The following is a 100885-nucleotide window of genomic DNA, read 5'->3' as shown; positions in this document are numbered from 1 at the left end:
TGGGCGCACGCCTATGGAAACATTGCTTGATGGAAAACAGATTTGGGCTGAAAAGAATCTAGCTCAAATTTAACCTGACACTCATCATCAAAACGGGTAACTGTCAGATCAGGTTTGAGCTAGTACACCTAATCCGTAACAGATAAGTTCTGACTTTCAGCATTTAAGGCTGGAAATTTTACCTTCATAAGTCTTCATAATCAGGGTGTAGTGTAGCAACAGGTAAAATTCAATTGATTATATTTAAGCCATCTAGTGATAGTCTTAATATTACTGTTGCAATAATTATTTATTTTTTCAATATTTTTAGTTTTTCATATTGATACTTTTGTTCAGATAACACTCAACTTCATTTTTTTGAAAATTTACTTCATCACAATAGATAATTGAGATAGTGAATTTTTTTTCATATAACTAAGCTATTGTTACTGTTGTAGAGCCGTTTTAATCGCTCCTTGTAAGGAAACACATCAGACTGGAATGTTTGATGTCTGTTCTTTAGCTGGCTTTTAAGCATGAAAGCCAAGAGACGGAGCTTTAGATGAAATTGTATAAACTCATGATTCCCCTGTTAGGGTTATCCATTCAACATACTGCCTTTGCAGATTCTTCCTTGTTCAGCATTAAAGAAGGTGATGGCTTTAAGCGCTTTGCCGTATCTGCTGGCTGGCTGCATGTCATGCCTCAAGGCAAGCCCAACAATTTTACCAACAAAACCGTTATCCCTGAGGGCTATGAAGCCGGGGTAGGCAGTATCCGGTTAAGTGATATTACTGAAAATGCGGTTGATAAAAATGGTTTAACTGCCCTACTGGGCTTACTGGATGATACACAGATTACGGGTGGCTATTTGCCTGATCTGGGCCTAAAAGCCAATGTATACGGCCTGGAGCAATGGCAATCACCCAATACCGGCCTGGAAGCACAGGATGTTGATACGCTGGGTCTGGTGTTTAATTATTTCTTTACTGATCATGTGTCCGTAGAGCTGGTGGGAGGCATTCCGCCTAAAGTAGATTTAAAAGGCATCGGTAATGTCACTGCCCCGTTGTCTACGCATACCAGCGTCCTTGGTCTGGCCGATCTGGATTTGCAAAAAGACCTCCAAATCACCAATCTGGATTCTTATGACAAAGCAGCCTCAGTACGTGCCTGGACACCGGCAGCTACCCTGCAATATCACTTTGGCCAGACTGGCGTTAACAAATTCCGGCCGTATATCGGCATTGGCGCCATGTATGCATGGTTTGATGACATTAAACTCAACAAGGGCGTTGAAGCTGACCTGATTGCTGCGGGTCACCAGATTCAGAATGTTCTGGATGGCAAAGCGGGTGCAGCACTGGCAGGCGAAAAATCATCCATCAACCCCTATGTAAAAGTTAAGGCTGATACCGGCATTGCTCCGTTTGCCACCGCAGGTTTTACTTATGACTTTAATGACCGCTGGTTTAGCACTGCATCCGTATCCTATGCAGCGCTAAACAACAAGGCCAAGATTCTGGTGCTTAGTGACAAGGATCAGTCCGAGCTGATTCGCTCAGAAACCAAAGTTGACATTAATCCGGTGATCACCTATCTGGGTATTGGCTATCGCTTTTAACCCATCCTTGCTTTTGCAAACCTTACTACTATAAAAATTTGCCGCTTGCACTTCCTGCCGATCAACTTTTCCTCCTTCGTTGATCGGTTTTTTTCTGCTTAACTTTTACCTCATTAATCCCATTTATCTTTGGCTAATACTGGGCTTAAACCAATACATCGTTTTTTAAAATAGCCGGTTCATGCCATTGAGTGCTGCCACCCGATAAGCCTCTGCCATCGTAGGATAGTTAAAAGTGGTATTGGCAAAATAACGCAAGCTATTGTTGGCCTGACTAAGCATGGCGGCCTGACCAATATGGATAATTTCAGCCGCATTGTTGCCAAAACAATGAATACCCAAAATCTCTAGCGTTTCACGGTGGAAAAGAATTTTGAGCACACCTACGGTTTCACCAGTTATCTGCGCACGTGCTAAATGCCGGAAGGAAGCCTGTCCCACTTCATAGGGAATTTTTTCATCGGTAAGCTGCTGCTCAGTTTTCCCAATGGATGAAATTTCAGGAATGGTATAAATCCCGGTTGGCACATTCAACACAGGCTGTACATCCTGCTCGCCCACCATATTGGCTGCTGCACAGCGTCCTTGGTCATAGGCCGCGGAAGCCAGCGATGGCCAGCCAATCACATCACCTGCTGCATAAATATGTGGCACATCAGTCTGGTATTGGCTATTAACAGCCAACTGGCCACGGCTGTTTGGTGCAAGCCCTACGTTTTCAAGCCCCAGCCCATCAGTGTTACCGGAACGGCCATTGCACCATAAAATTGCATCTGCCTTGATTTTCTTGCCACTTTGCAGGTGCAATACCACATAGTCATCATGGGTTTCCAAATGCTCAATTTGCTCATTATGCCGAATCAGCACACCCAACTCGCGCAGGTAATAGGATAAGGCATCGGCAATTTCATCATCCAGATAATTCAGCAGTTGCGCTTGGGTATTGATCAGGTCGACCTTGTAATCCAGCCCAATAAAAATGGACGCATATTCAGAGCCAATCACCCCGGCGCCATAAATAATAATTTTATGAATGGGATAGTTCAGGGTCAGGATTTTATCGCTGTCAAACACCCGGGGATGATTAAAATCCAGTCCTTCGGGCTGATATGGGCGGCTACCCGTCGCAACCACCAGCTGATCAAAACTCAAGGTTTCACTGCCGCCATCCAGCATATGCACAATCACAGTATGCTCATCCTGCAGATATGCACGACCATGGTGCACATCAATCTGGTTACGCTCATAAAAGCGCGTGTGGGTATCAACCTGTGCTTCAATCACCCGGTGTGCATTACGCAGTACCTCTGACAGCGGCACCTGTTTCCATTCGCCCACTTTCTGAAATAACGGGTCTCGCTGGTAGCGCATAATATTAAACACGGTTTGCCGCAAGGCCTTGCTGGGAATTGTCCCTACATGGGCACAGTTGCCGCCGACCTGATGGCGCTGATCAATAACTGCAACCTTTTTGCCGGATTTAGCCAGCTTCATCGCAGCCCCTTCACCAGCGGGGCCAGCACCCAGCACAATGGCATCATACTGGTAAGACTGCTTTTTGGTGGTTTTTTCCTGGCGCGCCATCAACTGATCTCCTGATGAATGCTAAAATGACAACTCTTTCTGGTTACTGATTTATGCTGACTGGATTTAAGCAAATGCAGACGTTTAGGTTATGGTACGCCAATTGCATTGGCTTGCGATGCAAAATTTTGAATTCAAGCTACTACTTTAGTCGGTTGTACGCCACTAACTCTGCAATATTTATGCAAAAATGATACAAGCGTCCTACGTCAGCCCGTGCATCACTTGTCGTGCATTCAGGCCAATTGACGTATACTGGACGCCTGAATTTTTCTGACATTCTTCTGCTCAAAATGCAGGGCTCGGCTGAAAGCAGCAGCTTTATTTTGACCCTTGCAAGGAATAGGCATGACCTCATCCAATGCTCCTGTCAACCCCACTGGCCAGCGCGCCGTTCAGGGAGAAAAGCTCCGTGGTGCTGAAAAAGTAGCACGTATTCCCGTCAAGATTATTCCCACCGTTGACATACCACGCAAGCCTGAATGGATTCGGGTCAAGATGACCGCACCAGCCGAGGTACAGCGCATTAAAGATACTTTACGCGCGCAAAAGCTGCATACCGTATGTGAAGAAGCGGCCTGCCCCAACCTGCCGGAATGTTTTGGCGGAGGTACAGCAACCTTTATGATTATGGGTGATATCTGTACCCGTCGCTGCCCGTTTTGTGATGTGGCACATGGCCGCCCCAATCCACTGGATGCTGATGAACCGCGCCACATGGCAGAAACCATTGCCGGGCTGGGTCTGAAATATGCGGTTATTACCTCGGTAGACCGCGACGACCTGCTGGATGGTGGCGCACAGCATTTTGTGGATTGCATTCTGGAAACCCGTAAAACCAGCCCGAATACTTTGCTGGAAATTCTGGTGCCGGACTTTCGTGGCCGCATGGATGTTGCCCTGCGCATCATGAGCGAATGTCCGCCGGATGTGTTTAACCATAATATTGAAACCGTGCCGCGCCTGTATCGTGCCATGCGTCCGGGTTCGGATTACCAGCATTCATTAAACCTGCTGAAAAAATTCAAGGAAGTGTGTCCGGATATTCCCACCAAGTGCGGCCTGATGGTTGGCCTTGGCGAAACTGAAGAAGAAGTTGTTGAACTGCTTAATGACCTGCGCGCACATGATGTGGATTACATTACGATTGGCCAGTATTTGCAGCCCTCCAGAAATCATGCGCCAGTAAGCCGCTTTGTAACACCAGAAGAGTTTGAGCGTTATGCAGAACATGGTCGCAATCTAGGCTTTCGCAATATCTGGTCGGCACCCATGGTACGCTCCAGTTATTTTGCAGATCGCCAGTATTACGGTGAACCCTGCCCGCCAGTAAGACGTGGGGTAAAGGCTGTTGCAGGTTTGTGATAATTATAATACCAATCTGTCAATCGTACATCATCAAATTTAAGAGCGCCTGATAAGTTGAAATTGGTACATACAATTATATCTTGATTAGTAATTACCTTTATGTCCAATCAAAAACGAAATTTTTCATACTTTGTAATTTGTTCATGTGATATAGATGGACGGTATTTTTTCAGTATTTCTTCAAAATGCTCATGTCGAATGACAGTTTGCACTTTCAATGCCAGTTTTGCAGCTTCATTGACCAGAAATTTTAGATCACTGGATACATAACCTGTTGTCATAAAGGCTAGTGTATATGTATCCAGAAACCCATCTACGGGTCTACCCTCTAAAAACATTTCTAGTAACGCTTGTCGTGTACTAAAATCAGGAGGCGGCACATACAGTAACTTATCTAAACGCCCAGTACGCAATATAGCATTGTCAATAACTTCCGGTCTGTTAGTTGCCGCTATAATAAAAATGTTCTGTTCGGCACAATCTGTCATCTGTGCCAGAAACTCATTTACCTCCGCAGTATAATGATGACTGATATTAGTTGCATCCCTTTTGGGTAACATTGCATCGACTTCATCCAAAAAAATCAATGTCGGTGCATTTTCTCTTGCTTGGCGAAACAATCTTCCAATTTTTTCTTGTGTGCCATGAATATAAGAACTAGCTAAATCTGAAGGTTTTACTTCAATATAATGATAATTAATTTCTTCTGCTATTCTCTGGGCAATATAGGTTTTACCGCATCCTGCTGCCCCATACAATAATATTCCATTTAAGGGGCTAATACGGTAATGCTGATATATACTGTATTCACACAAAGGGCTGATAATATCATCCTGTAGTTGTTTTTTAAGCACTTGCATCCCTGCAATGGCTGATAGTCCTTTATTAATTACTAGCGTATTTTTTGGAATGCTAGCCACAGGCTCAATGGCGTCATTACTTGATTTTCTGTGAATCATAAATGTATCTTTGGCATAATGTTGTAATGCCTCTGATAACTCCACTATATTTTGATAATCTTGATTTAGTCCCTTATAAACAATTTTTTCAAAATCCTCATCCACTGCTGTTGTATAAAAAGATAAATGATTAATGGCAGATACTTTGCGTGTAATCTCAATCTGTTTTTTAATAAAATCAACTGAACTATCCTGCCAGTCAAAATCATAAATCCAAGCCTGTACGCCAGTTAAACATTTATACATTACCATCATAAGGGAAAAAATATCACCCTTAACTGTTTTACGTCCGTCTAAGTTATCAGTTGCCATATATGATAAATCAAATTTATTTTGTACTGATAATTTTATTCCATTTATGTAATGACTTATTTTTATAGGAAAAAGATAGGCTTTTATCTTTTTATCATCATAGCAAATATAAAAATTGTCTGGATTAACATAACCATGTATATATTGTTCAGGTAAATCGTGCAAATACTTTAATGCCATCATCACATCAAGAATAATGTCAAATGTAGTATATAAGTTCAGCCTTATTCGTCTGATTAATAGATCTGATAATGTTTCCCCTGAAATAAAATCACTTAAAAAATAATAATACCTCACACCCTGACTAATAAAATTTTGCAAGGGATCGCATTGCACTAAATTCTTATGATGAAATTTAGAAATTCGGTTTAAATCTGTTTGTAAGCGATCCAAATCAATTTGATCAATCAATTCTGATTTAATGAGTCGCAAAAATTTAAGTTCAAGGGCTTGATTTTGAATGCGATACACCTCACAGCCATCACTTTCACCTAAAAAATAAAGTACGGTATAGCAATTATTAATACTTGTATTCTGAGAAAATGTGCCGCACTCTTTCATATGTTATTACCTGCGCAACAAGCTGTTATTAATGCTTGGCGCACTGCCATCGCTTGTGTAAACCATTAATCCCCATACTTCCAGTGTAGCTTGCTCTAAACGCTCTTTACTTGGATTGGCATTCAGCAGCCGTTTAAGGTTCTGCACACCTTGATAAGCGGTTTGACGGTCTGTCCATGTAATATCATCAAATTCTTCATCCATATACTGAATCAAGCCAACCCAAAAACCAATATCTTGGCTTTCCAATTCGATTGACAATGAATAGATTTCTTTTTTGAGCTTCTGTGCCGATTTAGCATCACGATGCTCAATAATGCGCTGCGCATGATTTTCAAACTCCACAACAATACGATTGCTATTATGATTGCCGTAGCGTTTATTAACCTTAATCAAATCCTCCAATGCTTCGCGTAATTCCTGTTCTGCTTTGGGCCACTCACCGCTTTCCTGCTGTTTATCCAACTCAATAAAAGTTTCTTGCAGCGTGTTTTTAACTTTTTCTTGGATATCACGATCTTGACTACGCTCGCGTAAATCTCGCTCTGTCTGATCCAGTATTTCGATTTTTTTTCTGGCAGTCGAATTACCATCTGCTGCCAGTTGTTTGGCTATCAGGCGTGCTTCGTTGATAGTTTCCAGTAATGTGTCGTTTGCCTCCGCTTCTGTATTCTCGTGGTCAATCACAATATCAAATGTTTCATCCAAAGCTGGAATATAAACCGATAATGAGCCACGCCGTGAAGCATCAATGCGCAGTGTAACCTCAATATCACTATTAATAGGTAAAAATGCACCTAAGTCCTTGCCTGTAATGGAAAACTTACCAAAAAAGCTATTCAATACTGCCCGTGAGCCTTCACTTTCAAATTCGTAAAGCGGTATGAATAATTTATCGCTTGCATTACCAGGCCGTATATCTTGTGCTGTTTTAAATCTGCCTTTGCCTTTTGCCGGCAAGGTTTTATTCTTTTCTAGTCCTTCCAGTGGATACACGCCTTGTTTAGCATCAGTAGTATCATAAACTTCAAGACCAATTGCATAAGGTAAGGTTGCGCTGGCAATTTTCAAACCATGAATAATGGTAATGGAACTCGGTTCGCAAGGAATACTGCTGCCATCCAATCCCGCCAATTTAATGGTAAATTGGTTTGGTTTACCTGCATTAAGTTGTATTTCCACAATTTCGACATCGCTGTCCATGGTGATTTTACCGCTTGACCATGCACTGTCCCCACGCAGTACCTCCAAACTAAATTTTTCAGGTAAATTGGCGGTAGATTTACTCCGGTCAATGCGAATACCCAAGTTTTCATGGGTTTCCACTGTGGTTTCAGGATATTTTAAACTCAACTGCGCTTTAGAACTATCCCGTTTTTGCAGGTTATCCGGGATATTTTTGGTTGACGCAAATAACGCTGCGCCTCTAGCAACTGCCGTCATCGGATCAATACTGGTATCCACATTGGCGGTGACTTGCTCCCGCAGCATTTGCCGCAGAGTTTGTGAAAATGTAGGTCCACCTACCAAAATCAGCGAGCTTAAATCCAAGCCAGCCAGTTTATTACGGGTTAAAATATTTTTGGCAATATCAACAGCCTTTTGAAAAACAGGACGAGTAGCACGCTCATATTCATCAAGAGAGATACTTAATTCCGCTTGAATTTCCTCTCCGTCATCGTCCTCACCTAAATCTTCTAAAAAATAATTCCATTGAGATTTAGAGGATAAGGTAATTTTTGCCTGCTCCGCATATGACTTTAAAGCTTCTTGCAATAACTTTTTGGTCTGTGGATTAGACAAAGTATCGTCCAATGCACATTGTTTTCTTAACGCAGGAATAAATAACTGGTCAACAATGACATTATCAAGGTCTTTACCACCTAAATGGTTGTCACCTGCGGTATCCACCACTTTCATAATGCCTTCATCGACGTGCATTAATGCTGCATCAAACGTACCACCACCGAAGTCAAATACCAGCCAATAGCCTGTGGCGGCATTGGCTTTTATACCATAGGCAATAGAAGCCGCAATAGGCTCTTGCAATAATTCACAATAACCAAACCCTGCCAATTCTGCCGCCCGCTGTGTTGCTTCAAGCTGGCTTTGCTTAAACATGGCTGGTACGGTAATTACCGCAGAAACAATTTCCTCATCCCGTACATAGCCTTTTAATTTTTTCAACACTTCAGCAGATAACTCCTCAGAGTTATAACTTCGATTCATATTGGAAGATGTGTATTGATGGTCTGTTCCCATCGTACGCTTAAATTCCAAATAGCCATTTGCAGCGTTTGCCTTTCGTGCCTTAAAGGCAGCTACTGCTTCTCTCTCAATGGCACTTTTGGCACTTAATCCAACAAACATAGTCTGCTTCTTATTAAAAGAAACACAAGAAGGTGTAGTATCCATCTGGTTATCATCGCTTTTGATAATAACTGCTTCACCACTATCCATACGCGCAATTGCAGAATTAGTCGTACCTAAATCAATACCATAATCAATCTTTTGACGCATTATAACTTCCTTTTAACCTACACTGACTTCAACATCTGCCATACGAATCATTACATCGTTAAAATTTACCTGCGGTGTAACCACCTTAGTAATCACACTTTGCCCGACATCCAATTCATCGCTTGGAACAAATCGTGCTTTTACAGACATATTCTCAGAATAGGTCGTCCCGGTATAATCTATCATCTCATAACCCTGTTCTGCCAATTCTGCCTGCAATCGCTCTAGCGATTTACTCAGCGGTTTCAAGCCCTTAGTTTCTACTGGCAAGGCTGCCAGCCGTTTACTCATGCGGTGAATTTCATCTGCCAGCTTTAAGGGTAAACTATGGTCGGGTTCTTTATTAACAAGACTTGGCGCAGACTGCTGTTTTTTAAGTGTCACCATAAACTCATTAAAACGTTCTGCCAGTTCAGTATCTACTTTTACAATACTTTCCTCAGACTGTCGCACACTGCTTAATACGGTTTGCACCTGTGTGGATAATGTCTGCTCACTGGCGTGATGCCGCTTTCTGATATGCCAATAACCTGCACTAATTAATAGAAGTAATAGCAACAAAGCAAAGATAGAAAATAATGTTCGCTGACTGATGCTCTGATTTAATTGTTCATTTTTTTGCGCTGTTGTTTTTTCTAGAGTTTGAATAGCTTGCGATAGAGCTGTCTGCTGTTTCAGCGCAGCCGATAAATCTTGCTCTAGCGTGTGCTGTTGTAGGGTAAGCTGTTCGATGATTTGTTGCTGCTGGAAAAGTTCCGCCCTGTGCTGTTTTTGCTGCTGGCTGATGTCTTGTTGTAATTTCTCCAAACGTAACCGAATTTGCTTATCCGTATTATTTAACACAGCAATTTTAGCATTCAGCTCTTTCTGCATAGTTTCTGGGGGTTGTGTCGGGGCAGCATATGCAGTATTCATCCAAAATATGCTTACGACAATTGGTAAAATGCCGAACTTAATCATTTTTTACATTCGCTTGTATAATCGCTAAAACTATAAGTGCCAGAATACCAAGCGGTAATACCGCAAAGCATAAACCTATTGCACCAACCCATAATATTCCTGGAACACCACCGCTCGAACTTGATGATTGTTTGCTTGACTGCGATGGTTGATTTTTCTGTTGTACAAATGCCGCCTCCAAATCTGAAATTTCAGATTTGATCGTATGATGATTATCTTGCAAACGTTCCTTTGTTTCCCTGTCCACATTAAATTGTTTAAGTTGCGATATAATACTTTCTACTTGTTTCATTATCGCATGCAACCCTGAAAAATCCTTTGTTCTGCTCATCACCTCCTCTTGTTTTTCGTTGAACACATCTACCAAATAATTGAGAATACGGTGTGCACACATAGAGGAGGCTTTAATAAATACTTCATCTTGTACTGTGATTTTACTAAGTTCTGCTTTAACCTGGTTTAATCTAGACTGTGCTTGATCAAGATTTAAAATATCTTGTTTTAGTATCGCAAATACAACGTCGTATTTTTCAGCCTGCTTTTTCTCCGAGAGTGCTTTCTCTAAATTGACTTTTGCTTCCTCTACATCTGACCGCACACTCGAATAAGACGGTAATTTATAGGCAAACTCAATTAAAGATATAGCCAAGGTATCTTCATCCAAATGATTATATGCAAAAATAGAGCTAGCTCTAATTGTATCCACATAATCATTAATAGTAACCCGAATCCTGTTTAAGCCGATACTTCCATTACTCGAATGGTTGGCTTATTTTGATGGCATAATTGGTAAGCACATAAAGATGCATAAATTCCAGCTAAGTATCCTTCAATGCTTCTAGCTTTACTGGTGACTAAATTATATTTCCCTTTTAATAAGCTGAATAAAGTTTCTATTTTATTACGCTGCTTTAAGTGATATTCATCTGCTTTCGACAAATTAACAGCTTGCATATTCTTCCGATGATATGTAGTTAAATCAACATCTTGTAATTTTAATCTGCTCTTTAATTCCTGACTAATATAGCCACGATCAGCATAGAGCCTGGCTTTTAATCCTTCTACCAACTGTTCAACCATTTTAATATCAGCGGTATGTCCATTCGATAAAGCTGTACTGACCATGTCTCCTGACTGGTTCATGATTAAATGCAGCTTGCAGCCAAAGAACCATCCCATTGAGCTTTTGCCGCGGGTTGCAATCTTAGCCAAGGATTTATGCCGTTGAATGCGCTGATTTTTGCATACCGGCAGCGTAGTTGAATCCATCCATAAATGATTGCTTTGGCAATCTTTCATCAAGGCAAAGTGTAAGGCATGTAATGCCAATTGATGTGTTCTGATGAGATCAACCATCCGCTGGTAACACGGTAAATATCTAAACAGTTGACTGTGATTTTTCTTTAATGAAAAGAAGAATGCTTTGAAGTTATTGAAATGTGAGCATTTATACCAAATGGCGATAAACACGATTTCTGAAATTTTCAATTGAGAGGATCGCATTCTCAAACGCTTGTTGCTGTATTTTAAAAATTCCCAATAGGTTGCTTCGAATTTTTGAAAAAAGTCATCAATCAGGCAGAAGAAATATGTAAAATCGAACATGGTGGCTGGAGGCGTAGGTGGTATGGTAACTCCCTAATGGTTTTCAGCCACCTTTTTTTCAAGTCAATTTCTTATCCGCGATTCAGGTTAATAGTAGACTGAATTTTATAAAGTGCTGAACTATCAGGATTATTTTTGATATATTCATTCAACTCATTGAATTGAATAATAAATTCGTTTTTTATTCCTTTATTTTTCAACCCAAACCGATTCTCATTTTCTCGATAATCTTTAAGCTTGTCAGTTTCTGCCTGAATGCTATCAAGAATTGGAGTTAGGATTTTTGTTTCAGCATATTCTATAGCAAACTTCGGAAAGCTGTTGAATTCTTTGAGTAATTTAATTTTGCTATTGCCATAAACCTGAATATTTGCCGTAGCAATATAACGCAATACATAATCAATGACATTCTTGCCGATTTGCCGTTGATTGACATTCATTGTTTTTCCGCTTAAAACGGCATATTTAATGTCATCAAAATAATCATCTAACAACAAACCCAGAACGTATAAAGAACTCTCAAACTTTTTATTATCAAACTGTGCTTGGTGTGACAGCAAGAAATTTAAAACGGCAGCATTTAACCACCATGAAAACTTAGGGTATTCGGTACTTTCAATGCGGTCAGCCCAAAGCTGATCCGCTTTATGGCTATCTTGAGCCCCCAGACACTCTAATGCTATTTCATCCACGCTGTCATTGGCGATAAACCAAAATAATGCATAAAATATTTTATCTTCATCGCTTTCAATTTTTCGGGCGGCATCTGTAACTGCTTCTAAACTTCTATCCAGTGGTGCCAAAAAAGCAAAGTCACATGGATATGACTTTACCTTGCCTAACTCAGCAAACATTTCTAAATCAGAAATTCGCTTTGTCATATCACGCGCAGAAGCAGTTGCAGATAAGCCCAGTATTCTAAATGGGTTATTTACAATAATGTCCAAAGTATCTCTCGCTATTTAACCAAAATTATGTTTCTGTAACGCTGCTTCAAGTTGCTTTCCTAGCCCCCTACCAATTACAATAGCTCAATCCTATGTATGTCTTGGCAGTTATTGAAATTTGTTTCAAATTATAAGGTTAAATTTGCGCAATTTTTTTCACTCCAACTACAAGTCCATCAAATAAAGTATTTGTGGCGCTCTAACCAGATACGATGATGAGTTTAATCATTATTATAAAATAGCAGTCATTCGTCTAGATGAGACAGCAATACTTCCCGAATATCACATCATTTCCTACAAAGTGTGTTCTGATAAAATTCCTATAAGATCTTTTTATAAAACCCAATTCGATATGCTCTTGGTCAAAAATGCATAATTATATGAAATTTAAGAAAACTCAACTCTTTTTCAAGCCTACTGCATTTCATGTATAATCAGCCCCAATTTTAAATCACAACATGGATTTTTAAATGAGCCAACTTGCCCAGCTGATTGAACAAGCCTTTGAAGACCGCATGCAGTTTTCACCCACCAATGCCCCAAGCGATGTGCGTCAGGCTGTAGAAGAAGCACTGGCTGGCCTGGATAACGGCAGCTTACGCGTTGCAGAAAAAATCAATGGTGAATGGCAAGTTAATCAGTGGCTTAAAAAAGCCGTGTTGCTGTCTTTTCGCTTAAATGACAACGTGCCAGTTGATGGCGGTGAAGGCTTACAGTATTTCGATAAAGTGCCGACCAAGTTTGCCGGCTGGACTGAACAGCAGTTCAAGGATTCTGGCATTCGGGTGGTTCCGCCTGCCACTGCCCGTAAAGGCAGCTTTATTGCCCGTAATGTCGTGCTAATGCCGTCTTATGTGAACATTGGCGCTTATGTTGATGAAGGCTCAATGGTCGATACCTGGGCAACTGTAGGTAGCTGTGCACAGATTGGTAAAAATGTGCATTTGTCTGGCGGGGTTGGCATTGGTGGCGTACTAGAACCTCTGCAGGCAAACCCTACCATTATTGAAGACAATTGCTTTATTGGCGCGCGCTCCGAGATTGTGGAAGGCGTGATTGTAGGTGAAGGCTCCGTCATTTCAATGGGCGTTTACATCGGTCAATCCACCAAAATCTTAAACCGTGCAACTGGTGAAGTGACCTATGGCCGTATTCCGCCATACTCAGTTGTGGTGTCAGGCAATATGCCGTCTGCTGATGGAACACACAGTTTGTATTGCGCGGTAATTGTTAAAACTGTTGATGAAAAAACCCGTTCCAAAACTGGCCTGAATGAATTACTGCGTGTTGACTAATTAAAGTAGGGATTAATTAAAGCAAAGATTAGATCTGTTGCATAAGTCTGGTTTCGACAAGCTCAACCAACGCTGCCTGAGCCTGTCGAAGGCGAGTTGGTACAACTTATGAAAGAAGTCTATTAATTAATCCACGTTTATTCATGGTTTATACGCCTTGTTTTGCTAAAGTTGTAATACAGCAGACAAGGCGTCATTTTTTTACTAAACAGTTTTATGCGGTTTGCTAAAAGTTTTGGTTTGTAGTTTGATATCGTTTTCTGCGGTATTTTCATCCATTTTCAGGTCTTGACACCCCATATGCGTTCTGCACAAATTCCTGTTACTGATCCGGCTGCTGGCCTGCGCCTGACCGAAATTTTTTATTCGCTGCAAGGTGAAGCCAACGAATCAGGCTGGCCGTGTGTGTTTGTACGGCTTACTGGCTGCCCGCTGCGCTGCACTTATTGTGATACCACGTATTCCTTTGAAGGGGGTGAACGGGTATCTTTGCAAGCCATTATGGATCAGGTTAATGAATTTGGGGTCAGGCATGTGTGTGTAACAGGTGGGGAGCCGCTGGCTCAGCCCAATTGTATTCCCCTGCTTAAGCAGTTATGTGATGCAGGCTTGCATGTGTCGCTGGAAACCAGTGGCGCGCTGTCAGTTCAGGCGGTTGATCCGCGGGTTTCCAAGGTGATGGATCTCAAAACCCCCTCATCAGGTGAACAGCACCGCAACCTGATGGATAACCTGAACTTTTTAACCCTGCACGACCAGATCAAGTTTGTCATTTGTAACCGCGAAGACTACGACTGGGCTAAACAGCAATTACAGCAGTATCAACTGGACAAGCTGGTCAGTACGGTATGGTTTTCACCTGCTTTTGCCATTGATAAAACCAAGGCCACACTACCCGCCTTTGCCCGGCAACTGGCAGACTGGATTGTGGCAGACCGCTTACCCGTGCGTTTTCAACTCCAGCTTCACAAGCTGTTATGGAATGATGAAAAAGGCCGTTAAGCCAGTGATATAGCTCATAACGGTCAAGGTAATATTATGACTCAGTCTTCTTCTGATAATTCAAACCCTCATATTTCTCAACTCGCTGCGCAAAAGCCACGTGCCATTGTGCTGCTGTCTGGCGGGCTGGATTCAACCACCTGTCTGGCCTGGGCACAGGCACGCTATGAATGCTTTGCCTTGAGTTTTTCCTATGGCCAGCGTCACTCCAGCGAACTGGATGCAGCGCGGGCATTGGCCCAGCGTGCTGGTGTAGAGCATCGTATTATTGATATTGACCTGCGCCAGCTAGGTGGCTCTGCCTTAACTGATGATTCCATTGCCGTGCCGCAGGACTGTGAAATTGAAAGCCAGTCAGAAAACTATCGGCAAAATCAGCCTGGTGCTATTCCGGTAACTTATGTGCCTGCACGCAATACTATTTTTCTGTCTTATGCACTGGCGGCAGCCGAAGTAAAAAATGCCTCAGCCATTGTGATTGGCGTGAATGCGGTTGATTATTCAGGCTACCCTGATTGCCGCCCGGAATATATTGATGCCTTTGCAAAAATGGCAGCGCTGGCCACCAAGGCAGGCGTCGAAGGTAACCCAATTACAATAGAAACTCCATTATTACATTTAACAAAAGCAGCTATTATACAGCTGGGTCTGGAACACGGGGTAGACTACGCGCAAACCATTTCCTGCTATCAGGCGGATGACAACGGTTATGCCTGTGGTCGTTGTGACAGTTGCCGCTTACGTCGTCAGGGTTTTATTGATGCAGGCGTTGAAGATCCTACCTTATATCAAGCAGTTATCAACTAAGATTTAGGCAATTAACATCAAGGATTACTATGATCAAATTTTCTGCTGTGCGTTTAGCATTCATTGCCGCTGTTATGGCATCTTCCAGCATGAGTTTTGCTGCACCAACGGATATCAAGTCTGCCATGATTGAGCGCTGTGCTGATGAAGCAGTACAGTTGAAAATGACTGACTCTGCCAGTGCCAAAAAGGTGTGTAGCTGTACCATCAATGTTCAGGCCAGCCAGCTTAAATTAGGTGAATTCTGGGATATTCAAAGCGCTGCCATGAAAGGTCAGAATCCCAATAACCTGCCTGCCTTAAAGCGCATTAAGGGTGATCTGGATAAATGCCGTGCTGGTGTCAAAATGAGTGAGCCTCAGTTCCCTGCTGCCAGCAAAAAATAATTCGCCTTTTCCAGGTTCAAAGCTGTATTTTTTAAAGCCCGTTAAAATGAACGGGCTTTATTATTTTAAGTGTTCGTGTTTTATACTTACTATTATTTATCTGGTTTCCTTTAAAAAGCTTATGTCAACTTCTATTCCTATCAGTACGCCTGACGAAAAAAACTCATCCGAACAACCCGCTAAACTACCTGATTTAATGGTCGATAGCACACAAGGCAGCTTTAACCTGCAAACACTTCAGGGCCATTACACGCTACTTTATTTTTATCCGAAAGATTTAACCGCAGGCTGCACCACGCAAGCTCAGAATTTTCGTGACTTGTTGCCTGAATTTGAAAAACTGGGGGTTAAAATTTATGGGGTGTCACGCGATACCTTGAAATCACATGATAAATTCACCTTAAAGGAAAGCATTCCCTTTGCATTGATTAGTGATCCCAATGAAACCCTATGCCGCTATTTTGATGTGATTAAAACCAAAAATATGTATGGCAAGCAGGTTCAGGGCATTGAGCGCAGCAGTTTCCTGTTTAACCAGCAAGGCCAACTGATTCAAAGCTGGCGTAAGATAAAAGCAGCAGGTCATGCCGCACTGGTCTTAAATTTTATTCAGCAGTACATCTGATCTAATCATTATTTTTAGTGTTTAAGCGATTTAGCATTCATAAAAAAAGCAGAGAACGCCGGGTATCGTCTCTGCTTTTTTAACAACAAATTTTTAAACACGGATTTTAGAACCACTGAAGACTTAAAGCGGATTTAACCTTATTAAAGCACTAACTTTCTGCGCTCAGTTTAGCTTGAATATTCAGGTCAACCTGATCAGATGCCAGTTTTGAATAACCATCCATACCCCACTGACTGCGCTTGATACTGGTATTGGCAGTAAAGTGCAATTGCTGGTCATTACTACGGGATGGATCAATTTGCATATTCCAGCTTACCGGTTTGGTTACACCATGCATAGTAGGCAAGCCATCAACTTTTACGGTATTGCCAGATTTTGGGATAACCTGTGTACTGCGAAAAGTCAGTGTTGGATAATCTTCCACGTCAAAGACTCTATCACCTTTATAAATGGCTGTTTTGGCACCAGCATTAATGCTATTGCTATCAATCACAAAATTGATTTTCAGGTCTTTGAGACTGTCCGGATTATAATTGGCCGTGCCTTGAAACTTGCTAAAGCTTCCGCTGGCACCGCCTACACCTTTTACCTGAAACGCCACACGGGTCTGGGCAGGATCAACTTTTAAAGTGGCAGCCTGTGCAGTGGTTGCGGCCAGGCTAATCAGCAATGGCAGGGTTACAGCAAAACAGGGAATTTTCATTTTCTGCGCAATCATATATTCACCAATATAGCTGTTAAGTACAGTTATACCTTAAGCGATTGCTGCGCCTGTTGCTGTAACGCTCGATAGCTTGATGTTTGCTGGAAATTCATTAAGTAGCTTAATGTGGAGGCTGGAACCTGCGTTAGTGTAGGTAAGTGGCCTAACAAATATTGCTCACGAATCGGGGTTGCCGACAAGTGAAAATAATTGTCCAGCTCAACTAATGGCCACTCAGGAAATAGTGCTAAATAATACGAGCTTTGATCCTTGAAATGGCCAATCAACCCTACTTTATTTTGAATCTTTGAATCATCAGACTGGCTGCATTGCTGAACAATCTCCTGTACTGCCTGCTTCACCATGGCTGTCCATTTTTTATCATTAAAAACATCGACTAAACCCGCGAAATGTAGCTGACTTTGTTGCTCTGGCGCAAAAGCAGCCCGAATCATTTCTTCACGTTCTGTAGCTGTAAAAACATTCTTGAGCGTACGGGATTCACATGACTCTAGCTTGGTATCAGCACGAAATGATGTTTCGCTGAATCCTTCTTCAGGTTGGGCCGAACCCAGTAGAATAATCACCGATTTACTGTGCTTAAAGGCTTCCTGAATTACAGCCTGATGGGCCAGATGAAATGGCTGAAAACGACCAATAAAAACCAGAAAATCAAACACATGTAGCCCCTGAAAAATAATGAATGCGCCTTAGCCCTGTGAACAGGACTGTGCTTACAGGCGGACATATTATTTTAAATGAATTTAACGTGTTTACTGTCAAAAAAATATTTTTTCTGAATAATATGAAGGCCTGCCTCATGGTGACACAGGCCTAATGGTGATGAATTCGTTATACAAATAGTATTTTGCAGCCTCTACCACGAAATGAGCTGAATCACATCAAAGGCCGGGTGCTCGTAAGGATGAGATTCTTTCATGACTTTTAAAACCTTGGCCAGCTTGTCACGCGGCAAAACCACCTCGACACGCCATTCAGGCACCAGCTCAATCTTGCCTACTTCACCAATATGCGGATTGGTCCCTTTTAACGGGCGAAACTGCCCCTGCCCCAAGACCTGCCAAGCACAGCATTCATAGTCCCCGACTTTGCCAGCCCCTGCAGCAAATATGGCTTCTTTCACCTCATTGACATGGGTGTCCGGAACAAAAAAAACCAGTTTGTACATCCATCATTCCTTAACTTTTAATTTGCAAAGTTGTGGCTAATTTGTGCAAATTACGCTGCAATACAATGTAAAGATAATCATCATGCGACTTTGCATTGACTGATATGCCTTATTGTTTTGGCACAAATACCAATTATTATGTGCTCTAAAGATAGCGTTAAAATATAAGCACGTCTATTTATTTTCACTTGAATAAGGCCAAAAATTGAATAAAAAAGCCGCATCATCAGATACGGCTTTTTATACAACATGGATTTTATAGCTAAAAGTTATCCAGCCAGTTTACCCAGCCATTTATCCTATAAAGCGACGTGCATTGCGGAACAAGCGCATCCACGCCCCATCATCCTGCCAGTCTTCCGGCTTCCAGGAGTGCTGCACGGCACGGAAAGTACGCTCCGGGTGCGGCATTAAAATGGTCGCACGGCCATCCAGACTGGTGACCCCGGTAATACCATCCGGTGAGCCATTTGGATTGAGTGGATAATGCTGGGTTGGATTGCCCTGACTGTCCACATAGCGCAAGGTAATTTGTTGCTGTGCTGCAAGGCTTGCCAAGGCATCATCACTGCCAACTACGCGACCTTCACCATGTGCTACGGCAATCGGTAAAATTGAACCAGCCATGTCTTCCAGCAGCACCGAACGGGATTTTTCAACACGTACATTTACCGTACGTGCTTCAAAACGCTCACTGGTGTTCTGGTAGAAACGTGGCCAGTCCTGAGCGCCGGGAATCAGGTCTTTAAGCTGTGCCATCATCTGACAACCATTACAGATACCCAGACTAAAGGTTTCCTCACGCTGGAAGAAACGCACAAACTGGTCGCGCAAGCGGGTATTGAACATGATGGATTTGGCCCAGCCCCCGCCAGCGCCTAACACGTCACCGTAGCTAAAGCCACCACAAGCCACCAGACCTTCAAAATCATTCAGGTCAATATGGCCTGCCAGCAAATCGCTCATGTGAACGTCAACGCTACAGAAGCCAGCTTTCTCAAAACCGGCTGCCATTTCCAGCTGTCCATTCACGCCCTGCTCACGCAGGATGGCCATCTTGGGCTTGCGCACATTGATAAACGGCGCCTCAACCGGCTCATTCAGGTCAAAGGTTGGCTTGGCAATCAGGCCCTGGAAGTCCGGGTTAGCAATTAGGCTAAATTCCTGATCGGCACCTTCGGGGTTATCGCGCAAGCGCTGAATTTGATAGCTCACTTCAGCCCAGGCCTGCTGCATTTCTACACGAGACAAGGTTAATCCAGCCACAGTTAACTGGTCGCTGGAATTGACGGTACCAATTTGTACAATGGCATCCTGTAACAGATGGCCTTGTAACTCTTGCTGCAGTTGTGCCCAGTTGGCAGCAGTAATCTGCACAACCGCACCAATTTCTTCGGCAAACAGTTCAGCCAGTACGTCATTGCCCTTTAGCTGCAAGTCAGCACCAAGACGTGAAGCAAACATCATTTCACTGACAGAAGCCAGCAAACCACCATCGCCAATATCGTGGTAGGCCAAGAGCAAACCACGCTGGTTCCAGTCCTGAATTAAGGCAAAGAAGGCTTTAAGGTCATCGGTTGAATCAAGGTCAGCCGTGGTTTCACCCAGTGCCTGATACACCTGTGCCAAAATGGAAGCACCGAGACGGAACTTGCCACGCGACAAATCCAGACGTACCAGCACTGTGTCTTCAATCCGCTTGAGTTCTGGGGTCAGGGTTTTACGCACGTCCTGTACCGGGGCAAAAGCAGAAATAATGGCAGACATTGGCGAAGTCACCGCCTTTTCTTCACCCGTTTCTGCATCCTGCCAAGTGGTGCGCATGGACAATGAGTCCTTGCCCACCGGAATGGCAATGTCCAGTGCTGGACAAATTTCCATACCGACAGTTTTTACCGCTTCAAACAGCGCCTGATCTTCACCCATCTGTCCAGCCGCAGCCATCCAGTTGGCAGACAGTTTAATGTCACTGAGTTGCTTGATCCGGCTGGCACTAATGTTGGTAATGGCTTCTGCCACGGCCAAACGTGCTGAAGCTGCCGGATTAAGCAAGGCAACCGGTGGACGCTCACCCATACTCATGGCTTCGCCAGTATAAGTTTGATAACCAGTGGTAGTCACCGCACAATCGGCCACAGGAACCTGCCAAGGGCCAACCATCTGGTCACGCGCAACCATACCGGTAATCGAACGGTCACCAATAGTAATCAGGAAAGACTTGCTGGCTACCGATGGATGACGCAATACACGGAAAATTGCATCTTTTAAATCAATCGTGCTGGTGTCAAAAGCACTACCCTGACGGGTCATAGTGTCATAGCTGCGCTGCATGCGTGGCGTACCACCCAGCATCACCTGCATGGGAATATCAACCGCCTTATTGTCAAACAGTGGATCTTCTACCGTTAAATGACGGGCTTCGGTGGCTTCACCCAGTACCGCAAATGGACACCGCTCACGTGCACACAGTGATTCAAACAGTTCCAGTGAATCTGGGCGAATGGCCAGCACATAACGTTCCTGTGCTTCGTTTGACCAGATTTCCATCGGCGACATGCCGGTTTCCAGTGATGGAATCTTGCGCAGGTTTAGTATTGCGCCCAGCTTATGGTCATTCACCAGCTCAGGCATGGCATTGGATAAGCCGCCTGCGCCCACATCATGGACAGAAACAATTGGGTTGGCATCTTCCATGCCCCAGCACGCATCAATCACTTCCTGGCAACGGCGTTCCATTTCCGGATTGTCACGCTGTACAGAGGCAAAATCCAGCTGCTCGCCCATCGTCCCACTGTCCACACTGGACGCTGCACCGCCACCCAGACCAATCAGTAGTGCCGGGCCACCCAGTACAATCAGCAAATCGCCGGGTTCAATTGGGTTCTTTTCCACATGCTCAGGGCGAATGTTGCCATAACCGCCAGCAATCATGATCGGCTTATGGAAGCCCCTGATCTCCAATGAAGCACCCTCTACACCTTTTAAGGTTGGAATCGCCTGCTCAAAGGTACGGAAATAACCACACAGGTTTGGACGGCCAAATTCATTGTTAAATGCAGCAGCACCCAGCGGGCCTTCAATCATGATTTGCAAGGCAGAAGCCATACGTGATGGCTTGCCATAAGGAACTTCCCATGGCTGTTCAAAGCCGGGAATATTCAGGTTGGATACAGTAAACCCAGCCAGACCGGCTTTGGGCTTACCACCACGGCCTGTTGCGCCTTCATCACGAATTTCACCACCCGAACCGGTGGCAGCGCCCGCAAATGGTGCAATGGCTGTCGGGTGGTTATGAGTTTCCACTTTCATCAGAATATGTACAGCCTGATTGCGGTAGCTGTATTCATGCTGGCCATTTTCAGGCTGATACTGCTGGTAGAAGCGCGCAGCATCAAAACCCACAATCACCGAGGCATTGTCTTTATAGGCAGACAACACATCATTGGGTGATTGCTTATAGGTGTTTTTAATCATCTGGAACAATGACAATGGCTGCTTTTCACCATTGATGGTCCATTCCGCATTAAAGATTTTATGGCGACAATGCTCAGAGTTGGCCTGCGCAAACATCATCAGTTCAATGTCATGCGGGTTACGGCCAAGCTGGGTGAAGGCATCAGTCAGGTATTCAATTTCCTGCATCGATAACGCAAAGCCAAATTCCTGATTGGCCTTAACCAGTGCATCCTTGCCATGACCCAGAATATCCACTGATTGCAAGGGCTTTGGTGCTGTTTCACTAAATAGTGCAGCAGCAGCGTCAATGGTGGCAAATACCGTTTCGGTCATGCGGTCATGCAGTAGCGCAGACACCTCTGCATTGAGCTGGCTCAAGCCACGCAGGGTATATAAAATCCCGCGCTCCAGCCGATGAACCGGGGCATTACAGTTCTTGAAAATATCAGTGGCCTTGGATGACCAGGGCGAAATTGTGCCAATCCGGGTGGTGACCAGCACCTGCACATCGCCAGATTCAGCGACAGTCAGGGCATATTTCTGGCCATCGTTAAGCAATTGATCAGCAACCGTTTGCTGATGTCCGCTTAACTCCTGATCAAAGAGATAAACAAATTGGCTTTCTATCGTTGTAACAGTGTTTGCAACTGAGCTAAGCGCAGAAATACGGGATAAAAGCTGACGCTGCTTGAAGGCAGAAAGTGCTGACGCACCGGCCACAATAAACATGCTGAAACTGGCTCCATGGGCTTGTTACAACTAACAAAACCACAATGTTTGAAAGAAGCGCTATATGATACGCGCAAATGATCAAATCAGCTAGGCTTTCATGTATTGCGGTCACATTTTAAACATTTTATTTTACTTCTTTTAGAGATCGCCATTTGCCTTTTTCCATACAAAAAAGAGAACCGAAGTTCCCTTTTTCATGTACTTTTGTGTTTATGGAATTTCATGGGTATGGAATGATAGGATGAATGCCAAGTGATTTATCGCATCCCAAAATCTTCAGTTCAATTAGCGCGCATCAACACGCGCATTTCCAGCAACGCCTGCCTTGCCCAGACCTGTCTCAACATGAGTCTGGTGATTAACATCTACAGTTGTCGCAGGGGTATGAATCTGCTGCCTGGTTTTGGTTAAACCTGCATTGATTTTATGGCTGGTTTTACTGGCCAGTTTCTTGCTGCCATTTATAGTTTTGTCATAGGCTTTTTTACTGGTAGATTTTGTGGTATTCACCACATTCGCGCTGGTGTTGCCTGCTTTGTCGGCGACTGTTTCACCCGCCTGTCTGGTTTTGTCCCAGCCTGATTTTACGGTATCAGTGGTGGCGTGCGCTGCTTTACTGGTATCCGCTTTCACATTGCTGGCTACACTGCTACTCACTTCTTTGGTTTTATCCCATGCCGCCTCGGTTTTGTCACCCACATAACTGGTGGCAGATTAGGTTTCATTCACCACCACGCCACCTGCTTTTTCAAGGCCATTTACGGCACTGTTACCCAGGCTTTTAATTCCTGTTAATACACCACTGCCATTTGTTTCTGCATTGGCATTGACAGAAACTCCAGCATTGGTATTTCCCACTTTAACAGTGGCATTGCTCTGGCTGTCAAGGCTGGCAGCAAATGCTGAACTGGCAAGGGCTAAAGACAGGGTTGAAACGGCAAATAATGTTTTTGTACGAAACAGCATATTTTGACTCCACTTTTTTAACTTGATCAATGTATTATGATAGATGCAAATACCTCATCTCAGATCACTGATCGCTTTGTGAAATGAGCATGTCCTATTGCTTAGCGGCATACCTTAATGAAATACATTGGTTTGTCATCAACTTCTTATAGCTAGTGCCAAAAACTGGAAAAATGGGTAGGCAGGCCGTTTTTTAGAAATATTTATAAGTAGAATAGACTTCTTTCATAAGTTGTACCAACTTGCCTTCGACAGGCTCAGGCAGCGTTGGTTGAGCTTGTCGAAACCAGACTTATGCAAGAGATCTAATAATATTGTTTTGTTAACAGGGCTTATGTTTAGCATCCTGCTGTATGTAAGCCCTTTAGCTTAAGTACGTCATATTTTGACGTCCCGTCTTATATAAGCCTCGCTTAAACCAATAATCTTTGGCATCATCAGTTATAATTGATAACCTGAATAATAATCTGGATTCTATGCAAGTAATGCGTTGGGCACAGCTACTTTCTCCCATTCGACTGGGCAGTAAAAAAAGTCACTCTCAGCATGGCAGCAGTGAACAGGGACGTACAGCCTTTCATAAGGATTATGACCGGATCATTTTTTCTAGCAGTTTCCGCCAGCTAAACCGCAAGACACAGGTACATCCGCTCACCCAGAATGATGGGATTCACACCCGGCTCACCCACTCACTTGAGGTGTCCTGCATTGGTCGCTCGCTGGGCATGCTGGCCGCTGAAAAAATCAGGGGTGAATTGCCAGCGTGGATTGATCCAGCAGATGTGGGTGCCATTATTCAGGCAGCGTGCCTTGCGCATGATATTGGCAATCCACCGTTTGGCCATGCAGGTGAATATGCCATCCGCGACTGGTTTGAGCATCCAAAGCATCAGCATTTGCTGATTTCACTCACACCTGAACAGCGCGCCGATGTGTGCCAGTTTGAAGGCAATGCACAGGGTTTACGGGTATTAAGCCGTCTGGAATATCACCCGGATGATGGCGGTATGCGCCTGACCTATGCCACGCTGGGGGCGTATTTAAAATATCCGTGGCTGGCCAAACCACTTGATCCAGCCAGTTTGCATCCTTCACACAGGCGCGCCAAGTTTGGCTGTTATCAAAGTGAAAAAGGCATTTTGCTGGAAATTGCTGAGCATCTGGGTTTAATTCAAACTGGTGATTATCAGTTTTGCCGCCATCCACTCACCTATTTGCTGGAAGCTGCCGATGATATTTGCTATGCGCTGATTGATCTGGAAGATGGACTGCAACTGGGGATGCTGCATTATCATGAAGTGGAACCGCTGTTTTTAACCCTGATTGCAGATTATGGTGCACCCGATGAAATTAGCCGTAATGTTCCCATTCCGCAAAAACTGGCGGCGTTGCGCGGCCGTGCTATGAAACGGCTGGTCGATGAAGTGACCGATGCGTTTAAGCGCCAGCATGAACAAATTCTGGCGGGGCAACTTAAAGGCAGCTTGCTCGATCATTGTCCGCCGGATTTGTGTCATGGCGTGGAAGCGGCCAAAAATCTGGCGCGGACACGGATTTTTACCCATCCACAAAAGGCACGGCTGGAGCTGGTGGCCAATTCCAGTTTGCATGTGTTGCTGGATGCCTTTATGCCGCTGGCGGTTAAGCAGCATCATTTAAGTTTTCGCGAGCAACGCCTGATGCATATTTTGCATGCGCATGGTGCGGTCTTGAAAGAAGAACCCAGCTTTCATTATCACAACATCATGCAGATCCTGGATATGCTGAGCAGCCTGTCAGACCATCAGGCCTATGCATTATCACAGGAACTGCAAGGCAATCGGGTTACTCTGTTGTAGTCGCTTTGCTTTAGCAAACTGGCTTTAACCCGCTTAGCCCAATAAACCATTTTGTTGATCCCGTTCATTTTTAGTTTTGAGTATTTGTATGATTGGTTCCCTGACTGGTGTCGTACGCGCACTGGAAGCGTCGGTAGTTTTACTGGAAGTCAATGGTGTGGGTTATGAAATTGATACGCCATTGTCCACATTCTGCCAGCTCAAGCCTGGACAAAACGTGACTTTATGGACGCATCTGGTGGTGCGTGAAGATGCACATTTGCTGTACGGTTTTTCGGATACCGCCGATAAGGCGCTGTTTCGCACTTTAATCAAGGTGAATGGCGTTGGCCCAAAACTGGCCTTAAGCATTTTATCCAGCATGAGCAGTGCCATGATGATCCAAGCAATTGATATGCAGGACGTCACTACCCTGACCCGCATTCCCGGTGTAGGCAAAAAAACCGCCGAGCGTCTGGTGATTGAGCTGCGTGACCGCCTGCAAAGCCTGAGCACTAGTGGTAGCAGCGATGGCAGCAGTCTGGGTACGCATCAGTTTGGTATTACCAGTATTTCACCCGTCGCTGAAGCCGAAGCTGCACTGGTGTCTTTAGGCTATAAACCGCTTGAAGCGCAAAAAGCCATCGGGGCAGTAAAAAGCGAATTTACCGAAACCGCTGACCTGATTCGCGCTGCGCTAAAGTCGATGATGAAACAGTAATTTATTCAATAAGCCTGCTTGTTCAATTCAGCGCAGTAAAGCTGGATTTTGCTGAACGCATTAAGTTAGCAGGTTGAGCAAAAAATTAAGTGAGGAATCATGCAAGATCGATTAATTACGGCAACTGAAAAGCCAGAAGACCATTTTGATCGTGCGATTCGTCCTACCAGTCTGGAAGACTACGTGGGGCAGCCAGTTGTGCGTGAACAAATGGAAATTTTTATTCATGCCGCGCGTACCCGTCAGGAAGCGCTGGACCATACCCTGATTTTTGGCCCGCCGGGACTGGGTAAAACCACGCTGGCCAATATTATTGCCCGTGAAATGGGCGGCAACCTGAAGTCCACCTCTGGCCCGGTGCTAGAGCGTGCCGGTGATCTGGCGGCGCTATTAACCAACCTTGAGCATGGCGATGTGCTGTTTATTGATGAAATTCATCGCCTGTCACCTGTGATTGAGGAAATCCTGTATCCAGCTATGGAAGATTACCAGCTGGATATCATGATTGGCGAAGGCCCGGCAGCACGTTCAATTAAGCTGGACTTACCGCCGTTTACGCTGGTTGCTGCAACCACCCGTGCGGGTTTGCTGACTTCGCCCCTGCGTGACCGTTTTGGCATTGTACAGCGGCTGGAATTTTATTCAGTTACTGACCTCACCCATATCGTGCATCGTTCAGCCAGCCTGATGGGCATTCCCATGACCCCCGAAGGTGCACAGGAAATTGCCCGGCGTTCCCGTGGTACGCCCCGTATTGCCAATCGCCTGCTACGTCGCGTGCGTGACTATGCAGAAGTCAAAGGCAATGGTGAAGTCACGCAGGATATTGCCCAGCGTGCGCTTGACATGCTGAATGTGGACAAAAACGGACTGGATACGCTGGATCGGCGTTATTTACAAATGCTACTGGAGCGCTTTAACGGCGGGCCTGCTGGTATTGAAGCACTGGCTGCTGCCATGGCAGAAGATAGTGGCACGCTGGAAGATGTGATTGAGCCATACCTGATTCAGCAAGGTTTTGCGATGCGAACAGCGCGTGGCCGCATTGCGACCAATCAGGCTTATTACCAGTTCGACATGGTTCCACCTGAGCGAGGATAAGCGGAACACTGTTCCGCCCGAGCGCAAGAGAAAAATCTATGATTTTTCTGGAGAGGATAGAGCAAAGCCACTTCATTTCACTACGTCTCGCGGAACGTTGTTCCTCATTTGCCGCGGCGCAAGACGAGAGCTTTGCTCGAGTGCTAGGATAAGCCTTGCGCGGCAATGCCTCTCATGTTCCGCTCTGAGGAGCACTGCTCCACAAGAAGAGAAAAATCTGTGATTTTTCTGGCCAGGATAACCAAGGCACTATCTTGACCCTGCGCAAGATGAAGGCGATGTCAGAGTGATAAGAATAGGCAACGCTCGACCATCCTGCAGGATACGGGCTTTGCTCAACTGTAAGGATAAGTAAACCATAACCTTGCCCCTGTGCCAAAGAAAAGTCCATTTAAATAAACTTCTTTCAAGAGTAAAACCAGATTCATTTTGATAGGCTCAGGCAGCATCGGTTGAGCCTATCAACACGACACATTTGAAAAAAATATAAGCAATACAAGACTAAAATTAGCCTGCATTCTGCTTTAGCTGCCACCTAGGCACAGCAAGTATTCATTACAGATGGATTGGCATAACCCTTTCAAGGGAGATTACTAAAGCGATACATGCCACAGGCTGCCCCTGTTGACAACAGCATTCAGCAACTTGATTACAGCAACTAATAAAAGCTATGCTCATCGTGCATTTCCCGCAAGGATGACACAGTGGTCGAGCCGTTTAAATTTCCCATCCGGGTTTATATTGAAGATACGGATGCCGGTGGTATTGTGTATCATGCCAATCATATCCGCTATTTTGAGCGCGCTCGTACTGAATGGCTACGCGCCCAAGGAGTTCAGCATTACTGGGACCAGCATGATTATTCATTTGTGGTACATCAGATCAACGTGCACTACCATAAGCCCATTTTCATGGACAATTTACTGACGGTGACGGTTGATGTGAGTTCATGTAAATCAGTATCATTTACCTTGCAGCAAAATATTTACCGTGATGAAATACTGCTGGCTTCTGCAAGCGTTACACTGGCCTGTCTGGATGCCCAGTTAAAACCCAGAAGAATTCCAGAATTTATCCATGATCTGATTGTAAGATCAGTCCCTTAGCGTCATTATCCTTTTTATTTTTGTGAAATCACCATGCCAACCACTGCAACTCCAACATCACTTAACATTTCTGATTTGATCCTGCATGCCAGTCCAGTAGTTCAGATTGTCATGCTGATTTTATTTCTGGCGTCCATTTATGGCTGGTTTTTAATTGCCAAACTGGAAATGGCATTTCGCAAAAGCAACCAGCAGGATAATAGCTTTGAAAAGATTTTCTGGTCAGGTGCAGACTTAAAAACCCTGTATAAAAATGCCCAGACCCATCCGCATCGCCAAGGAATTGAATCAGTTTTTTATGAAGGTTTTACCGAATTTTTAAAACTTAAAAAGCGTCAGGCCAGCCGCGAAGACACCATTTCCGGTACAGAACGCATGCTGCGGGTGTCGCTGTCACGTGAACAAAATGTGCTGGAACATGGCGCATCAACACTGGCCAGCATTGGCTCGGTTTCCCCTTATGTTGGCCTGTTTGGCACAGTCTGGGGCATTATGAATGCCTTTATCGGTTTGGCACAGGTAGAACAGGTTACGCTGGCAACAGTAGCTCCCGGTATTGCTGAAGCCCTGATTGCTACAGCCATTGGCTTGTTTGCCGCAATTCCGGCGGTACTGGCCTACAACCGTTATAGCGCAAAATCAGAAGCGGTTTATCAGCAGCGTGCCCTGTTTGCTGAAGAAATGACTGCCCTGTTACAACGTGAATCCCTTGATGGCACAGCCAGCCCAAGCACCAGCTCCCTGCGTGAGGACGCCTGATTATGGCAATGCAAGGCAGCCCGTTTGGCCGGATTAAAAAGCCTCTAAAAAGTGATATGAATGTAGTGCCTTACATTGATGTCATGCTGGTATTGCTGGTGATTTTTATGGTCACCGCGCCAATGATTACTTCTGGCATCACTGTTGATTTACCACAGGCTAAAAGTACACCTTTTCAGTCTGAAACCCAGCCTGCCATCGTTACGGTAAAAAGTGATGGTGAGTATTTACTCAAATTTGGTAATGGTGTTAACCAGATAGCACTAGATGAACTAAAAACCCGTTTGGCAGAAGCTCAAAGTGACGCTGAACAAAAGCAGCAAAAACTGATGGTGCTGGTCAATGGCGATGAAAATGTTGCTTATGGCAAAGTGGTTGGGTTGATGTCTACCCTGCAAGAAGCTGGTTTAAGTCAGGTTGGCTTGCTGACTGACCAGCCAAAATCCTGAGGTTGGCAAATAAGGTATGTCCATGAAACGGCCTGTGCCATCGTCTTTTAAACAAAATCGCCTACCGCTGGCCATTACCCTGATCCTGCATGCCAGCCTGCTGGGTGGTTTGCTGTATTTTGGAAAAAGTGATCCTTTAATTCCGCCAAAACCTTTACAGGCTATTCTGGTAACTCCTGAACAATTACAGCAAATGCAGGATAGTGCTGCTTCTGCTACCCCACTGCCCTCAGATGAAGCGCCAGCAACTGAACCGGTTGCAGAACCCGTAGATGATCCTATTGCTGAGCCTGAACCGACTGTTGAACCAGAGCCTGCCGTAGAACCCGAACCCACTGGCCCAACGTCAGAGCAATTGGCTGCCTTAAAAGCTGCTGAACTCAAAGCTGTTGCTGACCAGAAAAAACAGCAACAGGAAGCGCAACAAAAAGCACGTGCTGAAGCTCAGAAAAAAGAAGCTGAGGAAAAAGCTGCAAAACAAAAAGAAATGCAAGAAAAAACGGCTGAAGCGAAAAAGCAACAACAGGAATTGGCTGCACAAAAAGCAGCTGAAGCTAAACAACAGCAGGCTAAAGCTGAGGCTGAACGCAAGGCTGAGCAAGCAAAAGCAGACACACAAGCAAAGCGTCAGGCCGAGCTGGAAGCCAAACGCAAAGCGATTCAGGATGCCAAGCTTAAAGCGACTGAAGAAAAGGCTGACATGAAACATAAAGCCGAAGAAGAAGCCAAAGCGAAAGCTGCCGAAGACGCCAAACGTAAACAGCAGGATGCCAAGCAGCAGGAAAAGCAAAAAGCGGCTGAGGCAAAAAAACGTCAGGTTGAAGACGCCAAACGTCAGGCCGAAGCTGAGCAAAAGCGCAAAGCTGAACAGGATGCTAAAGTAAAAGCTGCTGAAGAGAAAAAACGCCAGATCGCTGAAGATGCCAAGCGTAAAACTGAAGCGGATCGCAAAGCCAAGGCAGATGCTGAAAAAGCGAAGGCAGACGCTGAGAAACAACGGGCACAAGATGCACAGGCCAAAGCAAATGCTGATGCAAAACGTAAAGCAGATGTCGAGGCAAAGGCCAAAGCCGATAGCGACGCTAAAAAGAAAGCCGCAAGTGATGCCAAGGCCAAGGCAGATGCCGACGCCAAGCGAAAAGCAGCAGATGCCAAAGCTAAAGCGGACAGTGAAGCAAAAGCAAAAGCGGCTGAAGATGCTAAACGCAAAGCAGATGAAGGTAAGGCAAAAGCAGCCGAAGATGCCAAACGTAAAGCTGAAGAAGAAGCCCGCAATAAAGCAGCCGATGAAGCCAAAGCAAAAGCCGATGCTAAGGCAGAAGCGAAAAAAGTAGCGGCTGTGTCTACAGCAGGTTTTCAAAATAGAATGAAAAGTGCATGGCGCAAACCAGCAGGCTGTGACGGCAATTCAGCCAAAGCGCGAATTAGCCTCACCCCTAGTGGTCAGGTTGCATCCGTGGTTCTCACCAAATCAAGTGGCAATGATGACTGTGATGCCAGCATCCGTGCGGCCATTGAACAAGCTGCACCCTATGACATGCCGGATGATCCGGAAGCCCGAAAATTGGCGCAGCGGCTTGAACCCACATTTAAATAATGGAAAAAAGTTGCTATGGTAGCCCAGTCAAAAAACAGTTACGAATATCCAAGGAGTTGCTAAATCATGCTTAAATCACGCTTGCTTACTGCCTGCATTGTTGCCAGCAGTGCATTTTTGCCTGCTTTAACAACTCAAATTGCCCATGCTGCGCTCACTTTTGAAGTCGCCAAAGCCTTTGAAGAAGCACCACAAATTGCAGTCGTGCCTTTTGCCTCTGATAATCTGGTGTATTCCATTGTACAAAGCGACTTGCAGCGCTCAGGCAAATTTAATAGCGCCTCAACCAACCTGCCAGAACGCCCTACTACCAGTGCCGAAATCAATGTAGGCGCGTGGCAAAGCAGCGGTATCCCTTATGTGGTGGTTGGTAAAGTTACCCCATCGGGCGATGGCCTGCAAATCCAGTATGAATTGTTTGACGTCAAGAAGAATACTCGCCTACTGGGCGAAGTACTGCAAGTTCCAGCCAGCCGCCAGCGTGAAGCCGGCCACCTGATTGCTGATAAAATTTATCAGGCTTTAACTGGTATTCAGGGTGATTTTTCTGGCCAGATTGCCTACGTGTTGCGTAACCGTGAAGCTGGCAAGCTCATCTATACCTTGCAAATTGCCGACACTGATGGCCAGCAGCCCAAAACCATTCTGGAATCGCCAGAGCCGATTTTATCACCCACATGGACACCAGATGCACGCAAACTGGCTTATGTTTCCTTTGAAACCAAGCGTCCTGCCATTTACCTACAGGATCTGGCAACGGGACAACGTGAAGTTCTAGCCCAGTTCAAAGGTTTAAATGGCGCGCCCAGTATTTCACCAGATGGCCAAAGAATGTTGTTTACAGGCTCTATGGATGGCAATCCTGAAGTTTATGAAATGAATATTGCCACCAAGCGCATTACCCGCCTGACCCGCGATACTGCTATTGATACCGAAGCACGTTACAGTCCTGATGGAAAATCGTTTGTCTTTACCTCGGACCGTGGCGGCACTCCACAGATTTATCGCTACAACCTTGATGATGGCAGTACCCGTCGCTTAACCTTTAGCGGGCCATTTAATGCACGTGGCACTTTAAGCAGTGATGGTCGTAGCCTCGCATTAGTGCATCGTAAAGCAGGTAGCCAATATCAGGTTGCCGTACAGGATCTGGCCTCTGGGGTGATTAGTATTTTAACCCCTACACCGCTGGATGAATCACCAAGCTTTTCGCCAAATGGACAAATGGTAGTGTATGCCACTCGTGAAGGCAGTCGTGGCATGCTATCAATTATGTCAGTCGATGGCCGCTTTAGAATGCGTTTGCCAAGTGAGCAAGGTGAAGTCCGGGAACCTGCCTGGGCACCACGTCGCTAAGGACGTAAGTGACTAAAATTACGCTTGCTTAAACTCACCTTAAATTAAGCTTCTCTACAACACTTTGATTCTTTTTTAAAAAATGTAAAAATCATTGAAATGTTTTAGAGACGCGTTAAGGTAGACCCTGACACAAAATTTGAACTGGAGACACTATGTACCAATCCTCATTAAAAACCATGCATCTATTAATGATTCCGGGCCTTGCTATTGCACTGGCCATGACAGGTTGTGCCAGCCGTAAACCAGCCACTACTGCCAATACCACAGCTACCGCCGGTAATGGCACTACAGGCGCTGGCACTGGCGCTTCCAGTACTGGTCTTGGCAGCAATGGCGACATTAACAGCACTGGTCTGAACGGAACTGGCGCCAATGGTAATGGCCCAATTGATGCGGTTCGTCAGGCGCTGGCTGCCCGTGTGGTACATTTTGACTATGACAGCAGCGATTTGTCCCAGACTGATGTGGCAACCCTAAACGCTCATGCCCGTTACCTGTCACAAAATAATGGTGCCCGCGTTACCCTGACTGGCCACACTGATGAGCGTGGAACCCGTGAATACAATATGGCACTGGGCGAGCGTCGCGCCAAATCAGTACAAGCTTTTTTAGTCACCAATGGTGCGCGTAATGAGCAGATTGAAACTGTGAGCTATGGCAAGGAACAGCCTGTCAATGAAGGCCACAACGATGCAGCCTGGGCAGAAAATCGCCGGGTTGAAATTAATTACAGCGCAGGCGCCCCTAACTAAACTATAATAGCCCGGCTTTACGCAGGTTAAGTGAATAACAGGTTGCAAAGGCAGCCTGTTTTTATTGAGCCACCTGTTTTTTACAGAGATACCCTACCCGTTTTTTTACAAAAGTCGCGTGTCCTATCCTGTATTTAAATTTAGAAAAACTGTCTTGGAACCGCTTGAGGAGCAATCGATGTCTAATATCACCTTGAATCAGTATTTACTGGATCGACAACAGCGTTTAGCACATCTAACTCCTGACCTAACCCAGTTGATCGTACAGGTTTCGATTGCCTGTAAAGCCATCAGTGCAGCACTGCATAAAGGCGCACTGGCCAATATGTTGGGCAGTGCAGGCAGTGACAATGTACAGGGCGAAGTTCAAAAGAAGCTGGACGTGGTATCCAATGTGCTGTTAATGGATACTGTATTAAGTGGTGGCAAGGTTGCCGCGCTAGCCTCAGAAGAAATGGACGAAATGATTGCTGGCAACGACGATGCCAAATATTTGCTACTGTTTGATCCTCTGGATGGTTCCAGCAATATTGACATCAACATGAGCGTCGGCACCATTTTTTCTATTTTGCAGCAAGACCATGCGGGTGCTGCGCGTTTTGAAGATTTTATGCAGGAAGGCCGCAAACAGGTTACGGCTGGCTATGTGCTTTATGGCCCTTCTACCATGCTGGTGTTAACATTGGGTGATGGTGTTGATGTATTTACACTGGATCGTGATGTTGGCGAATTTATCCTGACCGCCGAACGTCTTAGCATTCCGGAAGACACGCAGGAATTTGCAATTAATAGCTCCAATACCCGTCACTGGGAAGCACCTGTTAAACGCTACATTGACGAGTGCATTGCTGGTAAAACCGGTATACGTGGCAAGGATTTCAACATGCGATGGGTCGCTTGTATGGTCGGTGATATTCATCGCATCCTGACACGTGGCGGCATCTTCATGTACCCCTACGATCTGAAAGACCCAAGCAAGGCCGGACGTTTACGCCTGATGTATGAAGCTAATCCAATGGGAATGCTGATTGAACAGGCTGGTGGTGCAGCCAGTACTGGTCGCCAGCCGATTCTGGATGTCAAGCCGAATGACCTGCACCAGCGTATTCCAGTTATTCTGGGTTCCAAAAATGAAGTAGAACGTCTGGTTTCCTATCATCAGGATCCTGCTTCAGTTTAATACACAGCTTATAACTTGATGGACGCTGGCTCACTGCTAAAACTTGTGGATGCAGGGCCAGCATTTAATATTTTGGAATTTGTTTGACATTAGCTTACGCTTAATCCGGATTATTTTAAAATTAGACGATTTGCCCATGACTTTATCTTTTATTGATATTCACGCCAAAGACAACAATAAGGTTAAGCACTTGCGGGGTTTATGCGAGCAGGCGAACTATCGGAAAAAACAACAACAGACCGTTCTGGAAGGCGTGCATTTAATCGAGGCCTATCTTAAAACCGGAAAATCGGTAAACGCATTTTATCTCACGCGTCAGGCACTGGAAAACATGGAAGTCCAGCAACTGCTGGATCAGCTTAGCGGCTTACCTGTTTATGTCCTTACTGAAAGTCTTTATCAGGATATACGTACGCTTGGACCGGGTATTGATATCATGGCAGTTATTAATACCCCCGCTTCTCCTGCTGAGATTAACCAGAATAGCGACATGCTCGTTCTGGAAAACCTACAAGACCCTGGTAACGTAGGCACTTTATTGCGGACTGCCGCAGCTGCAGGAATTAAACAAATTATTTGCAGTACAGGCACAGCTGCTATCTGGTCACCACGGGTATTGCGTGCTGGTATGGGGGCGCAATTTAGCCTGAGTATTTTCGAGCATGTGGCCTTAGACTCACTGATACCTACATTTTCCCTGCCTGTATATGCCACCAGTTCCCATGCCCAGCAATCTTTATATCAGCTTGACCTCAAGCAGCCATGTGTCTGGTTAATGGGTAATGAAGGCCAAGGCATTAGTGAAAATTTGTTGCAACACGCTCAGGGAATTGCCATTCCACAACCCGGTGGACAGGAATCGTTAAATGTCGCCATCGCAGGCGCAATATGCCTGTTTGAAATGGTACGTCAACGACTCACCTAGCCATAAGTATACTTACAGATGTCTTTAGACATTCACTTTCATTTTGTTTAAACTTTTTTGAGTCAAAATTTTTAAATTTAACTTGGTTTGATGTCAACGCACCATCGCGCTTGGACGTTATAGATACATACAATTGTATTTATATTCCGGCAAACGATGGAGCACATATGGTGATGGGATACTCCATACTCATGGATTCTTTTCCAAAGTCCGATGTACATGCTTCTACTGTTGACTCGACTGAGAGTATTGAGCAGCGCTTAAGTGTATTCATTAAGCAGGTTAGCGGTCGTGCGCTGATCATGATGGAAGCTGCTACCGGTCACCATGATGTTGCCCGGGACCTGGTTCAGGAAAGTTTTATCGCCCTACATCAACACTACGCCAAACGCCCAGCCTCAGAATGGACACCGCTGTTTTATACCATTTTAAATAATCGGCTGATGGACTGGCGCAGGCAGGAAACCCGTAAGCAAAAGCGCTTTGCATGGCTGAGACTTACGGTTGTAGAAGATGAGCAGGAACTGGATTCCAGCTTGCTGATTGAAGACGAGCAAAATATTAATCCGGCAGAATTTCTAAATCAGGAATTTACCCTACAGGAAATTCAAAAAGCAATTTCACGTCTTCCCTTGCGCCAGCAGCAGGCTTTTTTATTACGTGCTTGGGAAAATATGGACACCAAGACCACGGCAACTATCATGGATTGTAGCGAAGGCAGTGTAAAAACCCATTATCACCGCGCGATACAAACCTTGCGCCTTCATCTTTCACAATTCAATCCCGAATAACCATGAGGACCTAATGATGACTCCCCATGATCCATTTATTCATAAAATTGTCCAGACACTGGAAAAGCAGGCACACCATCATCCTGAAACCAATAAGGTGCTAGAGCATGTGATGAGCAGTATACAACAGCGTCCGGCGGCAAGACGGCATATCTGGGCCATGAGTGGTTTTGCCCTAGCGGCTGCCATTACAGGAATTAGCCTTGCGCCCACCTTGTTATCGCATCAACCCAATGTTGAACCACAAACTGTTAGTACTGCCAAACTTTCACCACAAATGATTGAAGACTTGGAAATGCTGAGTCTGTTAGGTACGGAAACCAAAAAATATGGCAGCTAAATTCACTCCTATTGTTTTGGCACTGATAGTTCTGGATTTTTCCCTAGCGCCTGTAATGGCTGCTAGCCCAGCAAAAAAATCTGAAAAACCAGATGTGCTGGTTAACAGCCCAATGCCAGCGAGTTGGCAAAAACTTACTCCTGAAGAACGTGCTGAATTGTTAAAATCCTATCAAGCTTTACGGCAATTGGATGACAAGGATCGGCAGGATTTGCAGCAGCGCATGGAATGGTTTAGCCAGTTACCTAAAGATCAGCAGCAACGAATGCGCGAAGTCTGGCAAAACATGAGTGATAGTGAACGAGAACACTGGAAAGCACAGCTTAAAACAGCTTCTTCGCCTGAGCAACGTGAAGAATTACGTGAAAAAATCATGCAAAAATATGATTAATTATTGCTGAACTATTAAAAATAAAAGCCCATCATATTGATGGGCTTTTTACTGGACTGGACTTAATTTATATTATTATTTCATTTTACGACGTATAGCAATCAGGCTGGCCAGTCCAAATAACCCAAACAGTCCGACAGAACCACCTCCGCCTCCCGAGCTACTGCCACTACTGCCCGAGCTACTGCCACTATCACCACGAGTGTCATCTGTAGTCGTTGCCGTATTAATAATTTTTACAGTCGCCTCATTAGATTCTGCCCTGTCCTGATCAAGTACCTTATATTTAAATGAATCATTAAAGGTTGAAAATGAGCTTTTTGGGGTATAGGTAATCTTGCCGCCATAACAGGTTTCTTCAGGACGGGTATTTGAATTATCGGGACAAGGCTGCTCATATTCAAATTTTAAAGTTCCCAGTGCTGGCTTGGTCACTAGCTTAATATTGGCATAGCTTCCAGTTCCCGCATTTTGGTAAAATTTTGGATAGCCCTTAGGATAACCTTCAACATCCGGCGCACCATCGCCATCATCACTGTCGTTCGCCAAAATATCTAGTGTAATTGGCGTTACAGAACCATATTTGACAGTATATTCATCGTCTTTTGCAATAGGTGCAATATTGACAATCCGTGCCTGTACATACCCTGTCGAGCTGACGACAGGTGGGTTCTTGGAAGTAATGGTGTATTTGCAATACTCATATTCCCCGGCTGGTGTGGTTGCTGCCAGAATACCAGCATTATCCATGCGCCGAACCAAAATTTGGCGCAGCTTATCATCCCATTTACATTCCAGATTACTATCATCAGCCTTAACGGTCAGGTCACTATCTTTTTTAGTCTGGATAAACTGCTCAGAACCGCGTCCTACCACCTTAACATCCATAAGATAATTTTTATCAAAATCATCGCCAAATTTTTCCAGTACTGCTTTAAGTCCATTCTTGTCAGGCGTAAAGTTTTCTTGTTCAGTACTAGTATTTAAGACACTGGCATAAACCTGCCGATAAGCCAGACTGGCTTTATACGCCGCCAGCATAGTCTTTTCATCATCAATCAATTTTTTATAACGACTGAGTAATTTACTATCCAGCGCGGGGTCTTTATAAATATTTTCATAATAATCAATATTATTTTCATATTGATCAATTGGTGCTTGTAGTGAACTATTAATAACGCCCAATACATCAGCAGCTCTTAATTTGCTTACTTCAACAGAGCCAATGTCACAGCCATTCAGATCGGTGGTGGTTGTACTACCCGCCGTAGTGTTATTACGAGTTAGGCCACGCTGATCTGTGGTCGTACAGCCACCTGATCCTGCATCTATCAAGGTGTCAGCACTAGTGGTCTGTAATGGGACGTATGCTGGGAAAAGACCCTCTTTGGATTCCAGTGCATTGATATCATCATCGAGATACAACGGCGCCAAAATACGATTAAATGTAGCGGGAGTTGGCGCCAAGCTCACCAGTGTTTTATCCGCGTCTTTATATAAATAGTCGGGTAAATCACACTCTCCCTGATTCACTATCGTATCACTGGGTTTAATCAGGGCATTATAACTGGATGTTATCTTACTGTTTTTAGCTTCCAGTTTGGCCGCTGCCGCTGCACCCAATGCATATCCACAACTTTTACCCGTGTTAAATCCAATAACACTACCGTTTAACGCAAGTTTACCTACATTGTCATAGAACAAGGTTGCTTTCCCACCATTTTTTACAATGGTGTCGCTGGTCAGGCTCAATGAGCTGGTGGGATGTAATGGATATTGATCAGTTAAAATATAATTGATAATGACATTATTACTTTTATTTTCAGCAATAGTTGAAGCACTAATGCTACTAGTCACTGTTCCACAATAATCAATCACGCTCTGGGTTGCAGTCGGTGAGCCATTATCGTAAATACTGGTTCTCTCCAAGGTCACTGAGTGAGGTGTCCAGCTCACATTATCCTGACAGGACATGCCAATTACAGCACCGCGAACGGCTATATTTTTATCAAATAAGCTATCCACTGCATTAAGATTGGCACTTCCCCCTTCAAGGTAAATTGCACCGCCGGAATCCGTTGCACTGGAATTGGAAATGCGTACCCGGTTAAGAGTTAAACTGCCACCCGCACGGATCGCGCCACCCCGGTTACTTTTTGCATTTTGCAAAATCAGGTTGTTAAGGTTGAGAGTGGCCCGAGAACCAGTGCTATCAAACAGGCTAAATACTGCATTACTATCGGCAGGTTCAATAGTGGTTTCCAGCCTGCTACGTGCCGGATAAGTATTGGTATAAGGGTCTTCTTTATTAAAATCGGCAGCATCAGCACCGCTGATGGTGATATTAGAACCAATAATCAGTGGTTTCTTTAATTTATAAATATCAGCCTTTAATTTAATCTGATCCGTCAAATCTAGTTGTCCCGCAATACAGCCCCCATAGGCGCGATTGGTTGTGGCAGCCTGAAGGGCTTCACGCAATGAACAAGCACTTGCGTTTTCGCCATCTTCATCCTCAAAAGTACTTACATACAATGTTCGATCAGTGGCCGCTGTCACAGGTAATGCAGCCAGAACAACAAGTGCTAATAACGACTTGCGATACATTATTTTACTCCCTGTAAACGACGACGCATCCATACCAGACTTAGTAAACCCAATAGCCCAACAAACCCTGTACTGCCTCCGGATGTTTTGACCGACTTATTTTCAAAATTATTATCAGGTTCCTGCACTACTGTGCCCCGCAAAGTAATACTGCGGTCGTTGACTCCTTCTGAAAAACGACTAGTGGTAGTCACAACCTTAATTGAAAAGTCATCACTGCCATGATAATTTTTAAAGGGTGTATATTTTAGTAGTGCATTTTCATCCAGGATTAAACTACCTTTTTTCGCTTCTTTTCCTTCTACAAACTGCAGGCAGCCCGGTTGCCATTCAGTTATGGCTGGTGGATTAGGTAAATCCTGGAAAACTTCTTTGCATCTTTCTTTAGGCCAGAGCTGACCATCACCCAATGAATCTGTCAGGTCAATTTCTGCATTCTGGTTATACTTGATATCCTGACCAATCTTGCCTTTATCTTCAATGACCAGCTCAATGGCACCCACATCACACAATACTGTGGTTTCACGCGCTTTGCCGCGCTGATCGGTACTTTCACAGGCTAGCGTATTGGTAGTCGCACCGCCACTTGCAACCCGGCCGCGGTTAACAATGGGTGATTGAAGAATGGATTTATAATCCGCAAGTAACCGTGGCTTGAAAAAGCCATTAAAAATTTCTTTTTCCATAGCAAAAGGACATAACAGACCCACTGCAGGCGGCTGGTCACATTTGCCCTCAAGCTTACCACTAATACCGTTATTGGCCAGTAACTGCTTCGGCGTGGTGATATTATTCAGACTGGTGTTTCGGTTGCCCACCTCTCCATCACCACAGCCATTGCTATACACCACATTATTAGTAACGGCTTTGTTGTCTGGCGCAATAATACAGTCGCTATTGCCATTTTCGGCAACAATACTGTTGGACAGGTTGGCTGAACCAGTAGCTGAATTTAGGTAGACGCCTGCAGTATTTTTTATAATAGTGCTGCTATTGATGACCATGCCATCCAGCAAATTGGCAACCCACCCCTGATTGTCAAAAAAGGTCGAGCTGCGGATGTTACCCGTTCGGGCAGTTGAGGTACTGCCATTGGTGGTGGTTGCATCTCCAGGACGGTTTACAAATACAATGGCTCCGTTTGCACCAGTTGCCTTGTTGTCACGAAACACTGAACCTACGATTTCATAGCGTGGCTGGACACTATAGATGGCCGCGCCCTCAGCAGCCTGATTGTTCTGGAACAACACATTGGTGAGGGTTAAAAGACCTGCTGCTAAACTTGCGTTTGGACCTGTACCAATCCCTTCATTATAGATAGCACCGCCATTGGTATCCGCTACTCCATTTTTTAAGCGTGAAAAGCTAAGGCTAAGGTTTTCTCGGTTAAAAATCAGGCCACCAATTGGCGCACAGGATTCAGCAGTATTTTTAGATTCTGCGCCACACCCGACCAGATCGACCTGCCCGATGATAATACCCAGATTGGCAATATTGGGATTACCATCATCAATGGTAAACAGTCGATGGGCACCTTTGGCCTGAATGATGGCATTTTTTTCGCCTGCATACTTGGTGCTATTGCCAGCCTCATCAAGGACATTGATGCTTAACGATTTCTTGATTGCCACTTCTTTATTGAGAAAATAGGTTTTACCGGTTTCAAGCACAATTGAAGGGCTGGCATCTTTACCACTACAGCCACCAAAGCCTGCCTCTGGAATTTTGCCATTAGCATCGGTACTGTTAATAAGTTGAATGGCTTCACGCAATGAACACGTGCTATTGGGAGTTTTTTCATCAAACTCATCTTCTGTGGTGTTTACCACAATGTTTGCACTGTAAGCATGACTAGCCATGCACAGAAGACCCAGGCCAATTGTGCGCTTGAGCATAAACGCGACTCCTTCTCGAGCGTTATTATTTTCACAGCCATGTGAACACTAAATAATCAGTGTATCTCCTTGGCGGTACGATACTTTGGCACACCAGCGGCGAACAGACAAGCTTTTTATTAATGTCCCGTTTACTTTCAGACAGTTTTATTGTACTCATCAATTAAGGCATAAATCTGCCTGCGGGTGCTGTTGGCAAGCTTCCTACGATCACCATGCAGCAGCGCATCCAGTTGCTCAATTGTTTTTAGTAATGCAGCTGATTTATGTGGCCCATGATGAATTAAATAATCAATAATCTGCCCATCAAAAATCAGGCCACGACGTTTTAATACTGCTTCAACCAGTGCCTTGCGGTCTGCAATATTGCTGCCGTCAGGTACCTTAAGACTAACGGCCTGTGTCAGACGTGACTGCAAATCAGGCAATTCAAACCTGAGTTCGGTAGGTGCCAAGCGTGATGAAAAGATAAGCTGGCCGCCCCCTTCTCCACTAGAATTAATCAAATGAAAAATAGCACGCTGCCAGTGGATCACACCGCTAATGGTTTCAATGTCATCCAGCGCAACCAGGTCATAATTTTCCAGCGAGGTAATGGCATCAATTGGGGCATCCAGTAGATCCAGCAGGGATACCTTAATGGCACTACGCTGCATGTCCAGATAGGATTCACAAATGGCAGTGAGTACATGGGACTTCCCAGTCCCGGCTTCGCCATACAAATAAAATCGGTTAAGTAGACCTAAATGCATTTGCCGGGCGGTATCGATGACTGGCTTCCAGCCCGGCCCTTCAAAATCACTGATCTGGGCATCCAGATGAGGTTCAATATCTAAACTGATTTGCCGCATTATAAACCGTGATTTCCATGCTCTGATGAAGGTTTTGATAATGGGTTCAATGATGAGGTTTGCAAGCCTAACTCGGGAGCATCCTCCTGTAGTGTCAGATGAGTTTCTACCTCATGCTCATTGACCCTGATTTCTGAAAGCTCATTTCCAGAAGTTGGAAGCTTTACGCTGTCTGGCTGCCGATAGCCCATATAAAACACGCTGCCTTCATAGGTTTGATACGCATGACGCAATAAAACCACCAGAACCGCAGCAACTGGCAAGGCAACCAGCATGCCGATAAAACCATATAACTGGGCACCAGCAAGTACTGCAAATACTACAGCGACGGGCGATAAGCCAATTTTATCACCCAGCAAGAAGGGCTGGAGCACATAACCTTCAATGGCCTGCCCAATCATGAATACCACCAGAACCAGCAAAAGCTGAACCCAGTCCAGGCCGTATTGCAATAGCGCAGCAGCAATTGCAGCAATAATACCAATGGCAAAACCCAGATAAGGAATAATACTGCACAAGCCAGCCACCAATCCAATGATCAGTCCTACCTCAATGCCAATCAATTGCAGGCCGACTGCGTAGACAATGCCCAGCAGCAGCATGACCAGCAATTGTCCCTTAACAAATGCACCCAGTACTGCATGACATTCACGGGTGATCTGGACAACAGTAGGCTCATAATGACGGGGAATCAATAGTTGCAGCCGGCGGATCATGTTGTTCCAGTCCAGCAAAAAATAAAATGCAATGATTGGAATCAATACCAATAGGCCGCCAACATGAATAATACTTAAACCGGACTGGGCAATCCGGTAAACCATTTGCTGCACACTATTAGCGCTATAATTGGTTTGCACATAATCCATGATGGCTGCAGACAACTCATCGGTATTGACCCGCTCTAAATCAAGATTGAAATTATGCTCAAGCCAGGGTAATGCGTTGTTATTCACCCATGTAATTGCAGCAGGAACATTGTCCAGAGCATAGCGCAACTGTTGCCACAGCATGGGTGCCAGATACCAGGTGCCCACGCCTACTCCGACAATAATCCCCAGAAAAACAATACTGATGGTGAGCCAGCGCGGCATGTTGTATCTTGCCATGCGCGCAACCAGTGGATTAATGAGATAGGCCAAGAAGAAGGCCGCAATAAAAGGTGCAATCACTGGCATCAGCAGGTAAACAATAAAACCGGCCAGTACCAGTGCAGCCAATATAAATATTCTTTTTAATACGGGGTCTTGCATGTTTGAATTACCCTCTGGCATTGCCAGGAAACAGGCCAGTTTTGCAATATTTTGCTTTTGATTTGCCAAACATAAGCATTTTATCGTCGAAATACCATAGTCGTTTCGTTTATTCGCGCTATAATCTGCCCCCTACGCGGAGACTTAATCTTATGACCATATCATCTTCACCCCAAACCACCAGTTTAAGCTACAAAGATGCTGGCGTCGACATCGAAGCTGGAGATCATCTGGTTGACCGGATTAAGTCCGTCGCCAAACGTACCATGCGCCCTGAAGTAATGGGCGGCCTTGGTGGTTTTGGTGCACTATGCAAAATTCCAAAAGGCTATGAAGAGCCTGTGCTGGTGTCGGGTACTGATGGTGTGGGCACCAAGTTAAAGCTGGCTTTGGCCTTGAACAAGCATGACACCATTGGTATTGATCTGGTGGCCATGTGCGTGAATGATTTGCTGGTATGTGGCGCCGAGCCGTTATTTTTCCTTGATTACTATGCGACTGGTCACTTAAATGTTGATGTGGCAGCCGATGTTGTAACTGGTATCGGTGAAGGCTGTGTACAGGCTGGCTGTGCGCTGGTGGGTGGTGAAACAGCTGAAATGCCCGGCATGTACGAAGGCGAAGATTATGATCTGGCCGGTTTTTGCGTGGGTGTGGTTGAACACTCAAAGATTATTGATGGCAGCAAGGTACAGGCTGGTGATGTGCTAATTGGTGTAGCGTCAAGTGGTGCACACTCCAATGGTTATTCATTAATCCGTAAAATCATTGATGTTAAAAATATTTCCCTGGATCAGGATATTGATGGCAAAAAGCTTGGCGATGTGGTGATGACGCCAACAAAAATTTACGTCAAGTCTATTTTAGAACTCGCCAAGCAGGTTGATATTCATGCCATGGCCCATATTACTGGGGGTGGTTTGCCCGGTAATTTGCCGCGTGTGCTACCAAACGGTACGCGTGCCCGCATTGACACTGCTTCATGGCAATGGCCTGCCCTGTTCAAGTTCCTGCAACTACAGGGCAATGTGGATACTTATGAAATGTATCGCACTTTTAACTGTGGCGTCGGCATGGTGATTGCTGTCAGTGAAGCAGACAGTGAACAAGCGCTGGCACAATTGCAGGCTGCTGGTGAAACGGCCTGGGTGATTGGTAAAATTGAAGCAGATGCACAGTCAACCACTGATGCAGACGACCAAGTGAGAGTAATTCTGGCGTGATTAGATTTGCAGTTTTAGCTTCTGGGAATGGAAGTAATCTTCAGGCAATGATTGATGCGGTTCAGCAGGGTCGCATTCAGGCAGAGTTGGTCGGGGTTATTTCCAATATACCGGATGCCTATGCCCTGCAACGCGCCAAAGATGCTGGTATCCGTGCACTGGTGATAGACCATCGCCAGTACGCCGACCGTGATAGTTTTGAAGCCGAAATGATTGCTGTGCTGCTTAACTGGCAGGTTGATGTGATTGTGCTGGCTGGTTTTATGCGGGTACTGACAGCCAATTTTGTCAATCGCTTTAGTGGCCAGCTGATTAACATTCACCCGTCATTATTGCCTGCCTATAAGGGTTTAAATACCCATCAGCGTGTATTGAATACCGGTGATCGTTTTCATGGCTGCACTGTGCATTTTGTAACCGCAGAGCTGGATTCTGGCGCAGCTATTGCGCAGTCTGTATTGCAGGTATGTCCACAGGATACTGTAGAAAGCTTAAAAACCAAGATTCATGTGCTGGAACACGAGTTATACCCACGTATTATGAGCTGGATCGCGGCGGGACGTGTGGCATTACTGGGGAATCAGGCTTATCTGGATGGGCAGCCTTTAGTTGAACCCGTACGCTTTATGCATGAACGGCTTATGCGCTGTGTAAAATAACGCTTGGTGTTAGTACCATTTAGCTAACCTGAAACGCAGATTTTCTATCAGTGAATGCCAGCTCTGATCAATGCAGACGGCATTTTTAGTTTTGGAACTTCTTTTTTACGGCTGCTTATTCAGCCTTTCCCATTTGCAGAATAATATTAGTCAACTGATCTAGCGTCATACGGCCTTCCGGCTTGTACCATGTGACTGTCCATGAAATTGCCCCACCAATTAAACGCCGCCAGATAAATGGGGGATGTTTGATTAAACCTTCCTGCTGCGCACGTTCCAATACATCTAACCAGATTTGTTCATAGTACTTGCGCATATTGAGCAAGTAATCCTGCCGGTCTGTTGACAAGGCATCCCACTCAAACACTAGCACAGCCATTGCTGTTCCTGTGTCACCATTAATCGATTCCAGCTCAGCACGGATCAAGGCCCGAATCTGCTTGAGTGTGTCTGTGTTTTGCGCCACTGCCTGTTCAAGACGTGCCGTATTGTAACGAATCGCTTCTTCCATCACGGCCAGCAGGATATCGTCTTTGCTTTTAAAGTGATGAAACAGGCTGCCGGACTGAATGCCCACCACCTGTGCCAGCTCCCGAACCGTAGTGGAAGCATAGCCATTTTCCCGGAACAGGTACGCTGCAGCACGCATCACCCGGCCACGGGGACTGTCATCCAGCCCGCCCATTTGTGGCAATTGTTCCAGACTTTTCATTTCAAGCATTGGTTTCAACCGTTAATGTTTAAATAAAGCTTTTGTCACCTAAACCATTATCAGTTTAGTGTTTTACCCAGAAGTACCAGACCGCTTTTTTGCTGGACTGACCATTTTGTGCCACCAAAATGATACATTTTAACAATCACAAACCTAGCGCTTGCTTGGTATGGTTGCAAAACAAATGGTACATTGAGTTAGGCAGATGAGCAACCCGGTACATAACAAAGATATGGATCAGAATAAAATTGTAAAAATTGGTTGTGCTTCAGGCTTTTGGGGCGATACCAACACTGCTGCGTTTCAGTTGGTACACCTGAGTGATATTAACTATCTGGTATTTGATTATTTATCTGAAATTACCATGTCCATTATGGCCAATGCGCGGATAAAAGACGCAAATCTGGGTTATGCCACTGATTTTGTGACTCGTGTTATGGCACCCCTGCTTAAAACCATTGCCAAGAAAAATATTAAGGTGATTAGTAATGCGGGCGGTGTGAATCCGGTTGCGTGCCGTGATGCCTTGAACAAGCTGATTGCTGATGCTGACCTGGACTTAAAAGTTGCCGTGGTGCTGGGTGACGACCTGATGGCCAAACAAAAAGAATTACAGGCCGCAGGCATTGGTGAAATGCAAACGGGTGAGCCGTTGCCCAGTAGCATTGCCAGTATCAATGCTTATCTGGGCGCAACACCGATTCAGGCTGCGCTGGATCAGGGTGCTGATATTGTGATTACCGGGCGTGTGGTGGATTCTGCTGTGGTGCTTGGCCCATTGATGCATGAATTTGGCTGGCAAACCACCGACTATAACCTATTGGCACAAGGCTCATTGGCAGGCCATGTGATTGAATGCGGCGCACAATGTACCGGCGGTAACTTTACCGACTGGCATTTGGTCAAAGATGGTTACTCCAATATGGGCTTCCCGATTGTGGAAGTCAGTAGCGATGGCAGCTTTGTGGTGACCAAACCAGAAGGTACAGGCGGGCTAGTGAGCACTGCAACGGTTAGTGAACAAATTGTTTATGAAATTGGTGACCCGCAGTCTTATTTGCTGCCTGATGTGGTTGCTGATTTTAGTCATGTGCAACTTGAGCAAGTTGGCGACAATCGGGTACAGGTGACGGGTGCGCTGGGCCGTGCCCCAACCCATCAGTATAAGGTGAGTGCAACTTATGCCGATGGTTTTCGGGTATTGGTCAGCTTTATGCTGGGCGGACGCGATGCCAAAGCCAAAGGTGAAGCCGTTGCTCAAGCCATCCTGGAAAAATGTCAGCGTGTTTTGGCCATGCGTAGTGTGCCCGGCTTTAGCTCCACTTCGGTAGAAATTTTAGGGACAGAAACCACTTATGGCCCGCATGCACGCTATCAGGATGCCCGGGAAGTGGTGGTTAAAATAGCAGTGACCCATCCCTTTAAGGAAGCCTGCCTGTTTTTTGCCTCTGAAATTGCACAAGCGGCAACTGGCATGGCGCCCGGCATTACTGGCATTGTCGGTGGCCGTCCAAAAGCGTCCCCTGTGGTTAAACTGTTTTCATTTTTAATTGATAAAGATCAGGTTCCGGTTGAGATTGAATTCAACGGTGAGCGTACTCCTATTAGCGTTACTGGCCAACCTACGCAGCTAACTGAGCCATTAGCCAGTGGTGAAATGGCAAATCTTGATGCAGCAAGTGATTTAACCGAAGTACCACTTATTCAACTGGCTTATGCGCGTAGTGGCGACAAAGGTAATCATTCCAATATTGGTGTGATTGCACGTAAAGCACAATATTTGCCGTGGATTCGTGCCTCGCTGACTGAACAGGCCGTGGCAGAGTACATGGCGCATGTGCTGGATGATACCAACAGTACAGTGATCCGTTTTGAGCTGCCCGGCTTTTATGCGCTGAACTTTTTATTAAAAAATGCACTGGGCGGTGGTGGTATTGCCAGTTTGCGTATTGACCCGCAGGGCAAGGCATTTGGCCAGCAGTTGCTGGATATGCCTGTCAAGATTCCGGCTACACTTTTAGCCTGAAATTTAATGGCTCATTTAACACTTTAGTGCCAAAACTTTTATTACGAAAAATCTCTTTTAGGAAATCATGATGTCGTATCACTCAATTTTTCGCCATGATGCTTTTTTGGACAAAGTCATTATGGTTACAGGCGGTGGCTCAGGGATTGGCCGCGCAACGGCCCATGAACTGGCCAGTCTTGGCGCCCAGGTCATCATTACTGGCCGTAAACCGGAAAAACTGGATAGCGTGGTACGTGAAATTACCGAAGATGGTGGTAAGGCCATTGGGCTGATTTGTGATATCCGCGACGAAACTCAGGTTAAGGATACCTTTACCAAAGTGATTGAACAGTTTGGCAAACTGGATGGCCTGGTCAATAACGCAGGCGGGCAATTTCCCTCTTCTCTGGAAGATATTTCCTACAATGGATTTGATGCCGTCATTCGCAACAACCTGCACGGCACCTTCCTGATGATGCGTGAAGCCTATAACCAGTATATGAAAAAACACGGCGGTTCTATCGTGAACATGACTGCCGATATGTGGGGTGGCATGCCCGGCATGGGACACTCTGGGGCTGCCCGTTCCGGCGTGGATAACCTGACCAAAACCGCCTCAGTGGAATGGGGCAAATCCGGTGTGCGCGTCAATGCGGTTTCTCCCGGCTGGATTATGTCATCCGGCATGGATACCTATCAGGGTGATTTTGCCAAATTTGTGATTCCAAGCCTTGCAGGCAATGTTCCGCTCAAGCGTATGGGTACGGAATCCGAAGTGTCCTCAGCGATTTGCTATCTGCTGTCTGAAGCCGCTGCTTTTGTATCAGGTGTAACCTTGCGGATTGATGGGGCTGCCTCACTGGGCACACGGATGTATCCCTTGTCTGATGCCAAAAATAGCCATTCCTATAATGGATTTCATCGTGCCTTTATCCCTGATGTGCTGAAATCTCAAGAAGAACCCGGCAATCCAGAAGAAAACCCAACTCAAGATCTCCAGACACAGGAAAACCAGACACAGGAAAGACAGGCATGAGCATTTTAATCAGTGAGCTGGATGCCAATAGTTCCAGCTTTGCGACCAACCGTACGGCCATGCAAAAGGCGATTGACGAGATGCGGGCGGTACAGCAAAAGGTGCTAGATAAATCGTTTGAGGCCAAGCCCAAGTTTGACAAACGTGGCAAGATCCTGCCGCATGAACGTATCAAGCTATTGCTGGATGCAGGCTCACCTTTTGTCGAGCTGTGTGGCTTTGTTGGCTACCAGATGTTTGATGACAAGGATGGTTCCGATGCTGGCGGTGGTGTGATTTCCGGCATTGGGTTTGTACAGGGCGTGCGTTGCCTGATTAGTGCTGCCAATAGCGCCATTAAAGGCGGCACCATGTCACCGATGGGCGTGCAAAAAACCCTGCGCCTACAGGAAATTGCACTGGAAAACAAACTGCCGGTGATTACCCTGACTGAAAGTGGTGGTGCCAACCTGAACTATGCCGCAGAAGTCTTTATTCCGGGTGGCAAGACCTTTGCCAATCAGGCACGTTTGTCCGCTGCCGGTATTCCACAAATTTCAGTGGTGCATGGTAATGCCACGGCAGGTGGTGCTTATCAGCCAGGCTTATCCGATTACGTGATCGCCGTGCGTAAGCAAACCGAAATGTTTCTGGCTGGCCCGCCACTATTGCGTGCTGCCACCGGTGAAATTGCCACCAGTGAAGAACTGGGCGGCGCAGAAATTCATGCGCAAATTGCAGGGACAGCTGAATATCTGGCCGAAAACGATGCGGATGGCCTTCGTATGGCGCGTGATGTGGTTGCCATGCTGAACTGGAAAGAACAGGTTGTAACAAATACCGACAATTATCTGGAGCCACGTTATCCCATTGACGATGTTCTGGGTCTGATTCCGGCTGATCCTAAGCAGCCGTTTGACATGAAGGAAGTGATTGCCCGTTTGGTGGATGATTCCGATTTTCTGGAATTCAAGCAGGAGTTTGACGCACTCACTGTATGTGGCTGGGCAAAAATTGGCGGCAAAACCATTGGTATTATTACCAATAACGGCCCCATTACCCCACAAGGCGCCGTGAAAACTGCCCAGTTTATCCAGCTGTGTGACCAGACCCAGCGCCCACTGATTTTCCTGCACAACACCACTGGTTTTATTGTGGGAACAGACGCTGAACAAAGTGGCATTATCAAGCATGGCTCCAAACTGATTCAGGCGGTGGCCAATGCCCGTGTACCGCGTATTTCCATTGTGGTGGGCGGCTCTTATGGTGCAGGAAATTATGCCATGTCTGGCCGTGGCTTATCGCCGCGCTTTATTTTTGCATGGCCTAATTCACGTACGGCTGTGATGGGGGGCGCACAGGCTGGCAAGGTATTGCGTATTGTGACCGAAGAAAAGCAGCGTCAGGCCGGTCAGGAGCCTAACCCGCAAGTGCTGGATTTTCTGGAACAAGGTACGGCTGCCAAGCTGGAACAGCAAAGTGGTGCATTGTTTAACTCTGCCCGTTTGCATGATGATGGCCTGATTGACCCACGCGACACACGCCGCCTGTTGGTCTTTTTACTGCAAACCATTGATGAGGCTGAACAGCGTCAATTAACCACCAGCAGTTTTGGTGTTGCACGGCTCTAGCCTGATCCAAACCATTTTTACCAGATCAATTAAAGAAATTCTTAAAGGACATTCAAATGAAATTTAGCCCGGAACATGATGCCTTACGCCGCAGCGCCCGCCAGTTTGTTGAAAAAGAATTAAATCCGTACATTCCCGAGTGGGAAGAAGCAGGACGCTTTCCTATTCATGAAGTCTTTAAAAAAATGGGCGACCTTGGCTTGCTAGGCATTTGCAAGCCCACTGAAAATGGTGGTTTAGGACTGGATTATTCCTACAATCTGGTGGTGGCTGAAGAACTGGGCCGTGCAGCGTGCGGTGGTGTGCCTTTGGCAATTGGTGTGCAAACTGACATGGCAACCCCGGCCCTTGCCCGCTTTGGTAGCGCCGAGTTGCGCGATGAGTTTTTAACCAAAGCCATTACGGGTGACTATGTGGCTGCCATTGCGGTATCCGAACCGCATGCTGGTTCAGACGTGGCGGCCATTAAAACCACTGCCAAAAAAGATGGTGATGACTATGTGATCAATGGCACAAAAATGTGGATCACCAACTCACTGCAAGCTGACTTTTTTTGCTTGCTGGCCAATACCTCTGATGATAAGCCGCACATTAACAAGTCCATGATTATCGTGCCTGCCAAAACGCCGGGCATCAGTTTTTCCGAGCCATTAAACAAGCTGGGTATGCGCTCCACCACCACCGCACAGGTGTTTTTTGACAATGTACGTGTACCACAGCGCAATCTGGTGGGTGTGGAAGGCATGGGTTTTATGATGCAAATGATGCAGTTTCAGGAAGAACGCCTGTGGGCAGCGGCCAATGCGATTGGGGGACTGGATCATTTGATTGAGCAAACCATTGAATACTGCAAAGAACGTAGTACCTTTGGCCAGCCGCTCATTAACAACCAGTCAGTGCATTTCCGCATGGCTGAGTTACAAACCGAAGTAGAAGCTTTGCGTGCCCTCACCTATCAGGCTTGCGAAGCGCATATTGCTGGTGAAAACGTAACCAAGCTGGCATCCATGGCCAAGCTCAAAGCCGGACGTTTAACCCGAGAGGTTGCTGATAGCTGCCTGCAATACTGGGGCGGCATGGGTTTTATGTGGGATAACCCGGCCTCGCAGTTGTATCGTGATGGCCGTCTAGGTTCAATTGGCGGTGGTGCTGATGAAATCATGCTGGGCATTATCTGCAAGCTGATGGACATTTTGCCGAAAAAACAAAAATAACTGGAACCTAAAAAGCCGCAATCTCAAAAGCCAGTGCAAGGAGCACAAGCATGCGATTCACCGCAGAACATGACGCCTTAAAACGTACTACCTTGCAGTTTGTGCAAAATGAGCTGAATCCTTACGCGGAACAATGGGAACGCGAAGGCCAGTTTCCCATGCATGACGTGTTTAAGAAAATGGGTGACCTTGGCCTGCTGGGGATTTGCAAGCCTGAGCAATATGGCGGTCTGGGGCTGGATTATTCCTACAATCTGGTGGTCACCGAAGCATTGGGCGGTATGGTATGTGGCGGCGTACCTTTGGCAATTGGTGTGCAAACCGATATGTGTACACCAGCCCTTGCCCGTTTTGGCAGTGAAGAAATCAAGCAGGAATTTCTGGTGCCTGCCATTGCAGGTGATCTTGTTGGCTCGATTGCGGTGTCCGAGCCGCATGCGGGTTCTGATGTGGCGGCCATTAAAACCACTGCTAAAAAAGACGGTGATGATTACATCATTAATGGCAGCAAGATGTGGATTACCAACTCCTTGCAAGCAGATTTTCTGTGTTTGCTAGCCAATACTTCGGATGATGCGCCACATCGCAATAAGTCATTGATTGTGGTTCCCACCAAAACACCCGGTATTAGTTTTTCTGAACCTTTAAATAAATTGGGTATGCGTTCCAGCCAGACCGCGCAAATCTTTCTGGACAATGTACGGGTGCCGCAGCGTTATCTGATTGGCGAAGAAGGCGCAGGTTTTCGCATGCAAATGATGCAATTCCAGGAAGAACGCCTGTGGCTGGCGGCCAATGCACTGGGCGCCATGGAATACTGTCTGGAAAAAACCATTGAGTACTGTCAGCAACGCAAAACTTTTGGCCAACCGCTCATTCACAATCAGGTTATTCATTTTCGCTTTGCCGAATTGCAGACTGAAATTGAAGCCCTGCGCGCCCTCACCTATCAAGCCTGTGAAGCCATGCTGGCCGGAGAGGATGTGAGCAAACTGGCATCCATGGCCAAGCTCAAAGCCGGACGTTTAACCCGAGAGGTTGCTGATAGCTGCCTGCAATACTGGGGCGGCATGGGTTTTATGTGGGATAACCCGGCCGCGCAGTTGTATCGTGATGGTCGGCTGATTTCAATTGGTGGTGGCGCTGATGAAATCATGCTCGGCATTATCTGCAAGCTTATGCAAATCGCTCCGGCCAAGCGTTAAATTTTTAGGAAAAAAAATATGTTTGGAATCGAAAACCCACAAACCCTGTTACTCCAGCAAGACGGTGCAGTATTGCATGTCACATTAAACCGCCCGGAACTGCGCAATGCCATGAGCGAAACCATGTTGCGGGAACTGGTCAGCGTATTTAATGCCATTCAAGATGATTTAACTATTCGTGCTGTGGTGTTACGTGGTGCTGGTGGGCATTTTTGTGCCGGAGGCGACATTAAGGACATGGCCGCCCTGCGCAGCGAAGCCATGACTGCTGGCAACCATGACGGCTATATTCGTTTTAACCGTGCGTTTGGCACCCTAATCGAACAGGTCAACCATGCGCCGCAAGTCGTAGTTGCGGTACTGGAAGGCGCGGTGCTGGGTGGTGGTTTTGGCTTGGCTTGTGTGTCTGATATTGCACTGTGCCGTAATAATGCACAATTCGGTTTGCCGGAAACTGGCCTTGGTGTGATCCCAGCGCAAATTGCCCCGTTTGTGGTGCAACGCATTGGCCTGACACAAGCCCGTCGTTTGGCCTTGCTGGGTAATCGCTTTGATGGTCAGGAAGCTGCACGCATTGGTATTGTGCATGAGGTGTTTAGCAGTGATGAGGCCTTGAATGAGGCGCTAAGCACCACTTTACAGCACATCCGCCGTACTGCGCCCAATGCCAGCCGTGTGACCAAAGCCCTGCTGCACAACAGTACGCAGGTCAGTGATCTGAGCACGACACTGGATCAGGCAGCCATACAGTTTGCTGCTGCCGTAAGTAGCGATGAAGGTACCGAGGGCACCATGGCATTTATCCAGAAACGCTTACCAAAGTGGGCTGATTAAACCCATTCAAGTAACCATTATTTTTAATGTTTTTTATTTAACTTTTTATCTGATCTTTTATTGAAATGGGAGGCCGCATGGCATTCTCCAAAGTTTTAGTCGCCAACCGTGGTGAAATTGCAGTCCGTGTGATGCGCCCTGCGAAAGCATTGGGCTACCAGACTGTAGCCGTTTATTCCAAAGCTGATGCCAATGCGCTGCACGTACAGTTTGCTGACGAAGCCGTTTGCATTGGCGAATCCAAGGTCAGTGAATCCTACCTGAACATTGAAAACATTCTGAATGCGGCCAAGCTCACTGGCGCAGATGCCATTCATCCAGGCTATGGTTTTTTGTCAGAAAACTCCGGATTTGCGCAGGCGTGCCAACAGGCTGGCATTACCTTTATTGGCCCAACACCACATGCCATTGAACTAATGGGCAGCAAACGCCTGTCCAAAATTGCCATGATTGAAGCGGGCGTGCCTTGCATTCCCGGTTATGAAGGCGGTGAACAGTCGCTGGAGCATTTAGCAGAACAAGGCCAAAAAATCGGCTTTCCCTTAATGGTAAAAGCCTCGGCAGGCGGTGGTGGTCGTGGCATGCGTCTGGTCGAAAATGCAGATGAGCTACCTGCTGCACTGGCAACTGCCCGTTCCGAAGCTGAGAATGCCTTTGGTTCTGGCGAGCTGATTCTGGAGCGTGCGGTGATTGCGCCGCGCCATGTGGAAGTTCAGGTATTTGGCGATACGCATGGCAATGTGGTGTATCTGTTTGAGCGTGATTGCTCGATTCAGCGCCGCCACCAGAAAGTGGTTGAAGAAGCGCCCTGCCCGGTCATGACCAATGATTTGCGCCAGCGTATGGGTGAAGCTGCGGTAGCTGCTGCCAAATCGTGCAACTATGTGGGTGCCGGTACCGTTGAATTCCTGCTGGATAGTAATGGCAATTTCTACTTTCTGGAAATGAATACCCGCTTGCAGGTTGAGCATGCGGTCACTGAACTAATTACCGGGCTGGATCTGGTGGAATGGCAACTCCGCGTCGCCAATGGTGAGCTGTTGCCCTTAGAGCAAGATCAGTTGCAACTTAACGGCCACGCCATTGAAGTGCGCCTGTATGCCGAAGACCCAAGTCAGCAGTTTTTACCACAAACTGGTCCTGTGCTGTTTTGGCAACCAGCAGACTTGCCCAATGTGCGGATTGATCATGGCATGACGCAACAAGGCGAAGTCAGCCCGTATTATGACCCGATGATTGCCAAAATCATTGCCTATGGCAAAACCCGTGAGGATGCCGTGCGCCTGCTGGCCCGCGCGGTGGAAGATTCTGTGCTGCTGGGGGTAAATAGCAACAAACATTTTTTAGTCAACCTGTTACGCCATCCTGAGCTGGTTGCGGGCAATACCAGTACGGCATTTATTGCCCAGCATTTTAGTGAAGATGTGAGTCTTCATCCGGTGAATGCGGACTTTGAATCACTGGCGATTACAGCGGCATTGTATGCCAGTTCAGATGATGAAAATAATCAGGTTTGGCAAAGTGCACTGGATTTGCCACGAGTCATCAAGCTGCAAATGGGTGAGCAAACTTATACCATACAAATCTTGGCAAAAAATGATGGCTTGCATGTAAGCTGGAATGAGCAACAGGCCACCTTGCAAATATTACATCAGCAAGAAAACCTGCTGACTTATATCTGGCAAGGGATACGCCGCAGTGTGACCTATGTGCAACAAGGTGATACGCTTTCCTTAGATCGCGGCAATGGCAACCTGATCATTCAGCATACTACCTATGCACCGCCTGCCAGTGCCGATACCGCAGGTGACGGGCAAATTCGTGCACCGATGGATGGGGCGATTGTCAATGTACTGGTGAATGCAGGTGATAGCGTCAGCAAGGGCCAAACCTTGCTGATTCTGGAAGCCATGAAAATTCAGCAGCAAATCAAGGCTGATGTGGATGGCGTGGTTACCGAGATTATGGGACAAGTTGGCCAGCAAGTGAAGAAACGTCAGGTGCTGCTAAAGATTGAAATTTCTATAGAGTAATCTTAATACTAAATAAGTTTTCTTTACCTTGTAAGTATATTTGGAAAACCGCTAGATATATTTAAATTATAGTAAATAGTGGTGCTAATTCATCATTATTTACTATTTTTTCTGCTATTTCAGTATTTACGATAATCAGCATGACCCCATCACTATCATGCCAAGATTCACCAAAAAGTAATACTCTTCGCTCATTTTGCGTTTGATTATAATTTGAGAGAATTTTCTCTAAATCATTAAAATCCAAATATTCTAGGTTTGGATTTTGTGGTACCGCAAAAACCGGTATTTCTTCCTGAATTTCATCAATACAATCTTCGATATTGTCCTTCCAGTCAAAAACATACATAAATGGAACTTTAGTAAAAACATCCCAAATATCAACGATTCGAATTCTCCCATCTTTTACCCAACGATGATAGTTCTCTTCACTCGCAACAGCATTTAGCCATAAATGCAACTTATCAAAAGCCGATTGTGAAATACTTTCATAATCTATATTCATATAAACACCTAGAACTCTTTGATCAGAAAAGGCTAGTTTTTATTTGATCTAAAAGTAGACAAAACTTATTTTAATGATAAAGATAGGCTGGATAAATCACCTTCACCCAGCACTAAATCAACTACTAACTTAAGCTACTTTTGCTGCTCGACAATCAATTGCTTGACTAAACGGGCCACCTGCTCGGGATGTTCCAGCGGAAACATGTGGCCGCCTTCGGTAATGATATATTCAATACCCAGCAGCCGTTTCACCCGCTGTGGAAAACCCCGCTGTAAAAACTGGCTGCTTTGACCCACTACCAGCTTGACGGGTATTTTGGGCGCGCGGCGCGGCTTAAACCAGAATAGCGATGGATTGGTACGAAAAATTTCCACTTCTGCCATTTTGGGAATGCTTAGGGTGACACCGCCCCGGATCGGATCATCGGTCAGGCCGTAGCGGATATAATCATCAAAACACTGTGGATCAAAGTTGGCAAAAAATCCGCGTGACCTGAGTTTAGCCGCAGCTTCTTCCCGGCTGTCCCAGTGATCACGGCGATTAATGGAAATCCCGGCAGGCGTGAGTTTGTCCACATACTTCTGGTTAAACAGCTTGGCCAGATGAATACCAAAGGATGGAAAACCATTAATCAGTGGCGGGTCCAGCATAATCAGTTGCTGAAACAGCTCAGGACGACGATAGGCTGCCATAAAACTCAGTAGCCCACCCAGTGAATGCCCCATGGCAATCACAGGCCTGCCTTGCGCCTGCCGTTCAATACTGTCAATCACCTGTGTGACCAGATGCGTCCAGTGATTGGAAATCGGATACTTGGGATCAGTCCCAATTTCCGGCAAATACACCACATCGTATTCATCAGCCAGAGCGTCAAAAAACTTGCTATACACCTTTGAAGGAATCCCATTGGCATGGGCAAAGTGAATCAGGGGTTTCATCGAAGCTCCGCAGTTTGCTGGCTCTCTAGCCGTTGCTGAACAGACATCCCAATTCCCTGTCCAATTGAAGTACCCATGCGTCCTAGCAGGCTTTCCAGTGGATTGGCAGGCAGCGTGTATTCAACGGTTTTATCCAGTTTTAATTCACGGGCCAGCGAACTGACATTGCCGTTATGATCAGCCAGACCCAAAGCAATCGCCTGCTCACCCGTCCAGAACAAGCCACTAAACATATCTGGATTTTCTTTTAAGCGCTTGCCACGGCCCGCTTTTACCGCTGCAATAAAATGTCCATGCACATTATTGAGCAGGTTCTGGATATGTGCCCGCTCCTCAGGATTTACTGGCTGGGTTGGGCTTAAAATGGCCTTATGCGCCCCGGCTGTCATGGTGCGGTCTTCTACACCAATCTTGCGCGCCAGTTCCGACACGCCATAGTTGGGCATAATCACGCCAATAGAACCCACCAGACTAGATGGATTCACATAAATCTCATCAGCAGCAGACGCAATATAATAGGCCCCGGAAGCACCCATGTCGCCAATCACCGCATACACTTTCTTGTCTTTATGTTCAGCACGCAGTCGTTTGATTTCCTGCCAGATTTCATCGGATTGAACAGGTGAACCACCGGGGGAGTTGATTTTTAATGCAATAGCCTTGCTACCACTTGCCTCAAATGCCTTTTCCAGTGCTTCGGAAACATCTTCACTGTTCACATCGTTGGAACCAGAACCAATCGTGCCATCAATATCAACCACAGCCAGATGCGGTGAAGTACTGCCAACAGAGACTGCCCCACCTTCATGCGTGCTGCAACCGCGTCCCATGATGATAAACAGCAGCAACACATAGCCAAACGCCAGCAGCTTGAAAAAAATGCTCCAGCGGCGGGCGCGACGCTGTTCCTGAACGGATGCCAGAACTGCTTTTTCCAGAACCTGCAAGGCGTCGCCCTGGGTTACTGCGGAATGATGATCTGGTGAACGTGGGTCTTGTGGACGTGGGGTATGGGAAGAATCTGGTTTTGGTGGCCAATCGGACATGAAAATAACCTTATAAAATGGTTTTATGCAAAAATTGCGAACTGTTGACCGGTGCTATTTTGCTTTTAAAAAACGGACAGATCTTTTTTGGAAACCAGCTTCGCCAAAGGTTTAGGGCCAGCCAGTTTTGCCAGTATCTCTGTGCCAAATCATAGCGCATTAATCCTAGGGAGCAAATTGCTTTGTTTCAACAGCAAAAGCGTTAAAACTTTTGCTGAAGGTTTTGGCCAAGAGTGTCTACAATAGCAGCTTACCCTTACCTTAAAATATGGCTAATCTCAATATATGATGATTCAGGATCATCCCCCGGCTGTTTCTGGCTTGAGTCGTACGCTGGCAATATTTAGCAAGCTACCGCTAAGGCTGCTGCAATGGCTGGCCCGTCTGGTGGCAACGCTGATGATCACTATGCCATCAGCAAAAGCACTTAAAACCGTTAGCCGTAACCTGCAAATTGTATTTCCTGAATTAGAGCCGGAACAGCGTCATCAACTGGCAAAAAAATCGGTTCAGGCCCAATTCCAGTCCATGCTGGAGTTTGTCAAAATCTGGGGCAGTCCACCGCAATTTAGTATTGGTCATATTCATCAGGTACAAGGTCAACAATTGCTACTGGATGCCATTGCCAGCAAACAGGGGCTGATTCTGGTGGTGCCGCATCTGGGCAGTTGGGAAATCATGAATGCCTGGCTAAATCAGTTCACTGACATTGTGATCATGTATAAACCCAGCCAGAATCAGGCGTTGGACCAGTTCGTCCTGACCGCCCGCAGTCGGCTACGTGCTACGCTGGTGCCTACTGATGAAAGCGGGGTACGGCAGATATTCCGGGCACTCAAGCAAGGGGGCGTCACTGCCATTTTGCCTGATCACACGCCTGAAACCACTGGCGGTATTTATTCACCATTTTTTGGTTGTCCGGTATTGACCAGCACACTGGTTTCGCGGCTGGCACAAAAAACCCGCTGCCATGTGTTGCAACTGTCCTGTATTCGCCTACCGGAACAGGGTGGTTTTTCCATCGTGATTGAGCCGGTAGATCGTGATATTTCCAGCCCGGATTTACAGCAATCAGTAAATGCCCTTAACCATAGCATTGAACAATTAATTCGGCGCCATCCGGAACATTATCACTGGAGCTATAAGCGCTTTAAGGCCAATCCACAGCTTGAAAATATTTACTATGTGCCAGAAAATCAGGTTGCACCTGCCATTGCCAGCGCACGGCAGGCATTTATCAACAAAGATTAGTTTTTAATAAAAGATTCATTAATCATAAATCCGTTGCAACCATAGATTTTTATCACGGTAGCGCTGGGGCTTGAGGTATTTCTGCTGACCCAGCACATACGTGAGTGTGCCACTATCAATCGTAGAATCAACGGCTATACCTTGCTCATTCAGGCGTGCCAGTACAATTGGCTTTGGATGACCATACCGGTTGAGATAGCCTGCAGAAACCACTGCACGCTGCGGATGTACACTGGCCAGGAATGGGCTGGAACTGCTGTGCTGGCTGCCATGATGCCCCAAAATTAATAAATCGGCCTGTAATGGAATGGTCTGCTGCTGCAATAAAAACTCGGTGTAAAGCCCGGCATCTCCCATAATCAGCACACGCTGTGCCGGAATATCAGCCTGTGCTGGCACCTCAACCATGAGCACACAGGACTTTTCATTTTTTGAATTTGCAATTTTCCCGGTAGCCCGAAAATGGGCCGGTAAGGGTGACAGCACACGAAACTGCACGCCATCCCATTGCCAGCTTTGTCCGGCTTCACACAGATAAGTGGGATACGGCGCAAATGTTTCACTGCTGGTGAGCTGGCTAACAGCCAGTTGCTGCAATATGGCTGGCGCACCACCACTATGATCACTGTCCAGATGAGTGAGCATGAGTTTATCCAGCCGGTGAATGCCCTGTGCCTGCAAGGCAGGAATCACCACTTTATTCCCCATATTGCTATTGCCAATCTTTGCGCCTGTGTCCACCAGCATGGCATGGTGTCGGGTTTTTACGATCACGCTCAAGCCCTGCCCCACATCCAGCACCTGAACTGTGAGGGGAGCGACAGGCCACGCCGGATAACAAACCGGAATGATTAAAAAGGCAAACCACCAGCGCGGAATGATTCCCCTGGGCAACACTAAAAGCCCTAACATGGCAAACAGGGCCATAAGCTGTAGCGAATTTAAATAAAAAGGTTGCAACGCATTAGGAAAATAATACGCTAAGCACGCTAACCCAGCATGAAATACATCAAGCAGCCTTAGCGCTACTGACCAGATCACATCAGCAAGCGCAGGCGACAGCCAGAAAACCGCATAGGCCAGTAAATTAACCGGCAATACCACTGCGCTTAATAAGGGAATAGCCACCAGATTGACCAGCGGCGCCAGCCATGAAATTTTCGCAAAGCTCAGTAACACCAGCGGGGACAGCAATACAAACAGTCGCCATTGCAACTGCACAAACTGCATTACTTTTATTTGCCACTGTTTTAATGTGCCCTGCGAAACGCTGGTTTCATGTTGACCCGGTTGTGGCACATTCATACTGAGTAAAATCGCCACCGCACCAAACGACAACCAGAATGCTGCGGACAAGATTGCCAATGGATCAAGCAACAGTAAAATACTTGCTGACATCAGTAAAATGCACGTGCGGCTCCAGCGCTGACGAAACCATAATAACCCCGCAGCCAGACCAACCATGAGTACCGTGCGCTGCGCTGGAATATCAAATCCGGCAAGGCCTGCATATAGCACCACAACCAGCATAAAAACCGGTAATAACCAGCGGCGGCGTTCTGCTTTTAAATACACTGCCGGGAAACGGTCAAGCAGTTTTTGCAGCAACCACGTGATCATCAGCGCGGCCAGAATTACATGCGGGCCGGAAATTGCCAGCAGGTGACTAATGCCCATTTGTTGGTAAAGCAAGGTGGTGTCTGCATCAATCAGGCCACGATCACCAGTCAGCAGGCCCAACAGTACGCCTTTGGCCGTATTGTTCTTAACAGTATGATTTTTATCTACAGGGCTTTCAGCAACAGCATTTTTAGCAGTGTGGCTTGGGTTAGCATCCCACTGCATAAAATGCTGGCGAATGCGCAATCGCTCGCGCTGTAGCGTATTTTGTAGCTGCTGTAACAATGACTCAGGCTTTAATTGTAATTGCTGAAGCTGCTGTGGGGTTAATTGCTGCGCTGTCTGAACGGTTCCCGTGGCAGTAATATGCTGCTGCAACAGCCACCTTTCCACATCAAATGCACCCGGTGATGCATTACTGTGTGCTGGTTTCAATTTGACCCGAACTTGCCATAATTGCCCCGGCTGCATGTCTGGTGGCGTAACCGATTGGTGCTTATTCCAGTCAAATGCGCCGTACAGCAACCATCTTGCCTGTGACGGTTGCCCTGACTGTGACCGATTCTCTACTGCAACAGTTTCAACCACTTGGCGCCAATCTTCTCCTACGCCATCGCTAATCCCAACCACACGCACAAGGGCAGTTTGCTCAACTGGCTCGCTTAGGCGTTGCTGCAAGGCATGATTAAGTTGCCAGTGCGCATAACCTGTACCGAATATGAAAGCCAGACCAAATAAGGCCACACTGCTCATGGTATAAATCACAGGATGCAAAATCAGGTAATGCCGCACAGTAACCCGTGTCAACACCACTATCATCAGCAGAAATAAAAAGCCGCTTGATAGCCAGCCAGAAACCGGCAGTAAGCCAGAAAAAATATTGTGATAGCCAATCGTTATTACGCCGGCAATAAAGCCCAGCAATATCATCATCACTTGTTATTACTCTAAAATTTCTTATTTTTTATTGCATGTAAAAGCCTTGCTCACGCTTTGGATTCGCAAGCAAGGCTTTAAGTTTTATAAGGGATTTTAAGGATTAACCCACAAGCCATCCTGCATGTGCAAAATACGGTCTGCCGAATGCGCCAACTGATCATCATGCGTCACAATCAGCATCGCCATGTTCAGCTCGCTACGCAAGTCTTTTAGCAAATCCATAATGTCCAGTGCCGTGCGACGATCCAGATTACCTGTGGGTTCATCAGCCAGCACCACTGCCGGACTAGTTACCAGCGCCCGGGCCAGTGCCACCCGCTGGCGCTCGCCACCAGACAGTTCACCGGGTTTATGGGTTAGGCGATGCTTGAGTCCAACCTTAGTCAATAAATCAGTGGCACGCTGCTGAGCCTGCTCTACCGTACTGTTTTCACGCAGTAACAGCGGCATGCTAACGTTTTCAATAGCATCAAATTCAGGCAACAAATGATGAAACTGATAAACAAAGCCCAAATACTGGTTGCGCAGGTTACCGCGCTTGGTTTCATTCAAGCGGTTCATGGCGTGACCTTTGAGAATAATCTCGCCTGAGGTTGGCAAATCCAGTCCACCCAGAATATGCAACAAAGTGCTTTTGCCTGAGCCACTCGCGCCAATAATCGACACAAACTCGCCTTCGTGAATGGAAAAATCCAGACCCTTCAACACCTCAACCTGGTTGCGGCCATCATCAAAAGTCTTGCCCAGACGTTGTGCCGACAACACCACATTGGTTGCCTGCTTTTGAGATGATTGATTTTGCAGTTGCGGATTATTCATAGCGTAGCGCCTCTGCCGGTTGAATCTGGGCGGCACGGCGTGCCGGATAAATGGTGGCCAAAAAGCTGAGCAGCAGTGAGAGTGACACCACCGTCAGCACATCCTGCCAGCGCAGATACGATGGCAAATAATTAATAAAATAAGCATCAAACAAGTGCAAACCAAAGGTAGTGTTAATCCAGCCCAGCACATCACTGATACTTAAGGCCAGCAAAATACCCAGCGCAGCACCTGCCAGTGTACCAAATGCTCCAATAATTACGCCTTGCACCATAAAAATCCGGGTAATGGTGGCTGGGGATGCACCCAGTGTGCGTAAAATGGCAATATCGGATTTCTTGTCAGTCACGACCATCACCAATGAGGACACAATATTAAATGCAGCCACCAGAACAATCAAAAACAGCAACAGGCTGACCATGGCTTTTTCCATTTGAATGGCGCTAAACAGGTTGCCATGGGTTTCTGTCCAGTTGGACGCATAGTAATTGGGCGGCAACTGGTTTAACAATTTGCTGGCCACGTCTGGGGCTGCAAAAATATCATCCAGTTTCATGCGGATACCCTGGGCACCATTCGGCAGGCGCAGCAGCTTGGCCGCGTCATTGAGCGCAATATAACCAATCATGGAATCGACATCCGCGCCAATGCTAAAAATCCCGACCACAGTAAAGCGTTTAAAGCGTGGCACCACCCCTGCCGGTGACGGCGAAGCTTCGGGCAATACCAGTGTTACCTTATCATTGAGACGCAGGCCCAATCCATCGGCCATTCCTTTACCCAAGACAATGCCAAACTCACCATCTTTTAAATTATCCAGTGATCCGGCAGTCATGTAATTCTGGACAATGGAGACCTTTTTCTCAAACTTTGGATCAATCCCGCTCACCAGAATACCGGAAACCTGCCCCTGCGCGGTTAACATGCCCTGCAACTGGGTAAATGGTGCTGAACCCGCCACATGTTGTTGTTTATCCGCTAATTCGACTAAAGGTCGCCATTCGGGTAAAATTTCTGTAGACGACACAGTCGCTTGAGGTATCATACCCAAAATGCGGTTTTTTAGTTCACGGTCAAATCCATTCATCACGGACAAAACAGTGATCAAAACTGCAACCCCAAGCGTTAGGCCAATGATGGACACTAAAGCAATAAAAGAAATGAAGTGATTGCTCCGCCGTGCTCGAGTGTATCGCAACCCAACAAACAGCGAGATCGGCTTAAACATATAGTCATCCGAGGAAAGAAAATGGAAAATTTACAGCAGGGAGCAGACACAGGTGAACGCCGTCTTATGTCACGCATCAATGCTGCCTTACGTACCAACTATCAACTGATTACCCGTACTGATGCGCTGAAGGACCCTTACGACCCCAGCTTTGTACTGCCGCGCTATTTTTTGCTGCTGGCAGAACTTGATGAAATCGACAGTGTCCAGAGCCAGTTAGCAGTCGCACTACAACAGGAAAGCCCAACGGTTGCACGTGTGGTTCAACTGATGAATCAAAAGCTGAATCTTATCACCGGTGCTTTATATGACGCCATGGTTGAAACCATGTTGCCAAGCCCATCGCGGGTGAACATTTCTGAAAGCGGGCTTTCATTTTATGCGCGGGAACGCATTCCACCCGGTTCGCATGTTCACCTGACCTTAAGCCATCCTGAAAATGCTTTTCATCTGGCAGCAACAGCACGGGTGGTTTACAGCGAGGATGAAGATCTGGAAGGTTTTAGAACAGGTGCTTATTTTATTAGCCTGCATCCTAATGACCGCGCCAAGCTGGCTGAAAGTATCAATCAAAAGCTGACTGAAGAAAATGAACTGGATCAGTTCAGGACCATGGATGATTACTAATAAATTTCTACTGAACACTAGGCTCCAGTTAAGCTGCCTGCAATTTACCCCTGTTTTTAAGCATGATTACTAATTTATTCTTTTCCGAAAAATCAGTAATCATGCATTTTTACCTTTCCTGCCATACCCATCAAAACGTGCTGCATTAGCACTGCTTTAATGTCTACCTTGCCGCATCACCCAATGGTTATTGCCAGATTAATTTGGCCAAATTCATAAAGAGGCCACTTTAAATCAAAAGCTTAAGCGCAAATGTAAATTTTTTATAATGGTAAGGCCGGGTTAAGAAAAAATAAAAAACGCCCAGCAATACCGCCTGAGCGTTAAACCAGATTGAATCCAAACCCGGATTCAAGCGTTATCCAGAAATTGAAGGCTTATCCAGTGCTGGACTACTTTTCTGGGCACGGCCCTGCTTTAGCCTGGTTGCTTTAAACCCTGCCATCCATTCGCGCACAAAATAAAGAATCAAGCCCAGCAATACCACCACTACGCCCTGAACAACACCTGCAGCAATATGTTCTTGGTTAAACCAGACGCCCCATAGCAGCGCCAGCACCGGGGTTAGCACTGTGGTGAGTGCCACCGTAGACGGGTTAAGCCGTTGTACCAGATCAAAATAGCACAGCATTGCAATAACCGACGCCACCACCACGCTGTATAAAATGGCCATCATGGTTAATGTAGATGGCAAGTGTGTTGGCAAATGCTGCCAGAACAAGGGTATTAGCAAAACAATACCAATTGCTGAAACGACCAGTGAACCCGTGGTTTGTACCAATGGATGCAGATTGGCCTGTATGCTTTTTACCCAGAACATCGAACCGACGTAACACAATACCGCTAAAAAAATCAGGCCAATGCCAATGGGCTGCACAAAAGCCCTCTCGCCACTTAAACAAATAAGACCCAGCCCAAGTACGGCAATCAGCATGCCCAGCCATTGCTCACCAAATAAATGCTGATCCTTGGTCCACACAAACGATATGAGGCTGGCAACCAGTGGCGCAAAGCCAAACAACAGGGAAATTAAACCCGAAGCCAGATACGGCGCTGCCAGATAAGTCAGCAACATTGCTCCTAGCAGGCTCAGGCTCCCGGCCAGATAACTTTGCAAAGCCAGTTTATGCCGTGGCAATGGCAAACGGATCACCCTGCAAATCGCATAGGCCAATGCAGCCGCCAGAATAAAGCGCGCGGTCAACGCCCACATGGGATGCAAAGCCTGCACACTCCATACCACTGCCAGTGGGGTACTTGACCAGATCAGCACCAGTAAAATATAGCGGCTACCCACCTGCCAGCGGCTCGCACTGTTTTGTGCCGCTGTTATTGTTGTGCTCACATCGGCAGGTAACCGCAACATCTGCGGTGGTTTTTCAGTACTCACTTTGTCGCTATGCATATTGATTCTCCTGTTTTAAACGCCACTACCCTTGATGATTGGCCGAACATTTCCCTTAGCGGTACTGAAAAATCAGCACCCCAGAAATTTCAGCCATAAAAAAAGCCGCTCTAGGAGCGGCTATAAATCGAAATTTTTAAACTTATTTCCGCTCGTATTTTCCCAAAATTGCTGCCCAAATACGCGCAGCCACAGGTCGTACCACATTTGGTGATACGATGGGAGACACAACGGAAACCACGTTGACTAAGTTCATGCGCTGATCATGCGCTTAAATTTTGACAGGTACAAGACATTTCCAGATAAACTTAAAAAAATCTTATAAGGCTTAAAATTCCTTAAAATCGCCAATAACAGCAGGGACTGAATGTGTCTCAAATTCTATGTTTAAAATTCATTTCAGGAATCTTGAAAATTTTAAAGGCTATCTGCATGCAGCACCTGTTGCACACGCTGCTGCAATACCGGAATAACTTCTGCTTCAAACCAGTGATTGCGCCGTAACCAGAAAATATTACGCGGACTAGGGTGTGGCAAGGGAATGATATGTGGCCAGAACTCGCGCCAGTTCATCACATTTTTAGTCAGTGAATCATGGGCTGCCTTTAAGTGATAAGCCTGTGCATACTGGCCAATTAAAATGGTGAGCTCAATATTCGGCAGGGCTTTTAATAGCTGCTCATGCCATGTTTTAGAACATTCCAGACGTGGTGGCAAATCCCCTGACTTGCCCTTCCCCGGATAGCAAAATCCCATTGGCACAATGGCCACCTGGCTTGCATCGTAAAAGGTTTCACGGCTGATTCCTAGCCAATGGCGCAAGCGGTCGCCACTGGCATCATTAAATGGAATACCACTATCATGTGCTTTCCGGCCCGGTGCCTGTGACGCAATCAGGATTTTTGCTTGCGGGTTAAATTGCAAGATTGGTCGCGTGCCATGCGGTAAGGCATCAGCGCACCGATTACAACTGCGAACGTCTTGAAGCAGATTGTCAATCGTGGAAAGATCAGTAGTAGAAATACGGTCAGAATGCTGCGACAAAGCTTATCCATGTATGGTTGGGATAAGCTATTAATGGGGATTTAAAACTAACTTCTCAACACGATCAATGACGCTCATTTTTATAGTGGTTTGCTGTCGCTGAGTGAATGCAGCGATTTGCTTTCCTACAGTAGATAGATGCTGTGTGGCTTTTTATAACCTGACAAAATAAGGAATAGCAGACACGACTGCCCCAATCAAAATAATCAAGCCAGTATTTTCAATAAAATATGGAAAAATCATTAAAATCAAACCACATAAAAATGGCACAATGGTTTTTTGCTTTTTGCCATAGATAAAATAGCCCAGTCCAATGGAGCTAAATAGTACGCCGAGAAGTAGCTGACTGGTTCCCATAATTTTATCCTAATTCATCAACATAATATTTTTACTTGAGTTTACTGATGCAAACCCTGTGTTTAGAATATCTGAACATTATACAATTGTTTTAATTAGAGCCATCACCATGAAAATTTTAAATTTTTTAACGCTATCCGCCTTGATTTTATTTCCATTTTTTTCAGTAAGTTATGCGACTTCTGCTTCTTACCCCACTACAAGTCCTCCAAGAATCTGGATAAGCCAGCTTTACAAAGCTTATCTAAATGAACAGAACTCTTTAGAAGCTAATAATCAACCTGAAAACTTTAGCGACGTAATTAGCCAGCGTGCAACGCCTGAACTAAAAAAATTATTAAAACTGGAAAATGCTTGCACGCAAAAAGAAGGAATCTGTGCGCTGGATTACGACTATATTGTTGCAGGACAAGACTACGATATTAAAAAACTCTCTATTTCAAATTTTATCACTCATAAAAATAACGGGTATCTGACCGTAAAGTTTGAAAACTGGCAGGTGCCAACTCAAGTCACTTTTGAGTTTCAAAACATTTATCATGAGTGGAAAATCAACAATATTATTTCTGCTGCGATCAATCAGTCACCCGGCAATCTTCAACGCGATCTTAAAGCCTATTTTTATAAATCCGCTCGGAAGTAAAACTCATAAAGTTCAGCAGAAATGAACCTTTACTGTCGCTTCTGCTTTTGAATAGTTTTTTCCAGCGAATCAGCAAAGGCCTTTTTTTCCTTATCCGAAATGGGTGGTGGCCCACCAGTCTGTACGCCTGCGCCGCGCAGTACTTCCATATAGTCACGCAAATGCAAACGTGCGCGTACATTGTCCGGCGTGTAAATATCACCACGAGGATGAATAGCGGTTCCGCCCTTTTCAATCACCTGGGCCGCCAGTGGAATATCTTGCGTCACCACAATATCACCAGCTTGCATGCGTTCAACGATTTCACGGTCTGCACTATCTGCTCCATGCGTCACCTGAATAGATTTAATCCGGATAGATGGCTTAATACCTAGCGGCTGATTGGCAACAAACGTAACGCCCAGCAAGTGACGATCTGAAGCCCGAAAAATAATATCGCGCAAAATGCGAGGAATGGCATCGGCATCAATCCATAAGTGAAAACTGGCAGGTGCTTGTGATTCAGTCATATAAAGTTAATTTTTTTCATCATGATTAAAGTTATCATAACTCAAAGGTCAGTCTGGTAATTCTAATTCGTTTAATATTTCTTTTATTACCTGATCCAATAAATCTTCATTTTCTATAAGCACCCTATAATCAGAATAAAGTAATACTCCATCATTTATTTGTCTTTCAAGAAAAATTTTTAGACGCCACAAATCTGGATCAGGCTGATCAAAGTCAAAATCAATTCCACCGACTGCTGGTGTTTTATATATATCAACTCCTATGCCATGAGTTCTTACAAACCATAGTGTCCCCTGAATTTGATGATTTCCCCGATTCTGATACTGAAGAATATCTTCTGCTTTTTTTAAATTAAATGATCTTACCAATAGCTCTTTTGCCCAAGCTATTTGCGCATACCATAATGAGATTAAAGGAGAAATAAGATTTTTATGCTCATCCATTTTCTTAGTAATCCTACGTTAGCAATTGTAGCCTTACCACTCATAAGTAAAGTAGTAAGACTACAGCATTCAATCAGCGCGGCGCCATACGGATTGCACCATCTAGACGAATCGTTTCACCATTCATAAAGCTGTTTTCAACGATGTGCACGGCAAACTGGCCATATTCACTCGGATGTCCCAAACGCTTGGGAAACTGGGTCATTTCAATTAATGGTATTTTCACCGAATCAGGTGAGCTATTCATCAACGGGGTATTAAAAATTCCCGGTGCAATACAATTGACACGTACACCAATCACTGACAGATCACGCGCTAACGGTAAGGTCATGCCTACCACACCACCTTTGGACGCCGAATATGCCACTTGACCGATCTGGCCATCAAAAGCTGCCACGGATGCCGTATTGATAATCACGCCACGCTCGCCATCCTCATTAACCGCTGTATTATGCTGCATGGCTTCAGCCGCCAGTCGGGTGACGTTAAAAGTGCCAATCAGGTTAATCTGAATTACCTTGGCAAACGTGTTTAAGGGGTGCGCCCCATTTTTACCCACGGTGCGCGTTGCCGAACCTATACCAGCGCAGTTCACACAAATATGTAAGCCACCAAACAGAGACACCACCTGCTGAATTGCTGCATGTACAGCCACTTCATCGGTTACGTCAACAGCTAAAGCACGCACATTATCGCCATGTGCCGTATTTAAACGGTTCGCCACTTCATCGCCTTGCTGCTGGTTCAGGTCAAAAATCACTACCTTTGCACCCTTGGCCACAAAAGCTTCTACCGTTGCCAAACCCAGACCTGATGCACCACCAGTAACAATGGCCACTTTATCCTGTAATTGCATTACCTGCTCCTTATTACCACTTAGGGGATTCATCTAAAAACCGAAAAATCATACCTGAGATTGATCCAAAATTTATTAGCATTATTTGCCACAGCCTAGGCCAAAAACTCCGCTTTATCGGCTCTACAAAATTTTACGTAGTGTGAATATTTTATAAAAATCAATCTTAACAATGATTTATTAACATCATAATTTAAAATGATGAGTATAACATAATCATATTTTACCTAAATACTTTACCTAATTTACAAATTAAACATTTGATTTTTAATATATTTTTAGTATAGCAAGTCACTTATTGCTATAAAAAGGTATCTTAAATAAAAACTGCTTTTGTGGTTTAATAGGCCAACAATTTTTCTGGCGCTGTCATTCGTGATCCGAATATGCGCTTCTACATTAAAGATAGGCCTCACCATGACCAAAGTGAACGCACCTGAATTCGTTCGCCACCCTAAACTGATCGCTTGGGTGGAAGAAATTGCAGCATTGACGCAACCTGACCGCATTGAATGGTGCGACGGCAGTGAAGAAGAAAACCAACGCCTGCTGGACCTTATGGTTGCAAACGGCACCATGCGCAAACTAAACCAAGAAAAACATCCAAATTCCTATCTTGCCAATTCCAGCCCATCTGACGTTGCCCGTGTTGAAGACCGTACCTTTATCTGCTCTGAAAAGCAGGAAGATGCCGGTGCAACCAACCACTGGACTGATCCGGCTGAAATGCGTCAAACCTTAAATGGTCTATTTGAAGGCTGTATGCGTGGCCGTACCATGTATGTGGTTCCTTTCTCCATGGGTCCACTGGGCAGCCATATTGCACACATCGGGATTGAGCTGTCTGACTCTCCTTATGTAGTGGTCAACATGCGCATGATGGCGCGTATGGGCAAAGAAGTATATGACGTACTGGGTACTGATGGTGAGTTTGTCCCATGCGTACATTCAGTGGGTGCGCCACTTGAAGCTGGCCAGCAAGATGTCACCTGGCCGTGTAACGACACAAAATACATTGTTCACTACCCTGAAACCCGTGAAATCTGGTCTTATGGTTCAGGTTATGGTGGTAATGCATTGCTGGGCAAAAAATGTCTGGCGCTGCGCATTGCTTCAGTCATGGGCCGCGATCAGGGCTGGCTGGCTGAACACATGCTGATTCTGGGCTTAACCAGTCCACAAGGTGAAAAACACTACGTGGCCGCTGCGTTCCCATCAGCCTGTGGCAAGACTAACTTTGCCATGCTGATTCCACCAGCTGGCTTTGAAGGCTGGAAAGTTGAAACCGTTGGTGACGATATTGCCTGGATCAAGCCGGGTGAAGATGGCCGTTTGTATGCCATTAACCCAGAAGCTGGTTTCTTTGGCGTTGCACCAGGTACTAACACCAAAACCAACCCAAACTGTATGGCTACCCTGAACCAGAACGTGATTTATACCAACGTTGCGGTGACTGAAGATGGCGAAGTGTGGTGGGAAGGTTTAAGCAAAGAAGCACCAGCAGGCTTAACTGACTGGACTGGCAAGCCGTGGACACCTGAATCTGGTAGCAAGGCTGCACATCCTAATGCTCGCTTTACCGTTTCTGCCAGCCAGTGTCCATCCATTGACGCGGACTGGGAAAACCCAGCCGGTGTGCCAATTTCTGCCTTTATCTTTGGTGGCCGCCGTGCTGACACTGTGCCTTTAGTGGTAGAAGCATTTGACTGGGTAGATGGCGTGTATAAAGCTGCGACCATGGGCTCTGAAACCACTGCTGCTGCTGTTGGCCAGCAAGGGATCGTGCGTCGTGATCCGTTTGCCATGCTGCCATTTGCGGGCTACAACATGGGTGACTACTTCCAGCACTGGCTCAATCTGGGCGAAAAACTGGAAAAATCCGGTGCCAAGCTGCCCAAGATTTTTAACGTAAACTGGTTCCGTCGTGATGAAAATGGCGACTTTATCTGGCCAGGTTTTGGTCAGAACATGCGCGTTCTGGAGTGGATCATTGACCGCTGCGAAGGCCGTGCTGAAGCCACTGAAACCCCAATTGGCTATGTACCAAGCTATGAACAACTGAACTGGACAGGTTCTGACTTCACTGCTGAACAATTTGCACAAGTAACCTCACAAAGTGCAGAACAGTGGAATACAGAGCTGGAAAGCCATGCTGAACTGTTTGATAAAATCGGCAACCATGTGCCAGAAGCGTTGAAAGCGCGTCGTGAACAGTTGGTTCAAGCTATTAATGTTGAAAAAGTAGCCTAATTCCAGGTCACTTTAAAAGAGTCGCTTTGGCGGCTCTTTTTTATGCCTGCTATTTGTTCAGCTTTGCTTTTTTTAAGATTATCCAATTTTTAGGAATAATTGATTTTTAGTAAAGCCAGCTTTTAATGACATCATTTGCACAATTCAGGAAATTTTATTTTTCAATCCTGTGCAATAATTTCTGGACGCTTTGCCTACCCCTCAATTAAAGGATAACTCTCATGATAAAAAATGACGAAAACAACTCTGGGATTGCTAAAACAAGGCTAAAACAAATCGCATGGTCACAAGCTACGCTTTTGGGTTTAATGATGGCGGCTATGGGACTTACGGCCTGCCAAAGCATTCAGCCTTATAATGGAAAAACCGGTTATCAGCGTGAACCCAGTAACCCGGATCAGGTGATTATCAGCTATACACTAGATAGCAAAACTACTGACCAGATAATCAGCCAGAAGCTGCAAAAAGCTTGTGCCAAAGAACTGGGATTAGCCCCGAACACACCCATTAACATTAATATTCTGGATCAAAAAGAATTTGCCAATCTTGACCAGCAGGAAAGCTTTAACAATAACGGTAATAATAGCACTGTGCCGCTAGGTAATAGTGAGCGCACTTCATTTGGCTTGTCTGCCACGCCCAAGCTATCAAATAGCAGTAATACCGCAGGGATGGACATGCTAAATGCCAGCCCCAATACTTTAAAGCAGGTTACGGCTGCCTGTTTACGTTAAAAAATGCAAAGAATAAAAAGCCCGATACTTTTAGCATCAGGCTTTTTAATTAACTTATTAAGACTTTAATCAACCCGTTAAAAGCAGTGAAAGATGCGATATTGCTTAAGCAGTTATTTTTTACTTAAGCACTCTGGATCATCAGCTGTTGCCACTGGATTTTCTGGTAACGGGCTAACTGGTTTGCCAGTCGCCAGGTCAAAATATACAAGGGAAAATAAAAACAGTAAGCGGCCAGCATCCACTCATAGCCATTAAACCAGTCCCCTACTGTGGAAGCCTTGGCCAGTAGCACCACTGCCACGATTTTACAGGTATTGGCTGCAATCAGAATCACCCACCATACCGGAACCAGCCAGTGCTGAATACCATGACGATGGTTTTTGGGAATACTGGTGCGCCATAATTCCCGCATCATGCGCAAGGAAAAGAAAATGCTGATAAACAGGTTGGCAAATTGCTTGAGGTTATTGATCAAACAGTGCTCCACCTGCTGAAACAGCGCAATAAGGTTGCGCTTGGCATAATATAACCAGCAGAAGGCAAAGAAAGTCAGCATAAGGATGGTTAGACTAATCTGGGAAACCCGCAAAACGCCGTCCAGCATGAGCATGTGTGATAGGTCAGGATTCAAGCTGTCTAGTGCGGCCAGCGATGACTGCCCACGCAAGCGCTGCAAGCTGTATAAACCATGCAGCAAGCCAATGATGGTCAATATGGCAGGAGGAAAAAGCAGAGTATATAAGCAACGATTTAACCAGACTAAATCGGTATAACGATAATACTTCACAGTAATATGCCTTTAATATTTTAGGTGTTCACTGGATAAGTGACTGATTTTAATTTTGAATGGGAACCGTAAGCGCCCTATAAAAAGCCCTTCAAGGTTCAACCGACTGCTAATATAGCCAAATTTAACCCTGAAATGCCATCTTTTGCCGATAAAATGCGCGCGGCATTAAATTTTCTTAATCCTTAACCACAGAATTTATAGTCACTTGATAGTACGGTAAAAACTTACATTCCTGAATTCTTTCGCTTCATCCAGATCAGGCCAGGTAGTCGCGCTACGTTCATCCACTTTTTCATAAGCCGTGTGTGAAAAATTCTTTACCCGCGAATCCGCCACCCAGACCTGTTTGCCAAATTTCAAAAATTCATCCAGAAAAAACCGGTTGCTCTGATCGTAGAGCACATCAGCAGCTAACAGCACATCAGCCTGTTCAGTATAGGCATACAGATCATCCAGATATTCTAGCTCAACCTGATTCAGCAAGGCATTTTCCCGGCAGGCAATCAGGCTAATCTGGTCAATATCACAGCCAATCACCCGTTTGGCACCTGCCATTTTTGCGGCAATGGCTACTACACCAGAACCTGCACCAAAATCCAGAACCACTTTATCTTTTACATGATGCGGTTCTGCCAAAAGCCACTGGGCCATTGCAAGCCCCGAAGCCCAGCAGAAAATCCAGTATGGCGTGTCATTCCAGATGCGCCGTACCACGTCATCATCCATGCGCTCTGTGGGCAAATCCGGTGGGATTAACCACAAATCAATGGGTGTGCCGGGTAAACGCTGGCAAGTTAAACTCGTGGCTGGAATCACCTGATGTAGCGCCTGTAACAACACTTCAGGCGCTAATACTGACGCTTGCTGCGCTCCTGTACTGTACAATTCCTGCATTTAACCCAGCGCCTTTTCAGCCGCTTCGACAGTCTGGCGGATAAGCGTGGTAATGGTCATTGGCCCTACCCCACCCGGCACAGGCGTATAACTGCTGGCAATAGCTTCAATGCCAACTAGTTCAATATCACCTACCCCGCCACCCTCGCGTGGATGAAAACCGGCATCAACCACCACAGCGCCTGGCTTGATCCAGTCTTTTTTAATCAGCTCTGCCTTACCTACTGCACCGACCACAATATCCGCCTGCTTCACCAGCTCAGCCAGATTCTGGGTACGGGAATGACAAATCGTTACGGTGGCATTGGCAGCCAGTAACATCATGGCCATTGGCTTGCCCAGAATGGCGCTCCGGCCAACGACTACCGCATGCTTGCCTCCTATCTCAATGCCATATTCTTTTAAAATGGTCATAATGCCTTGTGGTGTTGCAGAACCATAGGCTGGCTCACCCATACTCATCCGGCCAAAACCCAGACAAGTGACGCCATCAACATCTTTATTCAGGTTAATGGCATCAAAGCAGGCGCGCTCGTCAATTTGCTCAGGCACCGGATGTTGCAGCAAAATGCCATGTACATCAGGATTGGCATTCAGCTTTTCAATTTCAGCCAGTAATTGCTCTGTGGTGGTGGATTGCGGCAGTTCAATCTTGAGCGAATCCATACCCACACGGCGGCAGGCATTGCCTTTCATGCGTACATAAGTTGCCGATGCGCCATCATCACCGACCAGAATCGTGGCCAAGATTGGCGTACGTCCGGTTTTTTCTTTTAAGGCTGCCACACGCTGGCTTAAATCCTGTTCAATTTTTGCAGCTAATGCACGACCATCCAGCAAGTTTGCCACAATCATTTCTCCGCAATTTTATGACTATGCGCATGATACCTTAAATGCAGGCATAAGTTTTGACGTGAATGCTGTCTTTTTAGCCATAATGTCAGCCTGATTTGCTTGTATTTTTTTTTCAGGCTGATAATATTGTCGGCCTGAACAGCGGTCATAAAGCAATGCTTTTTCGCTGGCAAGACAGGCAACCATGCCAGTCATGCAATCAGTTGGCGCGATAGCAAAGCGGTTATGCACCGGATTGCAAATCCGATTAGTCCGGTTCGACTCCGGATCGCGCCTCCAGTTTCTTTTTAGAAACCTGTTGTTATTAACTTGGCCCCGATGGTGAAATCGGTAGACACAAGGGATTTAAAATCCCTCGCCTTAACGGGCGTGCCAGTTCGATTCTGGCTCGGGGCACCATTTAAATACAGAATTTGTTGCTAAAACCGCCACCTTGCTATTGCCGGGTTTGGTGGTTTTTTTATTTATGGGCTTATTTTTCCCTTGCCTGTTTCAACTCCTGAAAATTTACTGCTATTCTGCCGTTCTCTTAAATTTTTCAAAAAATAATGAATTTTTTTGATACTGATCAGCCCTGGTTATTATTCAAACATCCGATAGTACGTGAACTGGCCTTTAGTATTGCAAGTCCACCCTTGCTCGCGCACTGGCCTGAATCGCTGGCATTCACGACAAATCATTTAACGCCGGCGCAAGATATTGAGTTGCCAGAAGACAGCTTTTGGCAACAGCACTTTGTCAATTATTTGCCGCGCTTGCAGCAACTGGATGCTCATCCGTTGGCTCTTGAACAGCATATGCTCACCTTGCGCAATACACGGCTGGGCATCCGGTTTGAACATTTACTGGCATTCTGGCTGCAGGATAGTGCCTATCATCCTTTCACCTTGTTAGGGCAAGGGATCAAACGTATGGAAGGACAGCGTACCCTCGGTGAAATAGATTTTTTAATCTTAAATCAGGACACGCAAAAAATTGAACACTGGGAAGTTGCCATCAAGTTCTATCTGGGTGAAGATAGTTTACAAGCTGAACACTGGTTAGGGCCTAATCGACGCGACAGTCTGGATCGAAAACTTAAACACTTGTGCCAGCAGCAGTTTAATGTCAGCCATACCAATGATCACACCATCAACTGGCGCCGTGCCATTGTTAAAGGCCGTTTATTTTATCCAGCTGGCACTACTGTACATTGTCCTGAATGGTCAACACCTCAGCATTTAAGCGGATTTTGGGGCTATACCATTCCACCTGCGCCTGCAGGGTTTAAATGGCGTTATGCCAGCCGGCAGGAATGGATGGTAGAAAATACGCATTTTTCTTCCAGTGAAATGCCGCAGAATGCCAAATCAATTCACTATCCTGTCTATTGGCGTAATGGCCTTTATTTGCTGTTAAATGCTGAAAATAAAGTAGTTTTGTATTTCATGTTACGGATTACTGACAAAAGCCATAAATACCTCAATAATCATAACACTTTGAAACCTAACCCTAACGTAGCAGATATTTTCAATCAGATATCAATCATATAAGTTTAGAACTACAAACTATATTGTACTTTCTGGAGAGAAACATGAAATTAATCGCTGCTCTTGCGCTGGTAGGTGTTGTTCTGACTGGCTGTAATACCGTGAAAGGTTTTGGCCAGGACGTTTCAAAAGCAGGCGACAAAGTAACTGATACTGCTGATCATACCCAGCACAAAATGTAATTTAAGTTTGTATTCAGCTTAAATGACCAGCCCATTGTCAATCTGATAATGGGCTTTTTGTTAGTAACTGAAATTTTTGTTAATCACAATGCTTTGACACAAGCAGCTTTTTATTAGCCACGTTTAGTCTTCAATACTGCATTAAATTAATCAATGTTATGATACCGCAACGGTTTAACTCAAATTTGATTAATTCATGGCCACTACTGATTTGCTTCACGCTGATCTTGCTAACAGCGATACCCTTGACCTTAGCCTGCAACTGTTACGCTGCCCTTCTGTCACCCCTGATGATGCCAATTGCCAAACCATTATGGCCGAGCGACTGGCTAAAATTGGTTTTAAGATTGAACTCATGCGCTTTGGTGATGTGGATAACCTGTGGGCACGCCGTGGTACCACTGGCCCATTGTTTTGCTTTGCCGGCCATACTGATGTGGTACCTACTGGTGATCTTGCAAAATGGTCATGTGATCCATTCCAGCCGGAAATCCGTGATGGCAAGCTCTATGGCCGCGGCAGTGCCGATATGAAAACCGCACTTGCTGCAATGGTGGTGTCCTGTGAACGTTTTGTCGCCCAGCATCCTAACCATCAAGGTTCAATTGCCTTTTTAATTACCTCTGATGAAGAAGGCCCTTCCATTAATGGCACGGTTAAAGTAGTTGAGGCTTTAGAGGCACGTCAGGAAAAAATTAAATGGTGTCTGGTGGGCGAACCATCGAGTACCAGCAAGCTGGGCGATATTGTTAAAAATGGCCGCCGTGGCTCACTCAATGGAATCTTGACCGTTCTGGGTAAACAAGGGCATGTTGCCTACCCGCATCTGGCCGATAATCCCATCCACCGGGCTGCACCAGCATTAGCAGCTCTAGCCAGTGAAGTCTGGGATCAGGGCAATGATTTTTTTCCAGCCACGAGTTTTCAGATATCCAATATTCAGGCTGGAACCGGTGCCAATAATGTGATTCCGGGTGAGCTGGAAGTGGTATTCAATTTCAGGTTTTCAACCGAAGTGACCGCTGAACAATTAAAGCAGCGTGTGCATGATATTTTAGATAGCCAAGGCTTAAAATATGAGCTGAAATGGACATTGTCTGGTCAGCCTTTTTTAACGCCTGAAGGAGAACTGGTGGCTGCAGCACAACAGGCCATTCGTGAGGTCCAAGGCATTGAAACCACGCTATCCACCAGTGGCGGCACGTCTGATGGCCGCTTTATTGCACCAACTGGCGCGCAGGTACTGGAACTTGGGGTATTAAATGCAACGATTCACCAGATTAATGAACACGTTGATGTTAATGATCTTGAACCTTTAAGCGACATTTATCAGCAAATTTTAACTAAATTATTGGCTTAAGCTTTATTAAATAATTGTTGTTTGATTATAGCCAGCTCACATCAGCTGGCTATTTTTTATTTTATTACTTTAAAGCAGCATTAAAACCTAAGAAGCCAGTGAGGCCAAATGCTGGTTGATTTTTTCAAAATCCGGTACCTGATAGGATTGCTCCTGCATTTTAACCACCTGAAACACGAAAGGATCGTTAGCAGGTTGCTGGTCCTCATCATGCAAGCTTGAAATACGGACGCGCTGGGAATCCGGCATTTTTTCAGTTAGCAGGGCAAAGCGCTGGCCGTTTAAGCTTTCAATCACCAGCGCCACTGGCTTGGCAATCTGGGCACTTACCAGATTTAATACAGGCAGGTTGTTGTCACGCCACTCAATTTCCTGAATACCGGATTCTGCACTTAAGGCTGCCAATACCAGATTTTGTGGAATTAGCCAGGGCAATTGCTGGTCTGCATCGATCACATAGACATCAACAAAGCCTGTTGTGGTAGTGAGCAGACTCATCGTGTAGCTGGCATCGTGATTATTACTCATTACTGTTCTCCCTACTTTGTCTATATTCCAAGGCAAGCTGTTGTGCCAGCCCTTCCGGTGTTTCATTAAAACAGACTTGCCCTGTGGCACGCATCTGGTCCGGCTGGCTGGCTGAGGCACAGCTTTCCGAGGTTTGTGCCCAGATTTTGCCCCCGCAATTAACCTGATAAGCCGCTGAATGACTGCCGTCATCACCCATGCCACTAAAAACAATCGTCAGTAACTGATTTCTAAATACGGTACTGGCACGATGCATCATGGTGGTAATAGAAGGCTGATAAGCACCAGGCCAACTATCAGTTTGCATTACCACCCGCCCCTGCCGGTCAAAGTTAATCTGGTGCTGGGCAGGAACAATATAAACCTTTCCCATATCCAGTGGCATTTCAGCGCGATTCAGAATTTCAAATGTCCACTGATTGTGGCGGCTTAAAATGCGGGGAAGCTGTGATTGCATATACGGATCAATGTGCTGTACCAGCAAAAAAATCACGGGCAAATCAGGCGAGACTTTATCCAGAAATGCCTTTACCGCTTCCAGTCCGCCCATTGAGGCAGCCAGTAAAACCACCCGCCATGCTGCTGGCAATAATCTGGCACTTAGGATCTGTTTGGCATTACCCGCCAATGCAGCGTTCAAGGCAACTGCATTGTTTAAAATAGGCACCTTATCACTTAGTAAGGTCAGCAGCTTGCGACTAATTGCTTGTTTCCAGCGTTTATACAGTATTTGCTCGGTAAAGGCTGGTGCTGCTGTCATTCCCATCAGCATGGGCTGGTCAAAGCCTATGAGTTCCAGCAAATCACCTTCATTTTCAACATCAATGATCCACAAGTCCGGTTGTTGCTGAGCAATTGTGGCGTCAAACTGGCGCGAGGCCAGACAATGCATGATTTCAAAGCCACACGCCTGACTAACATCAGTCAGGGCGTGGCGTTGCCGTGCGTCATCTGCAACGATGATTAACTTTGGAATCATCTCACCACTACTACAGCGTTAATGCCATATCAAAGTACTGCTTAAGGACTACCAAGGATTAATTGCTTGCTGCGGCAAGTAATTCCTCAATATTCTGTAGTAACTCAGCTTCCTGGAACGGTTTACCCATGTAAGCATTTACGCCAGTCAGGAATGCACGCTCACGATGTTTTTCCCCTGTACGGGATGTAATCATGATAATTGGCAGCTCATTGGTACGCTCGCTATGGCGTACCAGAGTTGCAACCTCAAAACCGTCCATGCGTGGCATTTCAATATCAAGCAGCATGATGTCTGGTGTTACCTCTTCCAGCTTCTCAATGGCATCTACACCATCTTTAGCAGTTACCACATCATAGCCTTGACGCTCAAGCAGACGCGACGTTACTTTGCGTACCGTTACAGAGTCATCCACTACCATGACTGTACGTTTTTTGCTTTCCTGTCTTGGTGCTGTTTCAGTAGTAACCTTCTGAGTGCTGACTGCCTGATTACGGGCTGTGGCAGAAGCACGACGTGCCAGCGCCTGTGCATCCAGAATCACGGTGACCGAACCATCACCCACAATGGTTGCACCTGAAATCATGTCAATGGAAGTTAACTGCTGACCTACTGGCTTTACCACAATCTCGGCACGTGAACCCACCAGCTGATCAACCTGGATTGCTGTGGATTGACCCATGCCTTTTACCAGTAATACAGGCAAGGACATACTTTGTGACTGAAGGTTTGGTGCTTTTATGCCCTGAATGAACTCACCCAGATATCTTAGGCGATAGTTCTGGCCATCCAGGTTAAAGCTTTCATCATGGCTTTGATAATATTGTTCCAGTGCCACTGGTGATACCCGAACAATACGGTCAATTTGTGACAATGGAATGGCAAACTGGCGATCCGCCACACGTACCATCAGTGCATCTGCAACGGCAACTGTTAGTGGCAAGCGCATGGTAAAGCGTGTGCCTTTGCCCTGCACAGAATCGACGTGCACAGTGCCGCCCAATAGCTTGATTTCGCTTTGAACCACATCCATGCCCACACCACGACCAGAAATCTGGGTGATCTTGTCTGCTGTAGACAGACCAGCATGGAAAATAAACTGCATGACATCGTAGTCATTCAATTTGGAATCTGCACTAATCAGGCCACGCTCAACTGCTTTTTGACGCACTGCCTGAATATTAATGCCTTTACCATCATCTTCAAGTGTCAGGATAATTTCATTACCCTGCCGTTCAATATTCAGCTCAATCTGGCCAACGGCAGGCTTGCCGGCGTCCTGACGCTGCTCCGGCGTTTCCAGACCATGATCCACCGCGTTACGCAACATGTGCTCAAGTGGTGCCACCATCCCATCCAGAATAGTACGATCCAGTTCGCCCTCAGCATTATTAATGATCAGTTCAGCAGGCTTGTTCAGTTCACCTGAGGTCTGACGTACTACGCGTTGTAAACGGGGCAGCATTCTGGAAAATGGAACCAGACGGGAATTCATCAGGCCATCTTGCAACTCGGACTGAATGCGCGATTGCTGTAGTAACAGGTTTTCAGTATCACGGATTTTATCTGTCAGGGTGTTTTTAAAATCCACAAGGTCAGAAGCAGATTCTGCCAGCGATTTTGACAACTGGTTAAGCGAGGAATACTGATCCATTTCCAGTGGGTCAAAGTCAGTATATTGCCCACGTTCCTGCTCATGACGGGCCAGAATCTGTGACTCAAGCTCGCCCTCCATGCGGCGTAGCTGTTCAGCCAGACGGGCAATGGTCAGCCCCATCTCATCAAGCACAAAACCAATGTTATTGACACCCATTTCAATGCGACCACGGTTGATCGCATTTTCACCCGCAAGGTTGATCATTTTTTCCATCAGGCTGGCGGAAACACGAATCATCTCATTACTGGATGCCTGCTCAGTATTCTGGCTATTGAATAAACCAAACATGGAAGGCGGCTCAGTACCATCGCCATGGACTTCAGTAATACTTTCCTGCTCAAACAGGGTTTGTCCTGCATAATCCTGACGGAACTGCTGATTTGCCTCATCAAAGCGTGGCAGACTGGTGAGGCTGTCAGCATCCTTACGGAACAATTGCAAGGTCTGAATCAGGGCAACAGGCTCAAGTGGCTGCTGGTTATGTTCCAGTACAGCAATCGCATCACTCAGCCAGTCATGGCATAGTTGCAGCAGACTGCCAACCAGTGCGGGTACCGTTTTTTGCACAGTAGCCAGATCTTCGTACACAAATTCAAGTTCATGCGCAAAGTTGGCCACGCTGGTAATGCCTGCCATGCGGGCACCACCTTTCATGGTATGCAGGCTACGTTGCAGTTCCAGCAAGGCACGCTTGTCTTTGCTGTCTTTTAGCCATTGCTGCAATAATTGATTACTGTGCTCAACCTGCTCTTGAGCTTCCTCAATGAACAGGCTAAGCATGTCCGCATCAGGACGGTCTTCCTCAGTCCATTCCTGCGCGCTGGCATACGAACGGCGTGCCCCGCCCATTTGGCTATTTGTAATAATCTGCTGAGGTGATGCCTGCTGTTCTGGCTTGGCTTGCGCTGGCACAGATTGCGTCGTTGCTGTAGCAGGTGCTTTGGTAATTTCACCCTGATCAGCCAGTTGTGCCAGATTATTAGCGCTTTGACTGGCATCCTGTTTTTGCGTTGTTGCCGCAGATACATCAGGCGTGGCAATTGCCGACGTTGCTGATGCCGTATTAATTCCCTTAACCAGAATACTGTCGTCACCTGTATGCAAGTAAGTACGCAGTAAGTGCAGCTCGGTTTGGGCATAGAAAGAAGTACCCTGCAGCTGTAGCTGTTCAACCTGCTCGGCCACAATATCCTGTGCATGACGCATAAACTGAATCAATGCTGGTGTTGATTGTAATGAGCCATTGACCAGTCGCTCATATACCGTTTCCAGCTCGTGGCCAAAATCGCCCAGGCTGCTCACCTGTGCCATCCTTGCGCCACCTTTTAGGGTGTGTAAATGGCGTTGCAGGACTTTCAACGGCTCAATATCAGAAGGATTGTTTTGCCATACTACAAAGCTTTGGTCAATTTCATTAACCAGCTCTTCAGCCTCTTCCATAAAGATTTCAAGTAACTCGGCATCAACCTGATCATCAATCAGCGACGCTGTAGGGCTTGGTACAGCAACAGAAGACTGCGCCAGCAATGCAGACGATGACGATTCAGTATCTTGACTCTGTATTGCTATCGGTTCAACTTCTGTGGTTTCAGCTTCCTGAACACTAATACTTTCAGCTACAGATTCTGTAGACTCAACCTGTTCTGCCTCTGCTGCAATTTCGGTTACTTCCTCTTCCACCACAGCAAGGCATGCTGGATTGAAATCATGCGCCAGAATATCGCTGAGTTCATCAATAAGCTGCATGTCCAGTGTTGGTTTTTGAGTGGCAGCCAGTGCATCAAAAATTTCCGTCAGGGCATAATGGGCACTTAACAGACACTCAACATGATTTTGTTCAATTGCTTTGGGCGGAACGTCTTTTAGCTTGTAATAAACATTGGTCAGATACTGGGTGAGTTGCTGTAATGGAGTAATCGATGTGGCCAGCGCAGCTGCGTGCAATTGCTGGCTTTGCTCAGTCAGGGTGTTCAGGTAGTCTTTAATATCTGCACTACCCAAATGCTCTTCCAGCTCATACTCGGCATCTAGAAGTTCATCCAGTGGCAAAGTCAACAGTTGCGATACAATTCCTGCATTAGAAGGTGCACCACCTGCAATCGCTTCACTTTCTTCCTGAGCAGCCTGCTGGGTAACCTGATTAACCTGTTCAATTAACTCCACATCATGTGCTTCGAGTTCTAGAGTCTGACCACTTTCCAGCGCCTCTAGATGGCTTCCCACACATTGTACAAACCGTTCTAAAAAGCCAATATGTGTGGCTGAAACAGGCAAATGCATGCGGATAAGGCGTTTAAACTCTTCTTCCAGTGCACTCGCCAAACGGTAAATAGAATCCACATGGGACATGGCCGCACTACCGCGCAAGGTATGCAGCGCCCGAATAACATGATCCGGCACTTCTTCATGTGCATCTTCATCAGCAATAAAGGCATGCAGTGCATCAATATGTTCTTCGGCCTCCTCAACAAAAATGTTTAGACCTTCCTGGTCTGCCATCATATCTTCATTCACTGTTGCCGGTACTGTAGCAGCCATATCAACTTGATTCGTGGCAGCTTGAGTCTCATCAACATAAGCGTCTTCAACAGTTGCAGCTTGAGTCTCATCAACATAAGCGTCTTCAACAGTTTCCGCTTGTGTCTTGGCAAGTGCAGTTTCCGCCTGTGTCCAGGGCAATTGGTCAGCTTCAACAGTCTGTCCCTTGCTTAGTGTGTTAGCCACAGCAATGTAAGCGCGTAACTCAATAGCAATTTCCTGCTTGGCTGCAAAATTCTCTACCAGTTCAGGATAAATTGACAACACAGTTGAAATCAGCTCAATCATCACTGGTGTTACTTGGACGGTGTTATCCAGCACCCGATTGAGCATATTTTCAATAGACCACGCCAGTTCACCTGAAGCTTTGGCCCCGACCATGCGACCCGAACCTTTCAGGGTATGAAATGAGCGGCGAACTTCCTTAAGGGTAGCAAAGTCCTGTGGCTGGGCAGACCATTTTGGAAAGTTTTCCTGCAGGCTTTCCAGCACCTCAGTCGCTTCCTCAACAAAAATTTCACGAATATCATCGTCTTCGGAAAAATCATCTTCCGGCAATGTGATATCAAGGTAAGCCTTTGCAACCTGAGGCTTAACAACAGGCTTGGACTGTTCCTGTGAGGGCTTAGACATTGCTTCCCCTTCTATTGATGACAGTAGCTCCAGTGGAGTCTGATCGTGAAATATTTTTTCGCCGCCTACAGGTTCAACCGAAGTATCTTCCTGCGAGAAATAAACCTGTTGCAAGACTTGTTCCAGCTTGTCCAGCACTTTTTCATCATGAAAATGTGCGGCCAGCTGATCCAGATAATATTCTAGTGAAGCAATTACCTGTGCAATCAGATCAATTTGCCCGCGACTGGTCGTATACTGGTTTTGCAGTAAAGTCTGGTTCAGGGTTTCAACTAACTGGTTAACAAGCGACGCTGCCCGGTTCAAATTTAACAGGACAAAAATGCCTTTTAGCTCATTAAAGCGTTCTGGCAAGTCTTTAAGCAACTCGGCATCACGTTTTGAGGAACTATAATTAAAAAACTGATTTTTAATGGATTCCAGAGCTACCCTAGACTCACGCACTACAGCATTATGTGCATCACTGATAATTTTTTGGTCATTGAGCTGCGTTGCGCTGTTGGACTGGGTTTCAAATGCCTGTACCAGATGATTCAGCTGTTGCTCAATATCATTTAAATGATCGAGCAACTCTGCGGTTTGTAAGCGTTCGGTACTATTGAACTGCTGAGTGAGCTGTTTAATTCCTGTACTAATATCACGCCAGCCTGTGAGTTCCAGTAAGCGTACGGCTTCAGACAGTAAGCGCTTAACCTGCATATTATCCAGTTTGTCAGGTTGCGACAGTTTAGTGCGTGCGTCCTGAACCAGTGCCAGAATCTTGTCCAGTACCAATGGCGAGGTAATACTGCGGTCATCCATTGCGGCATTTATAGCCTGCTGATGCAAGGCAAATTCATGCTCAAGATTAAACTGCTCAAACAGCTCAAGTAATTCAAACAGCATGCTTTCATCATACTGCTCCTGAGCCAGCATACGCTCTAAACGTACTAAGCTATGCTTTAAGGCAATTGAGCTTAAATCAACTTTACCTTCATACATAGCCTGATGCAGGCGGGTTAATACTTGCCATAGCGCTGCATTTTGCAGATTATTGGCACCTGCTGCAAAAAAGCGGGCAACCTTGACCAGATTTTCAAGATTATCCTGCTGCTTTGGATTTAATAAAAATTCATTGAGCAAGTGACGATAGATTAACGTTGTTTTTTTCCATGTATCGTCATCTAAAACGGACTGCACCTGATTGGGTTCAACCAGCAAATTATAATCAAGTTTTGGATAGGCAGTGCTGGTCGACAGTTTTTGAGCCTGTAATAACGAACGGATTTCTTTAACAGTGCGATAAATATTTAACGGCTGTAATCGCTTCGTTTGATGCAATAACTTAAGTTCGCGGCTTAAGGTTTGAATTCCACTCAATAAAACCAGTTGCTGGCTAAAATCAATACTATTGGCTGCTATGGCTTCTGCCAGTTGCTCCAGACTTTCGGACAGGATCAGCGGGTCAAGCAACTCAGTCATGGTCAGCGTACCACTGACCTGATGCAATAATTCCCCAGCCTCTGCTAATTGTACAGCTTGCTTTGCAGTCTGAACGATATCCTGGGCGTTTTGCAGCGTTTCTTCTAGTGAGTCAATAACCCAGCCTAATGCCATGGCAGATTGCTGTGTGGTTTCTTTGTGCGAAGTGCTCATATTATCCAATTCAGATGCAAACTTTTTCATATGCCAGCGTCCCTGACCATTCAATTTTTTTCAATTGCGGGTGACGCCACTCAAGTACTTCACCAGGACCCAATACCAGTATCCCACCAATATCCAGACACTTAACCAAGGCATTCAAGATATCACGGCGGTCAAATTTCTTAAAATAAATCAAAACGTTTTGGCAGTAGATAATGTCCAGTTTTCTAAACGGCAATCCAACCACATTCATCAGGTTAAACTGCCGGAAAAAAACTTTTGACTTTAAATGTTCTGCAATTTGCCAATAATGCTGGCCTAGCGCAGAACCATAGTTGGAACGAAAACGGGCTGGAATCTGTTCGGCCTTGCGTGCCAGATAAACCCCTTCTTTAGCAGTCAGTAAAACCTGCTGGCTTATATCGGTGGCTAGCACTTCATAACCATACATGGCAAACCGATCACCAAGCATGGCCAGTGACCACGCTTCTTCCCCTGTGGAACAGCCGACACTCCACAGTTTGACAGTTTTATTGGCTTTAACCAGATACTGCTCAACCAGTTCAAAAGAGGGGGAGTGACGAAAAAAAGAGGTTTCATGTACAACCAAAGACTCAGCCAGACGTTGCCATTCTGCCTTGTCTTTGCAAACCAGTTGATAATAGCTGATTGCATCCAACGCATATTGAGCCATGTTTTTAACAATGCGTTGCTCAAACAACTGATGCTGTCGCGCTGGCAACACCATGCCAATACGCGACTCAATCAGTGAGCGCCACAATGTAGCAAGCTCATTACCCATTAAAGACTTAAATCCATCTTGTGCCAATTCATCCATGACGACACTCTCAACCAAACAAGTCTTAATGATCTTCTGGTAACTTGAAGTCAGAAACAGAAGCACGCAACTCCACAGCCATTTCAGCCAGATCACCTACCGACTTGGCAGTGTTGATCGTACCTGTCGTGGTTTGAGTGGTAATATCATGAATAATATTCATGGTATTTGAAATATGACCTGCTGAGGCTGCCTGCTGACGTGCTGCATCAGAAATGTTCTGAATCAAATCAGCCAGTGTACGTGATACAGTCTGTACCTGATCAAGTGCAATACCTGCGTCCTTGGCCAAGTGCGCACCACGAACAACTTCACTGGTGGTTTGTTCCATGGAAATAACCGCTTCATTGGTATCACTTTGAATGGTTTTAACCAGGCCTTCAATCTGCTTGGTTGCAGCGGCAGAACGTTCAGCAAGGCGCTGTACTTCATCAGCTACTACCGCAAAACCACGACCTGCTTCACCTGCCATCGATGCCTGAATTGCAGCGTTCAATGCCAGAATATTGGTTTGGTCAGCAATGTCGTTAATCAGCGATACAATGTCACCAATTTCCTGTGACGATTCACCCAGACGTTTAATACGCTTGGATGTTTCCTGAATCTGTTCACGAATAACATCCATACCCTCAATGGTGCGCTGTACTACATCAGCACCCGTATAGGCAATGTCTACCGAACGTTCTGCTACCGCTGCAGATTCCATCGCATTGGCAGATACCTGGTCAATAGATACGGCCATTTCATTGATTGCCGCAGAAGCTCCTGCAATTTCCTGAGCCTGATGTTCAGATGCATCTGCAAGCTGCATGGCAATCGACTGGGTTTCCTGCGAATAATCTGCTACCTGTGCAGACGTCGAATTAATACGGGATACCAGTGTACGTAATTGGTCAATCGCAAAGTTAATGGAATCTGCAATCGCCCCGGTAAAATCTTCAGATACAGTCGCATTGGTGGTTAAATCACCTTCAGCCAAGTCACCCAGCTCATCCAGTAAGCGTAAAATCGCAGTCTGGTTCTGGTCATTTTCTTCCTGAATCTTATGAGCACGGTCAAGGTCAATTCTGGAACGCAGACTGAACAAGCGGTTCAGGGCATAAGCAATCAGACCCAATGACAACAGAAAAATGAATCCGGGAATAAAGTTGTTATAACGCGCATTTACGCTATCAGACAGTCCATCCAGTTTTTTCAGCATGCTGTCAGACTGGGTAAATACCTGCCCTGCTGCATTACGCACCTGCGTGATTTTGGGTGAGTTCACCAGAACCTTGGATGCAGCAACCTGAATCACATCGGTATAGGTTTCCTGAATAGATTGCAGGGAACTGCGCAGGGAAGCATTGGTAATACGCTCAACGCCCAGTTCTGCATCACCACGCAACTGGCCATTTAGATAACGGCCAAAGTCTTCAGCATCAGTACTAAAGTCATCAGCAGAAGCCACAGAAGCTTCATCACCCGTTAATACCGAGTTTACGGAACGTAAAATACGCTCTGCCAGCCAGACCTGGTTTTTGGCTAGTGCAACCTGGCTATTAGGTGCATTTTCCCGAACCAGACCATCAACAACCACGTTATATTCAGCCTGAACATCAGGAATGGCTTCAGCAATACTGGTACCAATATCATTGAGAGAGTTAACAGTTTCCTGCTGCGATAAAATCAGCGTTACACCATCATTAATACTGCCCCACAGCTTGTCCACTTCCTGAATGGATTGAGAACTGGTGCCATAAATATCATGCACGTCAGACAGGCGCTGGTTAAACTCATCCTGAGACACTTTAAGGTTCTGTGCTGCCTTGACATTACCAGACACCGCAGCTTCAGTCGCATAACGCGAAATCTGCTGTGACAACAGGCGTAGTTCACCGATGTCACGTGTTAGATTATTGGCATTGGGTACGTTGACAAACAGGTAAACCATGGATATCAGCGTAACAATCAGGCCCGCCATTCCCAGCCATAATAAAGGCTTAGCTTGTTTTGGGTCACCAAAAATAGAGGCCGTGGTATCCCAGTAGGCTTGAATATATTTAAGCCACTTTGGTGTTCCCGTATTACCACCCCGCAACGAAAAAGGCATCTTTTTCTCGCCCAACTTTAAACTCATTCCCAAAACTCCCTAATTCTTTATCTCTCCGACCCCATAAACTTTTATTAGGCAGAAGCATTCAAATAAGCCTGATCCTGTATAAGCTTACTAAATAAAAAAACATGCCATTGCTGTCCATGACGTTCGAAATAGCCGCTGGTGTACTGCGCCAGTGCATCCGGCAACTGCGCATTTGAACTAAAATAACTATGCTTGTTAAAGTGATGAATCCCCATGACCTGATCAACAATAATGCCCCCATAATTGTTGGGCTGATCAATAATCATCACTTTGCTCAGTCTGGTAATTTCGGTTTCTGGCAAGTCCAGAAACATTGCAAGGTCTGTCAGGGGAAGTAAACGTCCGCGCACATTGGCCAAACCACGCATCCAGCTTTTTGCACTGGGGATGGTGGTACTACCGGGAACCGGTACAACTTCAGCCACCTCGCCCAATGGCGCTACAAACTGATAGCCTGCGAATCGAAAGGCAATGCCTGACCAGCGGGTATTCTGGTTTTCCTGCCCACCCTGTTGCCGTTGCCGTCCATAGTCGGCCAGACGCAAAAGCTCAATAAATCCACGGGCTGCCATAATTAAACTGCCGAGAGAAGTTGATGAATAACTCTTATCAGGGAGGTTTCTTCAATCGGTTTGGTCAGGTAATCACGTGCACCCTGTCTTTTTCCCCATACCCGGTCAGTTTCCTGGTCCTTGGTACTCACAATAACAATCGGGATATGCTTGGTTTCTGCACCACGGGTCAATTGTCGTGTCGCTTGAAAGCCGTTAATGCCGGGCATGACCACATCCATCAGGATTAAGTCTGGCAATTCGGCACGTGCTACGCTAATGCCATCAGCACCGTTAGCTGCCTCAAGCACTTCATGTCCGTTACGTTGCAGAATCTCGCGAAACCGGTAAGTTTCAGTTGGAGAATCATCAATTACTAAAATACGAGCCATCCTGCTGCTCCTTAAATATTGACGTGCTGGCGAATGGCACTAAATAATTCTTCTTTACTAAATGGTTTTGTCAGATATTCATCTGAGCCAACAATTCGGCCTTTTGCCTTATCAAACAGGCCATCCTTACTGGAAAGCATGATGACAGGAGTCTTTTGGAAGGTCTGATTATTTTTAATCAAGGCGCAGGTCTGGTAGCCATCAAGACGCGGCATCATGATATCCACAAAGATAATATCAGGATTTGAATCGGCAATCTTGGCCAGTGCATCAAAGCCATCAACTGCAGTAAATACAGTACAGCCTACTTTTTGCAGCAGTGTCTCAGCAGTTCTACGAATCGTTTTAGAATCGTCAATTACCATTACCTTTAAGCCAGAAAAATTTTCTTCCATTGGTTTCGTCTTCCCGTGTTATCTTGAGCGCAAGTTATATGGGTGTTTATTCACCATCACTTGCTTCCCCCATTTGCTACTCACTTTTTAGCATACCTGCAGCAGTTTTGCCAATGCAGAAATGCCCGGGTTTGAACCATAGGTTCACTATTTTTTGTATTTAGATGTTGTAATAATCAGTTTTATACCTATTAAGGCATTAAATGAACAGAAATGCGTTTTTAATTTCATTGAAAAGTCGTTGCCCTTATTAAAGGGCTTTTCTACAATGGCAGACAGGAAGTTAGAATGTACTCATTCGCTAATCAGGATACGGATATGAGCCAGTCTTTTTGCAATGCGTCATCACTGCTAAAAACAGATATGGCCTCTATCCGAGTTGCTGTGCTTGGCAGCATACTTGCCTGTATGACGTCCTTTTATGCAAACCCTGTCTTTGCTGATGCCTATGATTACTCAAGCTACTCATCTGGCGCTAATAACCCTCAGCCTATTATACGCTGGTATCGTTATTATAATGGCAGTGGCCAGCCCAGCCTTAGCAGTACAATTACTGATCAGCACCTGAAATATGGCTATGAAGCGCTTGACCGCAATATGCAGGTGATCAAGCGGGTTCCTCCCTATTCAACAGAAAGCTATGCCCGCCAAAAGGCCAAGCGCGATGCAGAAGCCGCCAAGCGTCAGGCTGATATAAACCTGCGCAGGACCTATGGTTCGGTCACGCAGGCGGTTGCCAAGCGTAACCAGATGCTGGCTGATATGGCTTCACGCAAGAGCTATCTACAAACCCAGCTTACTGGTTTGCAACGCATGCTGAGCAAGGATATTGCCCAGGCTGCAACCTATGAGCGTCAAAGCAAGCCTGTACCGGCAATGCTGCAAAAAAGCATTACAGACAATAAGAAGAATGTATTGGAAGCCCAGCAAAACATTCAGGCTATTAATGAGCGCCAGCAACAGGTCATTCAGCAATATGACGATATTATTCGCCGTTTAAAAACGATGTAATTCTCATAAACCTCAAACTAAATAATGCTCAAATTTAAAGCTTTTGCTATGATAGCGCGGGCTTTGATTTACTGTCACGGACGTTATAAAACCTATAAGCCATTAAAATTACAGCGAATTTTGTAGAAAATCCTGCATTTTTCGTTAAATCGCCATGTAACTTTATATAAAATCTGGATTTGATTTTATGAAAATTTTAAGCGTATTATCAGTACGGCTATGCCTTGCCTGTACCTTTTGTGTCATGTTATTGGGCTGTCAAAAAACCGAGGCCCCCTCTACTTCGTCCACTTCTGAATCCTCAGTACCTCGTCAGCTTGAGCTGATTGGATCTGACCTGATAAAGCCCCAGTATCGTAGCCTGTCAAGCCAGATCAGGTTTACAGGCACCCTGCAGGCACGCCAGCGGACTTCTGTTCAGGCGCAAACCTCAGGCACCATTACTCAGGTTTATGCCGACAATGGTAATCAGGTACAAAAAGGACAAACCTTACTTCGCTTAAACAATCAGGATGATCAGGCCCGCTTGCTTCAGGCCAGGGCAAATTATACCGCAACCAAGGCACAGGCCGATCTAAGCCAGAACCTTGCCGAGCGTAACCAGCGTTTGTTCAAGCAGGGATTTATTTCTGAAATTGAGTATGAGCGTAGCAAGGCGGATGCCCGTGCCCAGCGTGAAAATTTGGCTGCGCAGCAAGCGCTGGTCAGCATTGCACAAAAAGCGGTAAGTGATGCGGTGGTAAGCGCACCGATTTCGGGTGTTGTCTCAAATCGTCAGGTACAGGTTGGCCAGACAGTGGCGCCGGGTCAAACCCTATTTGAAATTGTAGATTCCACAACACTTGAATTGCAGGGTTCTGCCCCAGATACGCAAAACAGTATTCAGGTCGGCCAGACTGTCCAGTTTCAGCTTGCCGGACAAAGCCAGCCTGTCTTTACAGCACGTATTTCCCGTATTAATCCAGTGACTGATGCAGCCAGTCGCGCAGTACAATTTTATGCCACTGTTACTAGTCCGGCATCCAGCTTTGCCATTGGCAATTATGTTGAAGGGTCTATTCGGCTCAACAATAGCCAGTCCGGTCTGGTATTGCCAGCGCAGGCCATTCAACACGATAGCGCGCATCAGGTGTATGTGTGGGTTGTTCGCCAGAACCGATTGCATAAGGTGAATGTTGAAGTCGTGATGCAGGATCAGGCCAGTAACAGCGTACTGGTTAAAGGCATTCAACCCGATGACATCGTGAGTTTGGTTAAATTTTCTGAACAGGCCAATGGAAGCCCTGTCAAGGTCAGCTAAGCCCTGCCCTTTTGTTTTTTATTGTTTGAATACACATGGACTGGCAACGTCGATAATAAGGTAAAAATATGTGGCTCACCCGAATTAGTGTCAATAATCCTGTATTTACAGCCATGCTGATGCTGGCATTAATGGTGACGGGTCTGGCCTCATGGCAGCGCATGACCGTTGAAGAATTCCCGGATATTGATTTCCCTTATGTGGTGGTTTACACCACCTATCCGGGTGCATCGCCTGAAATGGTGGAGTCCGATGTCACCAAAAAGCTTGAGGATTCCATTAATACCATTTCGGGTGTAAAGCAGGTTATTTCATCTTCTAGCGAAGGTTTGTCCACCGTCATTGTGGAGTTTAATCTGGATGTACCCTCAACGCTGGCGGCGCAGGATGTGCGTGACAAGATTGCCATCGTGCAGCCTCAACTGCGCGATGAGGTGGAAGATCCGCTTATTGAACGCTATAACCCCAGCGATGCCCCAGTCCTCTCGGTGATTTTCCGCTCCAACAATATGCCCATGCGTGATCTTAGTAATTATCTGGATCAACGCATTATTCCACAGCTACGCACAATTTCTGGCGTGGGTAATGTCAATATGCTGGGGGATGTACAGCGTCAGATTCGCATTGAAGTACTACCGGAACAAATGCAGGCGCTGGGAGTCAGTATTAACCAGATTATTGACGTACTGCGTACAGAAAACCTGCAACTGCCCAGTGGCACACTCAAACATGGCAATCAGGAGCTGGTGGTTGAAGTCAAGGGACGGCTACAGAATCCGGTAGATTTTAACCGCCTGATCGTGGCGCGCCGTAACCAGACTCCGATTTACTTGTCGCAAGTGGCTAATGTGGTGGATAGTCAGGCCGAAGCTGATACGGGTGCTTATTTTAATGGCAACAATGCTGTCAGCCTGGATATTTTAAAAACCTCTGAGGCCAACGTGATTAAGGTGGTCGACCAGAGCAAGGCGGTGCTGGAAGACATCAAGCAGCAGCTACCTGCCGGAGTAACTTTTACCTTGAGTTCGGATCGGGCCAAGTCCATTCGGGCTTCCATTTCCGATGTGGTCAGAACCCTGATTGAAGGCGGCGTGCTGGCTATCTTTATTGTATTGCTGTTTTTGGGATCGTGGCGCTCAACCATTATTACCGGACTCACCCTGCCTATTTCACTCTTTGGCACGCTGGCTGTCATCTGGGCATTTGGCTTTAGTATTAACCTGATGACCCTGATGGCAATGGCGCTGTGTATTGGTCTGCTGATTGATGATGCCATTGTGGTGCGCGAAAACATTGTACGCCATGCAGCCATGGGCAAGGATCATAAACAGGCAGCACTGGATGGCACCCGGGAAATTGGCCTTGCTGTACTGGCAACGACCCTGACCATTGTCGCCGTGTTTTTGCCGGTTGCTTTTATGGGCGGGATTATTGGCCGCTTCTTTTACCAGTTTGGCGTGGCGGTAAGTGCTGCCGTGTTGCTATCCATGTTTGTTAGTTTTACACTTGATCCCATGCTGTCGGCCATCTGGCCGGAAAAACCGGAGAGCGAAAAAAAGAAAAACTGGTTTCAGCGCTTTTTGGATAGCTGTACCGGGCAAATCGATCGATTAAATGGCGTTTATACCCATATTTTAAAATTTTGCCTGCGTTTCCGCTTGCTCACGCTGGGTGGCGCCGTGTTATCGCTGGTAATTGCCTTTATGCTGGCTAGCCTGATTGGTAAGGAATTTGTGCCTACCCCGGATCTGGGTGAGCTTAAGGTTCAGTTTGAAACCCCAGTGGATTCTACCCTGCAATATACTGAAGCCAAGGTGAAACAGGTTGACCATATTTTGCGGGATTTTCCGGAAGTGGTTACTACTTATGGCTCGATTAACTCCACAGGAAGCCGTGGCCGCAACCGTGCAACATTGCGGGTGAGCCTCAAGCCTAAAAGTGAGCGTGAGCGCGGTCTTAAAATACTGGTTAATGATATCCGGCAACAATTACAAGCGGTTGCCGGTATTAAAGTAACGTCCGTTTCAGCCGATGATGACAGCATTTCCGGCGGCTTAAAACCCATTATGGTGTCAATCACTGGCCCGGAACTGGATGAATTACAAAAGCTATCTGACCAGTTTATGGCCAAGGTTAAAACTGTGCCCGGTATTGTGGATTTGCGCTCCTCATTAGCTGAACCAAAACCCACGCTGGCTGTACAACTGAACCGTGAAGCCGCTAGCGACCTGGGACTGTCAGTAGGCCAGATTGGGCAAGCCCTACGCCCATTGCTGGCAGGTGACAATATTACCACTTGGCAAGATCCACATGGCGAAAATTATGATGTTAATGTCCGCTTGCCGGAAAGTGGCCGACAAAACCTGAATCAATTGCAAAACCTGTATTTTACGTCTAGCAACTTGGACCAAGCCCGGCAGCCCAGCCTGATTCCCCTGTCGCAGGTGGCGAGCTTTGAACAGACGCTAGGTGCTTCGCAAATTAACCGGCGCAACCTGTTCCGCGAAGTGCTGATTGATGCCAACACTTCCGGGCGTCCGGCAGGTGATATTGGTGAAGATATCAAGCGTATCCAGCAGGATATGAAGCTACCACCCGGTTATAAATTCCAGACGCTTGGCGGTAACAAGAATATGGAGGAGTCCATTGGTTATGCCACCACAGCACTGATTCTGGCGGTGCTATTCATTTATATGGTGCTGGGATCACAGTTTAATAGTTTCCTGCATCCACTCACCATTATGGCATCCCTGCCCTTATCGCTGATTGGGGTGTTCCTGGCTTTGTTTATGTTTCAAAGTACCCTCAATATGTTTTCCATCATTGGCATTATTATGCTGATGGGTCTGGTGACCAAGAATGCCATTTTGCTCATTGATTTTATTCAGCAGGCAGTTGAGGAAGGGCTGTCGCGTGAGCAAGCCATTATTCAGGCTGGGCAAACGCGCTTGCGTCCCATTTTAATGACGACCAGCGCGATGGTAATGGGTATGGTGCCGCTGGCCTTGGGATTAGGTGAAGGTGCCGAACAGCGTGCCCCGATGGCTCATGCTATTATTGGCGGGGTATTAACCTCTACCCTGCTTACACTGGTGGTTGTTCCTGTGATTTACACCTATCTGGATGACATGAAAACCTGGACGGTTCGTCAGGTGTATAAATACAAAAAAACCAGTTCTTCGTGAGCTGGTTTTTTTAAATCAACAATATTCAAAAGTTTTTAAACAAGCGTTTTTATGGCTTAGTCGATTTGTTGTTCACGATAATAATTGAGTTCACTCATATCATGCGCGCAGAACACTTCAACTGCATTACTATGCTCATCAATCAATTGACGCACTTGTTTAACATAACCAAGTCGCTTTTTATTATCCACAGCCAGCAGCTTTTCACATTGCTTCATGGCAGCGGGAGCCTTGCCATATAAACTGCGGCGATCCATATACAGATCACCCACATGAAAAAGCCACTTACCGCTGGATTGTTTTACCGCAACACCACAATGACCCCGGGTATGTCCATGTAATGGCACGAGTATAATTTCTTCCTTAATGCCTTTTAGCCGCTGAATATTTTCAAAGCCAAACCAGGTATCCGTGGTATTAATTGTCGCTGCCCATTTGGGATTAAACTCAAACTGCTTGGCCCGGTAGCGTAGCTTATCACGCCAGTGCGGCCGTAGCGCAGCTTCAATCTCGGTACTACAGGCATGAATTTTTGCTGCCGGGAAATCGGCAATTCCACCGGCATGGTCCAGATCCAGATGGGTGAGCACAATATGCCGCACCTCACGGCGGTTAAAGCCCATCTGATCCAGCTGAAACAGCGCTGTTTCTTCCAGCTCCAGTTTTGGTCGCATCAGGTTCCTGAACGTATGCCCTAGATGCTTTGGTGTTAGTACATCCTGCACGCCAAGCCCTGTATCCACCAAAATGAGACCCTCAGTGGTTTCAATGGCCAGACAATGGCAGCACATAGTGGCAGGTTGCAGCCAGCTTCCCTTACCTTCGAGTAACCGCTGACAACTAGGGCAAAAAGTTCCGCAATTTAAATGATGAATTTTCATTATTGTTAAGCTAATCCTACAAATCCATTTAACGACACTACAGGGTTATTGTACAACAATCCTGCCTAATACATCTTCAAACCTCATTTTATGTCAGTCGAGCCGTGATCCATTCAAGGGTGTGTTAACTTTTGTAAGCATTGGCGTACATCAATTGGGGTTGTGGCGACTGTTTTGGCAGGGTCAGATGCGAGATGATGTGTTTAGCGAATCAAGGATGACATGGCACGGATTTAGCTATACGGATAGCGCGAGCTGAAAGGCTGGCATGAATCGCAAGGCTCGATAGGATGTATCGAGAACAGGATGTACAGCAGGATGCTAAAGAAATGCCCGACCATTCAGGATGAATATTGTCGGGCTTTTTTATGTCTAAAATATTTAGCTTGCAATAGTTAAAATATCTTCGTTCTTGCTGGCAAATACTGATGTTTAGCGTTGATTATCAGGTAGCAAGGCTGTCTGCAAATTTTCACGCGCTTGCTGTTCATAACGGCTATAAAAATAATCTGTCTGATAAATGCGTGGACGCTGATAAAATCCAGCCAGCACTTCCCTGCGCTTGAGATTAAATAATGCTGGTGCTACAAAATCATATTCTTCCCTGATTTGCTGCTGGTATTGCGCAAAACGTGCAGGCGTAGCACCTAAAATCGCAAGGTCAATATCGACAATCAATTTTTCATCATTAGTGCTGGCTTGATGATGCTGGGTTGCCATGATCAGTTGGGTTACTTGTAGAATGATTGCTGGATTCACCTTACAGCGCTTCAGGAATTGCGCTGCCCAATCCGCACTTTTTTGCTCGTTGCTTAAGTGATCATTGCTTATTGGCTTACTATTAAGCTGATCAGGCGCTTGGCGGGTTTCATAAATAGCATCATGAAACCATAAGGCAATTTCTAACAGCGCAGGCTCTACAGCCAGATGGATAACCTGCTCAAACAGGCTAATGCACTCAGCAAGATGCTGCACGCTATGATAAGCACGATGCGGTTCAGCATAGCCTGCCAGTAATTCCTGATAAACCTGTGTGATACAAGCCTGATCAACAGGCAGGTTTAATTGCTGGCAAAGGCGCTGCCATGATCTTTCAAGCAGTTCTTGATATAACCTGATTTGTGACGTTGCTGACATACTGGCTTTCTCATTTTGAATTTAATATCGCGTCATTCAATAGCTTTTCCTTTTTATAGCGCATTTCATCAAAAAACTGTTGGCCTTGGTTAAAACAGCCTTCCTGTTATTTCGGCAATATCAGTTTTGGCAGGATGAGTATGGGCTTACAAAAAAATTTCTATATGCCAAGACGTAATCTAACGTAAAATTCACATGATCTTAAAACCTATTGTTATTCCATGGGAACAGTTAGTGTGTTTATTTAAACAATAGAGTTTACTTCAAGCTAACTCACTGATTGTGCTGATAATCCTATTAACTTTCACCTAATTGCAAAGTCAGGATGATGTGTGCGTAAAATTGTGCATATTGATATGGATGCGTTTTATGCTTCTGTAGAAATTCGCGACCAGCCAGATCTACGTGGTCAGCCTGTGGTGGTTGCCTGGGATGGCCCACGCTCAGTAATTTGTGCAGCCTCTTATGAAGCACGCCAGTTTGGGCTACGCTCTGCCATGTCGGTCGCACGAGCCAAGCAGCTTTGCCCACATGCTATTTATATTGCGCCCAGTTTTGATAAATATCGTGAGGTATCCCGGCAAGTTCATGACATTTTTCATCAGTATACTGATCTGATTGAACCCCTATCGCTGGATGAAGCCTATCTGGATGTCACCAATAATTTTAAAAACCTGCCTACTGCTACCGATGTAGCTCAGGCCATTCGTGCCGAAATTTTTGCACAAACCGCTCTGACTGCCTCAGCCGGGGTGGCTCCCAATAAGTTTTTGGCCAAAATTGCTTCGGACTGGAACAAGCCTAATGGATTATGTGTGATTAAACCCAGTCAGGTTGCGCAGTTTTTACCGAATTTACCAGTAGGAAAGATTCCGGGTGTGGGTCAGGTTACCCTGCAAAAAATGCAGGCACTGAATATTCATACCGTGGGTGAGCTGGCGCAACATAGCCAGGCAGAGCTGGCACATCATTTTGGCCGCTATGGCTATCGGCTCTATGATCTGGCACGTGGCATTGATGAACGGCCGGTCAATGCCAGCCGCGAGCGACAGCAAATTTCCAAGGAAACCACTTTTAGTGAGGACAAGTTTTTGCCTGAGCTGGGCGAGCACTGGCACCATTTGGCAAATCAGGTCTGGGAGCAAATGCAGAAAAAACAGATGAGCGCACGCACCGTCACGATTAAACTCAAAACCAGTCAGTTTAAAACCATTACTCGCTCAGTCACCTATTCCAGCCATATTCCACACTATACGGAATTTCAGGCAGCTGTATTGCTTATGATTGAGCGCCTGGCTCCTGAACTTAATCATCAGCTTATGTTTCGCTTAGCTGGCGTGGGCGTGGCTGAACTGGCTCTACAACAGCAACAGGCTCAGCTTCGATTACTGGAATAGACATAAATCTGGCATTCGGTCATTAATGACTTAAATGCAAGCCACATTCGCGCTTTTCTTCTCCCTTGGTGGGATCATAATAATCCACATTATCAGGCAATTGATGCGCTGTTAGATATTCATACATATCGCGCGATGACCAATGTAGTAAAGGCGCAACCTTAATCAAACCATCCGGATTGATACTGACAGGCTGCATTTGTCCCCGTTCAGCCGTATCACTGGCCCGTAATGCGGTAAACCACACTTGCGGGGCAGTTTCTTGCAAAGCCCGGGCAAAAGGTTCCAGTTTCACTTCTTCAGTAAAGGCCGCATGACGCGGGTCATCAAGCGCCGGGACTGCACCTTCCAGTGCTTCACGATGTGCACGTGAACGTCTGGGCAGGTAAATTTTCAAGTTAAGGTTTAAGCGTTTGGTGACTTCATCAGCAAAGCGGTAAGTTGCCTCAGTGTTATACCCACTGTCCATCCAGATTACAGGAATGTCCGGCTTTACCTGTATCAGCATGTGCAGCATTACCGCTTCATACGGCCTGAAATTGGTGGTACAAATTGCAGGCTTGCCAAGTCCTAGTGCCCATGCAATTAACTGCTGGGGATTTTGCCCATATTTCTGGTTTATGGCGTCAAGATTAAAAGTCATTCTTCATCCACCTATCTCCGGCTTTTCATCTGGGACAGCAGTGTATTTACTGTAATATAATTTTTTGATGTAATGCTCATTTCATTTGATAATAAAACTGTTTATAAATGGCTTTGTTGCACAAAGATTTAAAAAATAGAACTACCCTAAGCGACTCAAATTTAAGTGACAACTTGGGTATGAGCTCGGCCTAATTCCATAAATTTATTTAATACTGCCACACGTGCATGAATCTC

General features: G+C 45.8%; 85 protein-coding genes, 2 tRNA genes and 1 pseudogene. 44 read left to right on the top strand and 44 right to left on the bottom strand.

Going from position 1 to position 100885, the window contains the following annotated elements:
- Nucleotides 1-541 precede the first annotated feature (541 nt).
- A complete protein-coding gene (locus tag E2B99_RS00450; protein WP_134243046.1) occupies nt 542-1603 on the top strand; it encodes an OmpW/AlkL family protein in 1062 nt (353 codons plus the stop codon).
- Nucleotides 1604-1768: 165 nt separating this feature from the next.
- Here E2B99_RS00450 and sthA read toward each other — a convergent pair whose 3' ends face one another.
- Nucleotides 1769-3187 carry a Si-specific NAD(P)(+) transhydrogenase gene (gene sthA, locus E2B99_RS00445; RefSeq protein WP_134243045.1) on the bottom strand — a complete coding sequence of 473 codons (1419 nt, stop codon included), beginning with the start codon at nt 3185-3187 and terminating at the stop codon, nt 1769-1771.
- A gap of 348 nt (nt 3188-3535) precedes the next feature.
- Here sthA and lipA point away from each other — a divergent pair, with 348 nt between their 5' ends.
- Entirely contained in the window at nt 3536-4552 is a 1017-nt protein-coding gene (gene lipA / locus E2B99_RS00440; RefSeq protein ID WP_134243044.1) for a lipoyl synthase, read from the top strand.
- A 110-nt stretch (nt 4553-4662) separates the two neighbouring features.
- Here lipA and E2B99_RS00435 read toward each other — a convergent pair whose 3' ends face one another.
- The 6 genes from E2B99_RS00435 to E2B99_RS00410 all read right to left on the bottom strand — a co-directional run bounded on the left by E2B99_RS00435 (nt 4663) and on the right by E2B99_RS00410 (nt 12419).
- Nucleotides 4663-6387, bottom strand: a complete 1725-nt coding sequence (locus E2B99_RS00435) for an AAA family ATPase (RefSeq protein ID WP_134243043.1) — start codon at nt 6385-6387, stop codon at nt 4663-4665.
- A gap of 6 nt (nt 6388-6393) precedes the next feature.
- Nucleotides 6394-8907, bottom strand: a complete 2514-nt coding sequence (locus E2B99_RS00430) for an Hsp70 family protein (RefSeq protein WP_134243042.1) — start codon at nt 8905-8907, stop codon at nt 6394-6396.
- A gap of 12 nt (nt 8908-8919) precedes the next feature.
- Nucleotides 8920-9822: a hypothetical protein gene (locus tag E2B99_RS00425; protein ID WP_134243041.1), complete on the bottom strand. Its 903-nt coding sequence runs from the start codon at nt 9820-9822 to the stop codon at nt 8920-8922.
- A 37-nt stretch (nt 9823-9859) separates the two neighbouring features.
- Complete coding sequence (locus tag E2B99_RS00420; RefSeq protein WP_166738948.1) at nt 9860-10531, bottom strand: hypothetical protein; 672 nt, start codon at nt 10529-10531, stop codon at nt 9860-9862.
- A gap of 71 nt (nt 10532-10602) precedes the next feature.
- Entirely contained in the window at nt 10603-11472 is an 870-nt protein-coding gene (locus tag E2B99_RS00415) for an IS982 family transposase (RefSeq protein ID WP_134243039.1), read from the bottom strand.
- Nucleotides 11473-11543: 71 nt separating this feature from the next.
- On the bottom strand, nt 11544-12419 hold the full coding sequence (locus E2B99_RS00410) for a hypothetical protein (RefSeq protein ID WP_134243038.1): 876 nt from the start codon (nt 12417-12419) through the stop codon (nt 11544-11546).
- 470 nt (nt 12420-12889) lie between these two features.
- Between E2B99_RS00410 and dapD the strand changes: the two genes are divergently transcribed.
- The 5 genes from dapD to E2B99_RS00385 all read left to right on the top strand — a co-directional run bounded on the left by dapD (nt 12890) and on the right by E2B99_RS00385 (nt 16534).
- Complete coding sequence (gene dapD, locus E2B99_RS00405; RefSeq protein ID WP_134243037.1) at nt 12890-13714, top strand: 2,3,4,5-tetrahydropyridine-2,6-dicarboxylate N-succinyltransferase; 825 nt, start codon at nt 12890-12892, stop codon at nt 13712-13714.
- Nucleotides 13715-14014: 300 nt separating this feature from the next.
- On the top strand, nt 14015-14716 hold the full coding sequence (gene queE, locus E2B99_RS00400; RefSeq protein WP_134243036.1) for a 7-carboxy-7-deazaguanine synthase QueE: 702 nt from the start codon (nt 14015-14017) through the stop codon (nt 14714-14716).
- A gap of 36 nt (nt 14717-14752) precedes the next feature.
- Nucleotides 14753-15523, top strand: coding sequence for a 7-cyano-7-deazaguanine synthase QueC (queC, locus tag E2B99_RS00395; protein ID WP_134243035.1), 771 nt, complete (start codon nt 14753-14755; stop codon nt 15521-15523).
- A 29-nt stretch (nt 15524-15552) separates the two neighbouring features.
- Nucleotides 15553-15909 (top strand): hypothetical protein, encoded by a 357-nt coding sequence (locus E2B99_RS00390; RefSeq protein ID WP_051526463.1) that lies wholly within the window; start codon nt 15553-15555, stop codon nt 15907-15909.
- 121 nt (nt 15910-16030) lie between these two features.
- Nucleotides 16031-16534 (top strand): peroxiredoxin, encoded by a 504-nt coding sequence (locus E2B99_RS00385; protein WP_134243034.1) that lies wholly within the window; start codon nt 16031-16033, stop codon nt 16532-16534.
- 151 nt (nt 16535-16685) lie between these two features.
- Here the strand turns inward: E2B99_RS00385 and E2B99_RS00380 are convergent, their stop codons facing one another.
- The 6 genes from E2B99_RS00380 to E2B99_RS00355 all read right to left on the bottom strand — a co-directional run bounded on the left by E2B99_RS00380 (nt 16686) and on the right by E2B99_RS00355 (nt 23583).
- Entirely contained in the window at nt 16686-17255 is a 570-nt protein-coding gene (locus tag E2B99_RS00380) for a YceI family protein (protein WP_134243033.1), read from the bottom strand.
- A 29-nt stretch (nt 17256-17284) separates the two neighbouring features.
- Nucleotides 17285-17920 carry an adenylyltransferase/cytidyltransferase family protein gene (locus E2B99_RS00375; RefSeq protein WP_240687672.1) on the bottom strand — a complete coding sequence of 212 codons (636 nt, stop codon included), beginning with the start codon at nt 17918-17920 and terminating at the stop codon, nt 17285-17287.
- A gap of 197 nt (nt 17921-18117) precedes the next feature.
- Nucleotides 18118-18429, bottom strand: coding sequence for a YqfO family protein (locus tag E2B99_RS00370; protein WP_134243031.1), 312 nt, complete (start codon nt 18427-18429; stop codon nt 18118-18120).
- Nucleotides 18430-18723: 294 nt separating this feature from the next.
- The gene (gene purL / locus E2B99_RS00365) at nt 18724-22614 is read right to left on the bottom strand and encodes a phosphoribosylformylglycinamidine synthase (RefSeq protein WP_134243030.1); all 3891 of its coding nucleotides are present in this window, start codon (nt 22612-22614) and stop codon (nt 18724-18726) included.
- 288 nt (nt 22615-22902) lie between these two features.
- Entirely contained in the window at nt 22903-23316 is a 414-nt protein-coding gene (locus tag E2B99_RS00360; protein ID WP_134243029.1) for a hypothetical protein, read from the bottom strand.
- 15 nt (nt 23317-23331) lie between these two features.
- Nucleotides 23332-23583 (bottom strand): hypothetical protein, encoded by a 252-nt coding sequence (locus E2B99_RS00355; RefSeq protein ID WP_134243028.1) that lies wholly within the window; start codon nt 23581-23583, stop codon nt 23332-23334.
- Nucleotides 23584-24059: 476 nt separating this feature from the next.
- Between E2B99_RS00355 and E2B99_RS00350 the strand changes: the two genes are divergently transcribed.
- The 14 genes from E2B99_RS00350 to E2B99_RS00285 all read left to right on the top strand — a co-directional run bounded on the left by E2B99_RS00350 (nt 24060) and on the right by E2B99_RS00285 (nt 36871).
- Nucleotides 24060-25421, top strand: a complete 1362-nt coding sequence (locus E2B99_RS00350) for a deoxyguanosinetriphosphate triphosphohydrolase (RefSeq protein ID WP_134243027.1) — start codon at nt 24060-24062, stop codon at nt 25419-25421.
- A gap of 88 nt (nt 25422-25509) precedes the next feature.
- Nucleotides 25510-26121 carry a Holliday junction branch migration protein RuvA gene (gene ruvA, locus E2B99_RS00345; protein WP_134243026.1) on the top strand — a complete coding sequence of 204 codons (612 nt, stop codon included), beginning with the start codon at nt 25510-25512 and terminating at the stop codon, nt 26119-26121.
- Between the two features lie 99 nt (nt 26122-26220).
- Nucleotides 26221-27222 (top strand): Holliday junction branch migration DNA helicase RuvB, encoded by a 1002-nt coding sequence (gene ruvB / locus E2B99_RS00340; protein ID WP_134243025.1) that lies wholly within the window; start codon nt 26221-26223, stop codon nt 27220-27222.
- 704 nt (nt 27223-27926) lie between these two features.
- A complete protein-coding gene (gene ybgC / locus E2B99_RS00335; protein ID WP_134243024.1) occupies nt 27927-28328 on the top strand; it encodes a tol-pal system-associated acyl-CoA thioesterase in 402 nt (133 codons plus the stop codon).
- Between the two features lie 33 nt (nt 28329-28361).
- Complete coding sequence (tolQ, locus tag E2B99_RS00330) at nt 28362-29087, top strand: protein TolQ (protein ID WP_134243023.1); 726 nt, start codon at nt 28362-28364, stop codon at nt 29085-29087.
- 2 nt (nt 29088-29089) lie between these two features.
- Nucleotides 29090-29536: a protein TolR gene (gene tolR / locus E2B99_RS00325; RefSeq protein ID WP_134243022.1), complete on the top strand. Its 447-nt coding sequence runs from the start codon at nt 29090-29092 to the stop codon at nt 29534-29536.
- 22 nt (nt 29537-29558) lie between these two features.
- Nucleotides 29559-31133: a cell envelope integrity protein TolA gene (gene tolA, locus E2B99_RS00320; RefSeq protein WP_134243021.1), complete on the top strand. Its 1575-nt coding sequence runs from the start codon at nt 29559-29561 to the stop codon at nt 31131-31133.
- 66 nt (nt 31134-31199) lie between these two features.
- Nucleotides 31200-32489, top strand: a complete 1290-nt coding sequence (tolB, locus tag E2B99_RS00315; protein ID WP_134243020.1) for a Tol-Pal system beta propeller repeat protein TolB — start codon at nt 31200-31202, stop codon at nt 32487-32489.
- 155 nt (nt 32490-32644) lie between these two features.
- A complete protein-coding gene (pal, locus tag E2B99_RS00310; RefSeq protein WP_134243019.1) occupies nt 32645-33244 on the top strand; it encodes a peptidoglycan-associated lipoprotein Pal in 600 nt (199 codons plus the stop codon).
- 178 nt (nt 33245-33422) lie between these two features.
- Nucleotides 33423-34424 (top strand): class 1 fructose-bisphosphatase, encoded by a 1002-nt coding sequence (locus E2B99_RS00305; protein ID WP_134243018.1) that lies wholly within the window; start codon nt 33423-33425, stop codon nt 34422-34424.
- 136 nt (nt 34425-34560) lie between these two features.
- Nucleotides 34561-35349: a TrmH family RNA methyltransferase gene (locus E2B99_RS00300; RefSeq protein ID WP_134243017.1), complete on the top strand. Its 789-nt coding sequence runs from the start codon at nt 34561-34563 to the stop codon at nt 35347-35349.
- A 191-nt stretch (nt 35350-35540) separates the two neighbouring features.
- Nucleotides 35541-36140 carry an RNA polymerase sigma factor gene (locus E2B99_RS00295; protein ID WP_134243016.1) on the top strand — a complete coding sequence of 200 codons (600 nt, stop codon included), beginning with the start codon at nt 35541-35543 and terminating at the stop codon, nt 36138-36140.
- 13 nt (nt 36141-36153) lie between these two features.
- Nucleotides 36154-36480: a hypothetical protein gene (locus E2B99_RS00290; RefSeq protein WP_134243015.1), complete on the top strand. Its 327-nt coding sequence runs from the start codon at nt 36154-36156 to the stop codon at nt 36478-36480.
- Nucleotides 36470-36871 carry a DUF3106 domain-containing protein gene (locus tag E2B99_RS00285; RefSeq protein ID WP_134243014.1) on the top strand — a complete coding sequence of 134 codons (402 nt, stop codon included), beginning with the start codon at nt 36470-36472 and terminating at the stop codon, nt 36869-36871. Before E2B99_RS00290 ends, E2B99_RS00285 begins: the two co-directional genes overlap by 11 nt.
- A gap of 75 nt (nt 36872-36946) precedes the next feature.
- Here the strand turns inward: E2B99_RS00285 and E2B99_RS00280 are convergent, their stop codons facing one another.
- The 4 genes from E2B99_RS00280 to E2B99_RS00265 form a co-directional block, all read right to left on the bottom strand.
- A complete protein-coding gene (locus E2B99_RS00280) occupies nt 36947-39478 on the bottom strand; it encodes a CSLREA domain-containing protein (RefSeq protein ID WP_166738947.1) in 2532 nt (843 codons plus the stop codon).
- A complete protein-coding gene (gene rbtA, locus E2B99_RS00275) occupies nt 39478-41373 on the bottom strand; it encodes a rhombotarget A (protein ID WP_134243012.1) in 1896 nt (631 codons plus the stop codon). The genes E2B99_RS00280 and rbtA overlap by 1 nt, the downstream gene beginning before the upstream one ends.
- A gap of 137 nt (nt 41374-41510) precedes the next feature.
- Nucleotides 41511-42224, bottom strand: coding sequence for a DnaA ATPase domain-containing protein (locus E2B99_RS00270; RefSeq protein ID WP_134243011.1), 714 nt, complete (start codon nt 42222-42224; stop codon nt 41511-41513).
- Nucleotides 42224-43474, bottom strand: a complete 1251-nt coding sequence (locus E2B99_RS00265; RefSeq protein ID WP_134243010.1) for an AI-2E family transporter — start codon at nt 43472-43474, stop codon at nt 42224-42226. Before E2B99_RS00265 ends, E2B99_RS00270 begins: the two co-directional genes overlap by 1 nt.
- A 152-nt stretch (nt 43475-43626) precedes the next feature.
- On the opposite strand from E2B99_RS00265, the gene purM reads away from it, so the two are divergent.
- Nucleotides 43627-44697 (top strand): phosphoribosylformylglycinamidine cyclo-ligase, encoded by a 1071-nt coding sequence (purM, locus tag E2B99_RS00260; RefSeq protein ID WP_134243009.1) that lies wholly within the window; start codon nt 43627-43629, stop codon nt 44695-44697.
- Nucleotides 44697-45356, top strand: coding sequence for a phosphoribosylglycinamide formyltransferase (gene purN / locus E2B99_RS00255; RefSeq protein ID WP_134243054.1), 660 nt, complete (start codon nt 44697-44699; stop codon nt 45354-45356). The genes purM and purN overlap by 1 nt, the downstream gene beginning before the upstream one ends.
- Before the next feature lie 115 nt (nt 45357-45471).
- On the opposite strand, the gene E2B99_RS00250 is transcribed toward purN, so the two are convergent.
- On the bottom strand, nt 45472-46068 hold the full coding sequence (locus tag E2B99_RS00250) for a TetR/AcrR family transcriptional regulator (protein WP_430981432.1): 597 nt from the start codon (nt 46066-46068) through the stop codon (nt 45472-45474).
- A 232-nt stretch (nt 46069-46300) separates the two neighbouring features.
- Between E2B99_RS00250 and E2B99_RS00245 the strand changes: the two genes are divergently transcribed.
- From E2B99_RS00245 to E2B99_RS00215, 7 genes are all read left to right on the top strand, one after another.
- Nucleotides 46301-48094, top strand: coding sequence for an acyclic terpene utilization AtuA family protein (locus tag E2B99_RS00245; protein ID WP_134243053.1), 1794 nt, complete (start codon nt 46301-46303; stop codon nt 48092-48094).
- A gap of 70 nt (nt 48095-48164) precedes the next feature.
- Complete coding sequence (locus E2B99_RS00240; RefSeq protein WP_134243052.1) at nt 48165-49112, top strand: SDR family oxidoreductase; 948 nt, start codon at nt 48165-48167, stop codon at nt 49110-49112.
- Entirely contained in the window at nt 49109-50722 is a 1614-nt protein-coding gene (locus E2B99_RS00235; protein WP_134243007.1) for an acyl-CoA carboxylase subunit beta, read from the top strand. The genes E2B99_RS00240 and E2B99_RS00235 overlap by 4 nt, the downstream gene beginning before the upstream one ends.
- Nucleotides 50723-50778: 56 nt before the next feature.
- A complete protein-coding gene (locus E2B99_RS00230; RefSeq protein ID WP_134243006.1) occupies nt 50779-51936 on the top strand; it encodes an acyl-CoA dehydrogenase family protein in 1158 nt (385 codons plus the stop codon).
- Between the two features lie 50 nt (nt 51937-51986).
- On the top strand, nt 51987-53141 hold the full coding sequence (locus tag E2B99_RS00225; RefSeq protein ID WP_134243005.1) for an acyl-CoA dehydrogenase family protein: 1155 nt from the start codon (nt 51987-51989) through the stop codon (nt 53139-53141).
- Nucleotides 53142-53159: 18 nt separating this feature from the next.
- On the top strand, nt 53160-53975 hold the full coding sequence (locus tag E2B99_RS00220) for an enoyl-CoA hydratase/isomerase family protein (RefSeq protein WP_134243004.1): 816 nt from the start codon (nt 53160-53162) through the stop codon (nt 53973-53975).
- 77 nt (nt 53976-54052) lie between these two features.
- Nucleotides 54053-56008, top strand: coding sequence for an acetyl/propionyl/methylcrotonyl-CoA carboxylase subunit alpha (locus tag E2B99_RS00215; RefSeq protein WP_134243003.1), 1956 nt, complete (start codon nt 54053-54055; stop codon nt 56006-56008).
- A gap of 61 nt (nt 56009-56069) precedes the next feature.
- Here the strand turns inward: E2B99_RS00215 and E2B99_RS00210 are convergent, their stop codons facing one another.
- The 3 genes from E2B99_RS00210 to sppA all read right to left on the bottom strand — a co-directional run bounded on the left by E2B99_RS00210 (nt 56070) and on the right by sppA (nt 58500).
- Nucleotides 56070-56513, bottom strand: coding sequence for a hypothetical protein (locus E2B99_RS00210; protein WP_134243002.1), 444 nt, complete (start codon nt 56511-56513; stop codon nt 56070-56072).
- Nucleotides 56514-56647: 134 nt separating this feature from the next.
- Nucleotides 56648-57454, bottom strand: coding sequence for an alpha/beta fold hydrolase (locus E2B99_RS00205; RefSeq protein WP_134243001.1), 807 nt, complete (start codon nt 57452-57454; stop codon nt 56648-56650).
- Nucleotides 57451-58500 (bottom strand): signal peptide peptidase SppA, encoded by a 1050-nt coding sequence (sppA, locus tag E2B99_RS00200; protein WP_134243000.1) that lies wholly within the window; start codon nt 58498-58500, stop codon nt 57451-57453. The genes E2B99_RS00205 and sppA overlap by 4 nt, the downstream gene beginning before the upstream one ends.
- 285 nt (nt 58501-58785) lie before the next feature.
- Here sppA and E2B99_RS00195 point away from each other — a divergent pair, with 285 nt between their 5' ends.
- Nucleotides 58786-59751, top strand: coding sequence for a lysophospholipid acyltransferase family protein (locus tag E2B99_RS00195; RefSeq protein ID WP_240687671.1), 966 nt, complete (start codon nt 58786-58788; stop codon nt 59749-59751).
- 18 nt (nt 59752-59769) lie between these two features.
- On the opposite strand, the gene E2B99_RS00190 is transcribed toward E2B99_RS00195, so the two are convergent.
- From E2B99_RS00190 to E2B99_RS00180, 3 genes are all read right to left on the bottom strand, one after another.
- Complete coding sequence (locus tag E2B99_RS00190) at nt 59770-62304, bottom strand: DNA internalization-related competence protein ComEC/Rec2 (RefSeq protein WP_166738946.1); 2535 nt, start codon at nt 62302-62304, stop codon at nt 59770-59772.
- 99 nt (nt 62305-62403) lie between these two features.
- Nucleotides 62404-63129 (bottom strand): lipoprotein-releasing ABC transporter ATP-binding protein LolD, encoded by a 726-nt coding sequence (gene lolD / locus E2B99_RS00185; protein WP_134242998.1) that lies wholly within the window; start codon nt 63127-63129, stop codon nt 62404-62406.
- Nucleotides 63122-64357 (bottom strand): lipoprotein-releasing ABC transporter permease subunit, encoded by a 1236-nt coding sequence (locus E2B99_RS00180; protein ID WP_134242997.1) that lies wholly within the window; start codon nt 64355-64357, stop codon nt 63122-63124. Before E2B99_RS00180 ends, lolD begins: the two co-directional genes overlap by 8 nt.
- Before the next feature lie 408 nt (nt 64358-64765).
- Between E2B99_RS00180 and E2B99_RS15050 the strand changes: the two are divergent.
- Nucleotides 64766-64984: pseudogene (locus E2B99_RS15050) on the top strand (hypothetical protein); the annotation flags it as partial.
- A gap of 358 nt (nt 64985-65342) precedes the next feature.
- Here E2B99_RS15050 and E2B99_RS00170 read toward each other — a convergent pair.
- The 3 genes from E2B99_RS00170 to E2B99_RS00160 form a co-directional block, all read right to left on the bottom strand.
- Nucleotides 65343-66389: a DMT family transporter gene (locus E2B99_RS00170; RefSeq protein ID WP_240687670.1), complete on the bottom strand. Its 1047-nt coding sequence runs from the start codon at nt 66387-66389 to the stop codon at nt 65343-65345.
- A 417-nt stretch (nt 66390-66806) separates the two neighbouring features.
- A complete protein-coding gene (locus tag E2B99_RS00165) occupies nt 66807-67433 on the bottom strand; it encodes a uracil-DNA glycosylase family protein (protein WP_205669610.1) in 627 nt (208 codons plus the stop codon).
- A gap of 153 nt (nt 67434-67586) precedes the next feature.
- Nucleotides 67587-67790 (bottom strand): amino acid transport protein, encoded by a 204-nt coding sequence (locus tag E2B99_RS00160; RefSeq protein WP_134242995.1) that lies wholly within the window; start codon nt 67788-67790, stop codon nt 67587-67589.
- 109 nt (nt 67791-67899) lie between these two features.
- Here E2B99_RS00160 and E2B99_RS00155 point away from each other — a divergent pair, with 109 nt between their 5' ends.
- The gene (locus tag E2B99_RS00155) at nt 67900-68433 is read left to right on the top strand and encodes a DUF3828 domain-containing protein (RefSeq protein ID WP_134242994.1); all 534 of its coding nucleotides are present in this window, start codon (nt 67900-67902) and stop codon (nt 68431-68433) included.
- 29 nt (nt 68434-68462) lie between these two features.
- On the opposite strand, the gene E2B99_RS00150 is transcribed toward E2B99_RS00155, so the two are convergent.
- From E2B99_RS00150 to E2B99_RS00140, 3 genes are all read right to left on the bottom strand, one after another.
- Entirely contained in the window at nt 68463-68942 is a 480-nt protein-coding gene (locus E2B99_RS00150; protein WP_134242993.1) for a YaiI/YqxD family protein, read from the bottom strand.
- 48 nt (nt 68943-68990) lie between these two features.
- Nucleotides 68991-69386 carry a DUF6896 domain-containing protein gene (locus E2B99_RS00145; RefSeq protein WP_134242992.1) on the bottom strand — a complete coding sequence of 132 codons (396 nt, stop codon included), beginning with the start codon at nt 69384-69386 and terminating at the stop codon, nt 68991-68993.
- A 73-nt stretch (nt 69387-69459) separates the two neighbouring features.
- Nucleotides 69460-70242 carry a 3-hydroxyacyl-CoA dehydrogenase gene (locus tag E2B99_RS00140; RefSeq protein WP_134242991.1) on the bottom strand — a complete coding sequence of 261 codons (783 nt, stop codon included), beginning with the start codon at nt 70240-70242 and terminating at the stop codon, nt 69460-69462.
- A 417-nt stretch (nt 70243-70659) separates the two neighbouring features.
- Here E2B99_RS00140 and E2B99_RS00135 point away from each other — a divergent pair, with 417 nt between their 5' ends.
- Nucleotides 70660-72492 carry a phosphoenolpyruvate carboxykinase (GTP) gene (locus E2B99_RS00135; RefSeq protein WP_134242990.1) on the top strand — a complete coding sequence of 611 codons (1833 nt, stop codon included), beginning with the start codon at nt 70660-70662 and terminating at the stop codon, nt 72490-72492.
- A 221-nt stretch (nt 72493-72713) separates the two neighbouring features.
- Nucleotides 72714-73226, top strand: a complete 513-nt coding sequence (locus E2B99_RS00130; RefSeq protein ID WP_134242989.1) for a hypothetical protein — start codon at nt 72714-72716, stop codon at nt 73224-73226.
- Between the two features lie 124 nt (nt 73227-73350).
- Here E2B99_RS00130 and E2B99_RS00125 read toward each other — a convergent pair whose 3' ends face one another.
- From E2B99_RS00125 to folD, 3 genes are all read right to left on the bottom strand, one after another.
- Entirely contained in the window at nt 73351-74016 is a 666-nt protein-coding gene (locus tag E2B99_RS00125) for a DUF4328 domain-containing protein (protein ID WP_134242988.1), read from the bottom strand.
- Between the two features lie 204 nt (nt 74017-74220).
- Nucleotides 74221-74913 carry a class I SAM-dependent methyltransferase gene (locus E2B99_RS00120; RefSeq protein WP_134242987.1) on the bottom strand — a complete coding sequence of 231 codons (693 nt, stop codon included), beginning with the start codon at nt 74911-74913 and terminating at the stop codon, nt 74221-74223.
- Nucleotides 74914-75762: a bifunctional methylenetetrahydrofolate dehydrogenase/methenyltetrahydrofolate cyclohydrolase FolD gene (folD, locus tag E2B99_RS00115; RefSeq protein WP_134242986.1), complete on the bottom strand. Its 849-nt coding sequence runs from the start codon at nt 75760-75762 to the stop codon at nt 74914-74916.
- Nucleotides 75763-75973: 211 nt separating this feature from the next.
- Between folD and E2B99_RS00110 the strand changes: the two genes are divergently transcribed.
- The 5 genes from E2B99_RS00110 (at nt 75974) to dapE (ending at nt 78839) form a co-directional block, all read left to right on the top strand.
- A tRNA-Cys gene (locus tag E2B99_RS00110) sits at nt 75974-76047 on the top strand.
- A gap of 33 nt (nt 76048-76080) precedes the next feature.
- Nucleotides 76081-76167, top strand: a tRNA-Leu gene (locus tag E2B99_RS00105).
- A 149-nt stretch (nt 76168-76316) separates the two neighbouring features.
- Entirely contained in the window at nt 76317-77300 is a 984-nt protein-coding gene (locus E2B99_RS00100; protein ID WP_134242985.1) for a DUF1853 family protein, read from the top strand.
- Between the two features lie 41 nt (nt 77301-77341).
- Entirely contained in the window at nt 77342-77479 is a 138-nt protein-coding gene (locus E2B99_RS00095) for an entericidin A/B family lipoprotein (RefSeq protein WP_134242984.1), read from the top strand.
- 196 nt (nt 77480-77675) lie between these two features.
- The gene (gene dapE / locus E2B99_RS00090) at nt 77676-78839 is read left to right on the top strand and encodes a succinyl-diaminopimelate desuccinylase (RefSeq protein ID WP_134242983.1); all 1164 of its coding nucleotides are present in this window, start codon (nt 77676-77678) and stop codon (nt 78837-78839) included.
- Nucleotides 78840-78926: 87 nt separating this feature from the next.
- Here dapE and E2B99_RS00085 read toward each other — a convergent pair whose 3' ends face one another.
- From E2B99_RS00085 to pilG, 8 genes are read right to left on the bottom strand one after another with little or no spacing between them, the layout of a single operon-like run.
- The gene (locus E2B99_RS00085) at nt 78927-79367 is read right to left on the bottom strand and encodes a chemotaxis protein CheW (protein ID WP_134242982.1); all 441 of its coding nucleotides are present in this window, start codon (nt 79365-79367) and stop codon (nt 78927-78929) included.
- Nucleotides 79360-80346 carry a chemotaxis protein CheB gene (locus E2B99_RS00080; RefSeq protein ID WP_134242981.1) on the bottom strand — a complete coding sequence of 329 codons (987 nt, stop codon included), beginning with the start codon at nt 80344-80346 and terminating at the stop codon, nt 79360-79362. The genes E2B99_RS00085 and E2B99_RS00080 overlap by 8 nt, the downstream gene beginning before the upstream one ends.
- A 58-nt stretch (nt 80347-80404) precedes the next feature.
- Complete coding sequence (locus E2B99_RS00075) at nt 80405-86809, bottom strand: hybrid sensor histidine kinase/response regulator (protein ID WP_166738945.1); 6405 nt, start codon at nt 86807-86809, stop codon at nt 80405-80407.
- A 10-nt stretch (nt 86810-86819) separates the two neighbouring features.
- Nucleotides 86820-87635, bottom strand: coding sequence for a CheR family methyltransferase (locus E2B99_RS00070; RefSeq protein WP_134242979.1), 816 nt, complete (start codon nt 87633-87635; stop codon nt 86820-86822).
- A 25-nt stretch (nt 87636-87660) separates the two neighbouring features.
- Complete coding sequence (locus tag E2B99_RS00065) at nt 87661-89754, bottom strand: methyl-accepting chemotaxis protein (protein WP_430981431.1); 2094 nt, start codon at nt 89752-89754, stop codon at nt 87661-87663.
- Between the two features lie 47 nt (nt 89755-89801).
- Nucleotides 89802-90329: a chemotaxis protein CheW gene (locus E2B99_RS00060; protein WP_134242978.1), complete on the bottom strand. Its 528-nt coding sequence runs from the start codon at nt 90327-90329 to the stop codon at nt 89802-89804.
- A 2-nt stretch (nt 90330-90331) separates the two neighbouring features.
- Complete coding sequence (locus tag E2B99_RS00055; RefSeq protein WP_026469898.1) at nt 90332-90700, bottom strand: response regulator; 369 nt, start codon at nt 90698-90700, stop codon at nt 90332-90334.
- An 11-nt stretch (nt 90701-90711) separates the two neighbouring features.
- The gene (gene pilG, locus E2B99_RS00050) at nt 90712-91095 is read right to left on the bottom strand and encodes a twitching motility response regulator PilG (RefSeq protein WP_026469897.1); all 384 of its coding nucleotides are present in this window, start codon (nt 91093-91095) and stop codon (nt 90712-90714) included.
- A gap of 288 nt (nt 91096-91383) precedes the next feature.
- Between pilG and E2B99_RS00045 the strand changes: the two genes are divergently transcribed.
- From E2B99_RS00045 to E2B99_RS00035, 3 genes are all read left to right on the top strand, one after another.
- Nucleotides 91384-92106 carry a hypothetical protein gene (locus tag E2B99_RS00045; RefSeq protein WP_134242977.1) on the top strand — a complete coding sequence of 241 codons (723 nt, stop codon included), beginning with the start codon at nt 91384-91386 and terminating at the stop codon, nt 92104-92106.
- Between the two features lie 187 nt (nt 92107-92293).
- Nucleotides 92294-93406, top strand: coding sequence for an efflux RND transporter periplasmic adaptor subunit (locus E2B99_RS00040; RefSeq protein WP_134242976.1), 1113 nt, complete (start codon nt 92294-92296; stop codon nt 93404-93406).
- A 68-nt stretch (nt 93407-93474) separates the two neighbouring features.
- A complete protein-coding gene (locus E2B99_RS00035) occupies nt 93475-96591 on the top strand; it encodes an efflux RND transporter permease subunit (RefSeq protein WP_134242975.1) in 3117 nt (1038 codons plus the stop codon).
- A gap of 56 nt (nt 96592-96647) precedes the next feature.
- On the opposite strand, the gene E2B99_RS00030 is transcribed toward E2B99_RS00035, so the two are convergent.
- Both E2B99_RS00030 and E2B99_RS00025 read right to left on the bottom strand, forming a co-directional pair.
- Nucleotides 96648-97472, bottom strand: coding sequence for an MBL fold metallo-hydrolase (locus E2B99_RS00030; protein WP_134242974.1), 825 nt, complete (start codon nt 97470-97472; stop codon nt 96648-96650).
- A gap of 432 nt (nt 97473-97904) precedes the next feature.
- Nucleotides 97905-98609 (bottom strand): HD domain-containing protein, encoded by a 705-nt coding sequence (locus tag E2B99_RS00025; protein WP_134242973.1) that lies wholly within the window; start codon nt 98607-98609, stop codon nt 97905-97907.
- Nucleotides 98610-98941: 332 nt separating this feature from the next.
- Here E2B99_RS00025 and dinB point away from each other — a divergent pair, with 332 nt between their 5' ends.
- On the top strand, nt 98942-100006 hold the full coding sequence (dinB, locus tag E2B99_RS00020; RefSeq protein ID WP_205669609.1) for a DNA polymerase IV: 1065 nt from the start codon (nt 98942-98944) through the stop codon (nt 100004-100006).
- A 22-nt stretch (nt 100007-100028) separates the two neighbouring features.
- Here the strand turns inward: dinB and E2B99_RS00015 are convergent, their stop codons facing one another.
- A complete protein-coding gene (locus E2B99_RS00015; protein WP_134242972.1) occupies nt 100029-100649 on the bottom strand; it encodes a phosphoadenosine phosphosulfate reductase family protein in 621 nt (206 codons plus the stop codon).
- Nucleotides 100650-100885 lie beyond the last annotated feature (236 nt).

It is taken from the genome of Alkanindiges illinoisensis (assembly GCF_004377485.1).
Classification (GTDB): Bacteria; Pseudomonadota; Gammaproteobacteria; order Pseudomonadales; family Moraxellaceae; genus Alkanindiges; species Alkanindiges illinoisensis_A.
The sequence above is the reverse complement of the archived record's forward strand: the minus strand, read 5'-3'. Positions and strand labels throughout refer to the sequence as shown.

Excerpts from the sequence above, each read along its gene's own strand:
- E2B99_RS00190 (WP_166738946.1), bottom strand. The coding sequence starts at position 62,304 with ATGATGATATTGCTGGGCTTTATTGCCGGCGTAATAACGATTGGCTAT.
- E2B99_RS00215 (WP_134243003.1), top strand. The coding sequence starts at position 54,053 with ATGGCATTCTCCAAAGTTTTAGTCGCCAACCGTGGTGAAATTGCAGTC.
- tolR (WP_134243022.1), top strand. The coding sequence starts at position 29,090 with ATGGCAATGCAAGGCAGCCCGTTTGGCCGGATTAAAAAGCCTCTAAAA.
- pilG (WP_026469897.1), bottom strand. The coding sequence starts at position 91,095 with ATGGAAGAAAATTTTTCTGGCTTAAAGGTAATGGTAATTGACGATTCT.
- E2B99_RS00280 (WP_166738947.1), bottom strand. The coding sequence starts at position 39,478 with ATGTATCGCAAGTCGTTATTAGCACTTGTTGTTCTGGCTGCATTACCT.
- E2B99_RS00430 (WP_134243042.1), bottom strand. The coding sequence starts at position 8,907 with ATGCGTCAAAAGATTGATTATGGTATTGATTTAGGTACGACTAATTCT.
- E2B99_RS00205 (WP_134243001.1), bottom strand. The coding sequence starts at position 57,454 with ATGAAACCCCTGATTCACTTTGCCCATGCCAATGGGATTCCTTCAAAG.
- E2B99_RS00435 (WP_134243043.1), bottom strand. The coding sequence starts at position 6,387 with ATGAAAGAGTGCGGCACATTTTCTCAGAATACAAGTATTAATAATTGC.
- E2B99_RS00145 (WP_134242992.1), bottom strand. The coding sequence starts at position 69,386 with ATGGATGAGCATAAAAATCTTATTTCTCCTTTAATCTCATTATGGTAT.
- E2B99_RS00250 (WP_430981432.1), bottom strand. The coding sequence starts at position 46,068 with ATGAAAAGTCTGGAACAATTGCCACAAATGGGCGGGCTGGATGACAGT.
- E2B99_RS00170 (WP_240687670.1), bottom strand. The coding sequence starts at position 66,389 with ATGCATAGCGACAAAGTGAGTACTGAAAAACCACCGCAGATGTTGCGG.
- queC (WP_134243035.1), top strand. The coding sequence starts at position 14,753 with ATGACTCAGTCTTCTTCTGATAATTCAAACCCTCATATTTCTCAACTC.
- E2B99_RS00085 (WP_134242982.1), bottom strand. The coding sequence starts at position 79,367 with ATGAGTAATAATCACGATGCCAGCTACACGATGAGTCTGCTCACTACC.
- sthA (WP_134243045.1), bottom strand. The coding sequence starts at position 3,187 with ATGGCGCGCCAGGAAAAAACCACCAAAAAGCAGTCTTACCAGTATGAT.
- E2B99_RS00140 (WP_134242991.1), bottom strand. The coding sequence starts at position 70,242 with ATGCAATTACAGGATAAAGTGGCCATTGTTACTGGTGGTGCATCAGGT.
- E2B99_RS00120 (WP_134242987.1), bottom strand. The coding sequence starts at position 74,913 with ATGCAGGAATTGTACAGTACAGGAGCGCAGCAAGCGTCAGTATTAGCG.
- lolD (WP_134242998.1), bottom strand. The coding sequence starts at position 63,129 with ATGAATAATCCGCAACTGCAAAATCAATCATCTCAAAAGCAGGCAACC.
- E2B99_RS00415 (WP_134243039.1), bottom strand. The coding sequence starts at position 11,472 with ATGTTCGATTTTACATATTTCTTCTGCCTGATTGATGACTTTTTTCAA.
- E2B99_RS00210 (WP_134243002.1), bottom strand. The coding sequence starts at position 56,513 with ATGAATATAGATTATGAAAGTATTTCACAATCGGCTTTTGATAAGTTG.
- E2B99_RS00300 (WP_134243017.1), top strand. The coding sequence starts at position 34,561 with ATGACTTTATCTTTTATTGATATTCACGCCAAAGACAACAATAAGGTT.
- E2B99_RS00030 (WP_134242974.1), bottom strand. The coding sequence starts at position 97,472 with ATGAAAATTCATCATTTAAATTGCGGAACTTTTTGCCCTAGTTGTCAG.
- E2B99_RS00025 (WP_134242973.1), bottom strand. The coding sequence starts at position 98,609 with ATGTCAGCAACGTCACAAATCAGGTTATATCAAGAACTGCTTGAAAGA.
- E2B99_RS00150 (WP_134242993.1), bottom strand. The coding sequence starts at position 68,942 with ATGACTGAATCACAAGCACCTGCCAGTTTTCACTTATGGATTGATGCC.
- E2B99_RS00380 (WP_134243033.1), bottom strand. The coding sequence starts at position 17,255 with ATGATTGCGCAGAAAATGAAAATTCCCTGTTTTGCTGTAACCCTGCCA.
- E2B99_RS00135 (WP_134242990.1), top strand. The coding sequence starts at position 70,660 with ATGACCAAAGTGAACGCACCTGAATTCGTTCGCCACCCTAAACTGATC.
- sppA (WP_134243000.1), bottom strand. The coding sequence starts at position 58,500 with ATGTCCGATTGGCCACCAAAACCAGATTCTTCCCATACCCCACGTCCA.
- E2B99_RS00425 (WP_134243041.1), bottom strand. The coding sequence starts at position 9,822 with ATGAATACTGCATATGCTGCCCCGACACAACCCCCAGAAACTATGCAG.
- tolQ (WP_134243023.1), top strand. The coding sequence starts at position 28,362 with ATGCCAACCACTGCAACTCCAACATCACTTAACATTTCTGATTTGATC.
- E2B99_RS00100 (WP_134242985.1), top strand. The coding sequence starts at position 76,317 with ATGAATTTTTTTGATACTGATCAGCCCTGGTTATTATTCAAACATCCG.
- E2B99_RS00230 (WP_134243006.1), top strand. The coding sequence starts at position 50,779 with ATGAAATTTAGCCCGGAACATGATGCCTTACGCCGCAGCGCCCGCCAG.
- E2B99_RS00385 (WP_134243034.1), top strand. The coding sequence starts at position 16,031 with ATGTCAACTTCTATTCCTATCAGTACGCCTGACGAAAAAAACTCATCC.
- E2B99_RS00390 (WP_051526463.1), top strand. The coding sequence starts at position 15,553 with ATGATCAAATTTTCTGCTGTGCGTTTAGCATTCATTGCCGCTGTTATG.
- E2B99_RS00370 (WP_134243031.1), bottom strand. The coding sequence starts at position 18,429 with ATGTACAAACTGGTTTTTTTTGTTCCGGACACCCATGTCAATGAGGTG.
- E2B99_RS00040 (WP_134242976.1), top strand. The coding sequence starts at position 92,294 with ATGAAAATTTTAAGCGTATTATCAGTACGGCTATGCCTTGCCTGTACC.
- E2B99_RS00155 (WP_134242994.1), top strand. The coding sequence starts at position 67,900 with ATGAAAATTTTAAATTTTTTAACGCTATCCGCCTTGATTTTATTTCCA.
- E2B99_RS00245 (WP_134243053.1), top strand. The coding sequence starts at position 46,301 with ATGGATCAGAATAAAATTGTAAAAATTGGTTGTGCTTCAGGCTTTTGG.
- E2B99_RS00355 (WP_134243028.1), bottom strand. The coding sequence starts at position 23,583 with ATGCTGTTTCGTACAAAAACATTATTTGCCGTTTCAACCCTGTCTTTA.
- E2B99_RS00350 (WP_134243027.1), top strand. The coding sequence starts at position 24,060 with ATGCAAGTAATGCGTTGGGCACAGCTACTTTCTCCCATTCGACTGGGC.
- lipA (WP_134243044.1), top strand. The coding sequence starts at position 3,536 with ATGACCTCATCCAATGCTCCTGTCAACCCCACTGGCCAGCGCGCCGTT.
- E2B99_RS00295 (WP_134243016.1), top strand. The coding sequence starts at position 35,541 with ATGGATTCTTTTCCAAAGTCCGATGTACATGCTTCTACTGTTGACTCG.
- E2B99_RS00265 (WP_134243010.1), bottom strand. The coding sequence starts at position 43,474 with ATGCAAGACCCCGTATTAAAAAGAATATTTATATTGGCTGCACTGGTA.
- ruvA (WP_134243026.1), top strand. The coding sequence starts at position 25,510 with ATGATTGGTTCCCTGACTGGTGTCGTACGCGCACTGGAAGCGTCGGTA.
- E2B99_RS00080 (WP_134242981.1), bottom strand. The coding sequence starts at position 80,346 with ATGATTCCAAAGTTAATCATCGTTGCAGATGACGCACGGCAACGCCAC.
- tolA (WP_134243021.1), top strand. The coding sequence starts at position 29,559 with ATGAAACGGCCTGTGCCATCGTCTTTTAAACAAAATCGCCTACCGCTG.
- E2B99_RS00055 (WP_026469898.1), bottom strand. The coding sequence starts at position 90,700 with ATGGCTCGTATTTTAGTAATTGATGATTCTCCAACTGAAACTTACCGG.
- E2B99_RS00450 (WP_134243046.1), top strand. The coding sequence starts at position 542 with ATGAAATTGTATAAACTCATGATTCCCCTGTTAGGGTTATCCATTCAA.
- rbtA (WP_134243012.1), bottom strand. The coding sequence starts at position 41,373 with ATGCTCAAGCGCACAATTGGCCTGGGTCTTCTGTGCATGGCTAGTCAT.
- queE (WP_134243036.1), top strand. The coding sequence starts at position 14,015 with ATGCGTTCTGCACAAATTCCTGTTACTGATCCGGCTGCTGGCCTGCGC.
- purM (WP_134243009.1), top strand. The coding sequence starts at position 43,627 with ATGACCATATCATCTTCACCCCAAACCACCAGTTTAAGCTACAAAGAT.
- purL (WP_134243030.1), bottom strand. The coding sequence starts at position 22,614 with ATGTTTATTGTGGCCGGTGCGTCAGCACTTTCTGCCTTCAAGCAGCGT.
- E2B99_RS00225 (WP_134243005.1), top strand. The coding sequence starts at position 51,987 with ATGCGATTCACCGCAGAACATGACGCCTTAAAACGTACTACCTTGCAG.
- E2B99_RS00220 (WP_134243004.1), top strand. The coding sequence starts at position 53,160 with ATGTTTGGAATCGAAAACCCACAAACCCTGTTACTCCAGCAAGACGGT.
- E2B99_RS00065 (WP_430981431.1), bottom strand. The coding sequence starts at position 89,754 with ATGAGTTTAAAGTTGGGCGAGAAAAAGATGCCTTTTTCGTTGCGGGGT.
- E2B99_RS00240 (WP_134243052.1), top strand. The coding sequence starts at position 48,165 with ATGTCGTATCACTCAATTTTTCGCCATGATGCTTTTTTGGACAAAGTC.
- E2B99_RS00060 (WP_134242978.1), bottom strand. The coding sequence starts at position 90,329 with ATGGCAGCCCGTGGATTTATTGAGCTTTTGCGTCTGGCCGACTATGGA.
- E2B99_RS00035 (WP_134242975.1), top strand. The coding sequence starts at position 93,475 with ATGTGGCTCACCCGAATTAGTGTCAATAATCCTGTATTTACAGCCATG.
- tolB (WP_134243020.1), top strand. The coding sequence starts at position 31,200 with ATGCTTAAATCACGCTTGCTTACTGCCTGCATTGTTGCCAGCAGTGCA.
- pal (WP_134243019.1), top strand. The coding sequence starts at position 32,645 with ATGTACCAATCCTCATTAAAAACCATGCATCTATTAATGATTCCGGGC.
- E2B99_RS00045 (WP_134242977.1), top strand. The coding sequence starts at position 91,384 with ATGTACTCATTCGCTAATCAGGATACGGATATGAGCCAGTCTTTTTGC.
- dapD (WP_134243037.1), top strand. The coding sequence starts at position 12,890 with ATGAGCCAACTTGCCCAGCTGATTGAACAAGCCTTTGAAGACCGCATG.
- E2B99_RS00095 (WP_134242984.1), top strand. The coding sequence starts at position 77,342 with ATGAAATTAATCGCTGCTCTTGCGCTGGTAGGTGTTGTTCTGACTGGC.
- E2B99_RS00160 (WP_134242995.1), bottom strand. The coding sequence starts at position 67,790 with ATGGGAACCAGTCAGCTACTTCTCGGCGTACTATTTAGCTCCATTGGA.
- ruvB (WP_134243025.1), top strand. The coding sequence starts at position 26,221 with ATGCAAGATCGATTAATTACGGCAACTGAAAAGCCAGAAGACCATTTT.
- E2B99_RS00075 (WP_166738945.1), bottom strand. The coding sequence starts at position 86,809 with ATGAGCACTTCGCACAAAGAAACCACACAGCAATCTGCCATGGCATTA.
- E2B99_RS00195 (WP_240687671.1), top strand. The coding sequence starts at position 58,786 with ATGATGATTCAGGATCATCCCCCGGCTGTTTCTGGCTTGAGTCGTACG.
- E2B99_RS00015 (WP_134242972.1), bottom strand. The coding sequence starts at position 100,649 with ATGACTTTTAATCTTGACGCCATAAACCAGAAATATGGGCAAAATCCC.
- E2B99_RS00130 (WP_134242989.1), top strand. The coding sequence starts at position 72,714 with ATGATAAAAAATGACGAAAACAACTCTGGGATTGCTAAAACAAGGCTA.
- E2B99_RS00290 (WP_134243015.1), top strand. The coding sequence starts at position 36,154 with ATGATGACTCCCCATGATCCATTTATTCATAAAATTGTCCAGACACTG.
- E2B99_RS00270 (WP_134243011.1), bottom strand. The coding sequence starts at position 42,224 with ATGCGGCAAATCAGTTTAGATATTGAACCTCATCTGGATGCCCAGATC.
- dapE (WP_134242983.1), top strand. The coding sequence starts at position 77,676 with ATGGCCACTACTGATTTGCTTCACGCTGATCTTGCTAACAGCGATACC.
- E2B99_RS00070 (WP_134242979.1), bottom strand. The coding sequence starts at position 87,635 with ATGGATGAATTGGCACAAGATGGATTTAAGTCTTTAATGGGTAATGAG.
- E2B99_RS00180 (WP_134242997.1), bottom strand. The coding sequence starts at position 64,357 with ATGTTTAAGCCGATCTCGCTGTTTGTTGGGTTGCGATACACTCGAGCA.
- E2B99_RS00235 (WP_134243007.1), top strand. The coding sequence starts at position 49,109 with ATGAGCATTTTAATCAGTGAGCTGGATGCCAATAGTTCCAGCTTTGCG.
- E2B99_RS00285 (WP_134243014.1), top strand. The coding sequence starts at position 36,470 with ATGGCAGCTAAATTCACTCCTATTGTTTTGGCACTGATAGTTCTGGAT.
- E2B99_RS00305 (WP_134243018.1), top strand. The coding sequence starts at position 33,423 with ATGTCTAATATCACCTTGAATCAGTATTTACTGGATCGACAACAGCGT.